102 protein-coding genes, 2 pseudogenes, 4 riboswitches and 2 other annotated features (1 of these 110 running past the window's edge) are annotated in these 104,143 nt (G+C 60.9%); of the genes and pseudogenes, 30 read left to right on the forward strand and 74 right to left on the reverse strand.

The window, feature by feature from the left end; all coding sequences use genetic code 11:
- The 15 genes from I2C21_RS17635 to I2C21_RS10820 form a co-directional block, all read right to left on the reverse strand.
- Positions 1 to 200: the start of a hypothetical protein gene (locus tag I2C21_RS17635; RefSeq protein ID WP_286167274.1), read on the reverse strand. It extends 736 nt beyond the left edge of the window; the window shows 200 of its 936 coding nt (coding positions 1-200); its start codon is at positions 198 to 200; the stop codon falls past the left edge of the window.
- A 60-nt stretch (positions 201 to 260) separates the two neighbouring features.
- A complete protein-coding gene (locus I2C21_RS10755; RefSeq protein WP_195279273.1) occupies positions 261 to 1,592 on the reverse strand; it encodes an InlB B-repeat-containing protein in 1,332 nt (443 codons plus the stop codon).
- Between the two features lie 296 nt (positions 1,593 to 1,888).
- Positions 1,889 to 3,025: an aminotransferase class V-fold PLP-dependent enzyme gene (locus I2C21_RS10760; RefSeq protein WP_195279274.1), complete on the reverse strand. Its 1,137-nt coding sequence runs from the start codon at positions 3,023 to 3,025 to the stop codon at positions 1,889 to 1,891.
- Positions 3,022 to 3,279 (reverse strand): putative Se/S carrier protein, encoded by a 258-nt coding sequence (locus I2C21_RS10765; RefSeq protein ID WP_195279275.1) that lies wholly within the window; start codon positions 3,277 to 3,279, stop codon positions 3,022 to 3,024. Before I2C21_RS10765 ends, I2C21_RS10760 begins: the two co-directional genes overlap by 4 nt.
- A complete protein-coding gene (locus I2C21_RS10770) occupies positions 3,276 to 4,052 on the reverse strand; it encodes an acyl-CoA dehydratase activase (RefSeq protein ID WP_195279276.1) in 777 nt (258 codons plus the stop codon). Before I2C21_RS10770 ends, I2C21_RS10765 begins: the two co-directional genes overlap by 4 nt.
- The gene (locus tag I2C21_RS10775; protein ID WP_195279277.1) at positions 4,049 to 5,215 is read right to left on the reverse strand and encodes a double-cubane-cluster-containing anaerobic reductase; all 1,167 of its coding nucleotides are present in this window, start codon (positions 5,213 to 5,215) and stop codon (positions 4,049 to 4,051) included. Before I2C21_RS10775 ends, I2C21_RS10770 begins: the two co-directional genes overlap by 4 nt.
- A 311-nt stretch (positions 5,216 to 5,526) precedes the next feature.
- Positions 5,527 to 5,931: an ATP synthase F1 subunit epsilon gene (gene atpC / locus I2C21_RS10780; RefSeq protein WP_101691351.1), complete on the reverse strand. Its 405-nt coding sequence runs from the start codon at positions 5,929 to 5,931 to the stop codon at positions 5,527 to 5,529.
- Complete coding sequence (gene atpD, locus I2C21_RS10785) at positions 5,931 to 7,331, reverse strand: F0F1 ATP synthase subunit beta (protein WP_101691352.1); 1,401 nt, start codon at positions 7,329 to 7,331, stop codon at positions 5,931 to 5,933. The genes atpC and atpD overlap by 1 nt, the downstream gene beginning before the upstream one ends.
- Positions 7,332 to 7,400: 69 nt before the next feature.
- Complete coding sequence (atpG, locus tag I2C21_RS10790) at positions 7,401 to 8,288, reverse strand: ATP synthase F1 subunit gamma (RefSeq protein WP_195279278.1); 888 nt, start codon at positions 8,286 to 8,288, stop codon at positions 7,401 to 7,403.
- Positions 8,276 to 9,796, reverse strand: coding sequence for a F0F1 ATP synthase subunit alpha (gene atpA / locus I2C21_RS10795; protein WP_195279279.1), 1,521 nt, complete (start codon positions 9,794 to 9,796; stop codon positions 8,276 to 8,278). The genes atpG and atpA overlap by 13 nt, the downstream gene beginning before the upstream one ends.
- Positions 9,793 to 10,317 carry an ATP synthase F1 subunit delta gene (gene atpH / locus I2C21_RS10800; protein WP_193537758.1) on the reverse strand — a complete coding sequence of 175 codons (525 nt, stop codon included), beginning with the start codon at positions 10,315 to 10,317 and terminating at the stop codon, positions 9,793 to 9,795. Before atpH ends, atpA begins: the two co-directional genes overlap by 4 nt.
- Positions 10,314 to 10,802: a F0F1 ATP synthase subunit B gene (gene atpF / locus I2C21_RS10805; protein WP_101691356.1), complete on the reverse strand. Its 489-nt coding sequence runs from the start codon at positions 10,800 to 10,802 to the stop codon at positions 10,314 to 10,316. Before atpF ends, atpH begins: the two co-directional genes overlap by 4 nt.
- A gap of 13 nt (positions 10,803 to 10,815) precedes the next feature.
- Positions 10,816 to 11,034 (reverse strand): ATP synthase F0 subunit C, encoded by a 219-nt coding sequence (gene atpE / locus I2C21_RS10810; RefSeq protein ID WP_101691357.1) that lies wholly within the window; start codon positions 11,032 to 11,034, stop codon positions 10,816 to 10,818.
- Positions 11,035 to 11,064: 30 nt separating this feature from the next.
- The gene (locus I2C21_RS10815) at positions 11,065 to 11,769 is read right to left on the reverse strand and encodes a F0F1 ATP synthase subunit A (protein ID WP_101691584.1); all 705 of its coding nucleotides are present in this window, start codon (positions 11,767 to 11,769) and stop codon (positions 11,065 to 11,067) included.
- Between the two features lie 120 nt (positions 11,770 to 11,889).
- Positions 11,890 to 12,372, reverse strand: coding sequence for a DUF2798 domain-containing protein (locus I2C21_RS10820; protein ID WP_195279280.1), 483 nt, complete (start codon positions 12,370 to 12,372; stop codon positions 11,890 to 11,892).
- 208 nt (positions 12,373 to 12,580) lie between these two features.
- On the opposite strand from I2C21_RS10820, the gene I2C21_RS10825 reads away from it, so the two are divergent.
- From I2C21_RS10825 to I2C21_RS10835, 3 genes are all read left to right on the forward strand, one after another.
- A complete protein-coding gene (locus tag I2C21_RS10825) occupies positions 12,581 to 14,218 on the forward strand; it encodes a sensor histidine kinase (protein ID WP_195279281.1) in 1,638 nt (545 codons plus the stop codon).
- The gene (locus tag I2C21_RS10830) at positions 14,203 to 14,880 is read left to right on the forward strand and encodes a response regulator (protein ID WP_193537766.1); all 678 of its coding nucleotides are present in this window, start codon (positions 14,203 to 14,205) and stop codon (positions 14,878 to 14,880) included. The genes I2C21_RS10825 and I2C21_RS10830 overlap by 16 nt, the downstream gene beginning before the upstream one ends.
- Before the next feature lie 64 nt (positions 14,881 to 14,944).
- On the forward strand, positions 14,945 to 15,220 hold the full coding sequence (locus tag I2C21_RS10835) for a hypothetical protein (RefSeq protein ID WP_101691361.1): 276 nt from the start codon (positions 14,945 to 14,947) through the stop codon (positions 15,218 to 15,220).
- Between the two features lie 49 nt (positions 15,221 to 15,269).
- On the opposite strand, the gene I2C21_RS10840 is transcribed toward I2C21_RS10835, so the two are convergent.
- From I2C21_RS10840 to gluQRS, 10 genes are all read right to left on the reverse strand, one after another.
- Positions 15,270 to 16,223, reverse strand: a complete 954-nt coding sequence (locus I2C21_RS10840; protein ID WP_101691362.1) for an ROK family protein — start codon at positions 16,221 to 16,223, stop codon at positions 15,270 to 15,272.
- A 21-nt stretch (positions 16,224 to 16,244) separates the two neighbouring features.
- Positions 16,245 to 17,318, reverse strand: a complete 1,074-nt coding sequence (locus I2C21_RS10845; RefSeq protein ID WP_195279282.1) for a lysylphosphatidylglycerol synthase transmembrane domain-containing protein — start codon at positions 17,316 to 17,318, stop codon at positions 16,245 to 16,247.
- A 34-nt stretch (positions 17,319 to 17,352) separates the two neighbouring features.
- A complete protein-coding gene (locus I2C21_RS10850) occupies positions 17,353 to 18,444 on the reverse strand; it encodes an MGDG synthase family glycosyltransferase (protein ID WP_101691364.1) in 1,092 nt (363 codons plus the stop codon).
- Between the two features lie 170 nt (positions 18,445 to 18,614).
- Complete coding sequence (locus I2C21_RS10855; protein WP_353654802.1) at positions 18,615 to 19,772, reverse strand: sensor histidine kinase; 1,158 nt, start codon at positions 19,770 to 19,772, stop codon at positions 18,615 to 18,617.
- 9 nt (positions 19,773 to 19,781) lie between these two features.
- Positions 19,782 to 19,931 carry a hypothetical protein gene (locus I2C21_RS17810; protein ID WP_353654803.1) on the reverse strand — a complete coding sequence of 50 codons (150 nt, stop codon included), beginning with the start codon at positions 19,929 to 19,931 and terminating at the stop codon, positions 19,782 to 19,784.
- Positions 19,932 to 19,944: 13 nt separating this feature from the next.
- Positions 19,945 to 20,622, reverse strand: coding sequence for a response regulator transcription factor (locus I2C21_RS10860; RefSeq protein ID WP_193537773.1), 678 nt, complete (start codon positions 20,620 to 20,622; stop codon positions 19,945 to 19,947).
- A gap of 169 nt (positions 20,623 to 20,791) precedes the next feature.
- Positions 20,792 to 22,096 (reverse strand): glycine reductase complex selenoprotein B, encoded by a 1,305-nt coding sequence (gene grdB / locus I2C21_RS10865; RefSeq protein ID WP_101691366.1) that lies wholly within the window; start codon positions 22,094 to 22,096, stop codon positions 20,792 to 20,794.
- Between the two features lie 14 nt (positions 22,097 to 22,110).
- Positions 22,111 to 23,391, reverse strand: a complete 1,281-nt coding sequence (locus I2C21_RS10870; protein ID WP_101691367.1) for a glycine/sarcosine/betaine reductase component B subunit — start codon at positions 23,389 to 23,391, stop codon at positions 22,111 to 22,113.
- Between the two features lie 14 nt (positions 23,392 to 23,405).
- Positions 23,406 to 23,774, reverse strand: a complete 369-nt coding sequence (locus I2C21_RS10875; RefSeq protein WP_328821063.1) for a GrdX family protein — start codon at positions 23,772 to 23,774, stop codon at positions 23,406 to 23,408.
- Between the two features lie 161 nt (positions 23,775 to 23,935).
- Positions 23,936 to 24,051: riboswitch (glycine riboswitch) on the reverse strand.
- Positions 24,052 to 24,183: 132 nt separating this feature from the next.
- A complete protein-coding gene (gene gluQRS, locus I2C21_RS10880) occupies positions 24,184 to 25,137 on the reverse strand; it encodes a tRNA glutamyl-Q(34) synthetase GluQRS (protein ID WP_195279283.1) in 954 nt (317 codons plus the stop codon).
- Positions 25,138 to 25,299: 162 nt separating this feature from the next.
- Positions 25,300 to 25,425: riboswitch (molybdenum cofactor riboswitch) on the forward strand.
- Between the two features lie 101 nt (positions 25,426 to 25,526).
- Here gluQRS and I2C21_RS10885 point away from each other — a divergent pair.
- The 9 genes and pseudogenes from I2C21_RS10885 to I2C21_RS10920 all read left to right on the forward strand — a co-directional run bounded on the left by I2C21_RS10885 (position 25,527) and on the right by I2C21_RS10920 (position 33,565).
- Complete coding sequence (locus tag I2C21_RS10885; protein WP_193537776.1) at positions 25,527 to 26,552, forward strand: molybdopterin-binding protein; 1,026 nt, start codon at positions 25,527 to 25,529, stop codon at positions 26,550 to 26,552.
- Between the two features lie 3 nt (positions 26,553 to 26,555).
- Entirely contained in the window at positions 26,556 to 27,761 is a 1,206-nt protein-coding gene (locus I2C21_RS10890) for a molybdopterin molybdotransferase MoeA (protein ID WP_195279284.1), read from the forward strand.
- A 42-nt stretch (positions 27,762 to 27,803) separates the two neighbouring features.
- Positions 27,804 to 28,277 (forward strand): annotated as a pseudogene (gene moaC, locus I2C21_RS17640) (cyclic pyranopterin monophosphate synthase MoaC); the annotation flags it as partial.
- Positions 28,278 to 28,310: 33 nt separating this feature from the next.
- Positions 28,311 to 28,781: pseudogene (gene mobB, locus I2C21_RS17645) on the forward strand (molybdopterin-guanine dinucleotide biosynthesis protein B); the annotation flags it as partial.
- The gene (gene moaA, locus I2C21_RS10900) at positions 28,778 to 29,755 is read left to right on the forward strand and encodes a GTP 3',8-cyclase MoaA (RefSeq protein ID WP_195279286.1); all 978 of its coding nucleotides are present in this window, start codon (positions 28,778 to 28,780) and stop codon (positions 29,753 to 29,755) included. The pseudogene mobB and the gene moaA, both read left to right, overlap by 4 nt.
- A 48-nt stretch (positions 29,756 to 29,803) precedes the next feature.
- The gene (locus I2C21_RS10905) at positions 29,804 to 30,721 is read left to right on the forward strand and encodes an MOSC domain-containing protein (RefSeq protein WP_101691373.1); all 918 of its coding nucleotides are present in this window, start codon (positions 29,804 to 29,806) and stop codon (positions 30,719 to 30,721) included.
- A gap of 12 nt (positions 30,722 to 30,733) precedes the next feature.
- A riboswitch (molybdenum cofactor riboswitch) is annotated at positions 30,734 to 30,851 on the forward strand.
- Positions 30,846 to 31,718: a molybdate ABC transporter substrate-binding protein gene (gene modA, locus I2C21_RS10910; protein WP_193537780.1), complete on the forward strand. Its 873-nt coding sequence runs from the start codon at positions 30,846 to 30,848 to the stop codon at positions 31,716 to 31,718. It overlaps the preceding riboswitch by 6 nt.
- Positions 31,719 to 31,802: 84 nt before the next feature.
- Positions 31,803 to 32,501 (forward strand): molybdate ABC transporter permease subunit, encoded by a 699-nt coding sequence (gene modB / locus I2C21_RS10915; RefSeq protein ID WP_101691375.1) that lies wholly within the window; start codon positions 31,803 to 31,805, stop codon positions 32,499 to 32,501.
- A complete protein-coding gene (locus I2C21_RS10920) occupies positions 32,501 to 33,565 on the forward strand; it encodes a sulfate/molybdate ABC transporter ATP-binding protein (RefSeq protein ID WP_195279287.1) in 1,065 nt (354 codons plus the stop codon). The genes modB and I2C21_RS10920 overlap by 1 nt, the downstream gene beginning before the upstream one ends.
- A 42-nt stretch (positions 33,566 to 33,607) precedes the next feature.
- Here I2C21_RS10920 and I2C21_RS10925 read toward each other — a convergent pair whose 3' ends face one another.
- From I2C21_RS10925 to I2C21_RS10955, 7 genes are all read right to left on the reverse strand, one after another.
- Complete coding sequence (locus I2C21_RS10925; protein WP_195279288.1) at positions 33,608 to 35,404, reverse strand: copper amine oxidase N-terminal domain-containing protein; 1,797 nt, start codon at positions 35,402 to 35,404, stop codon at positions 33,608 to 33,610.
- A 50-nt stretch (positions 35,405 to 35,454) separates the two neighbouring features.
- Positions 35,455 to 35,859 (reverse strand): GtrA family protein, encoded by a 405-nt coding sequence (locus tag I2C21_RS10930; RefSeq protein ID WP_101691378.1) that lies wholly within the window; start codon positions 35,857 to 35,859, stop codon positions 35,455 to 35,457.
- The gene (locus tag I2C21_RS10935) at positions 35,846 to 36,805 is read right to left on the reverse strand and encodes a glycosyltransferase family 2 protein (protein WP_101691379.1); all 960 of its coding nucleotides are present in this window, start codon (positions 36,803 to 36,805) and stop codon (positions 35,846 to 35,848) included. The genes I2C21_RS10930 and I2C21_RS10935 overlap by 14 nt, the downstream gene beginning before the upstream one ends.
- 160 nt (positions 36,806 to 36,965) lie before the next feature.
- Positions 36,966 to 37,772, reverse strand: coding sequence for an ABC transporter ATP-binding protein (locus I2C21_RS10940; protein ID WP_193537788.1), 807 nt, complete (start codon positions 37,770 to 37,772; stop codon positions 36,966 to 36,968).
- 1 nt (position 37,773) lies between these two features.
- Entirely contained in the window at positions 37,774 to 38,682 is a 909-nt protein-coding gene (locus tag I2C21_RS10945; protein WP_195279289.1) for an ABC transporter permease, read from the reverse strand.
- 57 nt (positions 38,683 to 38,739) lie between these two features.
- Positions 38,740 to 39,750, reverse strand: coding sequence for an ABC transporter substrate-binding protein (locus tag I2C21_RS10950; RefSeq protein WP_235964275.1), 1,011 nt, complete (start codon positions 39,748 to 39,750; stop codon positions 38,740 to 38,742).
- Positions 39,751 to 39,872: 122 nt separating this feature from the next.
- Positions 39,873 to 40,118, reverse strand: a binding site (T-box leader).
- Between the two features lie 118 nt (positions 40,119 to 40,236).
- Positions 40,237 to 41,148, reverse strand: a complete 912-nt coding sequence (locus I2C21_RS10955; protein ID WP_346728033.1) for a DMT family transporter — start codon at positions 41,146 to 41,148, stop codon at positions 40,237 to 40,239.
- 99 nt (positions 41,149 to 41,247) lie between these two features.
- On the opposite strand from I2C21_RS10955, the gene I2C21_RS10960 reads away from it, so the two are divergent.
- Positions 41,248 to 41,889: an HAD family hydrolase gene (locus I2C21_RS10960; protein WP_195279290.1), complete on the forward strand. Its 642-nt coding sequence runs from the start codon at positions 41,248 to 41,250 to the stop codon at positions 41,887 to 41,889.
- 84 nt (positions 41,890 to 41,973) lie between these two features.
- On the opposite strand, the gene I2C21_RS10965 is transcribed toward I2C21_RS10960, so the two are convergent.
- From I2C21_RS10965 to I2C21_RS10995, 7 genes are all read right to left on the reverse strand, one after another.
- Complete coding sequence (locus tag I2C21_RS10965) at positions 41,974 to 44,463, reverse strand: ATP-dependent helicase (RefSeq protein ID WP_101691383.1); 2,490 nt, start codon at positions 44,461 to 44,463, stop codon at positions 41,974 to 41,976.
- A 133-nt stretch (positions 44,464 to 44,596) separates the two neighbouring features.
- Complete coding sequence (locus tag I2C21_RS10970) at positions 44,597 to 45,241, reverse strand: stage II sporulation protein R (protein ID WP_195279291.1); 645 nt, start codon at positions 45,239 to 45,241, stop codon at positions 44,597 to 44,599.
- A 134-nt stretch (positions 45,242 to 45,375) separates the two neighbouring features.
- Positions 45,376 to 46,236 (reverse strand): 4-(cytidine 5'-diphospho)-2-C-methyl-D-erythritol kinase, encoded by an 861-nt coding sequence (gene ispE / locus I2C21_RS10975; protein ID WP_101691385.1) that lies wholly within the window; start codon positions 46,234 to 46,236, stop codon positions 45,376 to 45,378.
- Between the two features lie 14 nt (positions 46,237 to 46,250).
- Complete coding sequence (locus tag I2C21_RS10980) at positions 46,251 to 47,528, reverse strand: DUF1015 domain-containing protein (protein WP_235964276.1); 1,278 nt, start codon at positions 47,526 to 47,528, stop codon at positions 46,251 to 46,253.
- The gene (thrH, locus tag I2C21_RS10985; protein ID WP_195279292.1) at positions 47,525 to 48,160 is read right to left on the reverse strand and encodes a bifunctional phosphoserine phosphatase/homoserine phosphotransferase ThrH; all 636 of its coding nucleotides are present in this window, start codon (positions 48,158 to 48,160) and stop codon (positions 47,525 to 47,527) included. The genes I2C21_RS10980 and thrH overlap by 4 nt, the downstream gene beginning before the upstream one ends.
- Before the next feature lie 35 nt (positions 48,161 to 48,195).
- A complete protein-coding gene (locus I2C21_RS10990) occupies positions 48,196 to 49,383 on the reverse strand; it encodes a pyridoxal phosphate-dependent aminotransferase (RefSeq protein ID WP_101691388.1) in 1,188 nt (395 codons plus the stop codon).
- The gene (locus I2C21_RS10995; RefSeq protein WP_101691389.1) at positions 49,380 to 49,859 is read right to left on the reverse strand and encodes an Lrp/AsnC family transcriptional regulator; all 480 of its coding nucleotides are present in this window, start codon (positions 49,857 to 49,859) and stop codon (positions 49,380 to 49,382) included. Before I2C21_RS10995 ends, I2C21_RS10990 begins: the two co-directional genes overlap by 4 nt.
- Before the next feature lie 311 nt (positions 49,860 to 50,170).
- On the opposite strand from I2C21_RS10995, the gene I2C21_RS11000 reads away from it, so the two are divergent.
- The 9 genes from I2C21_RS11000 to I2C21_RS11040 are packed head-to-tail and all read left to right on the forward strand — an operon-like array spanning position 50,171 to position 58,774.
- A complete protein-coding gene (locus tag I2C21_RS11000) occupies positions 50,171 to 50,494 on the forward strand; it encodes a hypothetical protein (RefSeq protein WP_101691390.1) in 324 nt (107 codons plus the stop codon).
- A complete protein-coding gene (locus I2C21_RS11005; RefSeq protein WP_195279293.1) occupies positions 50,491 to 51,525 on the forward strand; it encodes a V-type ATPase subunit in 1,035 nt (344 codons plus the stop codon). Before I2C21_RS11000 ends, I2C21_RS11005 begins: the two co-directional genes overlap by 4 nt.
- A gap of 32 nt (positions 51,526 to 51,557) precedes the next feature.
- Positions 51,558 to 53,492: a V-type ATP synthase subunit I gene (locus I2C21_RS11010; protein WP_195279294.1), complete on the forward strand. Its 1,935-nt coding sequence runs from the start codon at positions 51,558 to 51,560 to the stop codon at positions 53,490 to 53,492.
- Between the two features lie 19 nt (positions 53,493 to 53,511).
- Positions 53,512 to 53,934: an ATP synthase subunit C gene (locus I2C21_RS11015; RefSeq protein WP_195279295.1), complete on the forward strand. Its 423-nt coding sequence runs from the start codon at positions 53,512 to 53,514 to the stop codon at positions 53,932 to 53,934.
- Between the two features lie 22 nt (positions 53,935 to 53,956).
- Positions 53,957 to 54,265, forward strand: coding sequence for a V-type ATP synthase subunit F (locus I2C21_RS11020; protein ID WP_186964132.1), 309 nt, complete (start codon positions 53,957 to 53,959; stop codon positions 54,263 to 54,265).
- Between the two features lie 36 nt (positions 54,266 to 54,301).
- Positions 54,302 to 54,943 carry a V-type ATP synthase subunit E gene (locus tag I2C21_RS11025; RefSeq protein WP_195279296.1) on the forward strand — a complete coding sequence of 214 codons (642 nt, stop codon included), beginning with the start codon at positions 54,302 to 54,304 and terminating at the stop codon, positions 54,941 to 54,943.
- Positions 54,940 to 56,700, forward strand: a complete 1,761-nt coding sequence (locus I2C21_RS11030) for a V-type ATP synthase subunit A (RefSeq protein ID WP_195279297.1) — start codon at positions 54,940 to 54,942, stop codon at positions 56,698 to 56,700. Before I2C21_RS11025 ends, I2C21_RS11030 begins: the two co-directional genes overlap by 4 nt.
- A gap of 31 nt (positions 56,701 to 56,731) precedes the next feature.
- Complete coding sequence (locus I2C21_RS11035; protein ID WP_195279298.1) at positions 56,732 to 58,135, forward strand: V-type ATP synthase subunit B; 1,404 nt, start codon at positions 56,732 to 56,734, stop codon at positions 58,133 to 58,135.
- Positions 58,136 to 58,162: 27 nt separating this feature from the next.
- Positions 58,163 to 58,774 carry a V-type ATP synthase subunit D gene (locus I2C21_RS11040; protein WP_195279299.1) on the forward strand — a complete coding sequence of 204 codons (612 nt, stop codon included), beginning with the start codon at positions 58,163 to 58,165 and terminating at the stop codon, positions 58,772 to 58,774.
- 43 nt (positions 58,775 to 58,817) lie between these two features.
- Here the strand turns inward: I2C21_RS11040 and I2C21_RS11045 are convergent, their stop codons facing one another.
- From I2C21_RS11045 to I2C21_RS11080, 8 genes are all read right to left on the reverse strand, one after another.
- Entirely contained in the window at positions 58,818 to 59,384 is a 567-nt protein-coding gene (locus tag I2C21_RS11045) for a uracil-DNA glycosylase (protein ID WP_101691399.1), read from the reverse strand.
- Between the two features lie 496 nt (positions 59,385 to 59,880).
- Positions 59,881 to 61,269 (reverse strand): alanine/glycine:cation symporter family protein, encoded by a 1,389-nt coding sequence (locus I2C21_RS11050; protein WP_502709456.1) that lies wholly within the window; start codon positions 61,267 to 61,269, stop codon positions 59,881 to 59,883.
- A gap of 145 nt (positions 61,270 to 61,414) precedes the next feature.
- A complete protein-coding gene (locus tag I2C21_RS11055; RefSeq protein WP_186964136.1) occupies positions 61,415 to 62,794 on the reverse strand; it encodes an alanine/glycine:cation symporter family protein in 1,380 nt (459 codons plus the stop codon).
- Between the two features lie 236 nt (positions 62,795 to 63,030).
- Positions 63,031 to 63,121: riboswitch (glycine riboswitch) on the reverse strand.
- Positions 63,122 to 63,459: 338 nt separating this feature from the next.
- The gene (locus I2C21_RS11060) at positions 63,460 to 64,749 is read right to left on the reverse strand and encodes an O-acetylhomoserine aminocarboxypropyltransferase/cysteine synthase family protein (RefSeq protein WP_195279301.1); all 1,290 of its coding nucleotides are present in this window, start codon (positions 64,747 to 64,749) and stop codon (positions 63,460 to 63,462) included.
- 79 nt (positions 64,750 to 64,828) lie between these two features.
- Positions 64,829 to 65,731 (reverse strand): GerMN domain-containing protein, encoded by a 903-nt coding sequence (locus I2C21_RS11065; protein WP_195279302.1) that lies wholly within the window; start codon positions 65,729 to 65,731, stop codon positions 64,829 to 64,831.
- Positions 65,728 to 67,197 carry a sensor histidine kinase gene (locus I2C21_RS11070; protein ID WP_195279303.1) on the reverse strand — a complete coding sequence of 490 codons (1,470 nt, stop codon included), beginning with the start codon at positions 67,195 to 67,197 and terminating at the stop codon, positions 65,728 to 65,730. The genes I2C21_RS11065 and I2C21_RS11070 overlap by 4 nt, the downstream gene beginning before the upstream one ends.
- A gap of 49 nt (positions 67,198 to 67,246) precedes the next feature.
- Entirely contained in the window at positions 67,247 to 67,930 is a 684-nt protein-coding gene (locus tag I2C21_RS11075; RefSeq protein ID WP_101691406.1) for a response regulator transcription factor, read from the reverse strand.
- Positions 67,931 to 67,944: 14 nt separating this feature from the next.
- Positions 67,945 to 68,397: a ComEA family DNA-binding protein gene (locus tag I2C21_RS11080; protein ID WP_195279304.1), complete on the reverse strand. Its 453-nt coding sequence runs from the start codon at positions 68,395 to 68,397 to the stop codon at positions 67,945 to 67,947.
- 146 nt (positions 68,398 to 68,543) lie between these two features.
- Between I2C21_RS11080 and I2C21_RS11085 the strand changes: the two genes are divergently transcribed.
- Entirely contained in the window at positions 68,544 to 69,980 is a 1,437-nt protein-coding gene (locus I2C21_RS11085; protein WP_195279305.1) for a D-alanyl-D-alanine carboxypeptidase family protein, read from the forward strand.
- Between the two features lie 64 nt (positions 69,981 to 70,044).
- Here I2C21_RS11085 and I2C21_RS11090 read toward each other — a convergent pair whose 3' ends face one another.
- The 5 genes from I2C21_RS11090 to I2C21_RS11110 form a co-directional block, all read right to left on the reverse strand.
- Positions 70,045 to 70,368 (reverse strand): helix-turn-helix domain-containing protein, encoded by a 324-nt coding sequence (locus I2C21_RS11090; protein WP_193537818.1) that lies wholly within the window; start codon positions 70,366 to 70,368, stop codon positions 70,045 to 70,047.
- 157 nt (positions 70,369 to 70,525) lie between these two features.
- Positions 70,526 to 71,245 (reverse strand): sigma-70 family RNA polymerase sigma factor, encoded by a 720-nt coding sequence (locus I2C21_RS11095; protein WP_101691410.1) that lies wholly within the window; start codon positions 71,243 to 71,245, stop codon positions 70,526 to 70,528.
- On the reverse strand, positions 71,242 to 71,691 hold the full coding sequence (gene spoIIAB / locus I2C21_RS11100; protein ID WP_101691411.1) for an anti-sigma F factor: 450 nt from the start codon (positions 71,689 to 71,691) through the stop codon (positions 71,242 to 71,244). Before spoIIAB ends, I2C21_RS11095 begins: the two co-directional genes overlap by 4 nt.
- Positions 71,669 to 72,037 (reverse strand): STAS domain-containing protein, encoded by a 369-nt coding sequence (locus tag I2C21_RS11105; protein WP_101691412.1) that lies wholly within the window; start codon positions 72,035 to 72,037, stop codon positions 71,669 to 71,671. The genes spoIIAB and I2C21_RS11105 overlap by 23 nt, the downstream gene beginning before the upstream one ends.
- Before the next feature lie 122 nt (positions 72,038 to 72,159).
- Positions 72,160 to 72,402 (reverse strand): helix-turn-helix domain-containing protein, encoded by a 243-nt coding sequence (locus I2C21_RS11110; protein WP_186964144.1) that lies wholly within the window; start codon positions 72,400 to 72,402, stop codon positions 72,160 to 72,162.
- Between the two features lie 214 nt (positions 72,403 to 72,616).
- Between I2C21_RS11110 and I2C21_RS11115 the strand changes: the two genes are divergently transcribed.
- The gene (locus tag I2C21_RS11115; RefSeq protein WP_193537827.1) at positions 72,617 to 73,249 is read left to right on the forward strand and encodes a GGDEF domain-containing protein; all 633 of its coding nucleotides are present in this window, start codon (positions 72,617 to 72,619) and stop codon (positions 73,247 to 73,249) included.
- 69 nt (positions 73,250 to 73,318) lie between these two features.
- Here I2C21_RS11115 and I2C21_RS11120 read toward each other — a convergent pair whose 3' ends face one another.
- Complete coding sequence (locus I2C21_RS11120; protein WP_186964146.1) at positions 73,319 to 75,952, reverse strand: valine--tRNA ligase; 2,634 nt, start codon at positions 75,950 to 75,952, stop codon at positions 73,319 to 73,321.
- A gap of 29 nt (positions 75,953 to 75,981) precedes the next feature.
- Positions 75,982 to 76,497 carry a YcxB family protein gene (locus I2C21_RS11125; RefSeq protein WP_195279306.1) on the reverse strand — a complete coding sequence of 172 codons (516 nt, stop codon included), beginning with the start codon at positions 76,495 to 76,497 and terminating at the stop codon, positions 75,982 to 75,984.
- A 43-nt stretch (positions 76,498 to 76,540) separates the two neighbouring features.
- Positions 76,541 to 76,746: a binding site (T-box leader), on the reverse strand.
- A gap of 127 nt (positions 76,747 to 76,873) precedes the next feature.
- Between I2C21_RS11125 and I2C21_RS11130 the strand changes: the two genes are divergently transcribed.
- Complete coding sequence (locus I2C21_RS11130; protein WP_195279307.1) at positions 76,874 to 77,698, forward strand: 4Fe-4S dicluster domain-containing protein; 825 nt, start codon at positions 76,874 to 76,876, stop codon at positions 77,696 to 77,698.
- Between the two features lie 42 nt (positions 77,699 to 77,740).
- Here the strand turns inward: I2C21_RS11130 and I2C21_RS11135 are convergent, their stop codons facing one another.
- From I2C21_RS11135 to I2C21_RS11170, 8 genes are all read right to left on the reverse strand, one after another.
- Entirely contained in the window at positions 77,741 to 78,022 is a 282-nt protein-coding gene (locus I2C21_RS11135; protein WP_502709457.1) for a TIGR03905 family TSCPD domain-containing protein, read from the reverse strand.
- Between the two features lie 54 nt (positions 78,023 to 78,076).
- Positions 78,077 to 79,360: a DUF4179 domain-containing protein gene (locus tag I2C21_RS11140; RefSeq protein ID WP_195279309.1), complete on the reverse strand. Its 1,284-nt coding sequence runs from the start codon at positions 79,358 to 79,360 to the stop codon at positions 78,077 to 78,079.
- Entirely contained in the window at positions 79,341 to 79,832 is a 492-nt protein-coding gene (locus tag I2C21_RS11145; protein WP_195279310.1) for an RNA polymerase sigma factor, read from the reverse strand. Before I2C21_RS11145 ends, I2C21_RS11140 begins: the two co-directional genes overlap by 20 nt.
- Positions 79,833 to 79,967: 135 nt before the next feature.
- A complete protein-coding gene (locus I2C21_RS11150; RefSeq protein ID WP_193537835.1) occupies positions 79,968 to 80,648 on the reverse strand; it encodes an LrgB family protein in 681 nt (226 codons plus the stop codon).
- Complete coding sequence (locus I2C21_RS11155; protein WP_193537837.1) at positions 80,641 to 81,009, reverse strand: CidA/LrgA family protein; 369 nt, start codon at positions 81,007 to 81,009, stop codon at positions 80,641 to 80,643. The genes I2C21_RS11150 and I2C21_RS11155 overlap by 8 nt, the downstream gene beginning before the upstream one ends.
- 256 nt (positions 81,010 to 81,265) lie before the next feature.
- The gene (locus tag I2C21_RS11160) at positions 81,266 to 82,303 is read right to left on the reverse strand and encodes a 4-hydroxythreonine-4-phosphate dehydrogenase PdxA (RefSeq protein ID WP_101691422.1); all 1,038 of its coding nucleotides are present in this window, start codon (positions 82,301 to 82,303) and stop codon (positions 81,266 to 81,268) included.
- Positions 82,304 to 82,323: 20 nt separating this feature from the next.
- Complete coding sequence (locus I2C21_RS11165; RefSeq protein WP_101691423.1) at positions 82,324 to 83,541, reverse strand: amidohydrolase family protein; 1,218 nt, start codon at positions 83,539 to 83,541, stop codon at positions 82,324 to 82,326.
- A 78-nt stretch (positions 83,542 to 83,619) separates the two neighbouring features.
- Positions 83,620 to 84,633 carry a 2-keto-3-deoxygluconate permease gene (locus I2C21_RS11170; protein WP_186964151.1) on the reverse strand — a complete coding sequence of 338 codons (1,014 nt, stop codon included), beginning with the start codon at positions 84,631 to 84,633 and terminating at the stop codon, positions 83,620 to 83,622.
- Between the two features lie 356 nt (positions 84,634 to 84,989).
- On the opposite strand from I2C21_RS11170, the gene I2C21_RS11175 reads away from it, so the two are divergent.
- The gene (locus tag I2C21_RS11175; protein ID WP_195279311.1) at positions 84,990 to 86,867 is read left to right on the forward strand and encodes a sigma 54-interacting transcriptional regulator; all 1,878 of its coding nucleotides are present in this window, start codon (positions 84,990 to 84,992) and stop codon (positions 86,865 to 86,867) included.
- A 180-nt stretch (positions 86,868 to 87,047) separates the two neighbouring features.
- Here I2C21_RS11175 and spo0A read toward each other — a convergent pair whose 3' ends face one another.
- The 9 genes from spo0A to I2C21_RS11220 form a co-directional block, all read right to left on the reverse strand.
- Positions 87,048 to 87,815: a sporulation transcription factor Spo0A gene (gene spo0A / locus I2C21_RS11180; protein ID WP_186964153.1), complete on the reverse strand. Its 768-nt coding sequence runs from the start codon at positions 87,813 to 87,815 to the stop codon at positions 87,048 to 87,050.
- Between the two features lie 309 nt (positions 87,816 to 88,124).
- The gene (gene ppk1, locus I2C21_RS11185) at positions 88,125 to 90,263 is read right to left on the reverse strand and encodes a polyphosphate kinase 1 (RefSeq protein ID WP_101691427.1); all 2,139 of its coding nucleotides are present in this window, start codon (positions 90,261 to 90,263) and stop codon (positions 88,125 to 88,127) included.
- Positions 90,256 to 91,167: a Ppx/GppA phosphatase family protein gene (locus tag I2C21_RS11190; protein WP_195279312.1), complete on the reverse strand. Its 912-nt coding sequence runs from the start codon at positions 91,165 to 91,167 to the stop codon at positions 90,256 to 90,258. The genes ppk1 and I2C21_RS11190 overlap by 8 nt, the downstream gene beginning before the upstream one ends.
- 211 nt (positions 91,168 to 91,378) lie before the next feature.
- Positions 91,379 to 92,155 (reverse strand): phosphonoacetaldehyde hydrolase, encoded by a 777-nt coding sequence (gene phnX / locus I2C21_RS11195; protein WP_195279313.1) that lies wholly within the window; start codon positions 92,153 to 92,155, stop codon positions 91,379 to 91,381.
- Complete coding sequence (locus I2C21_RS11200) at positions 92,152 to 93,249, reverse strand: 2-aminoethylphosphonate--pyruvate transaminase (RefSeq protein ID WP_101691430.1); 1,098 nt, start codon at positions 93,247 to 93,249, stop codon at positions 92,152 to 92,154. The genes phnX and I2C21_RS11200 overlap by 4 nt, the downstream gene beginning before the upstream one ends.
- 74 nt (positions 93,250 to 93,323) lie before the next feature.
- Entirely contained in the window at positions 93,324 to 94,352 is a 1,029-nt protein-coding gene (locus tag I2C21_RS11205) for an ABC transporter substrate-binding protein (protein ID WP_195279314.1), read from the reverse strand.
- A 20-nt stretch (positions 94,353 to 94,372) separates the two neighbouring features.
- Positions 94,373 to 96,010 carry an ABC transporter permease subunit gene (locus I2C21_RS11210; RefSeq protein WP_195279315.1) on the reverse strand — a complete coding sequence of 546 codons (1,638 nt, stop codon included), beginning with the start codon at positions 96,008 to 96,010 and terminating at the stop codon, positions 94,373 to 94,375.
- Positions 96,011 to 96,016: 6 nt separating this feature from the next.
- Entirely contained in the window at positions 96,017 to 96,781 is a 765-nt protein-coding gene (locus tag I2C21_RS11215; RefSeq protein ID WP_101691432.1) for an ABC transporter ATP-binding protein, read from the reverse strand.
- Positions 96,782 to 97,155: 374 nt separating this feature from the next.
- Positions 97,156 to 98,262: an S-layer homology domain-containing protein gene (locus I2C21_RS11220; protein ID WP_195279316.1), complete on the reverse strand. Its 1,107-nt coding sequence runs from the start codon at positions 98,260 to 98,262 to the stop codon at positions 97,156 to 97,158.
- A gap of 1,000 nt (positions 98,263 to 99,262) precedes the next feature.
- Here I2C21_RS11220 and I2C21_RS11225 point away from each other — a divergent pair.
- Both I2C21_RS11225 and I2C21_RS11230 read left to right on the forward strand, forming a co-directional pair.
- Positions 99,263 to 99,412 (forward strand): hypothetical protein, encoded by a 150-nt coding sequence (locus tag I2C21_RS11225; RefSeq protein ID WP_193537889.1) that lies wholly within the window; start codon positions 99,263 to 99,265, stop codon positions 99,410 to 99,412.
- Entirely contained in the window at positions 99,376 to 99,978 is a 603-nt protein-coding gene (locus I2C21_RS11230; RefSeq protein ID WP_195279317.1) for a stalk domain-containing protein, read from the forward strand. Before I2C21_RS11225 ends, I2C21_RS11230 begins: the two co-directional genes overlap by 37 nt.
- A gap of 210 nt (positions 99,979 to 100,188) precedes the next feature.
- Here I2C21_RS11230 and spoIVB read toward each other — a convergent pair whose 3' ends face one another.
- Positions 100,189 to 101,259 carry a SpoIVB peptidase gene (gene spoIVB, locus I2C21_RS11235; protein ID WP_195279318.1) on the reverse strand — a complete coding sequence of 357 codons (1,071 nt, stop codon included), beginning with the start codon at positions 101,257 to 101,259 and terminating at the stop codon, positions 100,189 to 100,191.
- 286 nt (positions 101,260 to 101,545) lie between these two features.
- Between spoIVB and I2C21_RS11240 the strand changes: the two genes are divergently transcribed.
- Positions 101,546 to 102,184, forward strand: a complete 639-nt coding sequence (locus I2C21_RS11240; protein WP_193537895.1) for a cobalamin B12-binding domain-containing protein — start codon at positions 101,546 to 101,548, stop codon at positions 102,182 to 102,184.
- 57 nt (positions 102,185 to 102,241) lie between these two features.
- Here I2C21_RS11240 and I2C21_RS11245 read toward each other — a convergent pair whose 3' ends face one another.
- Positions 102,242 to 102,760 (reverse strand): nucleoside-triphosphatase, encoded by a 519-nt coding sequence (locus I2C21_RS11245; protein ID WP_195279319.1) that lies wholly within the window; start codon positions 102,758 to 102,760, stop codon positions 102,242 to 102,244.
- Between the two features lie 64 nt (positions 102,761 to 102,824).
- Positions 102,825 to 103,664: an IclR family transcriptional regulator gene (locus I2C21_RS11250; protein ID WP_286167275.1), complete on the reverse strand. Its 840-nt coding sequence runs from the start codon at positions 103,662 to 103,664 to the stop codon at positions 102,825 to 102,827.
- 288 nt (positions 103,665 to 103,952) lie between these two features.
- On the opposite strand from I2C21_RS11250, the gene I2C21_RS11255 reads away from it, so the two are divergent.
- The coding region (locus I2C21_RS11255) for a UxaA family hydrolase (RefSeq protein ID WP_195278487.1) at positions 103,953 to 104,143 on the forward strand (191 nt) is incomplete at its 3' end.

A 104,143-nucleotide genomic window follows, 5' to 3' on the forward strand; every position in this document is an offset into this window, starting at 1 on the left:
ATGGCATTCACGCGCATTTCCCTGGTCTCAACGGCTTCCATATTCTCCGTGGCCCGGGTAAAGATCCCCTCCAGCTCCTCTTCCTCTGCGGTGGAGAGCTCCTTCCATGCAGTTCCATAGTAGCCGGTCAGGGCATTCCAATCCTGTACGGTGTAGTTCTCTGCGCTGTAATGGGCAAACGCGGCATCCAGGTCGTCCAAATACGCATTGTTCCGCTTTTCTCTCCACACCGCGTAAAGCGTGATCTTCTCCCCCTGCTCCTAGGCCAGATTTCGAACGGCGCTCTGATCCAGATAGCGCACGCTGCCGTCCCACTCTGTGGCCCAGCCGGCAAAGATCTTATCATCCGGGCCAGTCATGGTGCATTTCGGGAGATTCTTACTCTGATCGTACCGATAGCTCTCCTCTGCCATCTCACCCTGCCCGCCGTTAGCATCAAAGGCCACCGTGTACTGGATGGGCTCCCACTGGACATACAGGGTCACCCGCTGGCCCTGGTACTTCCCCGCCAGGTTGAGCACTTCGCTTCCGTCGTCGTAAAAAGCGTCGTCTCCGAAGACATTTTTCCAGCCCTGGAACGCATAGCCCGTCCGGCGGAAGGTATTCTTCTCCAGAGTCAGCTTCTGATCCCATACGCCGCTCTGTTCGGGCATGGAACCACTGCCGCCATTGGAGTTAAAACGAATCGTGTAGTCATTGGGGAGCCATTTGGCATACAGGGTCTGTCCGTTCGCCGTGATCGGTCCGGTGACCGGAATGTGATACTCTGCATCCTCATACCACTCGACCCGCTCATATCCCACTTTGGGATCCTGCTCGGCATAGACATCCGGGTCCACCACCAGGTCCGCCTTGACCGGAAGGGTCAGCGTATCCAGCTGATTGTTGCGGGCCACAAAGCCGCTGCCGATCGGGCTGAGATTGGTGTTGGCGCTCAGATCAATGTGGGTGAGCAGATTGTGGTCCAGGTGGACAAATTCCAGCGCCGTCAGCTTGGAGAGATCAATGCTGCTCAACCGGTTATCAAAGGTCTCAATGAACTTCAGGCTGGTGTTGGTGGAGAAATCCACCTCCGGCAGGTCGTTGCTCCGGCAATAGATGATCTCCAGCGCCGTACAGCCTGTCAGATTCAGGCTCTTCATATGGTTGCTCTCACAGTTGAGGGAAATCAGGTTATCCAGGCCGGATACATCCAATGCCGCAATCTGGTTGAATCTGCACTGAAGATGGCGCAGCGCACGGTTCTGCTTTACGTCCAGCTCCTTCAGCCGGTTATTCTCGCAGGAGAGCTGTTCCAGGGCAGAAAACTGTTCGATTCCCTCCAGAGTCTGGATTCCCTTCCCGGAGACGTCGATGCTCTTGATCTCAGCCAGCTCTGCGGCGGAAAAATACCCGTCGCTGCCAAATCCATTCAGATTGTTCCGGTCGGTCAGCCAGCTCCGGAACGCTGCATCGGGGAAGGTTTCTTCCGAAATGGCCACTCCGCTCTCCTCGAGAGCGGCAGCTCTTGCGGTCCATCCGGGCAGCATCAGCGGAAGCGTCAGTGCCAGGGACAGCAGTGCCGCTGCACCGCGCATACGGATTTGCTTCATTTGCTCCACTCCTGTTCTTTCTTCATTGAAAAAATTTTTGTTTGTGTCCAAAAAAATCTATTTTGCTGTTGATGCATTATATCAGAGGTGCTCCCGCTTTATAAGGTAAAATAGTTATATTTTTATCAGATAATGTTATCCAGTTTTCTATTTTGTTACCAATTGGCCGTGATTTTTGCTTCATCCTCCCAGTTGAAGGATATCGGAAGCGCGCACAGCCATACAACAACAAGAGAGAGCACTTCACCGAAGCGAAGGCTCTCTCTATGGGAATATACTATATATGATATGATCCGTTACCGGCTCAATGTACTCAGTGCAGACAGTGTCTGTTCGATCTCCTCTTCCGTATTGAAGGGGCCCATGCTGGCTCGCAGGCTCCCCTGGGGGAAGCTCCCCACGGTCCGGTGGGCCAGCGGCGCGCAGTGGAGCCCTGCCCGCATACAGATCCCATACTCCCGGTCCAGCCGGAAAGCGGCCTGGGCACAGTCCATCCCCCGCAGGTTGAAGGACACCACCGCCGTCTGCCGCCGGGCATCCCCCGCACCGTAGATCTCAATACCGGGGATGGCACGCAGACCAGACAAGAACTGTTCACACAGGGCCTGTTCATGGCGGCGGATAGACTCCAGTCCCCGCTCCTCCAGGTATTCCAGCCCGGCCCCCAGAGAGGCGATCCCCACCGTATTGAGGGTCCCGCTCTCGTACCGGTCGGGCAGGAGATCGGGCTGTTCCAGATACTCCGAAAAGCTGCCGGTCCCTCCCTGCTTGAGGGGCTCGGGACGGACATTGGGCCCCAGACAGAGCAGCCCGGTCCCGGGCAGGGCCAGCAGTCCCTTGTGGCCGGGGCAGGCCAGCAGGTCGATTCCCATGGCCTCCATATCCAGCTCACACACACCGGCCGACTGGGAGGCATCCACCAGAAACGGGATCCCCCGGGCCCGGCAGAGGGCCCCGATCTCCTCCACAGGCATCTGCGTCCCCGTCACATTGGAGACATGAGTACACACCACCAGGCAGGTCTCGGGCTCCAGCGCCGCAGCAACCTGAGCGGCCGTCACCACTCCGGAACCTGGATCACCCTGTACCAGCGTGTGGCGCACGCCCCGCGCTTCCAGCGCCCGGAGAGGACGCAGCACCGAGTTGTGCTCCATAGTAGTGGATACGATGTGTCCGCCGGGTCTGGCCATCCCCTGGATGGCCAGATTGAGGGCGTCGGTGGCATTGGATGTAAAGACCACCCGTTCCGCCTCTCCCACGTGGAAGAAGGCGGATACCTGTTCCCGCACGGCATAGACCATGCGCCCGGCCTCCAGTGCCGGCGCGTGGCCGCCCCGGCCGGGGTTGGCCGTCTCCCGCATGGCCTGCGCCGCCCGCTGATAGACCAGCTCCGGCTTCTGACGGCTGGTGGCGGCGGTGTCCAGGTAGATCATGCCCCCTCCTCCTTCCGGCCCAGGCAGGTGAGCTCCTCCCCTTCCTGGCGGTACAGCGCACAGGGAACGGTCATCTCCTCAAAAAAGGCCTGCGCCTCCCGCTCTGCCTCTATGCCCTCAAAGCACAGGGAGAGGGAGCAGCTGCCCCCCACGCCCCTGGGCGTCGGGACCAGGGAGGCCGCCAGGCCCTGTTTTTTGGCCTGGGCCTCTCCCTTCATGCTGTGGGTAGTGGTATAAAAGGACAGAAAGATCATGCCTCCCGCCCCCGCTTTCCCCGGGCGATCAGGGCGGCCCCCAGAGCACCGGCGTAGCGGCCCATGGGATCGGTGTAAACTGTGGTGCCCAGACGCTGGGACAGCCGCTGGACCAGATAGGCGCTGTCGCACAGTCCACCGGTGAGGAGCACATCGCCCTGGATGGTGTGCCGGGCACACAGCCCCGCCACCTTGCTCACGACGGAGTCCACCACGCCGGCGGCAATGTCCTCCCGGCGCTCACCCGCACCGATGTGACTGATGACCTCGCTCTCAGCAAACACCGTGCACATGGAGCTGATGGCCAGCGGCTCTCCCTGCCCGGCCAGGGCGAAGAGCTCCGGCAGATCCACGCCCAGGCGGTTGGCCATGATCTCCAGAAATTTACCGGTCCCCGCCGAGCACTTGTCGTTCATCAAAAAGCTGGAGGCCATGCCCCCCTCCACGGTGATCACCTTGGTGTCCTGTCCGCCGATGTCCACCACCGTGCAGTCCCGTCCCAGCAGAGCGAAGCCGCCCTTGCCGTGACAGGTGATCTCGGTGACCGTCTTGGCGGCATAGTCCACCGATACCCGGCCGTATCCCGTGGCCACGACCCGCATATCCTCATCCACGGGACGCCCCTGGGACGCCAGGCGCTGGGCCACACCGGCGGCCGTTTCCTTGCTGCTCCACCCGGTGGGCAGGACAAAGGCATCCACCATCCGCGCCTCGTCCAGCACCACCACCTTGGACGCGGTGGAGCCAATATCAATTCCGGTAAAATAACTCATTTTTCGATCGTCTCCAGGAACGCCGCCAGGCGGGTATTGATCTGTCCCTTATCGGACTGGGAGTAGTCGGTCTCAATGTTCAGGTAGGGCAGGCCCTTCTCCTGGGTCACAAAGCGCTTGATGAAGTAGGACTCCACATCATAGGTGTGGCAGGACTGGAGGATGATCTCCAGCACGCCGTCGATGGCGTACTCGTCGATCATTTCACCAATATACCCTCTCCGGCTGTCGTTGGGGCTCATGACAGAGCAGTTGATGTTGAGATACTTCCGGGCCAGGGCCTCGTAGACGTCCGGATTGCTCTCATCCACCTTTTCCACCTTTTCCCGGGTGCCGCTGCAGGTGTCGAAGGCCACTACATCGGCCCCCATCTCCTCCACAGTGCGGATGATCTTCTCCCGCACGCCCGCGTTGGGGCAGCCCGTCAGCAGGAGGCGGGGACGGTCGCTCTGCTTTCCCTTGTAATTGGCCTCCCAATCGGCGAGCACCTGGGCGGTACGGGCCTCCACATTCTTGCAGCGCTCCTCCAGATCAAAGGAGAAGCTCCCCACGTCGATCTGGGTGCCCATCTCGTATCCGCTGATGGGGGCGGGATTGAGCTTGCCCAGCTCCAGATAGCGGAGCATCACATCGCGCTCCCGGTTCTTGCGGCGGATGGCCGCCCGGATGTCCTCCTCCGTAATGGTGATCCCATAGAAGTCCTCCAGCTTTTTCTGGAAGGCGATGATCTGCTCTTTCCAGAAGGCCAGCGCAGCCGCATCCCGGCTGTGGGGCAGCTGCATCACATAGGTCTCCTTGATCTCGCCCAGCAGCTCGAACATCTTCTTTTTTCCGTCACAGGTGGTCTCGGCCACCACCAGATCGGAGAAATAGAAGTAGGGGCAGGTATCCGTGAGGGCAAAGCCATAGCTGGCCTTGATGAGCGGACACAGATTGCGGGGCAGGTTTGCCTCGGCGGCCGTAATGGGCTCTTCACTGGAGGCGCACAGTCCCACCGGGATGGCACCGGCCGCATAGACCAGCTCAATGGGCACATAGGAGCAGAACAGGCCGATCACCCGGGCCCCCGACTCTTTCAGCTGCTTCATTCGCAAAAATCCGGCCTGGCGGGCCTCCTGATAGCTCTCAAATCCGGCGGGCAGGCGAAGCGCATTCTTCTCCATACAGAACATCCTTTCCCAAATAGACGGCAATCCCGGGCCGCGGGGAGCGGTTCGCTCTTCCCCGCGTTGGCCCGGTTCTTTTCTCCAAAATTAACCTCATCGTAGCAAAGCATCTCCCGAAAGTCCAATTGCTTCTTTCGATGATAACCAATGCCCTTTATCGAGAAAGTATATAAAGCATCCTGGTCTCCCTCTGCAAAACTCTTTTCCAGTCTATGCGTCCCTCCGCCGCGGTGTCCCATCAAAAATACCCCCGGACAGGGCTGTCTGTGCCGCCGTCCGGGGGTATCTCTTGTATTTGGTTGGATTTATTAATGCCGCCCGATCTTCAGTCGGGCCATGGCCCGGGCCAACGCCGCCTTGGAGTGGTAGTACTCCTGGATGCTCTGTTTCTGGCGCAGGCGCTCCTCGGCACGCAGTTTGGCGGCCTCCGCGCGCTTGCGGTCCACTTCCTCGGGATGTTCCGCAAAGCCCACCAGAAGGATCACATAGTCTGGTTTGATCTCTGCAAAGCCAGACCCCACCACGGCGCTCTCCCATACGCCCTCATTCTCATAGCGCAGCTCGCCGGGCTCGATGGCGGTGACCACCGGCTCGTGGCCCGGATAGATCCCCATCTCTCCGTCCACGGCGGGGATGACCAGGGCGTGGGCCGGGCCGATGTAAAACTGCCGCTCCGGCGTAATGATCTCCAGATAGAAGCTGGTCTGGGCCATTATACCGCCCCCATCTTCTTCGCCTTTTCCACGACCTCGTCCACATTGCCCACCATGCTGAAGGCTGCCTCCGGATATTTGTCCAGCTCGCCGCCCAGAATGGCCTCAAAGGAGCGGAGGGTATCGGCCAGCTTGACGTAGCGGCCCTCCAGTCCGGTAAAGGTCTCGGCCACGGAGAAGGGCTGGGAGAAGAACTGCTGGATACGCCGGGCCCGCTCTACGGTGCGCCGGTCCTCCTCGGAGAGCTCCTCCATGCCCAGAATGGCAATGATGTCCTGGAGTTCCCGGTACCGCTGAAGCAGCTCCTGGGTCCCACGGGCCACCCGGTAGTGGCGCTCGCCCACCACATCGGGTTCCAGAATGCGGGAGGTGGACTCCAGCGGGTCCACTGCCGGATAGATGCCCTGCTCCACGATCTTACGGGAGAGAACGGTGGTGGCGTCCAGATGGGCAAAGGTAGTGGCAGGTGCGGGGTCGGTCAGGTCGTCCGCCGGGACATAGACCGCCTGCACCGAAGTGATGGCCCCGTCCTTGGTGGAGGTGATGCGCTCCTGCAGGGCGCCCACCTCGTTGGCCAGCGTGGGCTGATAGCCCACAGCGGAGGGCATCCGCCCCATCAGGGCCGAGACCTCCGAGCCAGCCTGGACATAGCGGAAGATATTGTCGATGAAGAGCAGCACATTCTGCTTCTCCCGGTCCCGGAAGTACTCCGCCATGGTCAGCCCGGTCAGGGCCACGCGCATACGGGCTCCGGGGGGCTCGTTCATCTGACCGAAGACCAGCGCGGTCTTGTCGATGACGCCGGACTCGCTCATTTCCCGCCAGAGGTCGTTGCCCTCGCGGGTACGCTCGCCTACCCCGGTAAAGATGGAGTATCCGCCGTGCTCGGTGGCGATGTTGTGGATGAGCTCCTGGATGAGCACCGTCTTGCCCACGCCGGCGCCGCCAAACAGGCCGATCTTGCCGCCCTTGGCATAGGGCGCCAGCAGGTCGATGACCTTGATGCCGGTCTCAAACACATCCACCACCGGCCGCTGGTTCTCAAAGGCCGGGGGCTGCCGGTGGATGGACCAGGTCTCGCTGGCCTTGACCGGCCCCTTCTCGTCGATGGCGTCTCCCAGGACGTTGAACATCCGCCCCAATACGCCCTCGCCCACGGGGACGGAGATGGGCCCTCCGGTGGCCGTGACCTCCATGCCCCGGCCCAGGCCCTCGCTGGGAGAGAGCATGATACAGCGCACGGTATCTCCCCCCACATGCTGGGCCACTTCCATCACCTGGCGTTTTCCTCCCAGCTCCACCTCCAGGGCTTCCTTGAGCTCCGGGAGCGTGCCGTCAGAAAAGGCCACATCCACCACAGGTCCCATGACCTGTACGATGGTTCCTTTGTTCTCACTCATGATATCGCATCCCCTTTCGGGCGTTTCCTGTCTGATTCTGCTTGTGCCGCCGTCCGGCGGAACTGCGGCCTAAAATGACTCGGCCGCCTGGGCGCCGCCCACCACCTCGGTGATCTCCTGGGTGATGGCGCTCTGGCGCGCCCGGTTGTAGGAGAGGTTCAGCTTTTGAAGCATGGCCCTGGCATTGTCGCTGGAGGACTTCATGGCGGTCATGCGGGCATTCTGCTCCGAGCAGTAGGACTCCACCATGGCGCCGAAGAGCACGCCTTTCAGATAGCCCGGCACCAGGCGGTCCATGACGGCCCGCACCGACGGGACATAGGTCACGTCCCGGTTATAGCAGTCCCGGTTTTCCTCATAGTCCGGGAATGCATCCGGGTCCAGCGGCAGGATCTTATAGGCGGTGGGCTCCAGACGGAAGGAGTTGATCATATTGGTAAAGAGGACATAGACCTCGTCCAGCTTCCCGTCCAGATAGAGCTGCATCAGCACCTCCGACATATCGCGGGCCCGGCTGATGTTGGGATTCTGCGCGGTATAGAGAAATTCTCCGTCGATGGGGATGCCCCGCTCGGTAAAGTAGGAGCGCCCCACCTGTCCTACCACAAAGAGGTAGGAGTTGGGCGTCTTTGCCATCCGCTCCTCCGCCATCTTCAAAATGTTGTGGTTGTACGCGCCCGCCAGGCCCTTATCGCCGGTGATCACGATATAACCTACCTTCCGCCGCTCCGGCGGGATACCGGGCCGCTTGTCAAAAAAGCGGTGGTCGATCTCCGGCGAGTGGTGGAGGATATCCGAGATGGTGGTCTCGATCTTATGGAAGTAGGGCTCCACATCGCTGAGCTGCTTGCGCGCCTTGCGCAGGTTGGAGGAGGAGATCAGATACATGGCGTTGGTGATCTTCAGCGTCTGCTCCACGCTCTTGATATGGGTTCGGATCTCCTTTATGCTTGCCATGTGCCGCTCACCCGCCTCTTGCTCTCCTCCAGGGCCGCGCGGATGGTCTCAATGGCCGGAGCGCTCAGGTTCCCGCTCTCCTGGATATCCGCCATCACGTCGGCGTGCTCCTCCTCCATCTCCGCGGCAAAGGACAGGAGGAAGTCCCGCACCTTCTCCAGCGGCACATCGTCCACCAGGCCGTTGGTGGCCGCATAGAGGATCACCGCCTGGCGGTTCACCGGCATGGGATGGTAGAGGGGCTGCTTGAGCAACTCCAGAAGCCGCTTTCCGTGGTCCAGCGCCTGCTGCGTGGCGACATCCAGGTCCGAGGCGAACTGGGTGAATACCTCCAGCTCCCGGAATCGGGCCAGATCGATGCGCAGGGTACCCGCCGTTTTCTTAACCGCCCGGGTCTGGGCTGCACCGCCCACACGGGAGACCGAGAGGCCCACATTGACGGCGGGCCGCTGCCCGGCGAAGAAGAGGTCGGTCTCCAGATAGATCTGTCCGTCGGTAATGGAGATGACATTGGTGGGAATATAGGCCGACACATCGCCCGCCTGGGTCTCAATGATGGGAAGCGCGGTCATGGAGCCGCCGCCGTACTCCTTGGTCAGGCGGCAGGCCCGCTCCAGCAGGCGGGAGTGCAGGTAGAACACATCTCCGGGGTAGGCCTCTCGTCCGGGCGAGCGCTTGAGCAGCAGAGAGAGGGTCCGGTAGGCCACCGCGTGCTTGGAGAGATCGTCATAGACGATGAGCACATCCTTGCCCTTCTCCATAAAATACTCGCCCATGGCCGCTCCGGCGTAGGGCGCGATGTACTGCAGGGGGGCCGAGTCGCTGGCCGTAGCCGAGACAATCATGGAATAATCCATCGCGCCGTGCCGTTTCAGGGTGTCCTGGATGCGGGCCACCGAGCTGGCCTTCTGGCCAATGGCCACATAGATGCAGATGACGTCCTGCCCCTTCTGGTTCAGGATGGTATCCACCGCAATGGCGGTCTTGCCGGTCTGCCGGTCCCCGATGATCAGCTCACGCTGTCCCCGTCCAATGGGGACCATGGCGTCAATGGCCAGTATTCCGGTCTGAAGGGGCACATTGACCGGCTCCCGGGTGACCACACCGCTGGCCTCGTGCTCGATGGGGCGGGTCTCAGTGGTCTCAATGGGACCCAGGCCGTCAATGGGGCTGCCCAGAACATCCACGACCCGGCCGATCATGGCCTCTCCAACGGGGACGTCAGCCGCCCGTCCGGTGCGGCGCACCACCGTACCCTCCCGGACGCCGGCGTCGCTGCCCAGCAGCACTACGCCTACGCTGTCCCGGGCCAGATTCATGACCATGCCCTTGACACCGGTCTCCAGCTCCACCAGTTCGCCGTAGACCGCCTTGTCCAGGCCATAGACTGTGGCGATCCCGTCGCCTACCTCCAGGACGGTGCCCACTTCATCCCGCCGTACGCGGGTATCATATCCGGCGATCTCCTCCCGCAGGAGGGCGACGATCTCTTCCGGTTTGGTTTTCATGCCATTCGCCTCTCTTCCAGATACCGGCTCAGGCCGGCCATCGCACCGCGGACGCTCTTATCGTACCGGATGCCCTCCAGCTCCAGGGTAAATCCCCCCACAAGGGAGGGATCGGTGCGGATCTCAAATTGGATGTCCGCCCGGTGGTGAAGCTTGCACAGGGCCTGGCGGATTCGTTCCAGCTCTTCTTTCTCCGGTGTGCGGACACAGGTCAGGACACACCGCGCCGTATTCTTCTCCCGCAGCCCCAAAGCCCGGAAGGCTTCCAGGAGCTCGGGCAGCAGCGCCATCCGGTCCTTCTCCGCCAGCAGGCGGTAAAAGCGCAGCAGGGTCCCGTGTCCGTCCAGCTCCGGCAGACGGCCCAGCAGGCGCTTTTTCTCCTCCGCGCGCACGGTGGGCGCACAGAGGGCCGCCCAGAGTTCGCTCTGTCCCATGAGGGCCTCCGCAGTCGCCCGCAGTCCCGTCTCATCGGGCATCACCTCATAGAGGGCCTGGGCATAGCGGCGTGCCAGCTCGCTCATGTACGTTCACCTACTTCCGCCAGGAAAGATTCCACCATGGCCTGCTCGGCCGCGGAGTCCATGGCCTGTCCGGCCACCTTCCCGGCAGCCAGCAGAGCAAGGGCCGCCACCTCATTCCGTGCGCCCCGCAGCATGGCCTTCCGCTCCTCCGCGATCTGAGCCTGGGCCTGGCTGTGCACCTGCTTGGCGTCCGTTTCAGCCTGGGCCAGTCTGGCCTCATAGGCCCGCTGCGCCCGGTTCTGGGCATCGGCCACCAGCTTGGAGGCCTCCTGCCGGGCGTCCGCCAGCTTGGCCTCATACTCGCTGCGCAGCTCTTCCGCCTGACTGTGCTGGATCTGTGCCGATTCCAGCTCTTCCCGCACCAGGGCGGCCCGCTGCTCCAGCACCGCGTTGACCCGCCCAAAGAGCAGCTTGCGCAGGATGACATAGAGCACCAGCAGGTTGATGACGGTAAACACGATGGTGGAAACTTCAAATTCCAGCATGGGGTACGCCCCCTTAACCCATAAAGATGACGAGCAGGGCGGTAATGAAGCCAAAGATGGCGGTACCTTCTGCCAGAGCACAGCCCATCAGCAGGGCGCTGTTGATCTTTCCGGCCGCCTCAGGCTGGCGGGCAATGGCCTCGCTGGCCTTTCCGGTGGCAAAGCCGATGCCGATACCGGCGCCGATGCCGGTGAAAACCGCAATTCCCGCAGCAATGATTCCCAGTGTCATAGTAATTTCCTCCTCAAAATATACTGTCCGTTACGCTTCTTCCTCTTTGATGCCCTCTCCGGTAAAGAGAGTGGTGAGGAATACGAAGACCACCGTCTGGATCAACCCGTCAAACAGGTCGAAATAGAGGCTGAATACCGCCGGCAGCACCACGGGCACCAGAAGCTTGATCATCTCCATGATGATAAACGCGCCCAGGATGTTGCCGAACAGACGCATACACAGCGCCAGGGGCCGGATGGCCACCTCCATGAGATTGATGGGGATGAGCAGAGGCATCGGCTCGGCAAATTGCCGCAGGCCGCCCAGCAGTCCCCGATACCGGAACTGTGCCCCATAGATCAGCACCATGCTCATCAGAGCCAGGGCTGCCGTCACGCTAATGTCCTTCGTGGGCGGGGTCAGCCCCACGATCCCAATCAGGTTGGACACACCGATGTAGAGTGCCACCGTCCCCAGATAGGGGGCGAAGGGTCTCCAGTGCGTTCCGAGATTGGTCTTTACAAACCCGTTGAGAAACTGCACCGCGCCCTCCAGGGCGATCTGCCCCTTGCCTGGATTTTGTACCCGCAGGTTCCGTGTCAGAACCAGCGCGCACACGATGAGGGCTGCCATGACAATCCAGGTGACTACCACCGACTCGGCCACCGGGATACCGCCCAGTACCGGGATTGTAAAGGCGATCCGGTTGCCCAGCTCCTCCACCAGCGCTTCCTTGAATCCATCCAAACACATCACCTCGTTTTCGCGTGTGCTATCATACTCCCGCGCCGTTTCTTTGGGAATCCTTTGGAAAGTAAAAAAAGTATGGAACATAACCCAAAGCGGAACCGTTCCCCCTGGGTTCCCAAGGTCTTAGGCCAGAACGGTCCCCTCCGGGAAGGCACAGCGGAAGACCCGGCGGACCAGGGGGCCGGCGATCAGGAGCTGGAAGGGCAGCGCCATTACAAAATTGCGGGGAATATTGATGAGCCATTGGAGGGGCACTCCGCTCCACATCCCGGTGTGCACCGCCCCCTCACAGGCTCCGTACAGGGACATGATCAGCACCATGGGGACCACCATACAGCCGGAGACACACACCACCTTCTTCAGAGGCGAGTCCTGAGGCCGGACCAGGAAGCGAAAGGCAAATCCCTTTGCCAGCCGGGACACCAGAAACCAGTCGCAGCACATGGCAAAGACATAGGCAATGGGGAAACCCAGCCAGGCCGCCGCCACAACTTCCAGACTGACCGCTCCATATTGGAGCGCAACATTGTACAGGCTCATCCAGAGCACCATGGTAAAGCACATCAACACCGTATAGATGAGGCTCTCCCGCTTATTCTGAGGCATCGTTCATTCTCCTTATCGAAAAAAATTTCGGCCCGTTCCGGCCGCTGCTCAAACAGGATACCAGAGATGGCTCCGCCTTCGTAATAGGGAGTTCTTCCGAACTTTTCGTCTTCTATCTTCGCCGATTTTCTTAAACTTGACAAAACCAGACGCATTTGACACCGGGTTGTTCTTTTCTTATACTGGTAGAGAAAGGAGTCTTTCCACCATGTCTGTACCCTCCCGTTCTTCCCTCCGTGCACAGCTTTTATGGCTGAATGTGATCATTGTATCCTGTTCCATCGCCCTCTCGCTGGCGGGCACACTGTATCTCACCCTGCGCAGCGAACGCCGCGCGCTGGACAACAGCCTGCTCAACTCCGCCTCCATCCTGTCCCGGGTCCCTCTGGTGGCCGAGGTTTTGGACGGAACTTCCTCCAGAGAAGAGCTGGCGGCCTTTCTCAATGACACCACGTCCCATGTCTCCGACATCGACCTGATCCTGGTGGCCGATACGGAAAACCGGATCTATTATGCGCCCGACTCCGTCTTCCTCGGAACCCACTATACCGGTACCGCGCAGAACGCCGTCCTGGCCGGCGCATCCCCCTACACCTCCAACGAGACCGGCCCCATGGGCTCCGATCACTCCGCCTATGCCGCGGTCCGGGATGACAGCGGAGCGCTGCTGGGCTTTGTGGTCGTGGGCGTCTATGTCCGCAGCATGGCCGTCCTCACCTTTCAGACCATCCTCCGCTTTGCGGGGATCGGGCTGCTCTCCGCCGCCCTTGGCTCTCTGCTGGCAAACCAGCTCTCCCGCCGCATCAAGGCCTCCCTCATGGGGTATGAGCCGGACGCCTTTGCCCGGCGCTTTCACCAGCGCGAGGACATTCTGGACGCGCTGGAGGAGGGAGTCCTGGCCATTGACCGGGAGGAGACCATCATCTTTCTCAATACCGCCGCAGCCCAGATGCTCTCTCTGGACGAGGAGGGTGTGGTGGGCAAATCCCTCCATACCGTCTATCCCCGCTCCACGCTGGACCGGGTCCTGCGCACCGGAAAGCCGGAGTACAATGTCAGTATGAGCTCCCTCAAGGATGTCCGGGTACTCTCCGACCGGCTGCCCCTGTATGAGGATGGCCGCCTCGCCGGTGCGGTGGGCATTTTCCGCAACCGCACCGAAGTGACCCGTCTGGCCGACGACCTCACCGGGGTGCGGCACATGGTGGACGCCATGCGGGCCTATACCCATGAATTTATGAACAAGCTCCATGTGATCCTGGGCCTCCTCCAGATCGGGGAGCCCGAGAAGGCCCAGCAGTACATTATGGACACCAAGCGCACCCAGCAGGAGGCGGTCAGCCGCATCATGCACCAGATCGGAGAGCCCTCCGTGGCCGCCCTTCTGGTAGGCAAAACTAGCCGGGCCGGGGAACTGGGTATCCGCCTCACCCTGGACCGGGAGAGCTTCCTGCCGGAGGGCAGCCCCTGGCTCCCCCCTGACGCCTACGTGACCATTCTGGGCAATCTCATTGAAAACGCCATCGAAGGCCTCAACCAGTCCCCCCGGGACAGCAAGGAGATCACGGTCAGCATCCGGGAATCGGAGGCCTCTCTGCTTCTGTGCGTGGAGGATACCGGCCCCGGCATTCCCGCCGAGATCCAATCACACCTCTTTGAGCGGGGCCGCTCCACCAAGGGGCGGGGCCGGGGAACCGGCCTCTCTCTGGTGCAGGAGGTGGTCTCGGCCTATCACGGCGAGATCCGGGTGGAGTCGGAGTCCGGGATCGGCACGTCGTTTTTCATTACCTTTCGGCGGGATGATCCCGCCGCTCCAGAGGAGGAGTCAGATTGTATCAAGTCGTAATCGTGGAGGACGACCCCATGGTGTCTCTCCTGGACAAGACCTTCACGGAAAAGGACCCCCGATTTACCGTGATCCAGACCTTTTCGGAGGGGCGCAGTGCGTTGGAGTGGCTCTCCTGTCACCCCGCGGATCTGCTCATTTTGGATGTGTACATGCCCCTCCTCACCGGGATGGAGCTGCTCCATGAGCTGCGCGCCCGGGAGATCGAATCGGACGTCATCATGGTCACCGCCGCCAATGACGCAAAAACGGTGGATGCGCTGCTCAAGCTGGGGGTGGTGGACTACCTGGTCAAGCCCTTTACCTGGGAGCGTTTTCAGCAGGCCCTGGATACCTTCTGCCGCCATCGCCAGGCCGTGGCCGGGGAGGCGGTCAGCCAGGATGCGCTGGATCAGCTCTTCGCCCCCTCCGCCTCCTCCCCGGAGCATCCGGTTCCCAAGGGCGTTCAGGAGAGCACGCTGGAGCGGATCCGCACCTGCCTGCGCACAGCCCCGCCCCAGGGGCTGCCCAGCGAGTCGATCTCACGTCAGACCGGACTCTCTGTGGTGACGGTCCGGCGCTATATGAACTATCTGGTGGAGCGCGGCGAGGTGGTCAGCAGCTTCAACTACGACACCGGCGGACGCCCCTGCCGCCTCTACCGCTACCCCGGCCTCGCGTGAAAGTCCTTCTATTTTCCACCATGCGGGCATATCCTGTGGAAAGAAACGCAAAGGAGGCAGGAGCATGGAGCTCTCCGGAAGCAAACAGGAGACCCTGACACGCCTGGCCGTGTGTGTAATCGCGGCCCTGATCCTCTACTCCAGTGCAAAACCCCTGTGTTCTGCCCTGAAACTCCCACTGTGGGAGGAATACCGCCCCTGGTTGGAAAAAAATCGGATTCAGGCCATTGCCGTGGTATCTGCGGTCCTCTTTGGGCTCTCTCTGGCGCTCTTTCCCCTGGAAGCCAAGCCGGAGGAGGAGCCACCCCCCTGTGAGGATGATTTCCAGCCCGTGGCATAGAAAAACGCCGCCTCTGCATCCTTTTGTGCAGAGGCGGCGTATCCTATTTTTATCGGAATTTGGGCAGAAGGGCCGCGCCGATGATCCCGGCATCATTTCCCAACTGGGCCCGCATCAGGCGGGTGCGGTGGGCGTTGTTCCGGGCGTAGTCCTCCCGGTTGAGAATATAGCGGACGGGCGCCATCAGCGTCTCGCCCTGGTTGGAAATCCCGCCGCCGATGCAGAAGATCTCGGGCTGGAAGATGTTCACCAGGCTGGCCACGCCGCAGCCCAGGTATTCGATGTATTCATCCACCACCTGTCCTGCCGTGGCATCTCCCATACCTGCCGCTTCAAAGGGAATGCGCCCGTTGACCTTGGACAGGTCCCCTTCCGCCAGCTTCCACAGCAGGGAGTCGGGGTTTTGCTCCATGCTCTCCCGGGTGCGCCGGATCAGGGCCGTGGCCGAGCAGTAGGTCTCAAAGCAGCCCCTGCGGCCGCAGGTACACAGCCGCCCGCCATGCTCCAGTACAAAATGCCCCACTTCCATCCCGGCATAGTTGAAGCCGGTATAGAGCTTACCGTTGAATACCGCGCCGCCGCCAATACCGGTGCCCAGCGTAATGGCCACCATGGACGTGCTTCCCCGTCCGGCGCCCACAGCATACTCGCCCAGGGCGGCTGCGTTGGCGTCATTCTCCATGTAGATGGGAAGCCGCTCCGGGAAGTGCCGGCGCAGCAGGTCCACCAGAGGCACATTTTCAAAGTCCAGGTTGCTCCAATACTGGACGACCCCCCGCTGGGGATCAATGGTGCCCGGAGAGCCGATTCCCACAGCGGCCAGCTCCTCCCAGGACACGCCGGCCTGCTCAGCCGCCAGTCTGGCCGCGGCTGCCATCGTATCCGCCACCGCTTCCGCGCCCCGGGGTGTGGGGATATTCCCGCGGCCCAGAATTTCACCCGCTTCGCTCACCACCGCAGCGGCGATATTGATTCCGCCCAAGTCGATACCCAGATAATGCATACTGCACAACCTCTCTTCCGGTCAGGTTGTGCTCATTGTACCATACTTCCTATCGGAATGCAAAAGGCTGCATTTGCTCCCTGCCTTTCGCCCCATCAGATGAAAGGCCAGGGCCACCGCGCCGCTGATGATCAGAAAGGCATAGAAGCTGATTCCCCGGCTCACCAGCATGGCAGGGGTCACCAGTCCCGCCCCAAAGATCGGGGCAAAGGCCGCCACAAATCCCCCTTCCGCCGGCCCCACTGCGCCGGGCAGAGGGAGGGAGGAAACTGCCAGCGTCACCAGCGCCTGGGTTCCCAGAAAGAGCGCCGGCCCCGTCCCGCTCAGCCCGAACGCCCGGTACACCACATAGGGCACCGAAAAGGCCGCCGTGAGCTGTAAGGCATTGAGCCCCAGAAGCATGGGCAGAAGGGCCGGATTGCGCCGCAGGACCCCGGCTCCGGCCGCATATTCCTCCATCTGCCGTGCCAGCTTCTCGCCCGCGCCCGCTCGGTCCCGGATGATGTGGACCCGGTTCAGAAGATCCAGAACACCCCCTGCAAGCCGCCCGGCCAGATGGGGAAAACACAGAAAAGAGAGCATTCCGGCCGTCAGCGCCCCCATCACCGCCGCGCCGTACAGGAGCAGCAGGCCCAGGCCGCCTCCCATCCCCTGGCGCAGCGCCGGCAGAAAGAGCCAGGCACACAGGGCATAGAGCAGTACCGTGATCTGATAACAGATGGCAATGAGCATCATATTGAGCGCTCCGTGGGCGGCGGGGACTCCGTCCCGGGACATATAGTAGATCTGCGCCGGCTGCCCTCCTGTGGCCGACGGCGTGATGGAACTCACATAGAATCCCACAAAGGAATAGCACAGGCAGCGGCGGTAGGGCGTCCGGTGCCCCAGCCGTCCCAGAATCAGGCGGGTACACATGGCCTCACATCCCACAAAGACCAGCATCAGACCCAGTCCCAGCAGTACATAGCGTCCATCCACCCGGTGCAGGATCTCCAGCAAGCTGCCCAGCGGCTGATCCCGCAGCAGCACAAAGCCGGTCACCCCCATCAGGACTGCCAGCAACAGGACGCCGGCCAGGTTTCTCTTATTGGACATACCCTTCACTTCCTTTGTTCTACCGTTCCGGGAATCAGGCACACACTTCCGTCTCCCGCGTCATGGCCTCCAGAATGCGGGCGAGTCCCGCAGCCTGCAATTCCCGCTTGCGCGCCCGCATGCGCGCCGACATCTCCCCAAGGGCTCGGTCGTCATAGAGCAGTCCCTGGATGGCCGCCAGGCACTCCTCCGGCTCCTTGGCCGCCGCCCTAGCCAGGCCGGAGCGCAGCAGGAAGCGGGCGTTGTTCTTCTCCTGCTGGAGAAAGGGCTCCCACAGCAGCAGGGGCAGCTCGGCAAAGATGCTCTCAAAGACCGTGATGCCGCCGGGCTTGGTGAGCATCAGGTCGGCCTGTTCCATATACTCCCACACCCGGTCGGTAAAGCCCACCACCTCAATGTGTTCATACCGCCCGGAAAGCCGCTGGTAGAGCCGCTGATTGTGGCCGGTGAGAATGGTGGTGCGCACACCGGGCAGTTCATCCAGGGCGTCATAGAAGGAGTCCTTCTTGGGCAGCAGGCCCAATCCGCCGCCCATGATGAGCAGACGCCGCTCTCCGCCGCCCCGGCGGTGGCTGATGGTGCGGAATTCCTCTTTGACCGGGATCCCCGTCACGTGGATGCGCCCGGCCTCCACTCCTTTCTCCATCAGCCGCTCCTTGATCTCCCGGCTCCCGACCAGATAGCCGTCGGTCCGGCTGTGGAGCCACTCATTATGGGTGGACAGATCGGTCACACAGGTGACCAGCGGCAGGCGGTCACCGCTCTCCTCTTTATAGCGGGAGACCAGACCGGCACAGATGGGGTGGGTCGCGATTACCGCATCGGGCCGCTTTTCCCACAGCAGCTCTTCCAGCTTGTCCAGCATAGGCCGGTCCAGCGGAGAATGGGTGTCGGAGGGCAGTCGGTCCGCCATACGGTAATAGGCATTGAACAGCCCGTATCCATAGGTCACCAACAGGTCAAACGCCTTGTAAAGGGCCTCGGAGCTGTTCGGCATGGCATAGGCAAAAAAGTCCAGCACCTCCGTCTCCGCTCTGGGAAAATCCCGGCTGATCTGCTGCCGCAGCGACTGTGAGGCGGACCAGTGTCCCAGTCCAAATTTTCCGGTGAGTATGAGGATCTTCATGGCGCTCCCTCCTTTATGGCCTAAAGTATAGCAGGCAAGTCTTTAGAAAAAGACAACCGAAATCTTAAAAAGCCTTTAAGGATATGTGAAAATCCTCTGACACTGCCCTCTGTTCCGAAAAGAAGACCGGTACAGAGCCTTTTCCGCTCTATACCGGTCTGAAAAATACACTATTTGGATGTCTTTGGAAGTCTGGCCCATCCACTTCCCCTGGGGCGCTGTGGAAGGCTGGCCGTAAAACAGGTCCCCTGTTCCCGTGTACTGGTCACCGTCAGTTTTCCGCCGTGGACCTCCACAATGGTACGGGCAATGGCCAGTCCCAGTCCGTATCCGCCCTGATCCCGGCTGCGGGCACTGTCCGCCCGGTAAAAGCGCTCAAACAGGTGGGGCAGATGCTCCGGTGGAATGGGCTCCCCGGTATTGTGGACCATCAGACGTACCCGTTCCTGCTGCCGGGTCAGGGTCAGACGTACCGCACCGTGCTCTCCGGCGTATTTTACCGCGTTGTCCAGCAGAATCATCACCAGACGGCGGAGCTGTCCCTCATCCCCCTGGAGGAAGATCCCGGGCTGGATCTCACTGTCCAGCTCTACCCCCGCCTCGAAGGCTACCGACTCAAAGGGGAGCAGGCATCCCAGCGTGAGATCGCTCATGGAGAGCTGAGCATAGACCAGCGGCAGCCTGGCGGCATCATTCTTGGCCAGGAAAAGCAGGTCCTCCACCAGTTCCTTCATACGTCCCGCCTCTTCCTGGATGAAGGTGAGCCACTTCTTCTGCTGTTCCACCGAGTCTTCCGGGTGGGAGAGCACAATGCCCGCATTGGCCAGAATGACCGTGAGTGGCGTCTTGAGCTCATGGGAGGCGTCGGCCACAAACTGCCGCTGCTGCTCCCATGCCTGTTCCACCGGGCGCAGGGCCAGCGAGGACAAGAAGAGACTCACAATAAAAAAGCACACCAGGGCCCCCGCTCCCACCAGCAGAGAGGTGACGACCAGGTCCATCAGGTTTTCCCGCTCCCAGCGCATATCGGCAAAGGCAATGCGGAGCTTTCCATCCCGGTCCCACTCCACCAGATAGCGCAGATGGCTGGGCTCGGTAATGGTTCCCTCGGGCACACCCTGCTTCTGCACTTCCTCGACCGCCTGCTCCAGCGCTTCCTGGGATACCTGTACATTTCCTCCGGGGGCATAGGAGTCGATATTTCCGTTCTCATCCAATACTACCCCAAATACCGGTACCATCGCCAGCTGACGGGCATCCGGGTTTCCTCGTCCCGCTCCCGGCTCCTCCCCTTCCGGCAGATCAATTTCAATCTGCGGAGGTGCCATGCCTTCTGCTCATTTCAGGGCCAGGCGCATGGCGGAGACACTCTGTCCACGCAGACGCTGTGATGTGGAGCCCAGCAGGGCGCCGAATACGATCAGCAAAACCAGACTCACCAGCATCATATTGATGAGGATAAACTTTCGCCTCAGCTTCTTCAGCATGACGGTGCCTCCGTCAACTCAGAGGGATATCCAGGTGATAGCCTACCTTGCGCACCGTTCCGATCCCCACTCTGGAGTTCAAAAAATTCAGCTTTTTACGCAAAAAGGAGATGTAGACCTCTACGTTGTTATCCTCCGCATCCGATTCCATTCCCCACACCTTGGAGATGATATCCTCCTTGGGTACCACGGCCTTGGGCGCCGACATGAGGAGCTTGAGCACATCGAATTCCTTAAAACCCAGGCGTACCGACTTCCCCGCACAGGAGAGGCAGCGGGTCGAGAGGTTCAGGGAGAGATCCGACACGGTCAGACACTCCGAGAGGACCTCACCCTGCCGGCGCGTCAGGGCCCGCACCCGGGCCAGCAGCTCTCCGGCGTCGAAGGGCTTGGTCATGTAGTCGTCCGCTCCGCAGTCCAGACCGGTGATCTTGTTGCTGGTCTCATCCCGGGCAGTCAGCATCAGAATGGGGGTGGAGATATGGGCTGCGCGGAGCCGCCGGGCCACCTCAAACCCATCCAGCCGGGGCAGCATCACATCCAGGATCACCAGATCATACTGTCCGGAGAGGGCATAGTCCAGCCCATCCGCACCATCGTCCACCAGATCCGTCTGGTAATGCTGTTCCTGCATGATCTGCCCCAGTGTCTCGGCCAGACGTCTCTCATCCTCCACAATCAAAATACGCACCGCGTTTCCACTCCTTCTGTTTTTTGCCATTGTACTCCATGAAGCTGAACCTAGTCTGAAAAAAGAATACCATCTCTCATAGAAAAAAGAATCACCAAACTGTAAATCTTCCCTGGATAACAAAACATCCCCCGCAGTCCAATGGACTGCGGGGGATATCCTAGTTCGATCAGTCGAAGATGGTCTGGTCGTCCACGGGGGTCTCAAAGGCCTTCAGGGCTTTCTCCACCAGCTTGTAGCGCAGCTCGAACTCCTCCTCATGGGTGAGAGCCGGGTTGCCCAGGGGGTGGGGAATGGCGATGGTGGGCACGATACGGTTGGCGCCCACGGTCATGGAAATGGGGGTAACGGTGCACATGTGAACCACAGTGACACCAGCGCGCTCGATCTCTTTAACCATCGTTGCACCGCAACGAGTGCAGGTGCCTCACGTAGAGGTCAGGATGGCGGCCTTAATGCCGGCATCCCGGAGCTCTTTACCGATGGCCTCGCCGTACTTCTTGGCGCTGGCGACGGCGGTGCCGTTGCCGACGGTGGTGAAGAAGTAGGGATAGATGCCGCCGATCTTGCCTTCCTTCTCCATCTTGCGCAGCACGTCGACGGGCAGGACGCGGTCAGCATCCTCGTTGGCGTAGACCGGGTCATAGCCGCCGTGAGCGGTCTCGTGGTCGGCAGCGGTCAGATCCTCGAAGGAGCTGATGTCATAGCGGCCGAACTTGGAGGCGGAGGAGGACTCGATGTGATCGGGGTTGCCCTTGGGCACGATGCCGCCGGAGGTCACCAGAGCGATCGTGGTGTGAGCCAGATCGGTGATGGCAGCGCCGGGAGCGACACGGTCGAAGGAGGGCATGGGGAACTCGGTGGTGTAGGGCTTGCCGGCCAGCTTGTTGAGGAGCATCTTCACGGCACGGGTGGAGCCGCGCTCAGCCTCGAAGAAGTTCACGCGCAGGCCGTTGGGCATGTAGCCCTCCTCGGCGGAAGCGCCGATCTTCTCGCCCTTAGCCAGCTTGATGGCCAGAGAAGCCATCTTGGGAGCAGCGTCGCGCATGCCGGCAGCGCTGTTCTTGGTGGCGATGATATAGACCTTGTTCTTGAACATGTCGGCGCCGGGGTTCTCCTCGTACATACCGGTCACGACGGGCAGGTTCAGCTCGTCCTTCACGGCAGCAGCGACGGTACCACAGGCCACGCCGTAACGGCCGGCGTTGAACGCGGGACCGCAGACCACGACGTCGGGCTTGGCGTCGGAGATCATCTTCAGGACGGTCGCCTTGGCGGCGTCCAGATTCTCGTTGAAGTAGGAGTCGCCGCAGATCACGGTGCCCACCACTTCAGCCTCGCCCTTGAACGCAGCGTTCAGAGCCAGGCCGGGGCCCACAGCACCCTCACGGTACTCGGGGGCGTAATCAGCCTTCTCCTCGCCGCCGATCTGGGCGAAGAACTGGTTGATATAATGAACAACTCTCAGACTCATAGCAGTTCCCCTCCTTATCTGGCGCTGAGCTTGTTGAAGCCCATCTCATTGGTCGCGCCGGTGATGACCTGCAGCTCGGCGGTGATGGAACCGTCAGCTTCCAGAGCGCCGTCGAAACCGCCGGCGATGATGTTGGCAGCCTCGGGATGGCCGATGACCTTGTCCATCTTGGGCAGGTGGATGACCATGTTGGCGTTGCCGCCGGTGACCACGGCGTCAGCAGCGGGATCGGCGTCAGCCAGGGACTGGGAAGCGCCGTCGCGGCCAGCGTACTCGTCGGTGATGATGACGGTCTTGATGCCGGCAGCCTCCAGCTTCTTGCAGTTCATGATCAGGTCGGTATCGGGGTTACCGAAGCCCTCCTGGGAGACCAGAGCGCCGTCCAGCTCCAGGAACTGAGCCAGCTTGGTGGACCAGTCGGAGGAGCGCTCCTTGTCGGCCAGGTAGACGTTCTCGTTGGTGATGATGACACCCACGAAGTTCAGGGTCTTGCCATGCTGCTCCAGCAGGTCATGGATGACGGGGTTATTCAGGTGATGATAAGTGGTGTTCTTATCACAGGCGGACACGCAGTTGCCGCTCAGGATGGCGCCGTCCATGGTCTCGGTGGGGTTCAGGATGGTGGGCATGGACTTCTTCATGTCAACGCCGTACACATAGGTGTCGTGCAGCAGGCCCTGGCTCTGGAGCATCAGCACATAGCCGACGCGGGGCAGGTCAGGATACTTCTCCTTGCCGCTCATGACGCCGCTGGTCTCATAGACCTTGGTCTCGTCGGGGGTGACATCCTTGCCCAGAGCGCCCAGGTAGGCAGCGGCCTTCAGGCCGGCCATACGGATGGCGTGCTCGTGCTGGTGCTGCTTGATGCCCTCCTTGGGCTCGCAGATCATAACCAGGTTGTTGAGCTTGGAGAAGGGGGTATACTCGGCGCCGGGGCCGGTCATGTCGATGATACCCTCCTGGAAGCCAACCACCTTACCGGTGGTGACCACGGCGCAGCCCTTGAGAACATGGGTCTTGCCGCTGCCCACGGTGGTGACCTTGGAGATCATGCCGGGGAAGACACCGCCGGAGCCCTCCACCTTCACACGGGGCTCGATGACGTCCTTGACAGGGATGATACGCACGGACTCGCCGGGATGAACCACCTCGAAGTCGACCGAGGCCAGGTCCTCGTCCTCCAGCAGCAGAGCGCGCAGCTCCTCCACGTTGACGTAGAGGGTGCCGTTCTCCACCTTGGAGCAGTCGCCGAGCTTAATGTCGCTGATGTGAATTTCGCCTAATTCCAGCCGCATAAGTCTCACTCTCCTTATTGTAGTTGTGGGGCGATGGCCCCGTCTATCAGCCGAAAATCGATCTCTGCAAAGTCTTCCCGCATGTCGGCCGGGGCATCCTCTCCCCGGTGGAACCGGGGCGGAAACTGCCGGCACACGTTGAGCGCTGCCTCGATCAATTCCAGTGACTCCAGATCCAGTGCCCCGGACGCGTCGTCCAGCGCAACTGAGCGGAAGGGGGTCTCATTGGGCTTTACACTGCCGGCCAGCGGATGGGTCAGCAGCTTGTGGCCCTGATGGACCAGATCCCGCACGTGGATCAGTACGTCCACATGTCCGCCCTCCACGTACTGGAGGGTGCACAGAGATCCGAACTTTTCCCGGACCTTCTCGTTGTTTGTCACCAAAAGCAAGACAGTCTCTCCTTTGCAAAAAAACAGGGGCAGGGTATACGTATCATGTAATGCCCTGCGCCCTGTTGAAAACCTGAGAGTTTCCCCCGCCCGGTGAGTCGGGGTTGCCCCTTCGGTGCCATGTTACGAGAATCATGGTCTTTTCAGAGTTCTGTCCGCCTGCGGTTCTCGGGACCTGAGAAATTGGCGTCCCACTCGGCAAAATGGGGCCGCTTATACCTTCGGTGTTCCACTCCTGTCGGAACAGAAACTCTCCCGCAGTCATCATCCAGACTATATTTGTTTTTTCGATGGTCATATTATAACATATCGAGTTTTCAAATACAAGCCCGTATCTCATATAAAAATTATTTAAAATACACGATTATTTAATTCCGGCGCACTTTTTATACTATTTGGTTTATTCTCCAAACATCGACGTTTGCACGATAACGTCCCGTTCCGGCACCTTGGACCAGGAAAAATCCGCCGCCAGTTCTGCCGGACGGACCGGCTCCCCAGTGGGGGAGAGACCCGCCAAAAAGGCCAGTTTTCCCACCAGCTGCTCCGGTGAATAGCGCGCCCGCAGGGCCCCCATGTCCAGGTCCATATCCCGCTTGGAGAGCCTCCGCCCATCCTCTGCCAGCAGCAGGGGAACATGGTAAAAGACCGGCTGGGGCAGGCCCAGGAGACGATAGAGCAGGATCTGCCGCGGGGTGGAATCCAGCAGGTCCTGCCCCCGCACCACCTGGTTGATCTCCATAGCTCCGTCGTCGGTCACCACTGCCAGCTGATAGGCATAGACCCCGTCTGAACGGCGGATGATGAAGTCACCGCACGCCCGGCACAGGTCCTCCTCATAGTACCCCAAATGTCCGTCTGTAAAGGACACTCGTTCATCCGGCACCGCGAGGCGCCAGGCACTGCGCCGGGTGCGGCTCAGCTCCTCCCGCTCCTGGGGAGAAAGGGAGCGACAGCGTCCGCTGTAAAGGATCTGCCCATCCCCCCGGTGGGGCGCAGAGGCGGCCAGACGCTCGGCCCGGGTGCAGAAGCAGGGATAGACCAATCCCATCTGCTCCAGCTGCCGGAACCGGGCGGCATAGAGCTCCGTCCGCTCACTCTGCCGGTAGGGACCGTGGGGTCCCCCCATTTGATACCCCTCGTCCCAGTCCAGGCCCAGCCAGCGCAGATCCTCCGCCAGGACCTGGGCATACTCCTCCCGGCAGCGGTCGGGGTCCAGATCCTCCATCCGCAGGACCAGCGTGCCGCCCGCCGATCGCACCGACAGCCAGGCCAGCAGCGCTGTAAACACATTTCCAAGGTGCATCCGTCCGCTGGGACTGGGCGCAAAGCGTCCCCGCAGCAAAGGTTCCATGTCCCATCTTCCTTTCCAGTATGTCTCGTTTTGTTCTCCAGTATACCATTCCCTCCGGCACACGTCCACGCAGTGGACCATTTCTTTTCTTGCAAGTGACTACACTATATAGTATAATAAAGTGACGCAGGGCCCTTCCATTCGGTCCTGCTCCATAAAAATGATATATCTGCGCTCCGAGCAAAGATCTCTAAGGTGCCCCCTCCGGGCGCTATGAGATCGCGCCGCGGGTCAGGCGGGAAACCGCCCGGCCTTCCACACTTGAAAAGGGGCTGCTTCCCGCCGGGAGAATTTCTCCCGCTCTTTTGTCCTATCCGGGAGCGCCGCCTGTTTTCAGGCCGGCGCTCCCTGTTTCATTTTCCCTTTTATTTTAAGGAGGAACCGTCCAAATGAAGCTCATTGAAACAAAGCACGCGGTGGGCCATGTGCTCTGCCACGACCTCACCCAGATCATCCCCGGCGTCACCAAGGATGCCCGGTTCCGCAAGGGCCATATCGTGACGGAGGAGGATATCCCCGTCCTGCTCTCCATGGGAAAGGATCACCTCTATGTCTGGGAAAAGACGGAAGGCATGCTCCACGAGAACGAGGCCGCCGAGCGTCTGCGGGCCATCTCCCAGAATGACAACATGACCGCCACCGAGGTCAAGGAGGGCAAGATCGAGCTCAAGGCCGCCATCCATGGCCTGTTCCGGGTGGATGTGGAGCGGCTGCTGGCCGTCAACTCCCTGGACGAGATCATGATCGCCACCCGCCACACCAACTCGGTGGTCCATCCCGGCGACAAGCTGGCCGGTATGAGGGTCATCCCCCTCATCGTGTCGGAGGACAAGGTGCGCGCCGCCGAGGAGGCCGCTGGAGATACCCCTCTGCTGGAGCTTCTCCCCTTTGTCCGCAAGACCGCCGCGGTGGTCACCACCGGCACCGAGGTCTTCCTGGGCCGCATCGAGGACAAGTTTACCCCCGTGCTGCTGGACAAGCTGGCCAAGTTCGGGGTGGATGTGATCTCCCACGTCAAGGTCCCCGATGACCGGGAGCAGATCGTCTCCGCCATCCAGGCGGCCCACGCCTCCGGGGCCGATCTCATCCTCTGCACCGGCGGCATGAGTGTGGACCCCGACGACCAGACCCCCGGCGCTATCAAAGCAGCCGGCGTTCAGGTGACCGCCTATGGCGCTCCCGTACTCCCCGGCGCCATGTTCCTGCTGGGCTTCTTTGCCGACGGAACCCCCGTCATGGGTCTGCCCGGCTGCGTCATGTATGCCAAGGCCACCATCTTCGATCTCATCCTCCCCCGGGTACTGTGCAATGTCCCGGTCACCCGTGCTGACCTGGCCCGGCTGGGCCACGGCGGACTGTGCCTGGGCTGTGAGCACTGCCACTACCCTATCTGCCCCTTCGGCAAGGAGGAATAAACTATGCGTACCCGCATCGAGCTGGAAGAGGCGCGCGCGCTGATGGCTGAAAGCGTGCGCCCCCTGGGTGTGGAGCAGGTCTCCCGGCAGGAGGCGCTGGGCCGGACCCTGGCCGAAGATGTGACCGCACCTCTGGATCAGCCGCCCTTTGACCGCTCCCCTCTGGACGGCTATGCCCTGCGCTCCGCTGATCTCACAGGGGCCTCCCCTGAACATCCGGTCTCCCTCCGGGTGGTGGAGACCGTCTATGCCGGCGGCGTCCCCTCCCGTGTCCTTGGCCCCGGGGAGGCCATCCGCATCATGACCGGAGCCATGCTGCCCCGGGGATGTGACTGTGTTCTCCAGCACGAGCGGACCGACAACGGTCTGGAACAGGTCCAGATCTATGCCGCTCTCTCCCCCCACGACAACTACTGCGACCGGGGGGAGGACTACCGGACGGGCGAGGTGCTCCTCCCCGCCGGGACCGTGGTGGACGCCGCCGCGGTGGGCGTGCTGGCCAGTGCGGGCCTCTCCTCCGTGCCGGTCCGCCGCCGGCCGGTGGTGCGGGTCCTCTCCACCGGAGATGAAGTGGTCTCTCCCGATCTCCATCCCCTCCCCGCCGGGAAGATCTACGGCTCCAATCAGGAGCTGCTGACCGCCCGCCTCCGGGAATTGGGGGTCTCAGATGTGAAGGGGCTGCTCATCGGCGACAATCCTCGGGAGGTGGCCGACACCATGGCTCAGCTCCTGGGCGAGTGTGATCTGCTCATCACCACCGGCGGCGTCTCCGCCGGTGACAAGGATATCTTCCACGAGGCTCTCCCCCTCCTGGGGGCGGAGCGAGTCTTCTGGAAGGTCAACCTCAAGCCGGGCACCCCCGCCATGTACTCCCTGTGGCAGGGGCAGCCCATCCTCTCCCTCTCGGGCAACCCCTTCGCCGCCGCGGCCACCTTTGAACTGCTGGCCCGGCCCCTTCTGGCCGCTCTCACCGGGGAATCCCGCTTTTCCCTGCGTTCCCGGACGGCCGTGGTGGAGGGCTCCTTCCCCAAGGCCAGCCCCGGACGGCGCTTTCTCCGGGGCTTCTATCAGGAGGGCCGCGTCTCCCTGACCGGAAAAAATGACTCAGGCATGCTCGCCTCCCTGGTGGGATGCAACTGCCTGGTGGATCTCCCCGCCGGCTCTCCCCCGGTGCAGGAGGGACAGACCGTCACGGTCCTCCTGCTCTGAGCCGCTCCGCGCTTCCCCATCTGTTTTGATCTGGAGGTCTCTATGGAACCCAAATTCAATCATTTTGACGCCGAGGGCAACGCCGTCATGGTGGATGTCTCGGCCAAATCTCCCACCCGCCGTCTGGCCGTGGCCCAGGGCAAGATCAAGGTCTCCCGGGCGGTGCTGGACGCCATCACCGGCCATACTGCCGCCAAGGGCGATGTGCTGGGCGTGGCCCAGGTGGCCGGTATCCTGGCCACCAAGCGCACCTCGGAGCTCATCCCCCTGTGCCATCCGCTGGCCCTCTCCCACTGCACAGTGGAATTTACCATTCTGCACGAGGAGTGTGCCGTTCTGGCCGAGTGTACCGCCAAGCTGGACGCCAAGACCGGCGTGGAGATGGAGGCCCTCACCGGCGTATCCGTCGCCCTGCTCACCATCTACGACATGTGTAAAGCCATTGACAAGACCATGGAGATCTCGGACATCCACCTGGTCTACAAGGAGGGGGGCAAGTCGGGCACCTTTACCAATCACGGCCACCACTCCCCCGCTGTGGTGGCGGTCAGCGGCGTCAAGAACTCCGGCAAGACCACGCTGATTGCCGCCATGCTCCCCCATCTGATGGCCGCCGGTCTCAAGGTGGCCACGGTCAAGCACGACGGCCACTCCTTCCAGGCCGATCCCGAGGGGACCGACACCGGTATCCACATGGAGGCCGGGGCCTGGGGCACCGCCATCTTTGACGGCGAGAAATACAAGGTAGTCCGCCGGGACGCCGTGGAGGAGCGGGAGCTCATCGCCCGCTTCCCGGACGCCGACCTGGTCCTGCTGGAGGGCTTCAAGCACTCCACCTGGCCCAAGCTGGAGCTGGTGCGCGCGGGCAACTCCACCCAGAGCGTCTGTGATCCCGCCACCCTTCTGGCGCTGGTCACCGATCAGGACCTCACGGTGGAGGGCGTCCCCTCCATTCCCTTTGATGGACAGGCCGCCGCCCAGGTGGTGCTGGACTATCTGAAAGGCGAGGGGCGGCTATGATCGACGGATTCGGCCGCAGCATCGACTATCTGCGGATCTCAGTGACCGACCGGTGCAACCTGCGCTGCGTCTACTGCATGCCCCCCGAGGGGGTGGAGTGGATGGACCATGAGGAAATGCTCTCCTATGAGGAGATCATCCGGCTGTGCTCCCTCTTTGCACAGGTCGGTATCCGCAAGGTCCGGCTCACCGGCGGCGAACCTCTGGCCCGGCGGGACCTGCCCGAGCTGGTCCGGGGCATTCACGCCATCGACGGGATCGGGAGCATTGCCCTGACCACCAACGGTCTGCTCCTCCAGGAACAGCTTCCCGCCCTGCTGGAGGCGGGACTCACCGCCGTCAACCTGAGTCTGGACACCCTGGACCGGGCCCAGTATGCCGCGATCACCCGGCGGGACGCTTTGGACCAGGCTCTCTCCGGCCTCTATGCCGCTCTGGATGCCCCCGGCCTGCGGGTCAAGCTCAACTGCGTCCCCATGGGGGAGAACGACGCGCAGCTGGTCCCCCTGGCCGACCTGGCCCGGGAGCACGATCTGGCGGTGCGGTATATCGAGCTCATGCCCATCGGCCTGGGCGGCTCCCTCCCCCGCCGGACGGAGGAGGAGGTCCGCGCCATGCTGGAGGCTGCCTTCGGCCCCATGACCCCCTGTGACGAGTCTCTGGGAGCCGGTCCCGGACACTACTTCACCATTCCCGGCTTCCGGGGAAAGATCGGCTTCATCAGCGCCATGACCCATCAGTTCTGTGACGGGTGCAACCGGGTGCGCCTCACCGCCACCGGATTTCTCAAGACCTGCCTCCAGTATGAGACCGGGCGGGATCTGCGCACCCTCCTCCGGGACGGCTCCGGGGACGAAGTGCTGCTGGAGGCCATCCGCTCGGCCATTCTCCACAAGCCCGCCCAGCACCATTTTCTCGACGCGACTGGCCGTCGGGAGGACGAGCGGCACAACATGCACCAGATCGGAGGCTGACCGCCTCTTTCTCCGTATTTCTATATTTTTGATTACGAGGTGTATTTCATGAGCAAGGTAATTGCTGTCTGTACCAGCGAACAGAAGGGAACCCAGAAGCAGGCGGTGGATGTGATCCACCTGAAGGAGGAGTGGGGCATCGAGGGAGACGCCCACGCGGGCAAGTGGCACCGCCAGGTCTCCCTGCTCTCCCACGACAAGATCGAGGCCTTCCGCGCCCGGGGCGCCGAGGTGGAAAACGGCGCCTTTGGCGAGAACATCATTGTGGAGGGCATCGACTTTGCCACCCTTCCCATCGGCACGAAATTCTACTGCAACGATGTGGTCCTCCAGCTCACCCAGATCGGTAAGGAGTGCCACCACGGCTGCGCTATTTTCCAGAAAATGGGCGAGTGCATCATGCCCAAGCAGGGTGTGTTTACCCGGGTACTCCACGGCGGCGACATCCGCCCCGGGGACGATTTCCGTCTGGAGCTCCCCTTCCGGGTGGCCGTCATCACGGTGAGCGACTCGGGCGCCGCCGGTACCCGGGCCGATCTGAGCGGTCCGGTAATCCAGGAGTTGGTGAAGAAGGCCGGCTACCCCGTGGTCCACACCGCGCTTCTCCCTGATGAGCGGGCACAGATTGCCGCCGAGCTCGCCCGCATCGCCGACGAGGACGTGGCTGACCTGATCCTCACCACCGGCGGCACCGGCTTCTCCCCCCGGGACTGGACCCCCGAGGCCACCCGGGATGTGACCGAGCGGGATGTGCCCGGTATCCCCGAGGCCATGCGCGCTCTCTCCCTCCAGATCACCCCCCGCGCCATGCTCTCCCGCGCCGCCGCCGGCATCCGGAAGGGCGCGCTCATCATCAACCTGCCCGGCAGCCCCAAGGCGGTGACCGAGTGTCTGGAGTACATTCTCCCCCCGCTCTCCCACGGGCTGTCCATCCTCAAGGGTACCACGGGCAACTGCGCCCGCTGAACCACCGTCTCCGCGACGGGTCAACTTCGAGTCCCCGCACCTACGGCGCACGCTATGGGCTGGGACCAATGGGCTGATCTGGAAACGGGTCCGCCTACCATCTTTGTAAAGGAGTTTGATTCCCATGAAAAAAGCACTTTCCCTGACCCTGGCTCTGGCTATGACTGCCTCTCTGACCGCCTGCTCCGGCGGCGGGACCGCGGCCTCTCCCACCCCGGTTGCCGGCACGCCGGCCCCCTCCTCCGCACCGGCAGCGGAGCCAGTGGAGCTGACCGTCTTTGCCGCCGCCTCTATGGAGGCCACGCTGACCGAGATCGCTGAGCGCTATCAAGAGGTCGCTCCCAATGTGGAGCTGGTCTTTACCTTTGACTCCTCCGGCACCCTCAAGACCCAGATCGAGGAGGGGGCCCCCTGTGACATCTTTATCTCGGCCGCCCAGAAGCAGATGAACCAGCTGGACAGCGCCGACACCACCGGCACCAATACCGACGGTCTGGATTTTGTCTACTCGGACACCCGGTTTGATCTGGTGGAAAACAAGGTGGTCCTGGCGGTCCCCGACGACAACCCCAAGGACATTCAGTCCTTCTCCGATCTGGCCAGTGATAAGCTCTCTCTGCTGTGCATTGGAAATGAGGATGTGCCCGTCGGCTCCTACTCCCTGGAGATCCTGGATACCCTGGGCATCGACATCGCCCAGCTGGACAGCGCGGGCAAGGTGACTTACGGCACCAACGTCTCCGAGGTGGCCAACCAGGTCAAGGAAGGCGCCGTGGACTGCGGCATCATCTACGCCACTGACGCCTATACCTATGAGCTCACCGTGGTGGATCAGGCCACGGAGGACCTGTGCGGGCAGGTCATCTACCCCGCCGCCGTCATGAAGAGCGGCACCGAGGCCGGGCATGACGCCGCCGTGGAGTTCCTCAACTATCTGCACACCGATCCGGAGGCCGTCTCCATCCTGGAGGGCGTTGGCTTCACGGTGCTCCCGTAAATCCAAACCATGTTTGCGGCCGGGCGGGAACTCTCTCCCGCCCGGCCGCCTGCTCTGTATTCTCAATGGAAAGGGGGCCGTCCCTTGGACTGGTACCCACTCTATAATTCTCTGCGGATCGCCGCCATCTCCACGGTCCTCATCTTTTTTCTGGGGCTCTTTGCCGCCTACTATGTGGCCAAGCTCCCCCGGCTGGTCAAGGGCGTGCTGGATGTGGTGCTCACCCTCCCGCTGGTCCTCCCCCCCACCGTGGTGGGCTATTTCCTGCTGCGTATCCTGGGCCCCAAGCGGGTGGTGGGTCTCTGGTTTCTCAACACCTTCGACATTAAGCTGACCATGGTGTGGTATTCCGCCGTCTTCGCCTCGGCCGTGGTGGCCTTTCCCCTGATGTACCGCACTGCCCGGGGGGCCTTCGAGTCCTTTGATCCCAATCTGGCCTATGCTGCCCAGACCCTGGGCCGCTCCAATACCTGGATTTTCTGGCGGGTGCGCCTTCCTGCCTGCAAGCAGGGGATCATCGCCGGGGCGGTGCTCTCCTTCGCCCGGGCCCTGGGGGAATATGGCGCCACCTCCATGATCGCCGGCTATACGCCCGGACGCACAGCCACCATCTCCACCACGGTCTACCAGCTCTGGCGGACCGGGGACGACGCGGCGGCCTACCGCTGGGTGCTGGTCAATATCGCCATTTCGGCGGCCGTTCTGCTCACCGTCAATCTCCTGGAGCGCAAAGACCGTACCGCCCGGAAGCGGATGGCCGTTCCCTTTGAGGAGGTGGTCTGATGTCCCTTCTGGTGGATCTGGAAAAGGACTTTGGCTCCTTCTCTCTCAAGGTCTCCTTTGAGACGGAGGGCGGCACTCTGGGCCTCCTGGGCGCCTCGGGCTGCGGCAAATCCATGACCCTCAAATGCATCGCCGGCATCGTCACCCCCGACCGGGGCCGCATCGTGCTGGACGGACGCACCCTCTTCGACCACGAAAAGCATATCGACCTGCCGCCCCAGCAGCGGGGCGTGGGGTATCTCTTCCAGAACTATGCCCTCTTCCCCACCATGACCGTGGAGCAGAACATTCTCTCCGGCATGGACCGGAAGCTCTCCAAGTCCGTCCGGCGGCAGCGGCTGGAAGAACTGCTCGCCCGCTTCTTCCTCACCGGCCTGGAGCGGCGGCGCCCCGCTCAGCTCTCCGGCGGACAGCAGCAGCGGGTGGCCCTGGCCCGCATTCTGGCCAGCCAACCCAAGGCTCTCCTGCTGGACGAGCCCTTCTCCGCCCTGGACAGCTATCTCAAATGGCAGGTGGAGCTGGAGCTCATGGAGGTCCTGGACCAGTTTGAAGGCCCCACCCTCTTTGTGACCCATAACCGGGACGAGGTTTACCACTTCTGCTCCCATGTCTGTGTGCTGGAGGGGGGCCGCTCGCAGCCCATGGAGCCGGTGGAGACTCTCTTCCGCGCACCGGCCACCCTCTCCTCCTGTCTGCTCTCTGGGTGCAAAAATGTCTCCCGGGCACGGCGGGCCGGTGATACCTCGGTCGAGGCACTGGACTGGGGCGTGACCCTGGAATGCACCGGTCCCATCCCGGCGGACCTCTCCCACATCGGAGTGCGGGCTCATCTGTTCCGCCCCGCTCCCCAGGCGGGGGAAAACACGATCCCCTGCCGGGTGCTCCGGGTCATCGACAACGTGTTCACCATGGTGGTCATGCTGGCGACACCGGTGGGCGCGACCGGTTTTTCCCGGCTCCGTCTGGAGCTGGAGAAAGAGGCCTGGGCCGCCCTCGGAAATCCCGACACGCTCTTTCTGCACGCTCAGCCCCAGGATATTCTGCTCCTGCGGGACCCCCACTGAACAAACTGCGCCCCGGCGGTTTTTCCGCCGGGGCGCGTTTTCTTATGCATCGGCTGTGGTCAGGATCGCGGTCCTTTCCTCTGCGTTCCACTGCACATCCAGTCCGAATGCCTCAGAGAGGAAACGCAGGGGGACATAAGTCCGGTTCTGGTAGGCCAGCGGGGCCACATCCTGGACTCTCTCCTCGTCATTTACCCAGGCGTTGGGAGAGTCGATCTCCAGTGCGATCCGGGTCTCTCCCCGCTCACACAGGACCCGGTTGGAGGCCTGATCCCAGGTGACCGTGAAGTCCAGGGCCTCAGCGATCCCGCGCAGAGGCACCAGGATGCGGTCGTTTCGGGCAATGGGGGCCGTATCAAAGGAGAGCTTCTCCCCGTCCAGCGTCACATAGTAGCGCTCGTAGGAAATCCCAAAGCGCTCCCGCAGCAGCCCCTGGACCTCCGCGGTATCCACCACGCGGCCATATCGGGCGCTTCCGTCCGACTCCACATTCTCCAGCACGGCGCCCACCGGGAAAACATAGTTCAGCATGGCCCCATCTCCCCGCACATTCTGCTGGAAAATCGGGCGCACGGTAAAGGTGGTGCCCTCGGGTACCGTGTACTCGCCCAGGTCCACCCAATATGCCCCGTCGTCGCTGGCCAGGAGCCTGTTCTCCCGGACCGCAAACTGGAGTCCGTCCGCCTCCGTCACAGCCGGAAGGGCCGTCCGGTCGGTGCGCTCCCAGTGCTCCTTGTCCGAAGAGGACCAAACCGCCGCGCTGTCCCCGTCCTGAACCAGAGCGTACCAGGTGTCGTTCTGGAAACCGGCGTCCAGCACCCGGGCTCCGAAGTCGTGGGACCAGACCTCATTCCAGCTCTCATCCACAAAGGTCAGCACATTGTTCCGGGGACCCCGGGTATCGCCCCCAGCACCGTACATACCGCCAGTGCCAAACACGTTCTGGCAGACCAGATAGCCGCTCCCGGCCCAACGGAAGATGTAATCGGCACGCATGGGAGAAGCTACCCCCTCAATGCTGTGCCAGGTGCCGGTGACGGGGGTGTGGGTGGTCCAGGTAAAGCCGTCCGAGGAGGTGTAGATCTCACCGGAGTAGGTGTTGCACACAAAGAAGTCCTTCCCGCTGGAGGGGAGGATGCGCACCATCTCCGGGGAGGTGGTCCAGGGGGTGTTCTCCACCGTCACCCAGGAATACCCGTCCATGGAGTAGTCAAAGCGGGCGATAATACTGCCGCCGTTGGGGTCGTCCACCTCCACCTTTCGCAGCACCCCGTGGTCCCCCACGGCATAATTGTCCCCCAGGCCCTGGCCAAGGTCCCAGTCGGCCCGGGAAAAAGTGACCTTCTCCCCGTTCACCACGGCGGAGTAGACCCCGTTTTCATAGCCGATGGCGGTCACCGGAGCATCAAAGGCCCGGACGCCCACGATCCGGAACTCCTCGTCCAGGAAGGTGACCATGTTGTTGCGGGGACTGTCGCCGTATTGCTGGTGGGTAGTGGTACGGGGATCGTCCAGCAGACTCTCCCGCATCATATACTCGCTTCCCGTCCAGAGGATCTCAAATTCCTTTTTTGCCAGACCATTCAGGCCTGTACTGTAAGGCGTGCTCTCCTCCGTCCACTGCCGGTTCAGCTCGGTCCACGTCACTCCGTCGGCGGAGCGGTATACGGAGCCGGACATATCATAGTACAGGACATAGTCCTTTCCCGTCTTGCAGAGATGCGGACCAGCCCCCTCTCCCAGAGGCCCGTCCCAGTTGGGCGTCCCCGCCGCCAGGGCAGGGAGTGCCAGAGAACACATCAGGCACAGCGCCGTGAGTATCGATAGGAACCGTTTCATAAGATCCTCCTTTTCTCCGCTGCGCGGCAGCGGCTATGCCGCGCTCATTTCTACTTCTGAAAGGCAAAAAAACGCTGTCCGAAGTAGTTGAGGACGGTGTAGAGTCCCATGCCCACCAGCTTGGTCAGCCGCTCCCACCAGATGGCGGGGACAAACACCGGCTGGGGAAGGAGCTCCATCACCGGCTGGGCGATGCCGTAGGCCATCAGATAGCACACCGCCACATTGAGGGCAAATTTTACCGCCGAGCGGCCCATGGTCTCTTGACTGCGGAAAGTAAAAGACCGGTTGAGGAAAAAGCTCATGACCGCCCCCGCCACATAGGCGATAGCGGTGGAGGGCCAGTAGCCCAACCCCTCCAGGGCAAACATGAGCACCATGGAGAGCAGGGTGTTCCCCACCCCCACCAGGAGAAACTTCCAGATGGAGGCGTCCAGGAATTTAGTCTCCTTCATGCTGGTCCAGCACCTCCTTGATGAGGAAGCGGGGCCGCTCCTTGGTCTCCAGGTAGATCTTTCCGATATACTCGCCGATAACCCCCAGGGCCAGCAGGATGAGTCCGCCGATGGCCCACACCGAGCAGATGACGCTGGCCCAGCCGATGACGGTCTCCCCGTTGGCCCAACGGACGATGGAGTAGATGAGCATGAGGATACTCACCACAAACACCAGAAAGCCCAGCACAGTGATATACCGGATGGGCTTGGTGGAGAGGGAGGTGATTCCCTCCATGGCAAAGGAGAGCATCTTCTTGAGGGGATACTTGCTCTCACCCGCAAAGCGCTCGCCCCGCTCGTACTCCACCGTGCCGGTGGTATAGCCGATCATGGGCACGATACCACGGAGGAAGAGGTTAACCTCCTTGAACTGGGCGAGCCCCTCCAGCGCCCGCTTGGACATGAGGCGGTAGTCGGCGTGGTTGAACACGGTCTCCGCCCCCAGGAAGTTCATCACCCGGTAAAAACCCTCGGCGGTGAAGCGCTTAAAGAAGGTGTCCTTCTCCCGGCTGGAACGCACCCCGTAGACGATGTCACATCCGGCATAGTACTGCTCCACCATGGCGTCCACCGCGTCGATGTCGTCCTGCAGGTCAGCATCCATGGAGATGACCATGTCTGCCCGGTCCTTCGCCGTCATGAGCCCGGCCAGCAGGGCGTTCTGGTGGCCCCGGTTGCGGGTCAGATTCACGCCGGAGAAACGGCGGTCCGCCCGGTGGAGCCCTTCGATCATGCTCCAGGTCTTGTCCCGGGAGCCGTCGTTCACAAAGAGCACCCGGCTCTCCTCCGAGATCCGGCCTGCGGCGATGAGATGCTCCATCTTTTCCTTGAGCCGCCTGGCTGTCTCCGGCAGCACCTCCTCCTCGTTATAGCAGGGCACTACGATATATAAAATGTCTCCCATGTCACACCTCGCCGTTGTTCTGCCGGGGATTTTCTTCCCCGTTTTTTCCATTTTGGAAACTCTTTGGTTTATTGTATACCCTCTGAGACGAAAAGACAATCCAATTTGTTCCCATAAAACGGAACACGGATGCACGCAGGCGGCATCCGTGTTCTCTCTTTTACCGATCGGAGAGCAAGATCCGGTCGTTGTCCAGTTCCTTTCCAGCCCCAGCGCGGAACCGCTGGAGCAGGTCCTCCACCGTCATGCCCTGGCGCTCCTCCCCCTTCAGGTCCAGCACGATGCGGCCGGAATCCATCATCAGTGTGCGGTTGCCCAGTTCCAGGGCACTTTTCATGTTGTGGGTGATCATCAGGCAGGTAAGGCCCGCCTCGGCCACGATCTCCCGGGTGAGGCGGAGCACCTTTTCCGCCGTCCCCGGATCCAATGCCGCGGTGTGCTCATCCAGCAGCAGCAGCTTGGGGGGCACCATGGTGGACATGAGCAGGGTGAGGGCTTGCCGCTGTCCGCCCGAGAGGAGCCCCACGCTCTGGCCCATCCGGTCCTCCAGGCCCATGTCCAGCCGGGCCAACTGGTCCCGGAAAAAGGCCTTGTCCGCCTTGCTCACCCGGCTGAAAAAGGCCCGCTGGTGCTTGGCGGTGCGGAGATAGGCCAGAGCCAGATTCTCCTCGATGGTCATATGGGGGGCGGTCCCCCGCATAGGGTCCTGAAAGAGTCGGCCAATGTTGCGGCTGCGCCGGTAGGCAGGCAGATAGGTCAGATCCTCCCCGCCCAGCATGATGCTGCCCTCATCGGGAAAGAAGTCCCCCGCAATGGCGTTGAAGAGGGTGGATTTCCCCGCCCCGTTGGAGCCGACAATGGCGGCAAAGTCCCCCTTCTCCAGTTTCAGATTGACGCCGCACAGGGCTTTTTTCTCGTGGACCGTTCCGGGGTTGAAGGTCTTAGAAAGATTTCTGAGCTCCAGCATCTCACTGCTCCTCCTTTCGTCCGGCCAGGGCGCGGCGCTTGCGCATCTGGAAGGCCACCCACTGCCGCACCGTGGGCGCTGCAATGGCGGCGCCCACGATGACCGCCGAGACCAGCTTCATGTAGTCGGCCGGGACATTGGCCCGGAGGGCCGCCGAATAGATCAGGCGGTAGAGGATGCTGCCAAAGAGCACCCCCAGCACCCGGCGGACCATGGAGCCCTTGCCGATGAGGGTCTCCCCGATCACCAGCGCGGCCAGGGCCAGTACCACCATACCGGTGCCGCCGTTGACCTCGGCAAAGGTGTTGTACTGGGCCACCATGGCCCCGGATAGTCCAGTCATGGCGTTGGCCACGCACAGGCCCACGGTGATCGTAAAGGTGGGATTGATGGAGGAGGCGCACACCATATCCGCATTGTCCCCGGTGGCCCGGATAGACAGGCCCAGCCGGGTGCCCAGGAAGAGGACCAGAAGCACGCAGACCACCAGTACGATGCCCGCCGTGACGGCCAGCTTATACCAGCTCCCGGCAAAGCCGGCATCTCTGGCCAGGGTGTAGATGCTCGCTTTCTGGAAGATGGACAGGTTACTGGTCCCCATGACCATCAGGTTGATGCTGTACAGGCCGATGTTGGTGACGATGCCCGCCAGGATGGAGGGCACCCCCAGCTTGGTCTGGAGAAAAGCGGTGATGAAACCGGCCGCGGCGGTGGCCAGCATGGCGGCCGGCAGGGCCAGGATAGGGTGGCCGGACACACAGCACACGGCGGACACTGCGCCTCCCAGGACAAAGGCCCCGTCGGTGGTCATATCGGCGATATTCAGGATGGAAAAGCTCAGAAACAGAGCCAGCGCAACGGGCGCATAGAGAAACCCCGCTTCCAGGGCGGACTGGATAATCGTGAGCATGGGATCGCTCCTTTCTCAGGCTGAGCCCCCGCCCGGAATGGGCGGGGGCTTTTCATGTTACTCTTGGGTCGTATGAACCTCCACCATGCTGGAGCCCAGGGAGGAGAACACCCCCGTGTCCACGCCCAGGGCAGCGGCGGTATCCAGATTGACCGTGATGATATCGCCCGACACGGTGACAAAATCGGTGGGCACCTGGCCGCTCTGGAGGACCTCCAGGGCCAGGTCGGCGGTCTGGGTACCCAGGTCGGTGTAGTTCACGCCGCAGGTGGCAAGCGCGCCGTTGCGCACAAAGGAGTCCGCTCCGGCATAGTGGGGGATGCCCGCCTCGGTCAGGATGGGAGCGATGGCCAGCTCCGCGTTCATTACCACATTGTCTGTGGGGGTGAAGACCGCGTCCACCTGGTCCAGCATGGAGTTGACGGCCGCCACGATCTCATCGGTGGTGTTGCCCGTCTTGTCCAGGTAGGAGATCCCCTTGCTGTCCAGATAGGCCTTGGCGGTCTCAATCGCGGGGGCGCTGTTGACCTCGCTGGTGGAGTAGAGCAGGCCCACCGTCTCCACCTCAGGGTTCTGGGCCAGCATCATGTCCAGCAGCAGCTCCACATTCAGCGCATCACTGGTGCCCGTCACATAGGAGATCCCGGTGAGACCGGCGGTCTCGGGGTAGCTGACGGTACCATAGATCACAGGGGTCTCGGTGGCCTGGGCCGTGGCCGCCATCTGCTGGGCGGCGGTGGTCCCGATGGGGATGATGGCGTCATAGCCGTCGGCCACGATCTGCGCCCCGATCTGGGACAGAGTGGAGGGATCGTTGTTGCCGTTGAAGTCACCATAGGTGATCGCGATTCCCAGCTCGGCGGCCTTGGCGTCCAGTTCGGCGGTAATGGCGTCCCGGATCTCATTCATGGAAGCGTGGTCCAGCTGGCGGACCACCGCTACCTTGTAGGCCCCATCCGCCTCAGCGGACTCTCCGGAGTCGGCGCTGCCGCAGGCAGTCAGGGCGAGGGGCATCCCCAGAGCGAGAGCCAGGGCCAGGGTTTTCTTCATCATCGTGTTCTGTTTCATAGTCGTTACCTCCATATGGGCTCTTGGAGCCGAAATTGGTTTGGGTGGGCGATGGAGGGGCCGTTGCCAGCGGCCAGAGAGGAAGCTGCCCCACAGGGTATAAAAAAACGCCTCTGTCCCCTTCCTGGGACAAAAGCGTCAGCTTCTGCGATACCACCCAAATTGACGTCTTGCAACGTCCACTCGCTTCACGTACCATCATACGTGCCCGATGGATAACGGGTGGGGTCCCGTCGGCATCTACTGAGTTTCCCGTTCAAGCCGCCCTCTGAAGACCATTCACACGCGGATTTCAGACCCCGATCCCACCACCCGGAGCTCTCTTTGCATCCATCACATCGGCTACTTTTCTTCATCACTGGTTTAAAGTGTTCGGTTGTTGTAATGCAGTATACGCTCTGCCAGCCGGTTTGTCAACCCCTGTTCCGCATTTCCGTCCGGGAGGAGCATGCTCCTCCCGGACGGATCGCTCCGGCTCATCCGGTTTTATCCCACGCTCTGGGCCGGATGTTCCGATTTCCGGCGCAGAAAGCTGAACTTGGTCTCCGAGCACACCACGGCCACAAAGATCAGCGCAAAGCCCGCCAGCAGGCGGCCGGTCACCGGGTCTCCGTAGAAGATCACCGAACAAAGCACCCCGAACACCGACTCCAGCGAAAGGATCACCGAGGCCGAGGCCGGATCGGACCAGACCTGTCCCACGTTCTGGAACAGGAGGGCCACCGTGGTGGCCATCACGATGAGGTAGCCCATCTGGATGACCATGTCTGTATTCAGCAGTGTCTCTACCGGCGGGAACTGCTGGAAGAGCAGGCCGCACACCCAGGCGTACACCGCCGCCCAGAAGAACTGGAATACCGTCAGAATGTAGATGTCTTTTCCGGGAGAGACCTTGGCCACCGAGACGATGTGGCTGGCATAGAACACCGCGCAGCACAGGGTCAGCGCGTCTCCCCGGGTCACGGTAAAGGACTCGGTCAGGGAGACCAGACCCACGCCGGAGATACACAGCAGCGCCGCCAGAATATTATAGCGGTCAGGCCGCTGCCGGGCCACCAGCCAGTAGAGGAAGGGGACCAGCACACAGTATACCGCCGTCAGAAAGGCATTTTTGGAGGGCGTGGTCTCGGCCAGTCCAAAGGTCTGCACCGAGTAGGCCAGGAAGAGAAAGGCCCCCATGATGGCACCCCGCCACAGGTAGTCAGCCGTAAAGCGTTTCCACTTTCTCCCGCAGATCAGGGCCAGCAGAGCCGCCCCTCCGGTAAAGCGGATGGCCAGCAGGTAGAAGGTGGGAATCACGTCCACCGCACCCTTCATGATGAAAAAGGAGGAGCCCCAGATGAATGCCGCGGCAAAGAGCATGGGCTTTGCCAGGCGGCGCATGAGATGTTCATTCACAGATTGTTTCCACTCCCTTGATGTGGTATGATATGTTTCAATCGATCCCCTGAGGGGAAATTTTTCCGATATTTCCGGATCAGAACGGAGGTCCTATTCATGCTGCTCTTTGACCTGGACGGCACACTCATCGACTCCAACGGCGTTTGGGTCACGGTGGATGAGTGCTTTCTCTCCCGCCGGGGATTGCGCCCCACCCCGGAATACTGCCACACGGTGGGCCACTCCATCCTCCCGGTGGCAGCACAGTTTACCCGGGACTACTACGGGCTGACCGACACGCCGGAGGCCATCATGGCCGAGTGGATGGAGCAGGCCCGGGACGCCTATGCCCACCACGTTCCTCTGAAGCCGGGCGCCGGGGCATTTCTCCGCCGCTGTCAGGAGGCGGGGCAAACCATGGTGCTGGTCACCGCCTGCGTGCCGGAGCTGTGCGAGGCTGTCCTGCGGCGGCACGGCCTGGAAACGCTCTTCTCCCGCCGGTTTTTCGCCCAGGAGCTGGGCATGGAAAAGCGGGACCCCCGCTATTTTCAGACCGTGCTCTCCCACCTTGGCGTACTGCCGGAGCAGTGTGTCCTCTTCGAGGACTCCCCCGGCGCCTGCCGTACCGCCCGCGAGAGCGGCATCCGGGTGGTGGGGGTGTACGATCCCTTTTATGAGACCAGCCAGGCGGAGATCCGCGCCTGTTCCCACCGGTATATCCGCAGCTTTGAGGAGCTCCTCAACGAGCCGCTTCTCTAACCGTTCCGGTCAAACGGAGGACCGGAATATATCCAATCTATTCCACACACTGGGGAGCGGCCGGAAGGTCGCTCCTCTTGTTGTTTATTCCTTGGTCATATGCTGGGCTGCCGCTTTGAGCATCAGCTTCTTGGTCCCGCTCTTCTCAAAGGCGATCTCCACCAGAGCGTCCCCGCCCATGGGGGTGAGCCCCGTGATGAGTCCCTTACCAAAGGCCTTGTGGACCACGCTGTCCCCCTTCTGGAAGTTGGGGAGAGCCGCCGCTGTGGGGCGGGACATGCTGACGCCCCGGCCTGCCGGGGCCGTCGTCTGACCGGTCTGGCCGCTGCTGCCCGCTCCGGCAGAATAGCCGCTCGAATAGCCGCCCACCGAGTAGCCCCGGTCAAAGACGGGCTTGGGACGCACCCGGCGCTGGGGCGGCTGCCAGCCGCCCTCCCCGCTCTCATTCTCGGAGCGGAAGTTGCGCCCGCTCTTCTCCACATAGGCCTCTGGGATCTCGCCCAGGAAGCGGGAGGGCCGGTTTGCGTTCGTGCGGCCGAAGAGCATCCGCTGAGAGGCGCAGGTCATATAGAGCCGCTCCTTGGCCCGGGTCATGGCCACATAGCACAGGCGGCGCTCCTCCTCCATCTCGTCGGGCTCCCCGATGGCGCGGATGCCGGGGAAAATTCCCTCTTCCACCCCCACCACAAAGACCACCGGGAATTCCAGTCCCTTGGCCGAGTGCATGGTCATCATGACCACACAGTCCTCCCCGGAGTCGTGGTTATCCAGATCGGTATAGAGGGCGATCTCATCCAGGAAGCCGGAGAGGCTGGGCTCCTCCACCGCGTTGTCCAGATAGTTCTGGATGGAGGAGGAGAGCTCGTGGACGTTCTCCAGGCGGGTGCGGTCCTCAATGGTCTTTTTCTGCTCCAGCATGGCGGCATAGCCGGTTCGCTCCACCAGCTCCTCGTAGAAGGCGGGCAGGTCCATCTCACCGGCCAGGCGGCGCAGGTCCTCCATCATCTCGGTAAACTGTCCCAGCTTGGGGGCGGCCTTCTGGAGCTCGGGGAACTCCCGGGCACTCTTGACCACTTCCCACAGGGAGCGGCCGGTCTGGAGGGCCAGGTCCTGGGCTCGCTCGATGGTGGTGGCGCCGATCCCCCGGGGCGGATTGTTGATGATACGGGAGAGGCGCAGATCGTCGTTGGGGTTGTTGATGGCGCACAGATAGGCCACCATGTCCTTGACCTCCGCCCGATCAAAGAAGCGGATACCGCCGATGATGCGGTAGGGAATGCCGTTTTTCTTGAAGGCCTGCTCGATCTGGTTGGACTGGGCGTTCATCCGGTAGAGGACGGCATGGTCCTTCCACGCCTTGCCCGCCGAGAGATCGGAGAGGATCTGGGCGGCCACAAACTGGGCCTCGTCGTGCTCGTTCATGGCGGTATAGCACTTGACCTTGTCTCCCTCGCCCTGATCGGTCCACAGCTCCTTGCCCTTGCGGCCCTGGTTGTTGCGGATCACGGCGTTGGAGGCCTCCAGGATGTTCCGGCTGGAGCGGTAGTTCTGCTCCAGCCGAATGACCCGCGCCCCCTTGTACTGCTGCTCAAAGGAGAGGATATTCTCGATGGTGGCCCCGCGGAAGCGGTAGATGGACTGGTCGTCATCGCCCACCACGCAGATGTTCTCCCGTCCCCCCGCCAGGGTGGAGGCCAGCAGATACTGGAGATGGTTCGTGTCCTGATACTCGTCAATGAGTACATAACGGAATTTTTTCTGATAATATTGCCGAACGTCATCGAAATTCAGCAGCAGCCGAACGGTATGTAAAATGATGTCGTCAAAATCCAGGGCGTTGGCCTCCCGCAGGCGGCGCTCATATTCCACATAGACCTTGGCGATCTTGGTCAGCCGGAAGTCCCCGGACTTCTCGCACTCCTTGAGGTAATCCGCCCCCAGCTTCATGGCGTCCTTGGCCCGGGAGATATACCCCAGAATGGTCTTGGGGGGGAAGGACTTGTCGTCCAGCCCAAAGTCCTTGTTGATGTCCTTGATGACCCGCTCGGAGTCGGCGGTGTCGTAGATGGTGAAGGAGCTCTGGAAGCCCAGGCGCTCAATGTCCCGGCGCAGGATGCGCACACAGGCCGAGTGGAAGGTGCTGGCCCAGATGTCATTGGCCGAGGCGCCCAGCATCTGCTCCAGCCGGGCCTTGAGCTCTCCCGCCGCCTTGTTCGTAAAGGTGATGGCAATGATGGACCAGGGCACTGCCGCTTCCACCCGGCACAGCCGCTCCACTGCCTCCTTGCGCGCGGGATCGGGGTTGGCCACATAGCTCTCCAGAGCGTTCAGCTCCTCCTCCCCCACCCACTCGGGCACCTCGTCACAGTCGGAGCCCCGGCCGTACTTCATCAGGTTGGCGATCCGGTGGATGAGGACGGTGGTCTTTCCGCTTCCCGCGCCCGCCAGCAGCAGAAGGGGGCCCTCCGTGGCCAGAACCGCCCGGCGCTGCTCCGGATTGAGGTTTGAATAGTCCAGTGCGATGGCCGCTCTTCTGGCCTTGCAGAAGCGCAGCTCCTGTTCACGGTTGAGCATACGATCAAATCCTTTTTTCATCGATTCACAGTGCTTGTTATTGTATCACAGATACCAAACTCCCGCAAATACGACTTCCCGAACGGAGCGGTTTGTTTTTTCTCCACATTTCACAAAAGAGCGTGGAGCGCCCCTATCCCTCCAGCCAGCCCTGGAATTCCTCCAGCAGCTCCATGGCCTTGAATTTGACCACATAGCCCTCGTCCTCCCCGGTGATGAGGGAGACCTCCCGGTCCTCCAGTCCGCCCTCCAGGGCGGTCTCAGCGGTGTTCTCGGTCACCGAGCCCAGACAGAGGGGCGGAAAGACCACACACCACCAGTTGCGGCCGCCGCCCTCGCCGATGGTCACCCGCAGAGCGGTGTACTCCCCTGCGGGGAAGGCAAAGTCGGTGTACTCCTTGGTGGGAAACCACACGTCGTGCTCCAGCGAGGCTGTGACGGGATAGGAGTACCCCTGCTCGCCCACCACACGGGCCCCGGCATCGGCAATGGCAGGCAGGGCCTGGGTGAGGGCCTGTTCGGCCTCCTCCAGCTCCGCCCCAGGCGGGACCACCCCGTCCGTAGCGGCCAGCACCGCATCTCGCACCGCCAGCTTCAGCGCCTGGTCCTCCTGGGTGTCAGAATTGGCCAGCACATGCAGGCGCACCACCTTGTCCGCCAGGGCGGCCTGCTCCCCATCCAGGCGTACCCCCCACAGGGCTGCCGCCGCCACCCCCAGAAGAAGGGCCAATTCCCACCGGCGCAGCGTGGTCTTTTTGGTTCCAGTCCGCTCTTTCATATCGTTCACCGTCCACGTTATGTAGTGCCTTTAGTGTGGACACGGCGGACAGAACTTAAACCTCTCTCCACAAAAAAGGATCGGACGGTGGAAAACCGTTCGATCCTTTTTCAATATACTGTATACGCTCCCGCTCAGATGGTGACCGTGAGGAAGGTCTCCGTGTAGGTCTGGCGCAGATCGTGGTAGGCCCGCCAGGCCCCCACCAGGGTGTCAAAGAGGCCAAACACGGTGGGTCCGGTGCCGCTCATACAGGCCCCCAGCGCGCCGTGGCGGATAAGCTCGGTCTTGATCTCGGCCACGGTCCCCCCCTGATTGCGGGGGAGCACATCCTCAAAGACATTGTACATCCGCCGGGCCACACCCAGTACGTCGCCATTTTCCAGGGCCTGGAGCATTCCCCGGGTATCCGGATGGCAGTGGAGCTTCATCCCGTCGATCCGGGCAAAGAGCTCCGGGGTGGACACCGCAAAGTGGGGCTTGCAGATCACCACAAAGCACCAGGGCAGGCTGGGCAGCGGGGTGAGTATCTCCCCCCGCCCCTCGGCCAGCGCAGTTCCGCCCAGGACGCAGTAGGGGACGTCTGAGCCCACCCGCTCCCCCAGGGCGGCCAGCTCCTGGGGTGCATACCCCAGCTTCCAGGCCTGGTTGAGCGCATTGAGCACCGCCGCGGCGTCCGAACTCCCGCCCCCCATACCGGCGCAGACCGGAATGGACTTCTCCAGATCGATGCGCAGGCCATTGGGGTCCATACCGGCCGCCTCGCACAGGTGGAGTGCGGCCGAAGCGGCCAGATTGTTCTTCCCCGTAGGGAGAAAATCCAGGTTGGAGCTCACCGCTATCCCCCGCTCCGCTTCCCGGCGGATGGTCACGGTGTCGCACAGGGCCACCGACTGCATGACCATGCAGAGGTCGTGGTACCCGTCGCTCCGCTTCCCCAGGACGTCCAGAGTCAGATTCAGCTTGGCGCGGGCCTTGGTCACGATTGGTTCCATACCGTCTCCTCCATTCAGCGGATCTTGCGGGCTTCCAGATAGAAGCGCTTGTCCTGGGCCCGGCCCAGAGAAAAGGTCTTGCGGGGGAGCATTCCATCTCTCCACACGGCGGGGAGCAGTGCCTCCTTGTCCAGCGCCGGCAGCAGGAAGGCCAGGTTACCCGCCCTGCCCGCCAGACGGCGGGCCACTTCCCCGCCGTGGATGTAGTCCATTCGTCCACCCATGCGGTGGAGATAGTGATTCAAAAACCGCTGAAGCGTCTCGATCTCCAGCGCCGCATCCGGGGCGGGCACGGTGACGCATCCCTCCCCACCTGCGTGGACATAGCGGAGCACATGCCCCGCTCCGTCGCCGTAGTGGGCGCCCGGATAAAAACGCACCAGCGCGGCGAGAACCTCACTGGGCTCCACGCCGAAGAGCACCCGGTGGACCGGCTCGAAGGTCAGGCTCTCGTCGTGGAGGTTGACCAGCTCGGCCAGGGCGTACCGGGCCGGGAGGTTCTCCCACTGCTCGCGCGGTGTCAGGCGCTTTTGCCGCTCATAGCACTCCTTGGCCGTGGCCAGAGAGTGGTTCCCATCCCCCACCAGCAGAGCAATGGGCCATCCCTCCGCTCCGTGGCACCGCCGGAAGGTCTCAGGGGCCAGAATCTCCCCCAGGAGCGCCTCCGCATGGGCCAGCTGCTCCGGCCCCAGCTTCCACCCCCGCAGATGGCCGCCCCCCTCCATCAGATCAAAGTTATAGAGGGGCTCCATGTACTCCCGCTCGCCGGAGAGCCATCCCATGAGGCGGTCCTCCGGATCGTCGGCCAACAGCAGGGCGTGGGGGAGCTCCAGCGAGGCGTTCTTCCGCAGCGACACCCGGGGCGGGAGCCGGTTCAGATCTACCCCCTCGGTGGCGCGCACCGGCGCACGGGAGTCCTCCTCATAGTCGTAGGCCTCCAGATCCACCGCACCCAGCAGGCCACGGCGCACCGCGCCGCCCTCCAGTGTCCGCTCCACATAGATCATGGAGGCGGGCAGCCGGCGGAAGCGCTCCTCCCGCAGATAGTGGGTCATGGTATTGTTGATCTCCACGATGTCGGTCTCCACATTGGGACCGTCCAGACAGCTCTCGGGGAGGATCAGCCGCAGGGCGGAGGGAGCGCCGCCTACAAATTCCTCCACCCGCTGCCAGTACTCCGGCTGTGAGGTGTACTGATCGCAGGCCACCACTGCCCATTTTTCATAGGAGCAGTCGCGGGGCAGCAAAATATCCGCACGCCCGAAGGGCACATGCGCATCCGATGGCATCATGGTTCTCCCTTCCTTTCCGGCGCCGGCAGCTCCATCGCCCTCCGGATCCCCGCAAGCAGTTCCTCATAGGTGTCGCAGGCCGGCAGCTCCGGATGGGCCGCCCGGATGGCCGGGGTACTGCGGAAGAGGAAGCCCGCCTTTCCGGCCCGGAGCATGTCCAGGTCGTTATAGCTGTCCCCGGCGGCAATGGTCTCATACCCGACCGATTGCAGCGCCCGCACTGTGGTGAGCTTGGTCTGAGGGCAGCGCAGGTGTACCCCGGTGATGTTGTTCCCGTCGGCGGCTGTCTCCAGACGATTGCACAGCAGCGTGGGCCAGTTGAGCTGCTCCATCAGGGGCCTTGCAAACTCCTCAAAGGTATCGCTGAGGATGACCGCCTGGGTGAAGGAGCGCAGTTCGTCCAGAAAGGCTCTCGCCCCGGGAAAGGGGCGCATATGGGCAATGGTCTCCTGCAATTCCCGCAGACCCAGCCCATGCCGGCGCAGATGAGCCAGACGGTACTCCATAAGCCTTCCGTAGTCGGGCTCGTCCCGGGTCGTGCGCTCCAGCGCGGGAATGCCGTGCTCCCGGGCAAAGGTCACCCAGATCTCGGGCACCAGCACCCCCTCCAGGTCCAGACAAACGATGTACATCCCGCTCCTCCTTTTTCGGTCACGCTCCGGCAGCGTTATCCCTCCCGGGCCTGCTTCTTGCGCAGGTTGGTGAGGAAGTTGTCCATCCGGGTGAGCGCCTCGGCGATGTCCTTCATCCCCGTGGCGTAGCAGCAGCGCACAAAGCCCTCGCCGCCCGGGCCGAAGGCGGAGCCGGAGATGACGGCCACCTTCTCTTCCATCAGGAACCGCTCGCAGAACTCATCGGAGCTCAGTCCGCTGGAGCGGATGTCCGGGAAGACATAGAAGGCGCCCTTGGGCTCAAAGCAGGGCAGACCGATGCGCCGCAGGCCCTCCACCAGGTAGCGGCGGCGGCCGTCGTACTCGTCCCGCATCTTCTCAATGTCCACGTCGCCATTGCGCATGGCCTCCACCGCGGCGTACTGGCTCACGGTGGGGGCGGACATGATGCCGAACTGGTGGAGCTTGAGCATCTGCCGGATGATCTCCTTGGGACCGCAGACATAGCCCATGCGCCAGCCGGTCATGGCATGGCTCTTGGAAAAGCCGTTGACCACGATGGTCCGGTCCTTGAGCTCCGGCAGGTTGGCCGGGGAGACATGGTGCTGCCCATAGGTCAGCTCGGCGTAGATCTCGTCGGAGAGGACCATGATGTCGGTTCCCTCCAGCACCTTGGCGATCTCCTCCAGGTCCTTGCGCTCCATGATGCCTCCGGTGGGGTTGTTGGGGAAGGGAAGCACCAGCACCTTGGTCCGGGGAGTGATGGCGGCACGCAGCTCGTCGGCGGTCAGACGGAACTCGTTTTCCGCCTTGGTCTCCACCAGCACCGGCGTGGCCCCCGCCATGTTGGCCAGCGGGCCGTAGCATACAAAGGAGGGGACGGGGACAATGACCTCATCCCCCGGATTGACCAGGCAGCGCAGGGTCAGGTCGATGGCCTCGCTGCCGCCCACCGTGACGATGATCTGGCTGGCAAAGTCATATTGCAGGTCAAAGCGGCGGTTCAGATAGGCGGCGATCTCCCGCCGCAGCTCGGCCATACCGGCATTGGAGGTGTATTTGGTAAATCCCTTCTCCAGGGAGTAGATGCCCGCGTCCCGGATGTGCCAGGGGGTCACAAAGTCCGGCTCACCGATGCCCAGGGAGATGGCGTCCTTCATCTCCTCCAGGATGTCAAAGAAGCGCCGGATCCCGGAGGGCTGGACGTTCTTGATCCGGTCGGACAGAATGTTTTCATAGTTCATGAGAAGATCAGCTCCCTCTCCTGTTCCTCGGCTTTTTCAAAAATCAGATGCTTTTCCTTATATTTTTTCAGGATAAAGTGGGTGGCCGTGCCGGTCACGTCCTCCAGCGTGGCCAGACGCTGGCCCACGAACTGGGCCACCTCTTTCAGGGTGCGGCCGGAGATGATGACCGTCAGGTCAAAGGCGCCCGACATGAGGTAGACGCTCTCCACTTCGTCATACTGATAGATGCGCTCGGCCACCCGGTCGAATCCCTCGCCTCGCTGCGGTGTGACCTTGACCTCGATGAGAGCCGTGACCGCCTCCCGGTCGGTGCGGTCCCAGTCCACGATGGCCTTGTAGCCCAGCACGATCTTCTCTTCCTCATACATACGGATGGTCTTTTCGACCTCCTCCACCGTCATACCGGACATGGAGGCCAGCTGCTCATGGGTGAGGGTACAGTCCTCTTCCAGGAGTTGAAGCAGTTTTTTCATGCAAGTTTCCTCCTATCTTCTCCCATTTTTATTCCAAACAAAAGGCATGGTCCTAATTTTGATTATTATACTCCCTGGTGTATGTCGAATACAATAGCAGCCCTTTCCCTCGACAAAACTCTGCCATCCTGCACAATTTTTTGTCGAAAATATAGAAATCTTTTCTACATTTTCGTTAAAATATCACTGGAATTTTCATTTATCCAGTGATATGATGAATCATATTCGCTGATTCTGCCCATTTCTTCCCATCCATTGGCCCCATCGGTCTGTGCCGGGAGTATCCACGGTTCCTTCAAGGAGAACGCTTTATGGAATACATCGATCTCGTCAACCGAATCATATCCGCCGAACACAGCGCCAGTGCGCTGGCGCAGGAGGCCCGAGAGAAGCAGGCCTCCCTGGACGCCGATCTGGAGCGGGAATGCGCCCAGCTGCGGCAGCGGTATCTGGAGCGGGCCCAGCGCCGGATCTCCATTGTGGAGGAGACCGAGGCGCAGCTCGCTGCCGAGTCCATGGCCGCGGTGGATGCGCGCCTCTCCCACGCCATGGAGGCGCTGGAGGGGGCATACCGTGCCCATCAGCAGGAGTGGGTGGACGTCCTCTTCGCCCGTGTGGTGGGGCAGACGCCATGATCCGAGCACAGATGGAGTACGGCGCCCTCTCCTCCAAGGTCCACGCCCTGTATGGAAAGCGGCTCCGGTTGGCAGACTTTGAACATATGGCCTCTCTCCGGACCGAGGCCGAGCTCTCCGAGTATCTGCGGAGCCATCCGGCCTGGTCCGCCTGCGCCGCCCGCCTCGCGGGCGGCGTCTATATCGGCCGGGTGGAGCTGGAGCTGGCCCTCTGGGACCAGTTCCGGACCGATTACCGCAAGCTGCTCCACTTTATCCCACGGGCGGACAAGGCCCTCTTCTCCTTCCCCATCCTGCTCCAGGAACAGCGGGCCATCCTCTCCACCCTGCGGCGGCTCAAGGCGGGCCACCCCCTCTCGCCCCTTCCCCGGTCCATTCTGCACAGCACGCTGGACCTCCAGGCCCTCGCCTCCTGTACGGACTTTGACGGGCTGACCGCCGCGGCCCGGGATACCATCTATGCCCCCGCCCTGCGGCGGCTGCGTCCGGCCCAGGCGGGTACTCTCCCCGACTATACGGGAGCGGAAACCCTGCTCCGTTCCACGTATTTCTCCCACATGTACCATATCATCCACAAGTGCTACCGGGGAGAGACCAAGGCGGTGCTGCTGCGCGCCTATGGGGAGCAGATCGACTGGTTCAATCTGATCCATATTCTCCGTCTCAAGACCTATTTCCCCGGTCAGTCGGACTATCTGCCCGTCCTCTTCCCCTTTAATTACCGCCTGCGCCCCGAGATGATCCGCGCCCTGTGCGCCGCACCGGACCTCTCCAGTGCGCGGGAGCTGCTCCGGGACACTCCCTATGCCGCCGGTCTCTCTTCCGGCGGGGTGGAGGAGCTGGAGGACGCCTTCCGCCGGGCCTTTTATACCTTCAACCGCCGTCAGCTCACCCATGGCACCCCCTCGATCTATACCGCCATGGCCTACCTCAATCTGAAGGACCTGGAGCTCCATGCTCTGGTGAGTCTCATCGAGTCGGTCAAATACGGCGTACCCTATGACACTTCTCTGGCCCGCCTGTTTGGCTGAGCCTGACTTCCTTCCACAAAGGAGATGATCGGATGTCTGTTGTTCCTATGCGGCTTCTCACCGTGGCCGGTCCTCTGGAGCAGTTTGACGCGGTGGCCGCTTCCTGCGTGCTCGACCAGGAATTCCACCCGGAAAACGCCCTCTCTCTCATGGAGCGGGTGGGGCATTTGCGGCCCTTTGCCTACTCCAATCCCTATGCCGCTCCCCTGCGGCGGGCCGAGGAGCTGCTGGACGCGCTGGGCCTCTCCCCCGCCTATGAGCCCTTTGACGAGCCCTTGGATCTGGAGGCGATCTCCGGCTACTTCGACACGCTGGCGCAGACGCTGGACACGCTGGCCAGCCGGAAGAGCCGGCAGGCCGAGCTCTTGGAGGAGGACCGCAGCATCGCGCTGGAGCTGGAGCACCTGCGCGGTCTCTCCACCCAGCTGGAACAGCTGTGGCACCTGGACTTCATCCGCTTCCGGTACGGCTATCTCCCGCGGGAGACCTACGACAGCTTTCAGTCCGCGCTCAATGAACACGAGGAGCTCTTCTTCATCCCCACCAATGTGGAGGCCCGCCGGGTCTATGGCATCTACTTCACCGCGCGGGAGGGCCACGAAAAGGTAGACGCCCTCTTTACCTCCCTCCACTTTGTCCGCATCCACCTGGACCCAGCGGTCCACGGTACGCCCGAGGAGGCCATTGACGAACTCACGGCCCTGGCCGCCAAGGCCTCGGACAAGCTGCGCACCCTCGAGGAGGAGCGGGACGCCTTTGCCGCCCGGGAGTGCGCCCACCTGCGTTCGGTCTGCTCCGCGCTGCGCTACCACAGTGAGCTCTATGATCTGCGCCGCTACGCCGCCCACTCCCGGGAGAGCTTCTATCTCATGGGCTGGGTGCCGGTAGACGGGCTGGATGCGGTGATGAAGGCCCTCTCCGCCTTTCCCGAGTGCTCCTGTGTGGTGGACCGGGCCGATGAACAGACAGCTTCCGTCAAGCCCCCCACCAAGCTGCGCAACTGTTTCCTGGGCCGGATCTTCCGCCCCTTCCTGGAGATGTACGGCCTGCCGGCCTATCATGAGCTGGACCCCTCGGTCTTTCTGGCCCTCACCTACTGCCTGTTTTTCGGTATCATGTTCGGTGATCTGGGACAGGGCCTGGGTCTGGCGCTGATCGGTCTCATTCTGGCCAAGTGGAAGGGGATGTGGCTTGGCAACATCATCGCCCTGTGCGGCCTGTCCGGCGCCCTCTTCGGCTGCGTATACGGCAGCGTATTTGGCTTTGAAGATCTGCTCCCCGGCTTCAAGATCCTGGAGGAGAGCAGCCTGCTCCCCGGCTCCAGCAACGTGCTGGTGCTCCTGCTCTGCTCGGTTGGCCTGGGCGTGTGCATGCTGCTGCTGGTGATGGGCCTGAACATCTATAACGGCATCCGGCAGCGGGACATGGAGAAGATCTTCTTCGGTCCCAACGGGGCGGCGGGCATTCTCTTCTACGTGGGACTCATCGTGGCCGCCCTCTCTACTCTGGTCTTTGGAGTAAACCTCTTTGTCCCGGCCTATGTGCTGCCCGTCCTGGTCCTGCCGCTGGTCTGCATCCTGCTGCGGGAGCCCCTCTCGCTGCTGTGCTCCGGCGACCCGGCCTGGAAGGAGACCAAGCTGGGAGAGGTGCTGAGCATCGGCCTCTTTGAGCTCTTTGAGACCCTGCTCTCCTATCTTACCAACACCCTCTCCTTCCTGCGGATCGGGGCCTATGCCATCACCCACGTGGGCCTCATGATGGTGGTCCATATGCTGGCCGGCTCGGATCTCAACCCGGTGGTCATCGTACTGGGCAATCTCTTCGTCATGGGCTTTGAGGGCCTTCTGGTGGGTATCCAGGTGCTCCGCCTGGAGTTCTATGAGCTCTTCGGCCGCTTCTATGAGGACGGGGGCATCCCCTTCCGGCCCAAAAAGATTCAGTACACCGCCCGCAGCGGCGAGGAATAAATTTGTGGAGGCATCTCACATGAAATATCTGATCGTTCTCTTTGCCAGCCTGGCTATGTTTTCCCCTCTCTTTCTCACCGGAATCCGCCGCTACACCGGCCAAAAGGCCCGGCGGGCCCTGGGGGCCAACATCGCGTCCTTCTTCGCCTGCCTGATCCTGGCCGCCGTGCTGGGCTTTGGCGGCAGCGCTTCCGCCGCGGGAGAGAGCGCCGCCGCGGCCGCTGGGGGAATCGCCGAGGGACTCAAGTACATCGGCGCGGCCCTGGCCGTTGGCCTGTCCGGCATCGGCGGCGGCATCGCCGTGGCCGCGGCCGCCTCTTCCGCGCTGGGCGCCATCTCGGAGAATGAGAAGGCCTTTGGTAAGGCGCTGATCTTCGTGGGCCTGGCCGAGGGCGTGGCTCTGTACGGCCTGATCGTGGCCCTGCTGCTCCTGTTCGCCTAAGCAGCAAAGGGGGTCTTTTACCGTGAAATACTTTGTGATCACCGACAGTACGGACACCCAGGTGGGTCTCCGCCTGGCCGGCATCGAGGGCGTGGTGGTCCGGGACGCCGAGGCCGCCGGGAAGGCCATCCGGGAGGCGTCGGCCGACCCTGAGATCGGGGTACTCCTCATCACCGAGGGCCTGGCCGCCCTATGTGAGGAGCTCATCGCGCCCATGAAGCTCACCGCCCACCGTCCCCTGGTGGTGGAGATTCCCGACCGGCACAGCCTGGGGCGCGCCAGCGATTCCATCACCCGCTACATCCGGGAGGCCATCGGCGTAAAGCTCTGATCCCTCCCGCTACCTTGATCCATGGAGGACTCCACTATGCCAGAACTATCCGAAAAACTGGACCGCTTTACCGCTCTGCTCCTCTCCCAGGCCGCCGCGGAGAATGAGCGCACCATGCAGGAGCTGAAAGAAAAGCATGATGCCGCCCTCTCCAGCGCCGAGGATCAGATCCTGCTGGAGGCCTATACTTACATCCACGGCGAGGTCTCCCGCATCCGCAGCGAGCAGGGCCGCAAGGTCTCCCGCCATCTGCTGGAGAGCAAGCAGGCCCTCTACCGCCGGCGGGAGGAGATCGCCGGGGAGGTTTTTTCCCTGGTACGGGAGCGCATCGGCGCCTTTACCGCCACACCTGCTTACGCCGACCAGCTCCGCGTCCGCCTGCAGGAGGCCGCCGCCCAGCTGGAGCGTGCAGAGGATCTGGTGCTCTATCTCCGGAGCGCGGACCTCTCTCTGGGCGGGCAGCTGCGGGAGGCCCTGCCCGGCCGGAGCCTGGACATCCGTCCGGGTCCCTTTGCCCTGGGCGGCCTGATCCTGGAGTCGGCCTCCCTGCGCCTGCGTCTGGACGCCTCCTATGACACTGCCATGGAGGAGCTGAGCGGTCATTTTGCCAGTCTGGTGGGGCTCTCCCTGGCTGCCCCAGCCGATGAGATCCCGGAGGAAGGGGGTACGCAGGCATGAGCTATACGATCTACGGCATCAACGGCCCCGTCGTCACGGTGCGTGGCGGCCGGGGGCTGGCCATGATGGACATGGTCCGGGTGGGCGACATGGGCCTGATCGGCGAAGTGGTGGGCGTGGAAGGCGACACCACCACCGTACAGGTCTACGAGGACACCGCCGGACTGATCCCCGGTCAACCGGTGATCAGTCTGGGGGCTCCCATGTCCATCACCCTGGGCCCCGGCCTGCTCAACAACATCTTTGACGGCATCGCCCGGCCCCTCAAGGTCATGGAGGAGCGGAGCGGTCCCTTCCTGGACCGTGGGCTGGACATCCCCACCCTGGACCCGGACCGCCGGTGGGAGACCACTGTTCTGGTCCGGGAGGGAGACCAACTCAAAGCGGGAGACTGCTATGCCCAGTGTCCTGAGACCACCCTTATCACCCACCGCTGTCTGGTGCCCGCCGGTCTCTCCGGCCGAGTGACACATGCCGCCCCAAATGGCTCCTACACCGTGGCGGATGCGCTGATCGAGCTCACCGATGACCGAGGGACGGTCCACACCCTCCGCCTGGCTCAGAGCTGGCCCATCCGCACCCCCCGCCCCATGGGAGAGCGGCTTCCCATCCACCGTCCCCTCATCACGGGACAGCGCATCATCGACACCCTCTTTCCCATCGGAAAAGGGGGCGCCGCCGCCATTCCCGGTCCCTTCGGCGCCGGCAAGACCATGACCCAGCACCAGCTGGCCAAGTGGTCTGACGCCGACATCATCGTCTATCTGGGCTGCGGCGAGCGGGGTAACGAGATGACCCAGGCCCTGGAGGAGTTTTCCGAGCTGCTGGACCCCAAGAGCCAGCAGCCTCTGATGAACCGGACCATTCTCATCGCCAACACCTCCAATATGCCCGTGGCCGCCCGGGAGGCATCGGTCTATACCGGCATGACCATCGCCGAGTACTACCGGGATATGGGCTACCACGTGGCCCTCATGGCCGACTCCACCTCCCGCTGGGCCGAGGCCCTGCGGGAGATCTCCGGCCGACTGGAGGAGATGCCCGCGGAGGAGGGCTTCCCCGCCTATCTCGCCTCCCGCCTGGCCGAATTTTATGAGCGGGCGGGCTATGTCCGCACGCTGGAGGGCAAGGAGGGCAGCGTCACGGTCATCGGCGCCGTCTCCCCCCAGGGCGGCGACTTCTCCGAGCCCGTCACCCAGAATACCAAGCGGTATGTGCGCACCTTCTGGGGATTGGACCGGGCCCTGGCCTACGGGCGGCACTTCCCCTCCATCAACTGGCTCACCTCCTACTCCGAGTACATCGCCGATCTGAAGCCCTGGTATGACCAGCAGGTCAGTCCCCGCTTCATGGCCGACCGGCAGCGGATCTTCACCCTGCTCCAGGAGGAGGACCAGCTTCTCGAGATCGTCAAGCTCATCGGCGCCGACGTCCTCCCGGAGGAGCAGAAGCTGACCCTGGAGACCGCCCGGCTCATCCGGGTGGGCTTCCTGCAGCAAAACGCCTACAACCAGATCGACACTTACGTGCCGCTGGAAAAGCAGTTTCAGATGATGGAGGTCATTCTGGCCCTCTACGACGGGGCAAAGCCCCTGCTGGAGCGGGCCATCCCCCTCTCTCAGATCAAGGCCACCGGGATCTTTGCATCCCTGAGCAAGATCAAATACGAGGTCCCCAACGACACGCCCCAGCGCTTTGAGGGCTATCATGAGGCCATCCGCGCCGCCCTGCGCCAGGTGGATGAGGCCAACCGGTGACCCACCGAATCATGTCAGGAGCTGATACACCATGAGACTGGAATATATGGGGCTCTCGGAGCTCTCCGGTTCCCTCATCGCACTGGAGGGCGTGTCAGGCGTGGCCTACGACGAGACCGCCGAGATCACCCTGCCCGACGGGAAGCGCCGGGCGGGCCGTGTCATCCGCCTGGAGGGGGATAAGGCCATCCTCCAGGTCTTCGAGGGCACTCGTGGGCTCTCCCTGGACAATGCCCGCACCCACTTCACCGGGGAGCCTGTAAAGCTCCCCCTCTCCACCGAGATGCTGGGCCGGATCTTTGACGGCGCGGGCCGGCCCATCGACGGCCTGGGGGAGCTCTACCCGGAGGAACGCCGGGACATCAACGGTTCGGCCATCAACCCGGTCTCCCGGCACTATCCCCGGGACTGCATCGAGACCGGCATCTCGGCTATCGACTGCAACATGACCCTGATCCGGGGGCAGAAGCTGCCCATTTTCTCCGGCTCGGGCATGAAGCACAACGAGCTGGCCGCCCAGATCGTGCGCCAGGCCCGAGTGGGCGAGGAGCGCAACTTCGCCATCGTCTTTGCCGCCATGGGCGTGAAGAATGACACCGCCGAATTTTTCCGCCGCAGCTTTGAGGAGGCCGGCGCCCTCCAGCGGGTGGTCATGTTCCGCAACCTGGCCTCCGACCCCATTATCGAGCGGATCCTCACCCCCCGCTGTGCCCTCACGGCGGCGGAATATCTGGCCTTCGACAAGGGATACCATGTGCTGGTCATCCTCACGGACATGACCTCCTACTGCGAGGCGGTGCGCGAGTTCTCCTCCTCCAAGGGAGAGATCCCCTCCCGAAAGGGCTTTCCCGCCTACCTCTACTCGGATCTGGCCTCCCTCTATGAGCGGGCCGGCATGATCCGGGGCCGTCCCGGCTCGGTGACCCAGGTCCCCATCCTCACCATGCCCAACGACGACATCACCCACCCCATCCCCGATCTGACCGGATACATCACCGAGGGGCAGATCGTGCTGGACCGGGATCTGGACCAGAAGGGCCTCTATCCGCCGGTCTCCATCCTCCCCTCCCTCTCCCGCCTGATGAAGGACGGCATCGGCGAGGGCTTTACCCGGGCCGACCATCCCGCCCTCTCCAACCAGCTCTTCGCCTCCTATTCCAAGGTGCAGGACGCCCGGAGTCTGGCCAGCGTCATTGGCGAGGACGAGCTCTCCGAGACCGACCGGCAGTACCTGACCTTCGGCCGGGCGCTCGAGCAGCTCTTCATCCGGCAGGACCCCCTCCAGCGCCGCACCATCCCGGAGACCCTGGATCTGGGCTGGAAGCTCCTCACCATTCTGCCCCGGAGTGAGCTGGACCGGGTGGACGACGCCACCCTCCAGGCCCACTATGTGGAGGGGTCCTATCAGAGCCTCCTCTCCGATCTCCCACAGTAATTCTCTCTGGAACGGAAGTGACCTCCTATGTCTGCCATTCTCCCCACCAAGGGTGCCCTGATGGCCGCCAAGCGCTCCCGGGCGCTGGCCGCCACCGGGTATGAGCTCATGGACCGCAAGCGCAACATCCTGATCCGGGAGATGATGTCTCTCATGGATACCGCCAAAGAGGTCCAGACCCAGATCGACACGGTCTTTGCCGGAGCCTATGCCGCCTTACAGCACGCCAATGTAAAGCTGGGCATCTGTGATAAGATCGCCGAGGCCGTGGAGGTGGACCAGACACTGGAGATCCAGTACCGCTCCATCATGGGGGTGGAACTTCCCCACCTGCCCGACCGCTCCCCGCCCCCCAAGCCGGACTACGGCTTCGCCTCCACCAGCTCGGCGCTGGACAACGCCTTTATCCAGTTTCACCAGGTCAAGGACCTCATCCGGCAGCTGGCCGAGGTGGAGACCTCCATCTACCGTCTGGCGGTGGCCATCCGCAAGACCCAGAAGCGGGCCAACGCTCTGGAGCACATCGTGATCCCGGACTTTGACCGCACCATCCGCACCATCACCGACGCCCTGGAAGAAAAGGAGCGGGAGGAGTTTGTCCGCCTGAAGGTCATCAAGCGAAACAAAGTCTCCCGATAACAGCAATGCCGCCCGGTCCCGCATGGGACCGGGCGGCATTTTTTTAATAGGTATGGTCACAGATCTCACGGATCTTGGCCTGAAGGGCTTTGAGATCGGCAAAGGTCTCGGGCCGCTTGCGGGGGTCCCGCAGCAGCGCCGCCGGGTGGTACAGGGCGGTCATCTGCACGCCCGCCTTCTCAAACCACTGCCCATGCTCCCGGGTGATCTTGAAATCCTCCTTGATGAGCTTCATGGCCGCAATCCGCCCCAGACAGACGATGATCTTGGGCCGAATCAAGGCCACCTGGTTGCGGAGATAGCCGATACAGGCCTCCTGCTCCGCTGCCAGCGGGTCCCGGTTTCCCGGGGGACGGCATTTTACCATATTGCCAATGAAGATCTTGGAGCGGTCCAGCTCGATCATGGCCAGCATCTCGTCCAGAAATTTTCCGCCACGCCCCACAAAGGGACGGCCGGTGAGGTCCTCCTGTTCGCCGGGCCCCTCGCCGATGAACATGACTTCCGCATTCTGAGCGCCCTCGCCGAACACCACATTGTGCCGGGTCTCGCACAGGGGGCAGTTCCGGCAGGACATACAGGCCTCATACAGTTCATTCCACGACTTCATTCTTTCCCTCCTCTCGGTATTCTTCCGGGAAGGAAAACGCAGCTTCTCCTTCCGTCGACGGCTTTCATTGTACCATATCTCCACGCGCTTGCATACATCCCAGATGCAGAAAGGTCCGCACCCGTGGATGGGTACGGACCTTCCCGCAAGAAGAAAGAGGAATGGGGATGTTCTCACTGGTTTCAACACTCTGCCGCGGCGTTTCCGCAGGCTTTTGTTCCAAATTCATTGTAGAAGCTTTCAAGGAGGAAGTCAAGCCTCCCCCGACGCTTGCCATACAAAACCGTCCGGATGGTTTTCCGTATTTCATTTTTCCCATTTTGGTGCTAATCGTTTGGTTCCTTCTCTTTCTCTGCCATGGTCTGCACGTCTTGTTTTGCATCTAGGTTTCGATTGGCCCCATCGCAATTATAAATGCCGAAATCTCCTCATATCTCCCGTGTCAGGGCAATTTTCCCACCCTAACCTTAAACTTTTATCTGTTCTAAGCGCTTCGTCACCCTGCTGAATCTGATTTCCGCTCCCTGCCGGAAAGGCGCTTTCCTCCGTCGCCCGCCCGGCAGATCCCAGCTACCACATGTCCCAGCAGCAGCAAAGCGATCAGGTTGGGCAGAGCCATCAGCCCGTTGAACAGGTCCGCCAGGTTCCAGACCAGGTCTACCCGCAGCCCGGAACCTGCCACCAGGGCGGCCAGCACCACCCAGGTATAAATCAGCACGCCGCGCCGTCCAAAGAGGGATTCCACATTCTGCTCCCCAAAGAAATACCACCCCACCACCGTGGAAAATCCAAAGAGCAGCATACAGATGGCTACAAATCCTTTTCCGGCCTGGCCAAAGGCCCGCTGGAAGGCCAACTGGGCCAGTGCAGTCCCCTCCAGTCCGCTCCCCAGGACGCCGGTCGTGAGCAGGACCAGTGCGGTCAAGGTCAAAATCACAAAGGTGGATACGAATACGCCCAGCATGGCCACGATTCCCTGTTCCTCCGGGCGCTTTACTTTTGCCTGCGCGTGGGCGTGGGGTGTGGAACCGAGTCCCGCCTCATTGGAAAAGAGTCCCCGCGCCACGCCATAGCGGATGGTCTCCCGCAGGGTCAGTCCCGCCGCGCCCCCTGCCACCGCCTGGGGCCGGAAGGCCCCCACAAAGATCGAGCGCACGGCCTCCGGGAGTTCTGTACGGTTGAGCACCAGAATGGCCGCACACCCGGCCACATAGATCCCTGCCATCAGAGGCACCAGTTTTTCGGTCACAGAGGCCACCCGGCCTACTCCGCCCAGAAAGACAAAGGCAGAGACCGCCGCCACACCAATCCCCACCGCCAGTGTTGGAATGTGGAAGGCATGCTGAAAGGCGCCCGCAATGGAGTTGGACTGCACCATATTTCCCATAATTCCCAGTGCCAAAATCAGGAGGACAGAGAAGATCCCCGCCAGGATACGCCCCACCCTGCCCCGCACGGCTGCGCGAATGTAGTAGGCCGGTCCCCCCAATACCGATCCGTCCGGACGGACAGAGCGGTAGGTCTGCGCCAGTACGGCTTCGGCATAGATGGTCGCCATGCCAAAAAAGCCGGAGACCCACATCCAGAAGATTGCCCCTGGTCCTCCGGCCGCCAGAGCCGTAGCACAGCCGGTGATGTTCCCCGTCCCCACCTGGGCCGCAATGGCAGTGGTCAGCGCCTGAAAGGGACTCATGCCTCGGGAACGTTCTGTCCCGCTTTTCCGGCGCAGTCCGGCCGTCAGTGTTCGAACCCCCATGCCCAGTTTCCGCACCTGTACCAGACGCAGCCGCAGGGTAAAATAGATTCCCACGGCCAACAACACATACAACAGCACATGATTCCAGAGCCACTGGCTCACTGTCCCCAGTATGGTCGCTGCATCCACACCCATCCGCTCCTTTATCCGTCGACTCGTATGGACCAGTTTCCCCGTTTGTCCACGGATTTATCCACCCGGAAAAGGAGCTCTGTGGAAAAACATACGGCGCGGGATAATTCCCGCGCCGTACAAAAGAGCGATGCATCAGCAATTACTTTTTCAGAACATGCTCCTCTTCCATGCCCTTGGTGATCCGTACCACAACGCCGGACAGGCAGATCAGAGCAATCAGGTTGGGCAGAGCCATCACCGCGTTGAAGAAGTCGGCCAGGTTCCACACCAGGTCCACCTTCAGCAGAGAGCCAACAAAGACACACAGGATCACGATGATGGAGTAGACATTGACCGCCTTCTGACCAAAGAGGTACTTGATGTTCTGCTCGCCGAAGAAGTACCAACCAATGATGGTGGAGAAGGCAAAGAACAGCAGGCAGATGGCCACAAATATGTTGCCGAAACTGCCAAAGACCGTGGAGAACGCGGACTGAGCCAGAGAGGCCGCAGTGCTGTCGTCGCCGATCATGTTGGGGGTAACCACACCGCTGGTGAGGATAACCAGCGCGGTGAGGGTCAGAACGATAAAGGTATCGATGAAGACACAGACGATCGCGATATGGCCCTGATCGCGGGGATCCTTCACCTTGGCCATCGCATGGGCATGGGGAGTGGAGCCGAGGCCGGCCTCATTGGAGAACAGACCGCGGGCTACGCCGTAGCGCATAGCAGTCATCATACCAACGCCGACGCCGCCGCCCAGAACTGCCTGGGGATCAAAGGCGCCCACAAAGATCTGACGGAACACCTCGGGCACAGCCGTGATATGAGCACCGATCACGATCAGGCTGCCCACCAGGTAGAAGATAGCCATAATGGGGACCAGCTTCTCGGTCACAGAGGCGATGCGCTTCACGCCGCCCATAAAGATAAAGCCAGCCAGCACGGCCACGACGACGCCAACCACAGGCTTGGGAACGCCGAAAGCAGTCTCAAAGGAGCTGCTGATGGAGTTGGACTGCACCATGTTGCCCATCAGGCCAAGGGCCAGGATGATGGCAATCGCGAAGAAGCCAGCCAGGAACTTTCCAAAGCCGCCCTGGAAACGGGCGCGGATGTAATACACAGGACCGCCGATGACCTGTCCGTCGGGGCCACGGGTCTTATACTTCTGGGCCAGCACAGCCTCTGCATAGATCGTGGACATACCGAGGAAAGCCGCGACCCAAACCCAGAACACTGCGCCGGGACCGCCCAGCAGGATGGCCGTAGCACAGCCCACCACGTTACCGGTGCCGACCTGAGCCGCCACGGAAGTAGCTGCCGCCTGGAAGGAGCTCATGCCGTCCTTATCGGCCTTTTTACCGGAAAGACTGAATCCTCCGAACATCTCGCGCCAGCCGGCGCCGAATTTGCGGATCTGAATAAAACCGAGCCGAACGGTGAACAGGATGCCGGTAAATACCAGTACATAGAGCAGTACGCTGTTCCAGACAAAATTACTGGCCGCACTTACGATAGCCGCTAATTGATCCATAGATATTCATCCTTTCTCTCCACACGGAATCGTTCCTGATGTCCCCCGGCCACACACCTGCCGGGGTGCCTTGCATCGCGCGCCCTTTCACCCCCTGTTTTTATGGGTTCTCGTCAACATATGCACAGCCGGAACCATGCATACCGCACTCCGAACCATGCTGTCATCAAAAAAGCCGGCCCCTGTGACGGGTCCGGCTTTGCAGAGCGCATTCCAACCAATGACATACTGCCGATGCACTCTACTCTGTCCTTTTGCCTGAGAGATCAGTGCTTACGCACCTTACACCTTCGGCCCCCGTCGCTGAGATTCTCCAGAGTTTGTGCCGCCACTTTGTCCATACACCACGAACACTTCCATTTTTCTGTCTTGTGAAAAATTGAATAAAAGGCGGACAAAAGAAGCGGCCATCTCTATGCACTTTTTTGATGTGCCCCTATCATAGCCCTTTTTTTCGCTTTCGTCAAGCCATAATCTGGAATAGCTAGGATGAAATTCTCATTTCTATGGCTTTTTCCCCAAAAAATACTTGGCAGTTTAGTCATTTCCAACACTCTTCATATGTCTTCGATGTAAAAACATATATAGAATTTCTTCTCCCGGAACAACACAGCAGGGGCGCCGTCTCCAATCGACGGCGCCCCTGCCTTCCGGTTGTGATATTCTTATGCCTTTACCTTGGCCAACGCCGCTTCCAGATCGGCCAGGATATCGTTGATATCCTCAATGCCCACCGAGAAGCGGACCAGATCCGGGGACACCCCGGCCGCATAGAGCTCCTGATCGTTCATCTGCCGGTGGGTGGTGGAGGCCGGATGCAGTACGCAGGTCTTGGCATCGGCCACATGGGTGGCGATGGAGGCCAGATTCAGCCCTGCCATAAAGGTCTCGGCCGCCTCGCGTCCGCCCTTGACGCCAAAGGAGACCACGCCGCACACCCCGTTGGGGAGATACTTCTGGGCCAGCCCGTGATACGGATCGCCCTCCAGGCCGGGATAGCGGACCCACGCCACCTTTTCGTGCTTCTGCAGATACTGGGCCACGGCCAGGGCATTGGCGCAGTGGCGGGGAACCCGCAGGTGGAGCGTCTCCAGTCCCACATTCAGGAGATAGGAGTTCATGGGCGCCGGAACGGAGCCGAAGTCGCGCATGAGCTGAACGGTGGCCTTCGTAATATAGGCCCCTGCCACTCCAAACCGCTCCGTGTAGGTCACGCCGTGGTAGCTCTCGTCCGGCGTGCACAGTCCGGGGAATTTGTCGGGATACCGGGTCCAGTCAAAGGCGCCGGAGTCCACGATGGCTCCGCCCACCGCGTTGGCATGGCCGTCCATATACTTGGTGGTGGAGTGGGTGACAATATCGGCCCCATATTCGAAAGGCCGGCAGTTGATAGGCGTGGCAAAGGTGTTGTCCACGATGAGGGGCACGCCGTGGGCGTGTGCTGCCGCGGCAAACTTCTCAAAATCCAGCACGGCCAGGGCGGGGTTGGCAATCGTCTCGCCGAATACCGCCTTGGTGTTGGGCCGGAAAGCGGCCTCCAGCTCCTCGGGCGTGCAGTCGGGCTCCACAAAGGTAAACTCAATGCCCATGCGCTTCATGGTCACTGCAAACAGATTGTATGTCCCGCCATAGATGGCCGTAGAGGAGACCACATGGTCTCCGCAGGAACAGATGTTGAAGATCGCGTAGAAGTTGGCGGCCTGTCCCGAAGAAGTGAGCATCGCGGCGCTCCCCCCTTCCAGTGCACAGATCTTTGCTGCCACACTGTCATTGGTGGGATTTTGAAGCCGGGTATAGAAGTACCCGCTGGCCTCCAGATCAAACAGCTTTCCCATAGCCTCGCCCGTCTCATAGCGGAAGGTAGTGGACTGAATGATGGGGATATTGCGGGGTTCTCCGTTTCCGGGGCGGTATCCCGCATGGATGCACTGGGTATTGGGACGCTGCTGGCTCATATTGGGTCTTCCTTTCTATGGCGCGGTTGGCTGGCGCAAAGTTGTTTTATATAGTACGCTAGCGTATTGAATTTGTCAACTATTTTTCCAGAGACAGATCCGGCTTAAGGGCCTGATTAAGCCCGTTGGGCAGCTGCGCCGGCTGTCCGTCTGCCCGCAGCTGGACGGTACGCACCGTATCCACATTGCCCGCCATGGTGTTCACAATGGCGTATACCGTCAGGCGCAGCTGCTCCTCATCCTGTGCCAGCGTCTCCAGCACATCGGCGGGGAGGTTCACATAGCAGACCCCATCCTCTACGATCACGCCCAGCAGCTCTGTCTCAGCCGGAAGTACGGGGGTCATCGTGTCATAGCTGGGGCCCTGGATCAGCGCCTCCATCACCACCGCGCTCAGCGTGTCCTCCTCGGTGAGCAGCAGCCGCCGGTATTCCACGCCCAATCCGGTCCCATCGGCCCGGGGGAACCAGAGGGTGGCCGTCATTTCCATGGGCTCTCCCTCCGTCCCCAGAAGGATGACATCCTCAGGGCGCAGATTCTCCCCGGTGGTCAGCGGATTCTGCTCTCCCTCAATGGTCACATGGATGGAATCCACCCCCTCCACCTGACAGAGGGTCAGCGCCAGGCAGTAATTGGCCAGGGTCAGATCAATGCCGGAGAGCCCCTCATAGGCCTCGGAGAAATCCAGATCCAGCTTCCCATCGTTCAGCTCCCAGCTCCGTACCTCCAGTCCCTTGGGGAAGGGGGAGGTCAGCTCCATGGTCTCAGGTCCCGCCAGAAGACGGGCCAGCAATTCCTGGATCAGCGGCTCCTTGCCCTGGGCGTGCCAAAACTCGCCCCCTACTGCCGCCCCGCTCTCGTCATTCTCGGCCACAAAATAGATCTCATATGGATGCTCTGTGTCTTTGCCCTGGCTCTTGCCCATGCCGCAGCCGGCCAGAGTCAGAAGTGCCAGCACGAGAGGCAGCATTCGTTTTCTCATTCCGCTCCCTCCTCTTCTCCGTGCCAGCGAGGAAAGCACACCTCAAAGCAGGTGCCCTCCGGCTCCCGCCGGCGTGCCTCCACCGTGCCGCCGTTCTGAAGCACGGTATCCCGCACGATGGACAGCCCCAGACCGGTTCCGCCGGCCGCCCGGGAGCGCGCCTTATCCACTCGGTAAAAGCGATCAAAAATCTTGGGCAGGTCTTCCTCTGGGATGCCCACTCCCGTGTCCTCCACCCGCAGGACCACCCAGTCGCCGTCCCCCGGGCGCTTTCCCCGGCGCAGCTGCAAACAGACAAAGACACTTCCGCCCGGCAGGTTATACTTGACGGCGTTTTCCATGAGGTTAAAGGCGATCTGATAGAGGTCGTCCTCTGTGGCCAGGACGGTGCAGCCCTCGATCAGATCCATGTGCAGCGATACATTCACCGCCCCGGCCAGGGGCAGGAGCATATGCTCCACCCGGAGCAGCACCTGTTTCACATCCACCGGCCCCACCGCTCTGGGGGGCGCGGTATCCATTCGGGTCAGCGTGAGCAGCTTTTCCGTGATACGGGTCAGCCGCTCGGCCTCATTTCCAATGTCGGTGACAAATTCCCGCACTGTCTCCTCATCCATCCCATCGTTCTGAAGGATGGAGTCGGTCAGCAGACGGATGGAGGCCAGGGGGGTCTTGAGCTCGTGGGAGGCATCCGAGACAAAGCGCCGGCGGACCTCCTCCGTGGTCTGAAGCCGCCCGGTCAGCTCATTGAATTCATCGGCCAGCCGCGTGAGCTCATCCCCACCGCCAATGGTGACCCGATGGCTGTACTCGCCCTCCCGCACGGTGTGGATACCGCTCAGAAGCGCGGCGATCCGCCGGGTCACCGCAGTGGAGAACAGAATGCTGAATCCCAGGCCGGCGGCGCATACCACCAGGGAGATATTGCGCAGATTGCTCTGAAAGTCCAGCAGCATCTCGGCCTGCTCTTTATCGTACTCGTAGAGATAGACGGCCCCCTGGGTCATCCCCCGGTAGAGGATGGGGGCGGCCGCCCGGGTGCGGAAAGCCCCGTCCCGATATTCCGACCGGAACACATCGTTTCCCTTTAAGGCGCTGACCACTTCCCATAAAAGGGCATAGTGGTCCATGGCATTGTCCACCTCACTGGTGTCGTAGAGCACCTTGCCCGCCGGGTCAGTCACCATCACCCGGTCTACGCCGGTGACGCCCAGCTTCGTGAGGTTGGCCTCCACGCCCTCAGCGGTCAGTCCCTCGCCGCCCGCCAGCGTGGAGGTGATGATATCCGCCTGCCGCCAGAGGGAGTCCTGCTTGGACTGAAAAACCAGATTTTGCGAGATCAAAATGGGATAAATATTCAAAAAGATCAGCAGCGCGGCAATGATGGCCCCGTAGCTGAGAATAAATTTACTTTGGAGGGAGCGCCAGAAGGGCACTCGTCTTCCGCTCTGCCAGGGCCGCTCCATCTGCGCCTGCCTCCTTTCCCAAACGCCGCATTCTCTCTGCCGGGCCGGATCAGCTGTTCTTCAGGTAGTAGCCCACGCCCCACTTGGTGAGGATGTAGGCCGGGTGCGCCGGGTCCATCTCCAGCTTTTCCCGCAAGCGCCGGACATGGACATCCACGGTACGGTAATCCCCGGCATACTCATAGCCCCAGACCACATTGAGCAGACTCTCCCGGCTGTATACCCGACCCGGGTTGCGCATCAGCAGCTCCATCAGATCAAACTCTTTCGCCGTGAGCTCCACAGACTCTTTTCCCTTCCAGACCGAACGCTCGTCGGGGTCCAGAGTGATGTGCCCCGCAAAGAGACGGCTTCCCCGCTCCTTCTGGGCCGTCATGCCCGCCCGGCGCAGCAGGGCCCGCACCCGTGCCTTCAGCTCCAGGATATTGAAGGGCTTGGTGATGTAGTCGTCTGCTCCGCATTCAAACCCCATGATCTTGTCGGCGTCCTCGCTGCGGGCTGTCAGCATAATGATGGGGACATTGGAAAACTCCCGAATCCGCATACAGGCCTGAAGCCCGTCGATCTTGGGCATCATCAGGTCCAAAATAATCAGGTCAAAGGCCCCTCCCCGGGCCAGCTCTACCGCACTCTCGCCGTCATAGGCGGTCTCAACCTGATAACCCTCGCTCTGGAGGTTGAATTTCATTCCTTTGACCAGTACCTTTTCGTCATCGACTACCAGTATTTTCAAGTTGTTTCCCTCCTTCATACCGTAATCCCATCGATCAGCCCCGCCAGAATCCCCTCGCCGATCCCCTTGACCCGGGTCAGCTCCTCAACGGTGCGAAAGGGTCCGTTGTTCTGACGGTCCTCCACAATGGCCTGGGCCCGCTTCTCCCCAATGCCCGGAAGGGTCTCCAGTTCCTCTGCGGTGGCGGTATTGATGTTGATCTTCCCGGACGCCGTTTCCGGTGCCTCTTCTTCCGGCTCCGCCGTTGGAGCGGCACTTGGCGCCTCTGTCCCGACTGTCGGAGCCGTGCTGGGCACTTCCTGCTCCTGCGCAGCGGTTGGAATGGTTACCACCGCCGCGCTGCTCCGTTCCACCTCGACCCGTACCGGCGGCGCGTCGAGCGCGCCCCTTGCCAGCCACCCCGCAGAAAAGGCCAGAAAGACGGCGGTCAGAAACAGCACCGCCCCCTCCAGACGCGAAATCCGCATGGTTCTTTTGGCTCCTTTCCGTTGCGTGTGCGACACTTTTTTGCTATAATGATGGTTACATAATCTCATTTCGTTCGGCCCCATCTCTGGTGCCGGATGTTCTTATATACATTTATTGAGTATATCACAATTGCAAGGAGTTTCCTATGAAAAAAAATCGTCTCGCATCCTTCCTCCTGCTGGCCGGTCTGTTGGCCGGTCTGGTATTTCCGCTCTCCGCCGGGGCCACGGAGACCCAGCCGGTCCAGACACCCGCTCCTTCCGCCGCCCCCTCCTCCGTTCCCCAGCAGCAGAGTGCACTCCTCGCCTCCATGCACATCGAAGGCACCGCCGCGCTGCTGGTGGACGATGACACGGGCGAGGTGCTCTATGAGCAGAACGCCCACGGCAAGGTTTACCCCGCTTCCATCACCAAGGTGATGACCTGCCTGCTCACCCTGGAATCCATCGCCCGGGGCGAACATCAGCTGGATGAGGTGGTCACTGTCGGTGACCAGGTCAATTACGGCATTGGCGCCGACGGCTCCACCGCCGGCATCAAGGCGGGAGAGCAGCTCACCATCCACGATCTGCTGGGCGCCGCCCTCATCCCCTCCGCCAACGAGGCCTGCAATGCCATGGCACAGCTGGTGGCCGGGGATGTGGAGAAGTTTGTGGATCTGATGAACCAGCGCGCACAGGAACTGGGCATGAACGACACCCATTTTGCCAACCCCCACGGCTATCATGATCCCGACCATTACACCTCTGCCTACGACATCTACCTCATGGCCCACGAGGCTATGAAGGACCCCACCTTCCGGGAACTGGTCAGCTCGGTAGACTACAAGATCCCCGCCACCAACCTCAGCAAAGCCCGTACCCTCCACTCCACCAACGGCCTGGTCTCCACCTGGCGGGTGCGGGATTACTGGTATGAGTATGCCACCGGCATCAAGACCGGCTCTACCCCGGAGGCGGGACACTGTCTGGTCTCCTCCGCCACCAAAAATGACCGCAACCTCATCGCTGTGGTGATGGGTGCGGCCAACTATACCGAGAACAAGGACGTCAACTATTTTACCGAGAGCAAGCGTCTGCTGGAGTTTGGTTTCAACAACTTCTCCCGCCAGACCATTCTGGATGGCAGCAGTCTGGACTTTCCCGAGGTGTCGGTCACTCTCTCCAAGACTGATTATGTGACCGTCCGGCCTGCCGGTTCCCTGTCGGCCACTCTGCCCAACGACATTGATCCCGCCGCCTTCCAGCGTGAGCTGGACCTGCCCGAGAGTGTGGAGGCCCCCGTTGAGGAAGGTCAGGTCCTGGGTACCGTGACCCTCACCTACAATGGTCAGGAGTACGGTAAAGTGGATCTGGTGGCCAACAGCTCTGTGGAGCGCTCCGAGCTCCTCTACCGGCTGGATCGGATCCAGAAATTCTTTGACCAGCTCTGGGTCCGCATCGTCCTGGTCGTGCTGGCTGTACTGCTGGTCTTCCTCTTCCTCCGTCATCTGATTACCGGCCGCAAGCGTTCCCGTTACGGCGGAAGCCGTGCCCGGGGCGGCCGTGGTTCTTCCCGTTATTCCGGCCGCAGACGGCGCTGAGCAAAGGCCCGTCCCCACTTAAATCCGTGGGGACGGGCCTTTTTATTTTGATATCCGTCCTCTGCTAGACAGGGGACGTCCTCTCTTTTGCGTGCGTGGTCCGCAACTCGTTGACGATGAGCGCAATTGCCTCGATCTGTGTATCCGTCAATCCGTCCACATTGATCGTGCGCTTTCCGGATGCCCCCAAAAGGTAATCCGTGCTGACTCCGAAGATCCGCGCCATGCGGATCAACACGTCATACGGAGGTAAATGCACACTGTTTTCATAAGAACTCACGACAGATTTGGAAACACCCAGCTGTTTTGCCAGTGCAATCTGTGACATTCCACGCTGTCCGCGCAGATGTTTGATCTTGGCTCCTATTTCAGGCAGGTACACATCCATCCCCCCTTATTCCTGTTATCTTTGACCATTGTATCGAATTCATGGACACGATAGCTGGAATAAATCCTGAAATACTTGACTCCACTTTTCAGACTGGGTATAATGGCTTCATCCTGCACCACTCTGGACTGTCCGCCGTCCACAGACGGACTTCATTTCAGCTCTGGCCGTCTGTCATCGCCCGCCGCAGCTGTTCCACCGCTCTCTTTTCGATCCGGGAGACCTGGACCTGGGACACCCCGAGCACCTGGGCGGTACGGTCCTGGGTGAAGGAGCGAAAATAGCGCAGAAGGATCACCTTCCGTTCCCGCTCGGGCAGGCAGCGGATGGCTTCCCGCAGCGTCTCGCGCTCCACCACCTCCTCTTCAAATCCCGCGCCCCCCACCAGGCTCTCCAGCGTCAGGCCGTCTCCCGTCTCCATCTGGAGGGAGGCCACCGGCTGATTGGCCTCTTCTGCGGCGGCGATCTCTTCCGGCTCCAGTCCGGTCTCCTCCGCCAGCTCAGAGAGGGTGGGCTCCCGCCCCAGGGCAGCCGAGAGCCTGTCCCGGGCCTGGCGGACGCTTCCTCCCCGCTCCTTGAGTCCACGGCTGACCTTGAGGGTCCCGTCATCCCGGAGAAAACGCCGGATCTCTCCGGTGATCTTTGGCACGGCATAGGTGGAGAACTGGCAGCCAAAGGCCGGGTCAAATCCCCGCACCGCCTTTAAAAATCCCAGGCACCCCAGTTGGTATAGGTCCTCCGGGTCCACGCCCCGCCCGTAATAGCGGCGCACGATCCCCCAGATCAATCCGGCATTTCCCTCCAGGATGCGGGCACAGGCGTCGTTATCCCCCCTCCTTGCCTCCTCCAGCAGTTCAGGGGTATCGGCCACACTCATACCGGCAGGCCCACGCGGCGCGCAATCTGCTTTGAGAGCACCACCGTTGTTCCTTTCCCCGGGGTGGAGCGCACCCGTACCCGGTCCATAAAGCTCTCCATAATGGTAAAGCCCATGCCGGAGCGCTCTTCATTTCCGGTGGTGTAGAGAGGCTCTCTGGCCCGGTCCACATCCTCAATGCCGACGCCATTGTCCTTCACCAGGATCTCCACCGTCTGATCTCCAAACAGGCGCAGGCGCAGTGTGATCTTTCCCAGTGTCTGCGGGTAGGCATGCACAATGGCGTTGGTGACCGCCTCGCTGACAGCGGTCTTGACATCATTCACCTCATCCAGCGTGGGATCCAGCTGGGCCACAAAACAGGCCGCAGCCGTACGGGCAAAGCCCTCGTTGGCCGAGCGGCTGAGGAAGGTCATTACGACCTCATTTACCGGTTTTTGTCTCATATGTATCCCTCCCGGGGCGGGGATTTTTCCCGCCCGTCTCTGATTCAAAGGTCATCAGGCGCTCCAGTCCGGCGGTTTTGAGTACCTTCCACGCCTGCTCCGGCACCCCTGTCACCCGCACCGCCGCGCCGATCTCCGACGCCCGGCGATAGGCGCGCAGCAAAACCGCAATGCCGGAGCTATCCATAAAGGTCACTCCGGACAGATCCAGGATCAGTTGACGGGGCAGGGCGGCTCCCACCGCCTGCTCCATCTCGGTCATGATGGTCCTGGCATGGTGGTGGTCCACCTCCCCGGTCACGTTCACCGTCAGTACGCGGCCTTCGCCCGTACAGATTACTGCCATAGCTTGTCCCTCCCCGGGAGGCCCGCGCCTCCTTGCCATAAAAAATGCTGTATACCAATTTTTGGTATACAGCGATTATATCTCATTCCGCCGCCGGAATTCGTCGAAGAGAGCACGAAAAGTCAATTCTGGCGATAGACCAACAGTTCTTCCACCTTGCAGTCCAACACGAAGCACAGCCTTGCCAGAATATCCGCGTCGATCTTCTCCACTTCATTTTTATACCATTTGTCGATGACTTCATAGCGGGTATTGACCAGACGGGCCAGATGATTGCGGGTCAGCCCCCGCTCCTCCATCCGCTCCCGCAAACACAGTTCCACCCGCCCGTATGCTCTGACCCACGTCACACTTCGCTCCTCCATAGCATCCCCCCAAACTATACTACAGGCATCCCCCTCTTTCTAACATATCCATATCTCTCGTTACTATGTGTATCGTTACTATTCACATCCGCAATTTTGTGGCATGATAGGTTCAAATCATCCGCACTTATCCCCTTCCGCCACATCCATTCCCTTTGGCAGGTTCCGGCCCTGCCTCTCTTTGTCATGCCTCCCCGGAAGAAAGGGTATCCATATGAAGCTTCTGATCTGTCTTCTTGTGCTCTTATCCCTCCTCTTTTTCCTGATCCTTCTGCTGGTCCTGAGGCGGCTGTACCATCTGCATCTGGAATGCCTGCGCTTGCAGATGGTGCTGGCCCAGCAGGATGATTACCGGACCCAGGCGCTGACCGATGTGCTCACCGGTCTTCCCAACCGTCGTTCTCTGCGCAACCTGCTCTCCGCGCTGTCCGGGTCCGGGCGGCCGGTCTGCGCCGTCACGCTGGATCTCAACGGGCTCAAGGAAATCAATGACTTACAGGGTCATGTGGCGGGGGACCATCTGCTCCGTCAGATGGCACAGTGCCTGCGCCACGCCTGCCCCTCCAATGTGCATGCCTTCCGGGTGGGGGGCGACGAATTTGTCCTGATCGGAGCCGATCTCTCGCAGGATCAGTCCAAGCGGTTTGTGGAGCATCTGCGCAGCCAGCTCTCCCACGCTGGCTTGGATGCCGCTCTGGGTTGGACATGGGGCACTGCGGACGCACTGGAAAACCTTCACGGTCTGCTGACCGAGAGTGACCGGCAGATGTATTTCCAGAAGCGTCGGATCCACAGGCGGTTTTCCTGGGCTTCCGGGCAATCGGCCGACCAGGCCCGTTCGGTCTGAATCCAGATTCTCTCTTCTGAAGCAACAAGCCCCGCCGCGGATAACCGCGGCGGGGCCTGTTCTCTTTTCTTACATGCTCTGGAGCTGCTCCTCCAGCTTTTCGATCAGGGCGCGCAGCTTTTCAGCCCGCTCCCGCTCGGCCTCCACCACGTTGGCGGGGGCCTTGCTCACAAAGCCGGGGTTCTGGAGCTTGCCCTCCAGACCGGAGAGCATCTTGCGATTCTTGTCCAGCTCCTTCTGGACCCGGGCCTTCTCCTTCTCCAGATCCACCAGCTCACCCAGGGGGATGGAGATCTGAGCCACATGGGTGGCGATGACCACCTGTCCGGCCTCCTGCCGGGCCTCGGCGGCGGGCACCACTTCCACCTCGCTGGCGGAGGCCAGGCGCTTGAGGAAGGGGATTCCCGCCTCAAAGACAGCCTGCTCCTGGGTGGCCACGGTCAGATGAGCCTTCTTGGAGGGGGGCACGTTCATCTCGGCGCGGCGGGTACGCACGGCGCGGATGGCGTCCATGATGAGCTCCATGGCCTTCTCCTCCTGGGGGAAGGAGAGCTCGGCATGGTACTCCGGCCACTGCTGGAGCATCAGATAGTCGCCCTGGTGGGGCAGCGCCTGCCAGATCTCCTCGGTGATATAGGGCATGAAGGGGTGCAGGAGCTTGAGGGTCTCGGTGAGCACATAGCACAGCACCTGCTGGGCGTTGCGCTTGGCCTCCTCGTCCTCGCCCTGGAGGCGGGCCTTGGTCAGCTCGATATACCAGTCGCAGTAGGAGTCCCAGATAAAGTCATAGACCTTCTGGGCTGCCACGCCCAGCTCGAACTTCTCCATGTTCTCGGTGACCTCGGGGATGACGCTGTTGAGCTTGGAGAGGATCCATTTGTCCTCCATCTCCAGGTGCTCGGGCAGGCGGCACTCCTCAATGGTCAGGTTCATCATCAGGAAGCGGCTGGCGTTCCAGATCTTGTTGGCAAAGTTGCGCATGGCCTCACACCGCTCGGTGTAGAAGCGCATGTCGTTTCCGGGGGAGTTGCCGGTGACCAGGTTGAAGCGCAGGGCATCGGCGCCGTACTGGTTGGCCATCTCCAGGGGATCGATACCGTTGCCCAGGGACTTGGACATCTTGCGGCCCTTGTCGTCCCGGACCAGGCCGTGGATGAATACGGTGTGGAAGGGGGGCTTCCCGGTATGCTCACAGGCCGAGAAGATCATCCGGGCCACCCAGAAGAAGATGATGTCGTAGCCGGTGACCAGCACGTCGGTGGGGAAGAAATACTTGAAGTCCTCGCTGTTCTCGTCGGGCCAGCCCAGGGTGGAGAAGGGCCACAGGGCGGAGGAGAACCAGGTGTCCAGCACGTCCTCCTCCTGCTTGATGTTCTTGGAGTGGCAGTGCTCGCACTCGGTGGGGTCCTCCTCGGACACGGTGATATGGCCGCACTCCTGACAGGTCCAGGCGGGGATCTGGTGGCCCCACCACAGCTGGCGGGAGATGCACCAGTCATGGACGTTCTCCATCCAGTTGGTGTAGGTCTTGGAGAAGCGGTCGGGGACAAACTTGACCTCTCCGTCGTTGACCACCCGCAGGGCCTCCTTGGCCAGAGGCTCCATCTTCACGAACCACTGGGCGGAGATCAGGGGCTCCACGTCGCTGTGGCAGCGGTAGCAGGTGCCCACGTTGTGCTGGTGGGGCTCCACCTTCACCAGCCAGCCGCCCTCCTCCAGGTCATGGACGATGGCCTTGCGGGCCTCATAGCGGTCCATGCCGGAGTAACGGCCGTAGCCCTCCACCACCTTGCCGTTGTCGTCCAGCACCCGGATGGTCTCCAGGTTCTGCCGCAGGCCGACCTCGAAGTCGTTGGGGTCATGGGCGGGGGTCATCTTCACGCAGCCGGTGCCGAACTCCATGTCCACATACTCGTCGGCCACAATGGGCATCTCCCGGCCCACCAGGGGCAGGATGCACTTCTTGCCCACGATGTCCTTGTAGCGCTCGTCGTTGGGGTTGACGGCCACGCCGGTGTCGCCCAGCATGGTCTCGGGCCGGGTGGTGGCCACGATGACATAGCGGCCCTCCTCCCCCTGGATGGGGTAGCGGATGTGCCAGAAGGAGCCCGGCTTATCCTGGTACTCTACCTCGGCGTCGGAGAGAGCAGTGACGCAGTTGGGGCACCAGTTGATGATGCGGGAGCCCTTGTAGATGAGGCCCTTCTTGTAGAGGGAGACAAACACATGGCGGACGGCCTTGGACAGGCCCTCATCCATGGTGAAGCGGGCCCGGTCCCAGTCGCAGGAGGCGCCCAGCTTCTTCTGCTGCTCCACGATGCGGTTGCCGTACTTGTTCTTCCAGTCCCACACCCGCTCCAGGAACTTCTCCCGGCCCAGGTCATAACGGCTCAGGCCCTCGTTCTTGCGCAGCTCCTCCTCCACCTTGATCTGGGTGGCGATGCCGGCGTGGTCGGTGCCGGGGACCCACAGAGCGGCATAGCCCTGCATCCGCTTGAAGCGGATCAGGATATCCTGGAGGGTGGAGTCCATGGCGTGACCCATGTGGAGCTGGCCGGTGACGTTGGGGGGCGGCATGACAATGGTGAAGGGCTTCTTGTCGGGATCCCGATGGCCCTTGAAGCAGCCGTTTTTCTCCCACATCTCATAGACGCGGCTCTCCACCTCCTGGGGTTCATAGACCTTGGGAAGTTCTTTCTTCATACTGAAAACACTCCTGTTCTTGTGTGAACTTACATTTTGGTGACGGGAAGGCCCGTCTTGTCCCGCAGAAGGGTGCGCAGCTCCTCCGGCGTGCCGGCGGTGATGCCCCTCTTGTCAAAGACCTGGGCGTGGCGGTCGCTGAGGGCCAGAACAATAAAATTCTCCCCCTCGGCGATGGCCCGGATGCTCTCATAGCTCCAGCGGGTCTCGGCATTTTGGATGGTGGTCGTATAGTCGTACTCGGTAAAGACAGTCTCGGTATCCCGTGCGCCAGGCAGAACCTTACGTCCGGCCAAAAAGCCATTGACTCGGTCCTCTGTAAGGAGGATGAGCAGCAGCACCACGGCCACCCCCAGGTCCAGCCATGCCTTCCATCCGGGATTGAGGATCAGATCTCCTGCCCCAAACAGAAAGGCCAGGACCATCAGCACCACACCCACAATCCGGCTGCGGCGGCTCTTCTTGCGGCGCACCGTCTTACGCAGGCCCCGGGCCATCGCGGTCAGCGCATCCCTATCATAGTGTGTTCGGATCTTGATTTCCATACCGCGTCTCTCCTTTTACAAGAAAAAACGCCCTGAGCCAATGGCTCAGGGCGAACGAAGTCCGTGGTACCACCTGAATTTCCCGTATGGGACACTCATTTCCTCGATAACGGGAGGGACCGCCGCCGCTTACTCCATTCTGCGGCAGACTCCGGGACGACCTTCCCCGCGCTCCTCGGAAGCCTCGCACCAAAACGGCTTCTCTCTGCATCCGGAACAACGGGTACTCCTTCCCATCGTCGCTTTTGTCTTGATAACGCCTTTTAGTATATGAAATCCCCCGCAAAATGTCAAGAGAAAGTCCCGGTTTTCTCCTCTTGACCCACTTTTGCCGGCGTAGTACACTGGTGTTAATCACCGGAAAGGAGGAGCCGCTATGGAAGAGCATCCCATCGGCACAGTCCGTGCCGTCTATTTCAGCGCCACCGGCACCACCCGGACCGTCGCCCTCACCCTGGCCCGTACCCTGGCGGAGGAGCTCTCCGCCCCTCTGGAGGAGTATGATTTCACCCTCCCCGCCGCCCGCACTGCACCGCCGCCCGTCCAGGCAGGGGATCTCGTAGTGGCGGGCCTCCCGGTCTATGCCGGACGGCTGCCCAACGTCCTGCTCCCCTATCTGGAGACCTGGGAGGGGGCGGGCGCCCTGGCCCTGCCTCTGGTTCTCTTCGGCAACCGGAATTTTGACGATGCCCTCATCGAGCTGCGAGACCTGCTCATCCGGCGGGGCTTCCGCCCCTTTGCGGCGGCCGCTTTCGTCGGGGAGCACGCCTTTTCCACCACCCTGGCGGCCGGCCGACCAGACCAGGCTGACCTGGACACCGCCCGCGCCTTTGCCCGCCGGGCGGCCGACAAGCTCCGTGCAGGCCCGGTGGAGGAGCCGGTAGCCGTGGCGGGCCGGACCCCCATCGGCCCCTACTACCAGCCCCGGGACCGCTCCGGTGCACCCATCGACATCCGTAAGGTGCGCTCCAAGGTGGGCGCGCAGTGCGACCAGTGTGGGCTGTGCGCCAAACTCTGTCCCATGGGCTCCATCGATCCCCGGGATGTGCGCTCCTATACCGGCATCTGCATCAAATGCGGCGCCTGCATCAAGGGCTGTCCCCGGCAGGCCCGCTATTATGACGATCCGGGCTACCTCTACCATAAGGAGGAGCTGGAGCTGGGATATGCCCGTCCCGCCTCCATCTCGCTCTTTCTCTGAGACAAAAAACGCACCCTCCAGGGTGCGTTTTTTGTCTTCCGATTACGCCTTTGCCGTGGCCTGGCGCAGGGCACGGGCCAGCTGATCCGGGCAGGATGTGAGTTTCCCGCCGCACCGGATGCCGGAGAGGCGGTCGATGACCTCCTCCACCTTCATCCCAGCCACCAGGCTGGAAATCCCCTGCAGATTGCCGTTGCAGCCTCCCAGCACCTGAAGGGAACGGACCACGCCGTCCTCCACATCAATGAGCATCCGCTGAGAGCAGACGCCCTGGGTCTGATAGTCGATTACCATGCGTTTCTCTTCCTCCTTGGGGTACGGAATCGTTCGCAGGGTATCATATCACATCCCACAGCAAAAGGCAATGTGCCGCCCCCCTCATGGCGCAGACGAGACCTGGGACACTGCGGTGGCTCCATTCTTCTGCTCCTGCACCGCGCCCTGCCGTTCTTCTCTCGCCGTCCAGTAGGCGGTATTCTGGAACCGGTCCGGTTCAAATCGGAAGTACACCATATGTCCCACGCCTCCGTCCGCCCGCTCCTCCGGCGGGTCATTGTCCCCCACGAACACAAGATCGGCGACTTCCAGCGGATCGATGGGACTCTCCCAAAAGACACGGGTAGGATGGACGGCCAGGAGCGTGTTCTTCTCCTGGCTGTTCTCGTCCCGATAAATTTGAATGGTATAGTTCGGGTCAAAATGACCAGCGACTCGGGTCCCGTCCCACAGTCTGGCATAGATCCCCCAGTCGGTCTCCTGCTCTCTCTGGGCATCCAGCTGTGCCAAATACCCCTCATCGTCCGGCAGGATCAGATCCATGGTCATGGATAGGGGCGACAGCGTCAGGTTTTCCAGCAGGACCGGACACACGCCCCCCAGGTTGACCATGGAGCGCCCGGTAAAAACATGGCTCTCGATCCGGCTTCCCTCCAGCGGGATGGTGAGATCAAAGTGGAACCCGGACAGTATCTCATCTGTCCATCCGCCCTCGGACGTGTTGTACCCCCTCAGGCTGTCTTCGACGCTGTCTCCATTTCCTCCGGTCGTCAGGCAAAGATAGTTTGCCTCCGGCGTAAACGTCCCTCCGGACCGTGTGATGGTGCACACCAATGGAAGGCGGTTGTCCAGGGGATCCGCATCCGGGAGGGAGCGGCATCCCCCGCTCACCGCGCTCCACTGGTCGACATATTGGGTGTGGGCCTCATCCGCATAGAACCCCCACTCCACCGGCAGCCAGTAGTCTGCCCTTTGCCCCTGCTCCGGGAGCGCAGGCAGGCCTATTCCCTCCGGCGCGGCCAGCTCCAGAAAGACATACAGGGTCTGCTCATCCATGAGCACCTCTTCCACGGTCAGCGTAACGCCGGTACCGTTGGGGTCCTCATAGACCTGATGGATGGACCGCGGGGCGACCTGTTTGGCCTGCTCCGCGGTCTCGGTTCCAAAAAAGGCCCGGAACTGCGGCGATACCTGGACCAGCGAGACCGCCCCCGCCGCTCCCACCAACAGAGAGCAGACCGCCACAAGGGCTACGATCCCACGCTGGATATTCCGGGGGCGCCCCTTTTTCCGGTTTTCCATACCGGTCCCCAGCCGCTCCTTGAGCTGCTCTTTTTCTTCTTCCGAAAAGGCATATCGCTCCAATTCACTGCGCAGATGGTTCATAGCCGTCCTCCTCCAGTTTCTGCTTCAGCCGCCTCGCCCGGGAAAGGCGCATCCGCACCGCATCCGTTCCGATCCCCAGCAGCGCGGCGATCTCCTGTGCATCATAGCCCATGTAATAGCGCAGCAGCAGTACCTCCCGGTCCCGGTCCGGCAAATGCCGCAGTTCCTCCAGGAGCCCATCCGGCTCCGGCTCGGGTGCAACGGGGTCGGCTACGCACTCCATCCCCACCACATTTCTTCTCCAAAAGCTACGGCGCAGATTTTTGCAGGTGTTGATGGTCACACGCACGATCCAGGCCCGTTCCGCCTCCGGAGCCGGAAAGGTGCCGGTGTACTCCAGCCGCTTGAGGAGGACCGTCTGGCAGATGTCCTGCGCGTCGTGGCTGGAACGCACCCAGCTCAAGGAGAGCCGCAGGATCAGATCGGAATAGGTCTCCACCAGCCGCTCCGCCTCGTCGGGACACGCTTTCATTCACTCACTTCCCTTCCCTCGGTTCTGAACGCGTTCACCTATAAAACACGTCACCTCGTGCTTTTGTAACCGCTTTGGGAAAAAAAGAAAAGCACGTGCCCGGATGGATGGTCCGGAACACGTGCTTTTATCCTATCACATCAAAAACATGGAGAACAGTACGGTCAAAATACCGCACGCGCCGATGGCAAGGCCGCTCATGGCTCCCTCGGTCTCCCCCAGCTCCAGGGCTTTGGAGGTCCCTACCGCATGGGAGCAGGCGCCGATGGCAAGGCCCGCCGTCAGGGGGTCCCGCACCCGGAAGACCCGGATCAGGGTGGGGGCCAGGATGCTTCCCAGGATTCCGGTCAGAATCACCGCCACCACTGTGATGGAGGTGATACCCCCATGACTGCCCGCGATGCTCACCGCGATGGGCGTGGTCACCGACTTGGGCATCAGCGCGGCCGTCAAACTCTCGTCCAGCCGAAAGAGACGGCACAGGGCATATACGCTCCCCATGGAGGTCAGAGACCCCACCGCGCATCCCACCAGAATGGGAAGCCAATTCTGCTTCAGCAGCTCCACCTTTGTGTAGATGGAGACGGCCAGACAGGCCGTGGCAGGCGCCAGGAAGAGATTGATGAGTGCTCCCCCCTGGTTATAGGCCTCATAGGGGATGCGGAACACCAGCAGCACCCCCACAATGAGCACAATCGCGATGATGAGGGGATTGCAGGCCACCAGCCCGGTCTTTTTCTGGATCCGGATGCCGATCCAAAAGGCGATCACACTCAGGGCAATGCCAAAAAACGGGGATTCAAATAGCTCAGCCATGATTACGTTTCCTCCGATTCATCAGATAGACCGTCAGCTTGATGCTGTATGCCGTGGCGGCAAAGGTGATGACTGTGGTCACAAGGCAGATCAGGACCAGCGGAATCAAGCTGCTTTTGAGCACATCAAAATAGTTCATGACGCTCACTCCGGCCGGGATAAAGAAAAAGGCCATGTTGGAGAGCAGAAAGTCCGACTTTTCCCGGATATGCTCCATGCGCAGCACTCCCGTTGCCAGCAGGAGAAACAACAAAATCATTCCGATCACACTGGCCGGGAAGGCAAAGGGCAAAAGTGCCTCTACCACCTGACTGACCCAGCAGATGGAAAAAATGATGGCGATCTGATAGATAATTTTCAATGGATCTGCACCCCCAGATGTAGGATTTCCAGGTGTTAAGTGTACGTCGCTCCCCTCCCGTTGTCAAACCAAGATTGCAGCCTCTCTTTTCCCCTCTCTTTATGCAATTTTTCATATACCGCTATCTTTCCCATGTTCATGGCGATAAAAAGCCTGTACGGGAGTCCAAATGGACTCCCGTACAGGCTAGAAGGTTTATCGCAACAGCTCCAGTTATGGAAAGGGAATCTATCCTGGAACTATGTACGCATAGGGATTACCGGTTGAAATAGGTCCGGTCGGTCACTGCCATCTTGGCGCACAGCTTGTATGCGGTCTCAAAGGCAGAGGTGGTGCACTTGCCGGTGCCGGCAATGTCGTAAGCGGTGCCATGGGCGGGGGTGGTGATGGCAAAGGGCTGGCCGGCCGCCACGGTGACGCCACGCTCAAAGCCCTTGAGCTTCAGCGCGATCTGGCCCTGGTCATGGTACATGGTCACCACGGCATTGAAGTCACCCTTGAACGCACGGATGAACAGGGTGTCGGAGGGGAAGGGGCCGACGATGTTCTTGCCCTCGGCGTTGGCCTTGGCCACGGCGGGCTCCAGCACGTCGATCTCCTCGCGGCCGCAGGTGCCGCTGTCACCGCCGTGGGGGTTGACGGCAGCGATGGCCACCTTGGGATCCTCATAGCCGGCGCGCTTCAGGGTCTCGTAGGCCAGGTTGATGGCGTCGCCCACGGTCTTAGCGGTCAGATGGGCGCTGACATCCTTCAGGGGGATGTGGCTGGTGGCGCGGGAGGTCCACAGGCCGTCCAGCACGTTCATCTCGCCGTGGGGCTTGTCCATCACGCCCAGGCGCTCGGCGAAGAGCTCATGCTCGCTCTCGAAGTGATAGCCGCCGTTCTTCATGGCCGCCTTGTTCAGAGGACCGAAGCAGAAGCCCTCCAGCAGGCCCTTCTTGCAGTACTCCATGATCATGCAGAGGTTGTCGGCCTCCTCCTTGCCGTTGACCGCGGAGACCACGGCGATCTCCACCTTGGAGGCGTCCAGGCTCTTGGTGTTGAGGAGCACCAGACCAGTCTCCTTCTTGGCCTCCTCCACGGCGGCCTCCATGGTCTCGGTCACGGTGTAGGCAAACTCAGTGCCGGTATCCTTCATGCCGCGGCGCAGAACGCTCTCATCACCCACCAGGATGGGCTTGGCGTGCTCCATCAGGAAGCCGTTGGCGCACAGCTTGGCAATGATCTCAGGGCCGATGCCCGCAGCATCTCCCAGAGGGACTGCCAGCAGGGGCTTTCCGGAAAACTGACTCATATTCTATTTCCTCCTGTCTCTTACAGTGCTTTCTGAAAGGAATGGCAGTTGGAGTTGGCCACTCCGTTTTCCTTATAAATGACGCCCTTTTTCATGACAAAGGACACGTGCTCCAGCACGGCGGGATCCTCCAGGGGGTTGCCCTGGACCGCGATCACGTCGGCGTCCGCACCGGCGCTCAGCTCGCCCTTCTTGCCCGCCACGCGGGAAATATAGGCCGCATTGGAGGTGACACCCTTGAGGGCAGTGCGCTTGTCCGCGCCCAGCTCCACCGCGTAGACCACTTCCTTCCACAGCAGGCCGTGGTTGGCGTCGGTGCCCAGCGCAAAGTGGATGCCGGCCTTGACCAGATCGCCCACGCACTTGCGCACGATCTCACGGCCCTCCCGGGCCTTGGCCACATTGGCGGGAGAGAGGTAGGCCTCCCGGTCGGGGTCCAGGTAAATGCCGGTGGTCAGATCCACCCAGCACTCGGGATGCGCCTTGAGCAGTTCGATATCCTCCTGGGAGGCACAGTAGGCGTGCTCGATGACCGCCACACCCTGCTCCACGCAGTCGTGGAGGGCCTTGCCGCCGATGCAGTGAGCGGCCACAGGCAGATGCAGGCGCTCGCCCTCTTCCACCACCGTGCGGATCTCCTCCGCAGACAGGAAGGAGGGGACAAAGCCCTGGTTCACCGAGAACAGACCGGGCGTCGTAAAGATCTTGAGCACGTTCACGCCCTTGGACACGTTGGCCCGGGCGGTACGGCGGAACTCCTCCACGCCGGAGTGGGGCGCGCCGATGTAGCCGCTGCCGTTGGAGCCCTTCATGCCCACACCGGCGGTCAGCAGATCGGGACCGGTCACATTGCCCGCCTCGATCTCCTTTTTCAGCTTGAGATCCAGATCATACTTGTCACCCATGCAGCGGGCAGTGGTGACGCCGGAGATCAGGTCGTCGTGCAGGCCCTCCAGAGCCAGCAGGGTCAGCTTGCACTCGGAGGCAGTGCCCAGGATCTCCAGATGCTCGCTCTTGCGGGCATCGATGGAGAGGTGGTTATGGCACTCGATCATGCCGGGCATCACGGTCTCCTCCGCAAAGGAAATGACCTGAGCGTCCGCCTTATCTTCCGCAGTCAGGGCGCTCTCAGCGACCACCTTGAGAATCTTGCCGTCCTCGATGACCACAGCGCCGTTGTGGATCTCCTCCAGCTCCGCGCCGGAGAGCACCGTTTTTGCCGTAATAATCTGTTTCATCGTTTTCTCCGTCCTTATCGTTCCATCAGTATTCAACGCTCCGGGATGGCCCCGGAAAGAGTCGATCGCCGCTGGTTCTTACTGAGCCAGCTCGTCCGCGCCGGGCACGTGGGCGCGGCGCTTTTTGCCCCGCTTCTCAAACCATTTGTCGCTCCACTTGGCCAGGAAGGAGACCATCAGAGGACAGAGGATAGCGGTGATGACCACGCTGGCCGCGATCTGAGCGGTCGCGCCCTCCACCTGGGGCTCAAAGGAGGGGTCAGCCGCCGCAATGGACGCAGGTGTGGTCGCGGCCACGCCGGCGGTGGTGCCGATGGCGGCGCCCATGGGATCGGGCTGACGGCGCAGCAGGCTGTAAATGATAAAGGACAGCAGGCCGGTGGTCAGCAGAGTCAGCAGGCCCAGAACAATGCCGGAAGCGCCGGCGGCGGCAATGTTGAAGAGGTTCATGCCCGCGCCCAGGGTAAAGCCGTTGAAGGGGGGCAGAAGGACCATGCCGGGGGCCAGGATCTTACGCCACTCGTGGTCCAGGTTGCCCACGATAAAGCCCAGGATCATGGGCACCATGCAGGCGATCATGTCCTTGGCGGGGAAGGTGCCCATACCGGCGGCGCCCAGGGCGATCATGGTGAAGAAGGGGCCGTCGTTCAGCGCCAGGATGGAGGTGGCGCCCACGTCGCTCTCCTCACCGTACTCGCTGGCCAGGGTGGCGTAGATGACGCCGTTGGAGTTGGTCACAGCGCCGATCACAGCCAGGGAGCTCAGGCCCAGCAGACCGGCCTCGCCGAACATGGCGTTGAGCAGCAGGCCCAGGCCAAAGCCAATAAAGAACTTGAGGGCGGTCAGCACCACGCCCACATAAATGGTGCGTCCGGCCATCTTCACGTCAATGGTGGCGCCGCTGCAGAACAGGAACAGACCGATCAGAGTCTGGATCCCGCCCTTGAACAGGCCGGTGGTGAAGCCGCCGATGGTCAGAATATCGGGGAAAAAGGTGTTGACCAGGCATCCCAGCAGCAGGGGAATGACCATGACGCCGGCGGGGAACTTTTTCATCGTCCCCAAAATTCGTACGTTACCCAAGATGTTCATACTCTCGCTCTCCTTTGTTGTCTGAATGCGTTTGGCAACTCAGAGCTTCTCTTTATCGCATGCTTTCGCAATGCGTTTGCCCTTTGTTTACAGCAAGCAGTATGCCATTCTTGTCTTGTACCGCAATTCTCCCGGATATTTTGTTTTTATTAAACAAAATATACCTCACTTTGCAAGCATTGTTTTGTTCCATACGTCATATTTCTTTCAACTTTTTTCCGGACAGACATATATTCTCCCACGTCTCTCGCTTCCATTGCACTTGTATTGCATTGCATTTTGCAATATATGCAATTTTAGGTAGTATCGCAACCTCATTTATGATATACTTTTTTCAAGGAGTGTGCAAGTTTCCTATGTATCATATTACCTTTCTAGCCCCCTATCCGGGCTGTATTCCCCTCATTGAACAGGTCTTTCAGGAGCGTCCGGACCGGGATCAGATCCAATACGAGATCCTTCCCGACTATTACAACAACCAATTGGAGCATGTGACCGGGGAGGCCATCATCTCCCGCGGTTTTACGGCCCACACCATGAAGCGTCTGAATATCCCCGGCGCGGAGCTCACCGCCAGCGGATACGATGTGGTCCGTGCGGTGGACCACTGTGTCAAAAGCTATCCCGGCACCCGAATCGCTGTGATCGGTGCCCTCAACCTGATCTATGGCTCGGAAATGCTCTCCCGCCTCTACGAGGACCGGGATATCCGCACCTATCCCATCCAGGATGAGACCCACCTGGAGGACACCATCCTCACTGCCATCCGGGAGGGTGCGCAGACGGTGGTAGGCGGCTCCTCCACCTGTGACATCGCCCGCCTGTACGGCATTCCCTCCGTCCTGATCGAATCGGGCCGCGAGAGTATCGATACCGCCATCAGCAACGCCATCAACATCATCAATGCCTCCCGCTATGAAAAGGAGAAGCGGAAAACCACCGACAATATCATCAATTACTCCTTCCAGGGCATCCTCCTGGTGGATCGGACGGGACATATCGAGGTGGCAAACCGCTATTGCCTGGAGCATCTCAATCAGCAGAAGGGCCCCATGAAGGGGCGGCACATTGAGGAATTTTTTCCGGAACTGCCCTACGAGGCTCTGATCCGCGGGGAAAAAAAGATCCTGTCCGAGATCTACCGCTGTGGGGACAAGCAGTTTCTCATGAACTGCGCCCCGGTAGAGGTGGAAGGACAGGTCACCAGCTGTGTCATTACCCTTCAGACCATTGAAAAGATCATGGAAGAGGAACGGGCCATCCGCAAGCGGATGCACAAACAGGGTTTTGTGGCCAAATACTCCTTTTCCGACATCCTGCATGTGGGAAAGACTTTGGATGAGACCATTCACAACGTGGAGGACTTCAGCGCGGTGGAATCCAACATCCTGATCCGCGGGGAGACCGGAACCGGCAAAGAGCTCTTTGCCCAGTCCATCCACAATGCCAGCCGGCGCAAAAACAAGCCCTTTGTGGCCATCAACTGCGCCGCCCTTCCGGACAATATCCTGGAAAGCGAGCTGTTCGGCTATGTAGAGGGTGCTTTTACCGGCGCGGCCAAGGGCGGCAAGGTGGGATTCTTTGAGATCGCCCATAAGGGCACGCTCTTTCTGGATGAGATCGGGGATATCTCACCCAAGCTGCAAAGCCGCCTCCTCCGCGTCCTGCAGGAGCGGGAAATCATCCGTCTGGGCAGCGACACCGTCATTCCCATTGACGTGCGCATCATTGCCGCCACCAACAAGGACCTCTATGCGGAGGTCCAGGCCGGCGCATTCCGGGAGGACCTCTACTACCGCCTGGATGTACTGGAGCTCAAGCTCCCGCCGGTGCGCCAGCGCAAACAGGACATTCCCTGTCTGGCCGAGCATTTTTTGAATTTTGAGCGCGAGAAGCACGCCTGTGTCCTCAAAGGGTTTACCAAGGGAGCGATGGAGCTGCTCACCTCCTACGACTGGCCCGGCAACGTGCGGGAATTGCGCAATTTCTGTGAGCGCATCTCCATTCTCTGCAAGCGGGAGTATGCCGAGGCCGCCGATGTCCTGCGCGCTCTGCCCAATCTGTCGGCGCCTCCCTCCTCCGCCCCGCTCCCCACTTCCGTCCCAAACAACGAGCGGGAAGAGCTTCAGCGTATCCTCCTGCTCCACCAGGGAAACCGCAAGGAAACCGCCCGTTATCTCGGCATCCATCCCAGTACGCTCTGGCGAAAAATGAAACGTCTGGGGCTGGAATAATTCCCTCCAAAATAGCACACACGCCCGATCAGGTGAAACGAGTCCCCGCTGATCCGGCGTGTGTGATATATCTATGGTGCTCCTTCTCCGTCCATCGGAGCAGAAGCTGTGTGTCTGTCTGCATATGGCTCTGCCCTTGCGCCTTGTAACTGTGCTCCCATTCTCGCCTCAGACCGGTCTTTACCGCTCCTTTCTCTGGAGCTGAAGCCGGTCGGCAATCATTGCGATAAACTCGCTGTTGGTCGGTTTTCCCTTCGCATTGGAGACGGTATAACCAAAATATTTTTGCAGTGTCTCCAGGTCGCCCCGATCCCAGGCCACCTCGATGGCGTGGCGGATGGCCCGTTCCACCCGGCTGGCCGTGGTATTGAAGCGCTTGGCCACTTCCGGATAGAGGATCTTGGTCACAGCGTTGATGACCTCCATATCCTCCACCGCAATGATGATGGCTTCCCGCAGATACTGGTACCCCTTGATGTGGGCCGGTACCCCGATCTCATGGATGATGGCGGTGACCACGCTCTCCAGGCTCTGCTCCCGCTCGCCCCGCCGTCCGTCTCCCTCATTTCCGGCACAGGGGGCCGACATCTGACGCAGCCGTTCCAGCAGCGTCGTCATCTTGCAGGGCTTCATGAGATAATAGTCCGCCCCCTCAGCCGCCGCCAGCTCTGCCACATTGCTGCGGACAAAGCCGGACAGAATCAGAATTTTGGGCCGGATCTCCAGATCCCGCAGGCTGCGCAATACTTCCAGCCCATCCTCATTTTGCAGCACCATGTCCATGACCAGCACCTCCGGGATCTTCTCCCGGACCAGCCGCACCGTCTCCTGCCCGTCCCCTGTGGCTCCTACCACCTCCAGGTCCGGCTCCCCTCCAATGGTATCGCACAGCAGTTTGCGGAACTCATTGCTCGCATCTGCAATCAGAATACGTTTCTTGTTCTCCATGTCGACTCCTTCTTCCAGCAGCATCCGTGCTTTCTTTCTGCCTGGCCAGGGCATTTTACCGGTTGATTAGTAATTTACCATAATCAGACAGCAAACGCAAGCTATTTTTACCAGTTTTTGGATTTTATATATTCGACACCACACGACCCTCTTTGCGACAATTCGATGGTTTCCGTATGGAAACTATCCCATGTTTCCCTTTTCTCGCTTTAAAGAAACGGCTGGGCCGAGCATTTGCTCGGCCCAGCCGTTTCCAATTCTGTTTCACATGGGAGCTCTGTTTGCGGCGGCAAACCGCCCGCTCTCTGCTCAGCGCCAGAACATCAGGCGGCGAAGCAGCCCCTTTCCTTTCCCAGTGCCCTTGGTCGGCGGAGCTGGTGCCTGTGCGCTCTCCCGCACCGCCTCTTCCATGAGATAGGCCTGCACATCCAGTTCCGCCCCTGTATCGGGGACGGGCACCATCTCATAGCTTCCGTCCTGCCGGAGATTGCGGGCCTTACGGGTATCCCCGCAATAGAGGGACACATAGTGCTGGATCTGTTCCCGGATGGCGGGGTCCCAGACCGGACAGGCGATCTCCACACGCCGCTCCGTGTTGCGGGTCATCAGATCGGCCGAGCCGATATACAGCTTGGTCTCCTTTCCCACGCCGAAGGCATAGATACGGGGATGCTCCAAAAAGCGCCCCACCACCGAGAATACCCGGATATGGTCGGTCAGCCCGGGCACACCCGGCCGCAGGCAGCAGATGCCCCGCACATTCATCGTGACCTGCACTCCTGCCTGACTGGCCTGGGCCAGCTTGTCGATCAGATCCCGGTCGGTCACGGAATTGACTTTGATGAAGATTCGGGCCTCCTTGCCCCGACGAGCCTTCTCGATCTCCTCATCCATCATCTCCAGCAGGCGGTTTTTCAGCCCGTAGGGAGCCACCAGCAGGTGCTCATATTCTCCCCGGAGATTGGAGGTGGACATGTTCTGGAAAAAGGCCGCTGCATCCGCCCCAATGGCCGGACTGGCGGTCAGCAGGCAGAAGTCCGTATAGAGCTTGGCGGTCTTTTCGTTGTAATTGCCCGTTCCAACCTGGGTAATGTACTGGATGCGGCCCTTCTCCCGCCGGGTGATCAGGCAGATCTTGGAGTGGACCTTAAAGCGCTCAAAACCGTAGAGCACCGTGCACCCGGCCTCCTCCAGGCGTTCGGCCCAGGCGATGTTGTTCTGCTCATCAAATCGGGCCCGCAGCTCCATGAGCACGGTGACATCCTTGCCGTTTTCCGCCGCGGCCGCCAGATATTCGACCAATTTCGCGGTGGAGGCCAGACGGTAGATGGTGATCTTAATGGACAATACCGCCGGATCCGATGCGGCCTCCTTGACCACCTTGAGGAAGGGCTCCATGGTGTGATAGGGGTAGAAGAGCAGTGCATCCCGCCGCAGGATCTGCGGGATCAGGGGGGTATTTTTCACCAGCCCCGCCGGCCACTGGGGCGTATACTTGGGATAGCACAGGGCCGCCGCGCTCTCCGGCGGCAGCTTTCCTTCCAGTCCAAAGACATACCCCATGGCCAGCGGACTATGGGCACAGAAGACATAGGCCCGCGGCAGGTCCAGACGCTGGCACAGATAGGTCAGCAGCTCCTCCGACGGCTCACCCTGGACCTCCAGACGCACCGGGGCCAGACGTCCCCGGCGTTTGAGGACCTTCTGCATGTGGTCCCGGAAATCCTCTCCCACATCGTAGTCCTCATCTTCGGGGCTGATGTCGGCGTTGCGGGTGACCGAGATCACATGCTTCTCTTCCACCTGATAGGTCTCAAACAGCTGGTCCGCACAGGCCAGTACCACCTGCTCGGTGAGCAGATAGCGCAGACCGTTCTCCTCCAGCTGGAAGAAGGCAGGCAGCGTCTTGGGAATGGGGACCAGGCCAAAGCAGCGCTTCCCCTCCCGCCGGAGGGAGAGCACCACATTCAGGCTCTTGGAGGGCAAGTGCGGGAAGGGATGGTGGATATTGATCACCATGGGCGAGAGGACCGGCTGCACATAGTTCCGGAACCAGCGCTCCACCTGTTTGCGCTCCTTCCCGTCCAGCTCCTCCATGGACAGATTGCAGATATTGCAGCTGCGCAGCCGGGACTCCAGCTGGCTCATGATCTTGTCCCGCTGTTTATACATGCCGGGCACCGTCTTGCAGATGGCCTGGAGCTGCTCCGCGGGGGTGAGCCCGCTCTTGCTGTCCACATGGGTCTGCCGGGAGAGGCTCATATCGTAGATCGATCCCACGCGGATCATAAAGAACTCGTCCAGATTGCTGGTAAAAATGGCGGCAAATTTCAGCCGCTCAAAGAGAGGCACGCTCTCATCCCGCGCCTCGTCCAGCACCCGGCTGTCGAAGCGCAGCCAGGAGAGCTCCCGCTCCTGCGTGTATCGGGTATCCACGGTCTTATGCATGTTCATTCACTCCCATCACTCGTTTCAGCAGATATCCCTCCCGCACGCCGCACGTGCTCACCGAGACGGTCTCTACCTCATAGCTGTTCAGCACACAGTTGAGGATCACAAGGCCGGGCAGAATGGTATGTACCCGGTCGGGCACCGAGCGCAGGATCTGCCGCAGGGTCTTCTGGTCCCCCTTTTTCAGCTGCTGATAGAGCTCCTGCAGCTCCCAGGCCGGAAGGACCGGATTGTCGGGATCGGCGTTGCTCCGGTCGTTGCACAGCTTTGCCGCTGCACGGATGGTCCCGCCCACACCGGTCATATGGCTGCACCGCACCCCTGCGGTTTTGGCCCGCTCCAGCTCGGTCTTTACCTGGGCGCGGATGGCACGCCGCTCCTCTTTTGTGGGGAAGAGACCGGATACATATTTGGTATACAGGGAAAGGGAGCCCATGGGAAGACTGCACCCGGAGGTGATCCTCCCGCCCTCGTAGGAGACCAGCTCGGTGGAGCCTCCGCCGATGTCCGCCAGCAATCCGGCCGCCGGCGCTCCGCCCCCCACGGTGGCCCCCAGGAAGGAATAGGCCGCCTCCTCCGCGCCGCTGAGGACCGAAACCTCGATCCCGGTCACCAGGCGGATGGTATCCAGCACCTCTTCCGTATTGACGATATTACGCAGGGACGCCGTGCCAAATACATGCATTTCCTGAATATCAAAATTCTCCAGTATAGCCTTAAAGCCGGCCAACACCCGGCAGGCCACCAGGATTCCGCTGTCGGAAAGTGTACCGTTCTGGATGTACCCGGCCAGGCCCGCCATCTCTTTTTTATTCATCAAAAGCTTGAATCGACGCCCCTCATAGTGGTAAATGGAGAGTCGAATGGTATTGGAACCCACATCTATGATCCCGCATTTCACGCTTTTCCACCTCTCTTATTGTGTTCAGTGTACGTGATTTTGGTGCGATCCGCAAGAAAATTTACAAAAGTTTTACGGTCAGAATGTCCAAAAAAAGCCCTGTTTTCTGCCCTCTTTCCGAAAACAACCGGGATATATGCCTCTCCTGCACAGAAAAAACGCGTCCGTCCATCCCTTTGGATGTACACGGACGCGTTTTCTGTCATTGGAATCAGCCGTTGGCCTCCAGCCAGCCGGGCAGCTCCTCCAGCCGGTTGAGTACTCCGTGGGCACCGGCCTCCTCAAAGGTCCTGCGGGCCTTCTCCGCCGCCGCAGCCTGCTCCTGGGCGGAGAGGGCCTTCCACTCCGCCTCGGTCAGACCCAGAACACTGCTTCCCTCAATGACGCCCAGAGAGCAGATCCCGGCGTTGAGACCTTCCTGAATGTCGGAAACCGTGTCGCCGATCTTGACTACCTGGTGCACCGACCGGATGCGGAACTTCTTCATATTGGCATAGATCATATACGGATAGGGACGGCCCAGTCCGTCCACCGCATCGGGGCTGAACCAGGCGTCCGGGGCATACCCCGCCCGGGCCGCGCCTGCGGTGACCACTTCCATCATGGCATCGGTGTATCCGGTGGTAGAGCCAATGCGCAGCCCCATGGCCCGCAGGCGCTCCACCGTCTCCAGCACGCCGGGCTTGGGCATGGCATACTGCTCCAGGCTCTCCATCAGCTTGGTCTCAAAGACACCGTAAATGGCATGGGCATCCTTGTCCTCCGGGGCACGGCCGTGGACCTGGGCCCAGCACGCGCCAATGCGCTCCATAGCCAGCATGGTGCGGATATGGTCGATCTTGAGCATGCCCATAGGCCGGCGGATCTCCTCCATGGTGGCCTCCACCCCAAAGGCGCGGAAGGCCTGGTCAAAGGCATTGACCGGCGCAAAGCAGCCGTAGTCCACTGCGGTTCCAGCCCAGTCCAGAATCAAAAGCTTGGTGTTCATCCCTGCACCTCCCGCAGAAAATCAGCCATAATGGCGGCCAGCTTCTCAATATCCTCGGGATAGATCTCTCCGATATTGCCTACACGGAAGGTCTCCGCCTCCATCACCTTTCCGGGATAGAGTACGTATCCCCGCTCCTTGATGTACTGATACATCTCGCGGAAGGTGAACTTGGCCCCCTCAGGGTAGAAGAAGGTGGTAATGATGGGACCCTGGACCTCTGCCTCCAGATAGGTGCGGAAGCCCAGCGCCTCCATCCGCTGCACCAGGAGCTGGTGGTTCACGGCATAGCGGGCATAGCGGGCGGGGATGCCGCCTTCCGCCTTGAGCTCCTCCAGGGCCTTGGCAAAGGCCAGCACCACATGGGTGGGAGAGGTAAAGCGCCACTTGCCGTCAATGTCCATGGTACGCCACTGGGCGTACAGGTCCAGCGAGAGGGAGCGGGCCTTTCCGGCGCTCTCTTCCAGTTTCTTGCGCCGGGCCAGAATAAAGGAGAAGCCGGGCACGCCCTGAATGCACTTGTTGGCGCTGCTGATGAGGAAGTCGATCCCCCAGTCGGCCACGGGAATGTCCACGCCGGCAAAGGAAGACATGGCGTCCACGATGAAGGTCTTGCCCGCCCGGCGGACCACCTCACCTACCGCCTGGATATCGTTGAGGATGCCGCTGGTGGTCTCGCTGTGTACCATGGATACATGGGTGATCCCGGGATCTGCCTCCAGCATCCGGGCAATCTTCTCCGGATCGGGGCGGCGGGTGTTCTCCTCCTCATAGAGGACATAGTTTACCCCCGCGTGCTGGGCGATCTCGGTCATGCGCAGGCCATAAGCGCCGTTGGCCGCAATGAGCAGCTTATCCCCCGTCCCCACCACACTGGTGATGACCGACTCCACACCGAAGGTACCGCTGCCCTGCATGAGCACCGCGGTATACTCGGGCTCAGACACATGGCCCAGCTCCAGCAGCGCGGCGCGGATGCGCTGGGTGATCTGCTTGTAATCGTCGTCCCAGGTGCAGTGGTCAAAGAGCATCTCCGCCTTCACGGTGTCCGTGGTGGTCAGCGGTCCGGGGGTGAGCAGCTTATAGCGATTCATGGGTCTCATTCTTCCTTTCTTCTCTAAAAACCAGGGGACGCACACCCGTGCGCCCCCTGTTATGATCGGTTCTATCAGGGCTTAGCGGATTCGGACAGCTCCTGGTGCTTCTGGAACAGCTCCAGAGTCAGAGGCTCGCTGAAGGTCTTGGGATAGGCGGACTTGTTGGCGGAATCCGAGGTCTCGCCCTCATAGAGGGGGTTGGGATAGGTGGCCAGCAGCTCCTCGCGGGCATTCTCGATGATGCACTGGGCCATCTCCATGGCCAGAGGATTGGTCTCATCTCCCTTGTCCAGCACAGCCACAGACTCCGTGAGGGAGAAGTTGCCCTCGGTGGGATCCACATAGTCGATGGGCAGGCCGTCGGCCTTGTCCGCCACCGCCTGGTGGCGCAGGCCGAAGCCCACAGCCAGCTCACCGGCGCGGCACAGCTTCAGAGGCGCGGAACCAGAGGTCTCGATGTGGTCGCCGGCGTTCTGATAGATGCCGGAGAGCACTTCCTGCGCGCCCTCATATCCATACTCCGAGACCAGCGCCTGGATGAGCAGCCACGCAGTGGAAGAAGACTGAATGTCGGTCACAGCCACCTGACCGGCATAGACGGGATCGGTCAGATCCTTCAGGCTGGTGGGCATGGGCAGGCCCTCGGACTCCATGAGCTCCGTGTTGACGATGATGGCGCCCTCCTGCGAGGTGATGGGAGCGGTGTAGTCGGGCACTTCCTCCAGGGTGTTCACATCAAAGGTCAGGGGCAGGAACATCTGGTTCTGATCCTGGGCGCTCTGGAGGTAGAAGGTGCTCATGGTGACCAGATCGGCCTCCAGATTTTTGCCCTCCGCCATCAGCTTTCCGCCCAGCTCGGAGGTGCCAAAGGTCTGGATGATGTACTTGTCCTTGTAGCCATTGGCATCCAGGGCGTTGGTCATCGCGGTGATGGCCTCATCGTCGGCGTTGGAGTAGAGGACCACCTGCTCCTCCTTGGGTGCGGTGTCGCCGCTGCCGGAATCGCTGCCCGTGCTTGCGCTGCCGGCGGCGCAGCCGCCCAGAAGGGCTGCCGCCATGCTGAGGGAAAGGCCCATGGCCATCAGTTTCTTGAGATGCATTTTGGTTTCTCTCCTCTTTTTTAAGCTTGTGTCTGTTGGATTGGTTTCTTCTTTTTATGATTTGCAAGGCAGGAAAAGGCCGCCTTTGCAACCAGGTTCGTGGCCAGGATCAGCAGCGAGAGCACAAAGACCTCGTTGAACTTGTTGACATACTGGAGCTGCTTGATCTTGGTGGTCAGCACCATCGTGCGCGCACCGGCAATGAAAATCAGGGCGCTGATGGTCACCATGGAGTTGATGAAATAGTAGCTGAATACCTCGATGAGGCTGGAGAGCGCATTGGGGGTGACCACCCGCAGGATGGTCTTGATCCAGCTGTCCCCCATGAGCATCGCGGTGGTCTCCCACCCGGCGTTCATCTTGGAGAGGGAATTTTTCATCATGAGATAGGGGGTGGAGAAGTAGTGCACCACATTGCACAGGATCATGAGAAGCAGGGTGTTCTGCAGCTCGGTCCCCGAGAACAGGAAGAGGTAGGACACGCCCAGGACCATGCCGGGGATGGCATTGGTCACCAGTGCGATGCTCTCCACGGTGCGCTTATACCCCTGCGCCAGCGTGCTCCGCGCTGTGATGAGGGCCGCTCCATAGGCCACTACCGTTCCCAGAAGGGCGGTAGCAAGGGCCATGAAGAGGGAGTGCTGGTATACGGTCAGCAGTTCGCTGTCGGCGAACACGGTCTGCACATGCTCCAGAGAAAATCCCGTCTTGTAGGGCCAGTCCTCCACCATGGGCACCACAAAGATGACCGCGAAGAGGGAGAGCATCAGGACCGACAAGACCGCTGTCACGGCCCCCCATCCGGCGTCGCGGGCCGGGTTGCGGCGCAGCTCCGCGGGGGAGATCCGGTTATACCGGATGTTGAAGCGCTCCAGAATCTGGAGGAGGCAGATACTTCCCACCGAGGGGATGAGCATGATGACGGCCACCACCGCGCCCCGGTTGAAGTCCGGGATGCCGCCCAGCATCTGATTGTAGAGCAGCGTGGCGATCACATCATATCCTCCGCCCACCGAGGCCGGGATACCGAAGTCGGTAAAGCTCAGGAAAAAGGCCTGGATAAAGGCACCGGCCAGCGTGCCCAGCAGGGGACGCACTACCGCAATCCAGAAGGTGGACATGGTCTGGTCTCCCATGACCTTGGAGACCACCAGCGTCTTTTTATCCACATATCCCATGGTATTGTGGATCAGCAGGAAGGCGGTGGGCACCGTATAGATCACATATCCCACCAGCAGTCCCCAGAAACCATAGATATCAAAGAGCTGCCGTCCCAGCAGACGGGTCAGGAGTCCCTGCTTGCCAAAGGAGTAGATGATGGCAAAGCCATAGGTAATGGTGGGCAAGAACATGGGCAGTGTGGCGATGGCGCTGATGAGGCGCTTGGCCCACAGGGGCAGGGCCGTATAGTGTACCGCGTAGGCCAGCAGGAACGCGATGACCACCGCGATCACCGCCGCGGCGGAGGCCACGGCAAAGCTGTTGCCCAGGGCGGGAAGGAATCCCTTTTTGACCACAACGGAGGTGTAAAACTCCGTCGTAAGGCCGCCGTCCCACACCGATTTTCCAAAGAGAAGGAGGAGCGGCGCTGCCAGAAACGCCGCAAAGAGCGCCACGATGGCCCAAAAGATCAGCTTAAGTTCGATGTTTTTGCGCATTGTGTGTTACACAGCGGCAGCCACGCTCGGCCGGCCAAAGAGGGCATAGATATTGTCCCGCTTGATCTCCAGCTGATTGAGGATGAACTTGCGCACGAAGTCGTTTTTGGGCTGATGGACGATCTCCTCGGGTCTGGCATACTGGGAGATGGTTCCCTTATCAATGATCAGAACCCGGTCAGAGAGAGTCAGGGCCTCCTCGGGGTCGTGAGTCACGATGATGGTGGTGAGGTGATACTCCCGGGCAATGGTCTTGATCCGGTCCTTGATGGACTCTTTGATCACGCCGTCCAGGGCAGAGAGGGGCTCATCCAGCAGCAGAATGCGGGGCTTCATCACCATGGTGCGGGCCAGGGCCACACGCTGCTTCTGGCCACCGGAGAGCTGGTCCACCCGCTTGCTCAGATGGTCCCGCAGGCCCAGCAGGTCGATGAGCTCCTCCACCTCCTGCTGAGAGGTCAGGTACGCGCGGTTTTTCAGGCCGTAGGTGATGTTCTTATAGACATTCAGATTGGGGAAGAGGGCATAGTCCTGAAAGACGATGTTGAAGCCCCGCTTCTCCATGGGAGTGCGGGTCAGATCCTCGCCGTTGTAGCGGATCTCTCCGCTGTCGGCATCGGTCAGGCCCAGGATCAGATTGAGCAGCGTCGTCTTTCCACAGCCGGAAGGGCCCAGAATAGACACGATCTCGCCATCCTCCACCCGGAGCGAAATATCATGCAGGACCGGAGTCCCGTCAAACGACTTACGGATGTGATTGAGTTCCAGCATACTTGTCTTCCTTTCGCATCGTTTCTCCGTTTTCATCCGTAGAGTACTATACCAGTCCGGCCCCGTTTCCTTCCACCAGGCTCCCGTAAAGGACTGGCAAAGACTCCGTCAGTTTGCCCCCCTTCCGGGATACCATCTCCTTACACACCGCTCCGTCGGTCTGTGCTTCCTCCGTTCTTTTGGGGAAATTGGGCACGGTTTTCCCTTTCTTTTGCCCGGAATCCCCCTGCTTTTTGTTCCATGGATACCGCTGCCGGCACACGGTCCGGGTTTTACAAATCCTTGACGCTTCTTCCCTTTCCGCTGGAAGCAAAGACAAAGGAGGGGCATCCGCCGCTCACCGCGCCGGATGCCCCGCACAAAAAATCCGTATATCAGCGATCCAGCAGGCGCACCAGAATGGAGGCTGCCTCAGCGCGGGTCGCGCTGCCCTGGGGATCCAGGCGCGCGCCATCCTTTCCGCTGAGAATTCCAGCGCCCACAGCCCACTTCATGGCCTCCTCCGCCCACGGGGAGATCTGATCGCGGTCCACAAAGGCACTCAGGTCTCCCGTAGAGGCCGGTGCATTGCCCCGATACTGCTCATAGCGGTAGAGCATAACCGCCAGCTGCTCCCGGGTAATGGCCTGATCCGGCGCAAAACAGCCCTCTCCCACGCCGGAGACAATGTTCTCTGCCGCCGCCCAATTGACGGCGCTCTCATACCAGCTTCCTGCACTCACGTCCTGAAAGGCCGCCTGTGCCGCGGCAGGGGTCCCCTCCTGCCGGTGGAGCACGGTCACCAGCATGGCGCGGCTCAGGGCCATATCCGGGCTGAACGTGGTGGCTGACGTACCGCTGAACAGCCCCATCTCCACCGCGCGCAGCGCGGCGTCTTTGCCCCAGTGTCCCTCCAGGTCCGTAAAGACACCGGGATTCAGCGGGGTCTCCCCCTCGTCGATATCCTCTTCCGGACGTTCACTCCCGCCGGAACCACCTGAGCCGCCGCTTCCGCCGCTGCTCTCTTCCCGCTCAATCTTTACCTGGAAAGGCGCCGAGCTGGTGTCCCCCGTCGTGGTGCCATCCTCATTCAGGGTAACCACATTGGACGTTCCAAGGGACAGCAGGGCATCCTCACTGCCTGTATAGGTAAAGGTCAGCCGCGCCACACTGTACTCCCCCTGGAAGGCATTGCTGGCGCCGTAAAATCCGAAATAGACCCGGCCGTCCCGCACCACCTCCGGAGTGTGGGAAGCCTCCCGGATGGCCTGATCCAGATAGTCCACCTGGGTGAGGGTCGTCTTCTCCGGCAGATCGATTCCAAACTCCGCTCCGGCAAAGGGCTTGTCCTCCTCCAGACGCAACTCCAGCGTAAAGGTATTGCTGTTCTCCCCCAGCGTAATCTGGTCGGTGGAAGTCGTGATGACCGCCGCCTGCGCTCCCGCCGTCAGAAGGACGCCGGACAGCAGCGCCGCACAGGCCTGTCTGCTCATATGGTTCATATTGTGAAATCCACTCCTGTTCTTACGGTATAACGGTGGTGTGGGCATGGCCCGACAGGACCTCCCTCCAGCCACCACTCTGTCGTCGGCCGGGAATCTTTCTCTTGCGTGTTACAGCCCGGCCCATTGGTTTCCGCACTTTCATTGTAAATAGGTCATGTAAATACAACAACGCATCCCATGTGAAATCTGTGTAAATGCATGTTCCTGCTCCCAGTGCCTTTTCCGATCCATTCTCCGTCTTTTGTTGACAGAAATCAGAGTTTTTCCCCCACTTTACCTGTCAAAAGCAGGATATGACTGCTTTTTTGGGGACTACAGCTTCTGTAAACAAATCGTATCCTCTGCAAAAAATCGGGATATGTGCCCCATTTTCCGCTCTTTTCCCGGTCTTATCCTCTCTAGTTATACAGAGGTTTTATCCAAACTTTACACCCCTTGGATAGAACTTCTCTTGTCCACCCCTTATACTGGTAATCAACCAGAGCAGGCGCTTGTGAGTCCAATCGAATTGGAACGGCTTTATGCCCCATTCAACGGATAGAGAGGAGCCATCTTATGCTTCCATGTCAGAACACTTGTCTCGCGTACACACCTGGCTGTCACAAAACCTGCAGCCGCTGGAAGGCCTTTCAGGAGCGGCAGTTCCTTCGCCGCCAGGCCCAGAAGGCATACCTGAAATATTATGGAGAACTGTGTACACTCCTCACCCGTCAATACCGCGGGATGGAGCCCCGCCATTCTCTTCGATGACTACCAGCTCCTCCTCTTTTAGTCATAACCACTGGCTAAGCCTGTGCTTTCCCTCCCCAATGAAGGCAAGTGTTGAAACTGCCCTTTTTTCTCATGCCGACTCTTTGAATCTCTTCAACCCGGTGTCCTTCCCTTCTCCCATCTCTTGACAAAACAGATCCAGAGGTAGAGACTAAAGTTAAGATTTAGAAATTTTTTAAGCTTTTATGATCAGAATTCGATAAATAAAAATGGGAGGGCATCTGATATGAAAAAAATGGTTCGCAATCGTATTATCGCCGCCGCAGCTCTTTCCAGTCTGCTCTGCGGCGTCGCGCTGGCCTCCAGCGCGGTCACCACCAAAAAATCGAAGCCAACTACATGGGGATCCGTCTGGTCGTCGACGGCAAGGAAGTGACTCCCAAGGATCCCAATGGCAACGTGGTGGAGCCCTTCGCCAGCAATGGCACCACCTATCTGCCCGTCCGCGCCGTGAGTGAGGCCCTGGGGAAAGAGGTCACCTGGGACGGCGACACCGCTACCATCTATGTGGGCGAGGTCCCCGGTCAAACCGACAGCTGGATGAAGCTGCTGCCCCCCTATCAGGTAAACTCGTGGAGCAAGATCTTTGACGGCAGCAATTCCGAAAAGTACATGACCGTATCTGGAACGGACATCACGGAGGGCGTCTTCCTTCAGGACAACAATGGAGAAGCGGCCTATTCTCTCTGGAATACAGATTTGAAATACAATACCATGACCTTTACGGTAGGCCATGTGGACGGAACATACGAGGATGACTCCACTCTGGAGGTCTATCTGGACGGGGAGCTGAGTACCAGCTATGACCTCAAATGGGATGGTGCACCCCAAACGATCTCCCTTCCCTTGAATCGTGCCGCCAATGTGAAGCTCCTGCTCACGACATCCCCCGACTGGAATTCCAGAGCTGCATATGGCATCTATGATATTTCCTTCTCCTGAGCGCACAAAGACATGCCCCGGCGGTCATCCAGACCGCCGGGGCATGTTCTATTTGGACACTCGCTCTGCCGCTGTACATCCCGAACCGCTTTCGGAAGCGTCTCATCTGTCACCTTGCGCACAGAGCGCACAATCTCAATACGGACAGAATCAAAATCACTGGCTGAGGCTAATCTTCCAGGGCCGGGCGCTTTCTATCGGTGTGTGCTCTTAGCTCTCTTCCGCGGTTTTCAGCATATTCTCCGCCAGAATACCGTAGCCCTGGGTGGGATCGTTGACCAGTACATGGGTCACCGCTCCCACCAGCTTGCCATTCTGGATGATCGGGGAGCCGGACATGCCCTGTACGATGCCCCCTGTCTCCTTCAGAAGGGCCTCGTCCGTCACCTTGAGCATGAGGTCCCGGTGCTCTCCGCTGCTCTCCGGGTAGAGGCGCACAATCTCCACCTCATACTCCTTGATCTCCGTGCCCGCCACATTGGAGCGGATGGTGGCCTTTCCGGTGCGCACCTCGCTCCGCTGAGCCACCGGAATGGGCTCCATCCCTGTCTCCAGCTCCGCGCCGGTCCAGGTGCCGAAAATGCCGCTGGAGGTGTTGGCATAGAGCTCTCCCAGGTCCTGCTCTACCTGGAAGGCCCCCCGAAGCTGGCCTGGGGCCCCCACGGCACCTTTCTGCACATCGCTCACTTCCGCAAACATAATGCTGCCCGACTGGAGCGGCATCAACTTGGCGGTATCCATGTCACTGATCCCATGGCCCAGCGCGCCAAAGACACCGGAGGTCGGGTCATAAAAGGTAATGGTCCCGATCCCCGCCATGGAGTCCCGGATCCACGCCCCCAGCTTGTAGCTGCCGTCTGTGCTGCACTGGACCGCCTGGACCGTCATCTGGACCTCCTCTTCCCCCCGCTTGGCCCGGATGCTCATGGCCTCTCCTCCTGTCTCCTGGAGAATGGCCTGCACTTCTTCAATGGAGTCCACCTCTTCCTGATTCAGGTGGGTAATGATATCTCCTTCTTTTAGTCCGCAGGTCTTGGCCGGATTGGCTGTCCCTTTTTCCGTCTCGATATCGGCCAGTCCTACCACCATAACGCCGTCGGAAAACAGTTTGATCCCCACGGCACGGCCCATGGGGATCACCGTTCGGCTCACCGTATGCCCCTGCGCTGCGGATGCCTGCACCGGCGTTGCCACAGCCAGCAGCGCCCCCAGGGACAGCATCATTGCCGCCACCCGCAGCGCCAGTGCGCCCCACGGCTGCTTATTGGATTCTTCCCGCACAAAATCACCCCTTTTGATTTGATGTGTTTCATTCCGCAGATCCAATTGCGGAACACTCTTTAATATGGCTTCCACCTCGTGTTCCACACGCCGGCCGCTCTGCCAATGTCACACACCTTTGGCATGGAAGAATCTTCTCTTGTCCAAATGACGGGCTTTCCCCCCTTTCCTCCACTCATTTTTTCCCATTTTGTCAGAAAATCACTTTTTTCTCCCAGTCACTTTTTATTTTTTTCTCACTTTGCTATAATCATACACAACTTCTTCGAAAAGGATCTGATCGAACATGAGCACACTGAACGAACTCTCGCAAGCCATCCAAAAAGGTCGGACCAAATTAGTCCAGGAGCTGGTCCCCCGCGCTTTGGAAGAAGGACTCGCCCCCCGCGCCATTCTGGAGGATGGTCTGCTGGCCGGCATGGGAATTGTGGGCGAACAGTTTAAGGCCGGCACCATGTTCGTGCCCCAGGTCCTGATGGCAGCCAAGGCCATGAATGCAGGCACTGCGCTGCTCAAGCCCCACCTGACTGGTGACCATGCGGCCCCGCTTGGCCGCGCCTGCCTGGGCACGGTAAAGGGCGATCTCCACGACATCGGCAAAAATCTGGTCCGCATGATGTTTGAGGGCCAGGGGATCGAGGTCATTGACCTGGGCGTGGATGTGGCCCCTGAGACCTTTATCCGGACTGCCATGGAGCAGAATTGTTCCATCATTGCATGCTCTTCCCTCCTCACCACCTCCATGCCCGCCATGGGTGAGGTGGTGGAGGCCGCCAAGGCCGCCGGCATCCGCGATCAGGTCAAGATCATGGTGGGCGGCGCCCCGGTCACCCAACGCTTCTGTGAGGATATCGGCGCTGATGCCTATACCGCCGACGCCGCCACTGCAGCTACCGTAGCTGCACAGTACCTCTCCGCACAGTAAACCGCAAAAATAGGCCGGTCCCATTTTCCGGGGACCGGCCTATTTTTTATCCATTTTTTACTCAGACCGGACCGATGCACACCAGGCAGCAAGCAGCTCAGAGGTCCGCAAGTCGTCCCGGTTTTCCGGCGTGACCGTCACCAATTGCACCCCCGCATGGGCCCGTACCCGATCCAGAAAGGGCTCCTGCCGGGGTTTGATGACCCCCAGGACCGGAAGCGGCCCGTCCAGCGCACACAGCACCGCCTCCTGAAAGCGCAGATCGTTTCGCTCCAAAAAGCCCAGCTCGTCCATGACCATCACCGCACACTCGGGACGCGGTGTCAGGAGTTCCGGCCCCAGCGCGTCAAACCGGCCCGGCAGGATCTCCGCCCGTCCATTCCGACGCCGGGCCACCTGATTGTCCGCCCCACAGTCCGCATCCATCCCCCAGGGCAGAAGGTGGAGGGTATCCTCCGCTTCCGTCCGCCTCCAGCAGGTGCGAAATCCGCAGGCCGGCAGCCCCAGCGAGCGCAGCAGAGCGGACAGCAGCGTGGATTTCCCCACCTGGATCTCTCCCGTCAAAAACAAATGCACTGCCATTCCCTCCAAACCACGCGGAAACGCCGGATCGATCCGGCACGTTTTCCACATACGTTTCTTACAGAATATCCAGGGATATGCCCCGCTCCTCCGCCAGGGTATTGATCTCAGAGGCCACCTCCCGCAGACAGTTGCTGACCCCCTCCCGCTTTTCCGGTGTGGCCCGGAACAGGGGCATGGATACGCTCAATGCCGCAAATACGCTTCCCCGCTGCCGCAGCGGGACGGCCACACAGCACAGATGCGGCGTGGACTCCTCCTCTTCCCAGGCGATCCCGTTCTCCCGCACCTGTTTGAGCTGTGCCAGAAGGGGCTCCAGATCGGTAATGGTGTGGTCGGTCAGCCGGGGCAGTCCCTGGGAGAAGCGCTGCCGCACCTCGTCGTCCTCCAGACCGCTCAGCAGGGCCTTTCCCAGCGCTGTGGCATTGGCGGGCAGGCGGCTTCCCAGGCGTGAGATCATGCGGATGGCCTGGTCAGAGTCCGCCTTGCCGATATAGAGTACGTTTTCCCCGTCCAGGATGGCCAACTGACACGGCTCCTCGCAGCGCCGCGCCACCTGCTCCATCAGCTCCTGGACCCGCCGGAGAATGCTCTCCCGCCGTCCGGCCCCATAGGCCTCCCCCAGCACGTAGGCCGAGATGCCCACCGAATAGCGCCCGGTCTCCCGGTCCAGCCGCACATAGCGCCGCTGCGCCAGCGTATGCAGAATCGGAAAGAGACTGCTCTTGGGCGCATCAAGGGCGACTGACAGCTCCGTCAATGTCTTCCCCGCTCCGCCTTCCGACGCCAGGTGCTCCAATATATCCAAAACCCGTGTGGTGGCACGGTGCTGTTCCTGTCCCATAGGTTCCTCCATCCAGATCAGACCATTGCATTTTTTGATGGTATATTTTATCATTATAGCAAAGGCTCCTGTATTTTGCAAGTCCGACGCCTGTCCGGCACATTTCTCACCTCTGTATTTAGCACAAAATCCGCCCAATATCCCCGTTTTCTATTGACATTTCTCCCGTGAAATGGTACGTTACATATAGTATTCCGTAATGAGAACATTGTTCTTATTTAAGAACAGAAGCCTGTCTCTGCGCTCTTCGGGTGCCCGGAATGTATTTCCAAACAGACACCCGTTTGTATACCCCCACTGGTTCAGATCTGATCCACTCATGACCGAAAGGAGATATCTACCATGCGCAATGCAATGATCATTGATCCCAAGGACAATGTGGCCGTGGCCATTGAGGCCATTCAGAGCGGCGACACGGTCACCTACCTCAGCGGCAACGAGGAGAAGACCCTCACTGCCCGGCAGGACATCACCATCTATCACAAGCTGGCTGTCTGCGACATTTCCAAGGGTTCCCCCATCTGCAAGTACGG

The sequence above is a fragment of the Clostridium sp. J1101437_171009_A5 genome (genome assembly GCF_015547905.1).
Classification (GTDB): Bacteria; Bacillota; Clostridia; order Oscillospirales; family Oscillospiraceae; genus Pseudoflavonifractor_A; species Pseudoflavonifractor_A gallinarum.

Excerpts from the sequence above, each read along its gene's own strand:
- I2C21_RS11150 (WP_193537835.1), bottom strand. The coding sequence starts at position 80,648 with ATGGCTGAGCTATTTGAATCCCCGTTTTTTGGCATTGCCCTGAGTGTG.
- I2C21_RS10760 (WP_195279274.1), bottom strand. The coding sequence starts at position 3,025 with ATGATCTACCTGGACACCGCCGCCACCAGCCGTCAGAAGCCGGAGCTG.
- I2C21_RS10775 (WP_195279277.1), bottom strand. The coding sequence starts at position 5,215 with ATGGAGAAGAATGCGCTTCGCCTGCCCGCCGGATTTGAGAGCTATCAG.
- I2C21_RS11030 (WP_195279297.1), top strand. The coding sequence starts at position 54,940 with ATGAGCTATACGATCTACGGCATCAACGGCCCCGTCGTCACGGTGCGT.
- atpC (WP_101691351.1), bottom strand. The coding sequence starts at position 5,931 with ATGGCCCAGACCAGCTTCTATCTGGAGATCATTACGCCGGAGCGGCAG.
- I2C21_RS10820 (WP_195279280.1), bottom strand. The coding sequence starts at position 12,372 with ATGCCTCAGAATAAGCGGGAGAGCCTCATCTATACGGTGTTGATGTGC.
- spoIIAB (WP_101691411.1), bottom strand. The coding sequence starts at position 71,691 with ATGAGACAAAAACCGGTAAATGAGGTCGTAATGACCTTCCTCAGCCGC.
- I2C21_RS11045 (WP_101691399.1), bottom strand. The coding sequence starts at position 59,384 with ATGAAGTCGTGGAATGAACTGTATGAGGCCTGTATGTCCTGCCGGAAC.
- I2C21_RS11200 (WP_101691430.1), bottom strand. The coding sequence starts at position 93,249 with ATGAATCGCTATAAGCTGCTCACCCCCGGACCGCTGACCACCACGGAC.
- I2C21_RS10940 (WP_193537788.1), bottom strand. The coding sequence starts at position 37,772 with ATGCTGGAGCTCAGAAATCTTTCTAAGACCTTCAACCCCGGAACGGTC.
- I2C21_RS10995 (WP_101691389.1), bottom strand. The coding sequence starts at position 49,859 with ATGAAAAAACTGCTTCAACTCCTGGAAGAGGACTGTACCCTCACCCAT.
- phnX (WP_195279313.1), bottom strand. The coding sequence starts at position 92,155 with ATGAACACCAAGCTTTTGATTCTGGACTGGGCTGGAACCGCAGTGGAC.
- thrH (WP_195279292.1), bottom strand. The coding sequence starts at position 48,160 with ATGTACATCGTTTGTCTGGACCTGGAGGGGGTGCTGGTGCCCGAGATC.
- I2C21_RS11025 (WP_195279296.1), top strand. The coding sequence starts at position 54,302 with ATGCCAGAACTATCCGAAAAACTGGACCGCTTTACCGCTCTGCTCCTC.
- atpD (WP_101691352.1), bottom strand. The coding sequence starts at position 7,331 with ATGAGTGAGAACAAAGGAACCATCGTACAGGTCATGGGACCTGTGGTG.
- I2C21_RS11225 (WP_193537889.1), top strand. The coding sequence starts at position 99,263 with ATGAAAAAAATGGTTCGCAATCGTATTATCGCCGCCGCAGCTCTTTCC.
- I2C21_RS11070 (WP_195279303.1), bottom strand. The coding sequence starts at position 67,197 with ATGGAGCGGCCCTGGCAGAGCGGAAGACGAGTGCCCTTCTGGCGCTCC.
- I2C21_RS10965 (WP_101691383.1), bottom strand. The coding sequence starts at position 44,463 with ATGCTCAACCGTGAACAGGAGCTGCGCTTCTGCAAGGCCAGAAGAGCG.
- I2C21_RS10765 (WP_195279275.1), bottom strand. The coding sequence starts at position 3,279 with ATGATCTTTCTGTCCTTTTATACCACTACCCACAGCATGAAGGGAGAG.
- I2C21_RS10825 (WP_195279281.1), top strand. The coding sequence starts at position 12,581 with ATGTCTGTACCCTCCCGTTCTTCCCTCCGTGCACAGCTTTTATGGCTG.
- I2C21_RS11130 (WP_195279307.1), top strand. The coding sequence starts at position 76,874 with ATGGAAGAGCATCCCATCGGCACAGTCCGTGCCGTCTATTTCAGCGCC.
- I2C21_RS11230 (WP_195279317.1), top strand. The coding sequence starts at position 99,376 with ATGGGGATCCGTCTGGTCGTCGACGGCAAGGAAGTGACTCCCAAGGAT.
- I2C21_RS11010 (WP_195279294.1), top strand. The coding sequence starts at position 51,558 with ATGTCTGTTGTTCCTATGCGGCTTCTCACCGTGGCCGGTCCTCTGGAG.
- I2C21_RS10855 (WP_353654802.1), bottom strand. The coding sequence starts at position 19,772 with ATGGCACCTCCGCAGATTGAAATTGATCTGCCGGAAGGGGAGGAGCCG.
- I2C21_RS10950 (WP_235964275.1), bottom strand. The coding sequence starts at position 39,750 with ATGAAACAGAACACGATGATGAAGAAAACCCTGGCCCTGGCTCTCGCT.
- I2C21_RS11055 (WP_186964136.1), bottom strand. The coding sequence starts at position 62,794 with ATGGATCAATTAGCGGCTATCGTAAGTGCGGCCAGTAATTTTGTCTGG.
- I2C21_RS11220 (WP_195279316.1), bottom strand. The coding sequence starts at position 98,262 with ATGAACCATATGAGCAGACAGGCCTGTGCGGCGCTGCTGTCCGGCGTC.
- I2C21_RS10770 (WP_195279276.1), bottom strand. The coding sequence starts at position 4,052 with ATGAGTTATTTTACCGGAATTGATATTGGCTCCACCGCGTCCAAGGTG.
- I2C21_RS10840 (WP_101691362.1), bottom strand. The coding sequence starts at position 16,223 with ATGCATTATCTGGGTATCGACTTGGGCGGAATCAATATCGCCGCTGCG.
- gluQRS (WP_195279283.1), bottom strand. The coding sequence starts at position 25,137 with ATGGAACCTTTGCTGCGGGGACGCTTTGCGCCCAGTCCCAGCGGACGG.
- I2C21_RS11160 (WP_101691422.1), bottom strand. The coding sequence starts at position 82,303 with ATGAGTCAGTTTTCCGGAAAGCCCCTGCTGGCAGTCCCTCTGGGAGAT.
- I2C21_RS10970 (WP_195279291.1), bottom strand. The coding sequence starts at position 45,241 with ATGAAAGAGCGGACTGGAACCAAAAAGACCACGCTGCGCCGGTGGGAA.
- I2C21_RS11140 (WP_195279309.1), bottom strand. The coding sequence starts at position 79,360 with ATGAACCATCTGCGCAGTGAATTGGAGCGATATGCCTTTTCGGAAGAA.
- ispE (WP_101691385.1), bottom strand. The coding sequence starts at position 46,236 with ATGGAACCAATCGTGACCAAGGCCCGCGCCAAGCTGAATCTGACTCTG.
- I2C21_RS11085 (WP_195279305.1), top strand. The coding sequence starts at position 68,544 with ATGAAAAAAAATCGTCTCGCATCCTTCCTCCTGCTGGCCGGTCTGTTG.
- I2C21_RS11005 (WP_195279293.1), top strand. The coding sequence starts at position 50,491 with ATGATCCGAGCACAGATGGAGTACGGCGCCCTCTCCTCCAAGGTCCAC.
- I2C21_RS11110 (WP_186964144.1), bottom strand. The coding sequence starts at position 72,402 with ATGGAGGAGCGAAGTGTGACGTGGGTCAGAGCATACGGGCGGGTGGAA.
- I2C21_RS11145 (WP_195279310.1), bottom strand. The coding sequence starts at position 79,832 with ATGAAAGCGTGTCCCGACGAGGCGGAGCGGCTGGTGGAGACCTATTCC.
- atpA (WP_195279279.1), bottom strand. The coding sequence starts at position 9,796 with ATGAAAACCAAACCGGAAGAGATCGTCGCCCTCCTGCGGGAGGAGATC.
- I2C21_RS11040 (WP_195279299.1), top strand. The coding sequence starts at position 58,163 with ATGTCTGCCATTCTCCCCACCAAGGGTGCCCTGATGGCCGCCAAGCGC.
- I2C21_RS10935 (WP_101691379.1), bottom strand. The coding sequence starts at position 36,805 with ATGGGAGACATTTTATATATCGTAGTGCCCTGCTATAACGAGGAGGAG.
- I2C21_RS11125 (WP_195279306.1), bottom strand. The coding sequence starts at position 76,497 with ATGGAAATCAAGATCCGAACACACTATGATAGGGATGCGCTGACCGCG.
- I2C21_RS10850 (WP_101691364.1), bottom strand. The coding sequence starts at position 18,444 with ATGAAGATCCTCATACTCACCGGAAAATTTGGACTGGGACACTGGTCC.
- I2C21_RS10960 (WP_195279290.1), top strand. The coding sequence starts at position 41,248 with ATGCTGCTCTTTGACCTGGACGGCACACTCATCGACTCCAACGGCGTT.
- I2C21_RS10815 (WP_101691584.1), bottom strand. The coding sequence starts at position 11,769 with ATGTGTTTGGATGGATTCAAGGAAGCGCTGGTGGAGGAGCTGGGCAAC.
- I2C21_RS10905 (WP_101691373.1), top strand. The coding sequence starts at position 29,804 with ATGAGCAAGGTAATTGCTGTCTGTACCAGCGAACAGAAGGGAACCCAG.
- I2C21_RS11170 (WP_186964151.1), bottom strand. The coding sequence starts at position 84,633 with ATGAACATCTTGGGTAACGTACGAATTTTGGGGACGATGAAAAAGTTC.
- I2C21_RS11105 (WP_101691412.1), bottom strand. The coding sequence starts at position 72,037 with ATGGCAGTAATCTGTACGGGCGAAGGCCGCGTACTGACGGTGAACGTG.
- I2C21_RS10755 (WP_195279273.1), bottom strand. The coding sequence starts at position 1,592 with ATGAAGCAAATCCGTATGCGCGGTGCAGCGGCACTGCTGTCCCTGGCA.
- I2C21_RS11240 (WP_193537895.1), top strand. The coding sequence starts at position 101,546 with ATGAGCACACTGAACGAACTCTCGCAAGCCATCCAAAAAGGTCGGACC.
- I2C21_RS10870 (WP_101691367.1), bottom strand. The coding sequence starts at position 23,391 with ATGCGGCTGGAATTAGGCGAAATTCACATCAGCGACATTAAGCTCGGC.
- I2C21_RS10835 (WP_101691361.1), top strand. The coding sequence starts at position 14,945 with ATGGAGCTCTCCGGAAGCAAACAGGAGACCCTGACACGCCTGGCCGTG.
- I2C21_RS11015 (WP_195279295.1), top strand. The coding sequence starts at position 53,512 with ATGAAATATCTGATCGTTCTCTTTGCCAGCCTGGCTATGTTTTCCCCT.
- I2C21_RS11205 (WP_195279314.1), bottom strand. The coding sequence starts at position 94,352 with ATGCATCTCAAGAAACTGATGGCCATGGGCCTTTCCCTCAGCATGGCG.
- I2C21_RS10885 (WP_193537776.1), top strand. The coding sequence starts at position 25,527 with ATGAAGCTCATTGAAACAAAGCACGCGGTGGGCCATGTGCTCTGCCAC.
- I2C21_RS11095 (WP_101691410.1), bottom strand. The coding sequence starts at position 71,245 with ATGAGTGTGGCCGATACCCCTGAACTGCTGGAGGAGGCAAGGAGGGGG.
- I2C21_RS11000 (WP_101691390.1), top strand. The coding sequence starts at position 50,171 with ATGGAATACATCGATCTCGTCAACCGAATCATATCCGCCGAACACAGC.
- I2C21_RS11120 (WP_186964146.1), bottom strand. The coding sequence starts at position 75,952 with ATGAAGAAAGAACTTCCCAAGGTCTATGAACCCCAGGAGGTGGAGAGC.
- I2C21_RS11215 (WP_101691432.1), bottom strand. The coding sequence starts at position 96,781 with ATGCTGGAACTCAATCACATCCGTAAGTCGTTTGACGGGACTCCGGTC.
- I2C21_RS11060 (WP_195279301.1), bottom strand. The coding sequence starts at position 64,749 with ATGAGCCAGCAGCGTCCCAATACCCAGTGCATCCATGCGGGATACCGC.
- I2C21_RS11210 (WP_195279315.1), bottom strand. The coding sequence starts at position 96,010 with ATGCGCAAAAACATCGAACTTAAGCTGATCTTTTGGGCCATCGTGGCG.
- I2C21_RS11090 (WP_193537818.1), bottom strand. The coding sequence starts at position 70,368 with ATGGATGTGTACCTGCCTGAAATAGGAGCCAAGATCAAACATCTGCGC.
- I2C21_RS11175 (WP_195279311.1), top strand. The coding sequence starts at position 84,990 with ATGTATCATATTACCTTTCTAGCCCCCTATCCGGGCTGTATTCCCCTC.
- moaA (WP_195279286.1), top strand. The coding sequence starts at position 28,778 with ATGATCGACGGATTCGGCCGCAGCATCGACTATCTGCGGATCTCAGTG.
- I2C21_RS11165 (WP_101691423.1), bottom strand. The coding sequence starts at position 83,541 with ATGAAACAGATTATTACGGCAAAAACGGTGCTCTCCGGCGCGGAGCTG.
- atpH (WP_193537758.1), bottom strand. The coding sequence starts at position 10,317 with ATGAGCGAGCTGGCACGCCGCTATGCCCAGGCCCTCTATGAGGTGATG.
- I2C21_RS10920 (WP_195279287.1), top strand. The coding sequence starts at position 32,501 with ATGTCCCTTCTGGTGGATCTGGAAAAGGACTTTGGCTCCTTCTCTCTC.
- I2C21_RS11080 (WP_195279304.1), bottom strand. The coding sequence starts at position 68,397 with ATGCGGATTTCGCGTCTGGAGGGGGCGGTGCTGTTTCTGACCGCCGTC.
- I2C21_RS10845 (WP_195279282.1), bottom strand. The coding sequence starts at position 17,318 with ATGTCCAATAAGAGAAACCTGGCCGGCGTCCTGTTGCTGGCAGTCCTG.
- ppk1 (WP_101691427.1), bottom strand. The coding sequence starts at position 90,263 with ATGCATAAGACCGTGGATACCCGATACACGCAGGAGCGGGAGCTCTCC.
- modA (WP_193537780.1), top strand. The coding sequence starts at position 30,846 with ATGAAAAAAGCACTTTCCCTGACCCTGGCTCTGGCTATGACTGCCTCT.
- I2C21_RS11035 (WP_195279298.1), top strand. The coding sequence starts at position 56,732 with ATGAGACTGGAATATATGGGGCTCTCGGAGCTCTCCGGTTCCCTCATC.
- I2C21_RS11115 (WP_193537827.1), top strand. The coding sequence starts at position 72,617 with ATGAAGCTTCTGATCTGTCTTCTTGTGCTCTTATCCCTCCTCTTTTTC.
- atpE (WP_101691357.1), bottom strand. The coding sequence starts at position 11,034 with ATGACACTGGGAATCATTGCTGCGGGAATTGCGGTTTTCACCGGCATC.
- spo0A (WP_186964153.1), bottom strand. The coding sequence starts at position 87,815 with ATGGAGAACAAGAAACGTATTCTGATTGCAGATGCGAGCAATGAGTTC.
- I2C21_RS10945 (WP_195279289.1), bottom strand. The coding sequence starts at position 38,682 with ATGCTCACGATTATCCAGTCCGCCCTGGAAGCGGGGTTTCTCTATGCG.
- I2C21_RS17810 (WP_353654803.1), bottom strand. The coding sequence starts at position 19,931 with ATGCTGAAGAAGCTGAGGCGAAAGTTTATCCTCATCAATATGATGCTG.
- I2C21_RS11065 (WP_195279302.1), bottom strand. The coding sequence starts at position 65,731 with ATGAGAAAACGAATGCTGCCTCTCGTGCTGGCACTTCTGACTCTGGCC.
- I2C21_RS10980 (WP_235964276.1), bottom strand. The coding sequence starts at position 47,528 with ATGATGCCATCGGATGCGCATGTGCCCTTCGGGCGTGCGGATATTTTG.
- I2C21_RS10990 (WP_101691388.1), bottom strand. The coding sequence starts at position 49,383 with ATGAACTATGAAAACATTCTGTCCGACCGGATCAAGAACGTCCAGCCC.
- I2C21_RS11250 (WP_286167275.1), bottom strand. The coding sequence starts at position 103,664 with ATGATAAAATATACCATCAAAAAATGCAATGGTCTGATCTGGATGGAG.
- I2C21_RS10890 (WP_195279284.1), top strand. The coding sequence starts at position 26,556 with ATGCGTACCCGCATCGAGCTGGAAGAGGCGCGCGCGCTGATGGCTGAA.
- atpF (WP_101691356.1), bottom strand. The coding sequence starts at position 10,802 with ATGCTGGAATTTGAAGTTTCCACCATCGTGTTTACCGTCATCAACCTG.
- I2C21_RS10925 (WP_195279288.1), bottom strand. The coding sequence starts at position 35,404 with ATGAAACGGTTCCTATCGATACTCACGGCGCTGTGCCTGATGTGTTCT.
- atpG (WP_195279278.1), bottom strand. The coding sequence starts at position 8,288 with ATGGCAAGCATAAAGGAGATCCGAACCCATATCAAGAGCGTGGAGCAG.
- I2C21_RS10930 (WP_101691378.1), bottom strand. The coding sequence starts at position 35,859 with ATGAAGGAGACTAAATTCCTGGACGCCTCCATCTGGAAGTTTCTCCTG.